Source organism: Bacillus cihuensis (assembly GCF_000504145.1).
Taxonomy (GTDB): domain Bacteria; phylum Bacillota; class Bacilli; order Bacillales; family DSM-1321; genus Peribacillus; species Peribacillus huizhouensis.
The window spans coordinates 320,585-435,927 of sequence record NZ_KI632497.1 but is presented as its reverse complement, the minus strand read 5'-3'; the positions used below and the strand labels follow the sequence as shown (position 1 = coordinate 435,927).

The following is a 115,343-nucleotide window of genomic DNA, read 5'->3' as shown; positions in this document are numbered from 1 at the left end:
GGGATACTTCCTTACACGTGATGGAGATTATGGATGAGGCACGTAAACAAATTGGAGTGAGATTTCCAAACGATTAACAGGTGATCTAATAAAGAGACTTCTAATACTTAATTATAAACCCTGCAAAATACCACGCACAAATTTTAAGCTGGTAATCCTGAAAACAGGATGCTAGCTTTTTTATTTGGCTCTTTTTGTAAGGGGTGTTGTTTTTAGCAAATAACAAATTCGAGTAGATGTTGATAGTAGTGTAAAAATATTTTATAAGCAATAAAGTATACGAAAACAGCCGTTTATTTAATTCTTCCACATTAGCGAGAAAAGAAATACCTCAACGAATCAAAGTCTCCTAAACTTTTATGTGAATTGTACTAGGTAAATAGTTTTGTTAATCAATCTTTAAGTCACTTACAATAGCATTATTTCCCAAAAAAACTACAATATTTTTGAAAAAACGCAAAAAATGAGGTTTTTTGTAACAATTGAAATATAAATGTAATGATTTTATTACCATACTGTCAAATTATGATGCTATACTCACTATAGGTAAAAAAGACGAGACACTATATTTAGCTTTTATAAAAATAACTTTTAGTGAAAAAATAATACATAGATTTCTAGTTTCATATATATTCTCCATAATCATAGAAAGAAAGATTAATTGGCGAATTTGGCTAGAGAAGAAAGCAGGGAAAAATGATTTTGAGAAAGAAATTACTTGTATTAAGTACTACTGCAATGCTTGGTTTGGGAAGCATCGTTGCTGTACCAGCTGTTAAAGCGGAATCAATTAGTGACTTGCAAAATCAACAACAAGTTATTCAAGGACAACGTAGTGGTGTTCAATCTGAAATAAATTCAGCACTTACAAAGATAAAAACACTTCAAATAGAACAGGCTAAAATTACAGAGCAAATTTTGCGTATTGAACAAGCGATTAAAGACAATAACGCGAAAATTGACGAAACAAAGGTTCAAATTAACGAAACAAATGCAGAAATCAACCAGCTTAAAGAAGATATTGTTGCTCTTCAAGTACGCATCGAACAGCGCAATGAGGTATTGAAAGAACGTGCAGTTTCTTATCAAGAGAGCGGCGGGAATGCAAGTTATATCGAAGTGTTACTTGGTGCTACTAGCTTCGGTAACTTCATTGATCGTGTAGGCGCAGTTGCTACAATGGTAGAAGCTGACCAAGATATTTTAAAGCAGCACGAAGCGGATAAGAAAGAGTTGGAAGAAAAGAGAACGGCAGTTGAAACTAAACTAGCTGACCTTACTTCTATGAAATTAGAGCTAGAAGGTATGCTTGCTCAAATTGAAGAGCAAAAGTCTCAGAGCTTACAACTTAGTGCAAGTTTGAAAGGAAAAGAACAAGAAACAGCATCCCTAGTTGCTGACTTAAAAGAACGTGATGCAAACTTAGCAGCACAAGTAGTAAAAATCCAAAGCGATATTACTGCAGAACTAAATCGTCAAGCGGAAATTGCAGCTGCGAACAAACGTGCCGAAGAAGCAGCAGAAAAAGCAGCAGAAAAAGCAGCTCGTGAAGCATCTAAATATGTACCGAATGAATCAACTAAGAAAAATTATAGCTCAGAATCAACTGCAACAAAAACAACTGCAACAAAAACTACTTCAAATAATTCAGCGACAAAGAATCCTAGTAAAGATACTGTCAAAGATGATGAACCAAAAGAAAGTGTGAGCATTCCACCAAGCCGAAACCTTAGTGCGGCAATTACTGCTGGTAATAAATATATAGGTAACTCTGTTTATGTATTTGGCGGTGGTAGATCGCAATCTGATATTAACAATGGCAGATTTGACTGTTCTGCATTTGTTTACTGGGCATATGCTCAAGCTGGAATCAACCTTGGTTCGGTTGGGAACACAGATACATTGTTAAATTATGGAACTCGCGTACCTGCAAGTGATATGCAACCTGGTGATATGGTATTCTTTGATACTTATAAGAAAAATGGACATGTCGGAATTTATGTTGGCGGCGGTAAATTTATCGGTTCTCAAAGTTCAACGGGTGTTGCAATTGCAAATATGTCAAGTGGGTATTGGGCAAACCATTTCAACGGACGAGTACATCGTTTTTAATAGAATATAAAAATAGGAGACAGGGATATCCTTGTCTCCTATTAATTTATCCGCATTATTAGATTTTTAAACATGAAACTATTAATATTCCAATTAAATTGTTTGAATTACTATTTTAATAAAGTGAAACCTTTTATTTTTTTAATCGTATATAGTATTGTATAGAAAATTGAGGAGTGAAACCTCTTCATACCAATTTTGAATGGAGGACCATATATGTTAAAGAAAGTAATAACTGCAATTTTGACACTCACTCTGATTTTTGCTCCAGTGGGAGGCCAGTTTCATCTGGGACAAGATGATACTGTAAGCGCTAAGTCATATAAATCTGGAAAAAGATCGTTCAATACGAATCAGGGTACAACCAACAAGAATTCCAACATCCAGAGCAACAAGAAATCTGACGCTACAAAATCAAATACAAATACGAAGGCTAATCCTGTGGCTAAAGGAGGATTAATGAAAGGGATTCTTTATGGTGGAATGGCCGGCCTCTTATTTGGAAGCTTATTTGCTAACATGGGAGGGCTTGGTGCGGTATTAGGTTTTATAGTGAACTTGATTGCTATTATCATTCTCATCTCAATTATCCGACGCATTTATACCTTCTTTAAAAATAAAAAGAAAGAAAACTCTAATCCATGGAGAGGCTAAAAATTTCTGAACAAGATATTATTAATGCTATTTGCATTTATATCGCGGATAAGAAACAAGTAAGACCGGTGGAAGTAGAAGTGGAATTAATGTATGACGATGATTATGGATTTTCTGCAGAAGTTTATGTGAATGGTAGGCAGCAAATCTTAATCATGCTAAATATTATTGAAGCGTTAAGACTTTGGCTTGATCATATGCTTAATCGTGATCCATATGCAGGTATTGAACTTGTACTAGATGATAACGAAGGCATCATCGCCTATGTAAAAGAATAAGGCTGGAGGTTGTTCCAAAAGGATCTGATTCTTTTGGGACAACCTCTTTTTTATAGGTTCTTTTCATAAAGTTTGTATTTTTTAGCAAGTAACAAATTTGAGAAACGAGGCTCCTGAAACCGCCTGCGGAAAGCGAATACTTGTAACAGAAATCAATCAAGGATAGTAGTCTAAATATAAAATAAAAACAACAAAGCATACGAAAACAGTCTTATAATAAGATTTTTTATAATTTATCTTAAATTAGAATTATTATTATTTATTTTTTTGAATGTCTATGATAATATATAAATAATCCTAATGATTTTCACAAAAAAATACGTAATTTTACTGTTTATGAAGAAAAAATAACAATTTTGATTAATTATAAGTCAAATGATGCTGATTATCTTTCTCAATTGAATAGTGTGTAAATGAGAATTGGTATCATTGAGAATTATGACATTTAAAGGAGGAAAAAAGATGCTTGCTGAAACGAAGCACTTACAAAAACCTGCACAATATCAAACATCATGGTATGAAAAAGTACTACCACATATCGAATTAATTGCTGCTTTATTTAGCGGGGTTCTTATATTATTAGGATGGATTTTTTCGTCTGTTGGCATGTCAACTGCTTCAGTCGTTACTTATTTAGCGGCATTTGTTATTGGAGGATATGCGAAGGCAAAGGAAGGCATTGAAGATACCATTGCCGATAAAGAATTGAATGTAGAAATGTTAATGATCCTTGCTGCAATTGGTTCTGCAATCATTGGCTATTGGACGGAAGGGGCTATCTTAATTTTTATCTTTGCATTAAGTGGTGCATTGGAAACTTATACGATGAATAAAAGCCATAAAGAAATTTCCGCACTCATGGATTTACAGCCAGAAGAAGCATTGAGAATTACGGACGGAATTGAAACGAAAGTAGCTGTATCACAGCTTCGTGTCGGTGATCTAATCTTAATTAAGCCAGGTGAAAGGGTACCATCTGATGGAAAAATTAATGATGGAAAGACGAATTTGGATGAAGCTGCAATCACGGGTGAGTCCTTTCCTGTCAGTAAAACAGTAAATGATGAGGTTTTTGCAGGGACGGTTAATCTTCGCGGGACGATAACTGTTGAGATTACAAAGCCAAGTAGTGAAACACTTTTTCAAAAAATCATTACACTTGTACAATCAGCACAAAGTGAAAAATCACCTTCTCAGTTATTTATTGAGCGATTTGAAGGCACGTATGTGAAAGTAGTTTTGTCTGTTGTTGCATTGATGATGTTTGCTCCTCATTTCCTGCTGGGATGGAGTTGGACGGAGACATTTTATCGAGCGATGATTTTATTAGTAGTTGCTTCCCCATGTGCACTAGTTGCATCGATCATGCCAGCTACATTATCGGCAATTTCAAACGGTGCTCGTCATGGAATCCTGTTTAAAGGCGGTGTTCATTTAGAGAACTTAGGTAACTTACAAGCGATTGCTCTTGATAAAACAGGTACTTTGACAAAAGGAAAGCCTGAAGTAACCGATCTCGTACTTCGTAAAGATGTAAATGAAGCCGATTTTTTACAATATGTAGCGTCGATTGAAAATTACTCTAATCACCCGTTAGCATCGGCCATTGTTCGCTATACAAAAAACAAGTACTCTACAGAATTATTGAAGCCAGAGAACATGGAAGATATCTCAGGATATGGTGTGCAAGCATATCTTGATGGTGTGCAATGGAAAGTAGGTAAAGCGGAATTTGTTGGTCGTGAAGAAGTGGAACAATTCCAAAATGGCATTGCATTAGATTTTGCCAAACAAGGTAAAACCATCGTTTTTGCAAAAGATAATAAAGGAATCGCAGGAATTATTACATTGAAAGATGTTGTTCGATCAGAAACAATTACTGCGATCGAAGCACTTAAACAAGAAGGAATTTATACGATTATGCTTACTGGAGACGGCGAGAAAACAGCAAATGCAATTGCATCGGAAAGTCATGTGGATGCCTATATTGCCGATTGTCTTCCTGAAACGAAAGTGGATGAAGTAAAACGGCTGAAAGAACAATATGGTACAGTTGCGATGGTCGGTGATGGAATTAATGATGCGCCAGCGCTTGCCACGGCATCAGTCGGAATCGCAATGGGTGAAGGAACAGATGTCGCATTAGAAACAGCGGATGTTGTTCTGATGAAAAATGATCTTCCGAGGATTGCTGAAGCGGTCAAATTATCGAAAAAAATGAACCGAATCATTAAGCAAAATGTAATTTTCTCTATTACAGTTATTATGATATTAATTGCATCTAACTTCTTGCAGTTTCTTGATCTCCCGTTTGGCGTTATTGGTCACGAAGGAAGTACAATTTTAGTAATATTAAATAGTTTACGATTACTGAAGAATTAATCATACCAAGGCGGTTGCCCCAAAGGAATAACCCACACAATTTCTATATCGTTGGTACGTGTAAATGACACAATAACCGATGTATGGAGTGTGAGGTTAGAAACTTTCGGGGCAACTGCTTTTTTTTTAGGCTGTTTTCACATACTTTGTTGCTTTTCAATCATTTTTACACTAATAACCCGGGTTGATTTCCGTTGTAGAGGCGGTCTCAGAAGCCTCCTTAGTGCTTTGCACTTGCGGGGTCTCCCTCAACACGCTTTTCCCGCAGGAGTCTCGCACCTGTAACGAAGATCAACATCTGTTCGAATTGGTTTCTTGCTAAAAACAACAATCTTTACGAAAAGAGCCTTTTTTTATAAAAGGATAAATAAAAATGATTCGTAAAACGCAGGCTATTTTGATATAGATCCAAAAGACCAAATTTATTTATCCCGCATTAACGGAAAGTCATCCCCATCTCAAGGCTTAGAGGAATCGAGGAAGTTTAAGTGGGGGTATCTGCATGATCTAGTTGCGACTCTTAGCCTTACTTAAGGTCATAAGTCGTAATACTCTGTGGCAAACTTCGCCACTCCTTATTCATTCTTATGATCTTCGGACTTTCACAGGATGTGGGTCACGCAGATGAAGAATCCCCACTGATTGAAGATTCACTTTATAGTTTACTCTGTATTAATTTAAGGGTATGAATTGGATGTTACAACAATATCTCTCGAAGCTAAGATGTTAAATTAGTCATTTTGAATGTGGAAGTGGGGATGAAGCATATGATATATAACATGTTTAAAAAAGTACTTGTCCTATTGGTTCTTCTATTTGCGTTAAGAAGTACACCAGCTATTTCATCAACCATTCATAAGGAAAACCTCGATGTTAGAAAACAGACTGAAGATAATCAGCCTCAGAAAAGTAAATATCCTACACTTTCTACAATAAAAATACCTGAAGATGTAGGATTTTCTACGAAAAAATTGTCTGAAGTTGATTCATATATCGAAAATGAAATTAGGAAGGGCTTCCCTGGAGCAGCACTTATAATCATTAAAAATGGAAAAATAGTGAGAAACACGTCATATGGATACGCAAAGAAATACAACGGTCTTACTTTTCTTAAACGACCGCAAAAAATGAAAGAGGATACGATGTTTGACTTGGCCTCTAATACGAAGATGTACGCGGTTAATTATGCTCTTCAAAAACTAGTCAGCGAGGGGAAAATCAATCTAAACGATCCTATTCAGTATTATATCCCTGAGTTTAAGGATTTGCCGAATGATGTGATTAAAGAAAAGAGCACACTTCGTATTGTCGATCTACTTCATCATATTGCAGGTTTCCCTTCAAGCGTTCATTACTATAATCCTGACCAGGCAGGGGAATTATACACACAAGACCGTAAAGAGATGTTAGATAAGATAAGTAAAACACCTTTACAATCTATCCCTGGTACATCTCAAATATATAGTGACATCGATTATATGCTCCTAGGATTTATTATAGAAAGAGTGACTGGTCAAAAACTAGACCGATATGTGGAAAACACGATATATAAGCCACTTGGATTAAAACATACAGTTTTTACGCCGTTAAAAAAAGGCTTCAAAGAAAATGATTTTGCAGCGACCGAGCTAATCGGCAATACTCGCGATGGCCTTCGAACGTTTCCTAATATGAGAACGCACACCCTGCAGGGAGAAGTACATGATGAAAATGCCTATTATTCAATGGATGGAGTTTCGGGACATGCAGGACTGTTTAGTAATACGCACGATCTTGCAATACTGCTTCAAGTTATGCTGAATAATGGGGGATATGGAGATACAAAGTTGTTCGATAAAGAAACGATTGACATATTTACAACTCCATCAGAACGGAATCCGACATTTGGTCTTGGGTGGAGGATTAATGGAGATGAAAGTATGAATTGGATGTTTGGTGAGTACGCAAGTGATAAGGTAATAGGTCATACTGGATGGACAGGTACAATAACCGTCATTGATCGGGAAAATAATCTGGCAATTGCTCTTTTAACTAACAAGAAGCATTCGCCTGTTATTGATCATCTTTTTGATTCAAATTGGTTTTATGGGGATATGTATAACATAAGTACGTATGGCAGTGTTATCAGCAAGATTTATGAAGCATTAAATTGATGGAGAAGCTTCTTTATTCGGACATGAACTTCTAGAAACAAAAACTAAATGTAACTAGATATAAAAGGACATCGATATTCTTGTATTGAATATGTAAGAAGTGGACCACAATAGGGGAAGGAACTAAAAAGCTGGAGGAAAGATAAAATGAAAAAACACTATAATGATGATGGTTTAGCGTTACATACTGATTTATATCAGATTAATATGATTCAAACGTATTGGCAGGATCAGATTCATAATCGAAGATCAGTGTTTGAATTATTTTTTCGGAAATTGCCATTTGGAAATGGCTATGCTGTATTTGCTGGGTTGGAAAAGGCTCTTTCTTATTTACAAAACTTTGCATTTACATCGAGTGATATCGAGTACTTACGTCATGAAATGAGCTATCCAGAAGAGTTCCTATCCTATTTAGAAAGCTTGAAATTTACTGGCACAGTAAAGTCGATGGAAGAGGGAGAATTAGTTTTTGGTAATGAACCGTTCATCCGCATAGAAGCTCCTTTAGCTGAAGCACAGCTCGTGGAAACCGCATTGCTAAACATCGTTAATTACCAAACGTTGATTGCGACAAAGGCATCAAGAATTAAGCAAGTGATCGGTGATGAACAGGCTTTGGAGTTCGGTTCCCGCAGAGCCCAAGAAATGGATGCCGCCCTCTGGGGAACACGTGCCGCCTTCATTGGTGGTTTTGATGCAACGAGTAATGTAAGAGCAGGTAAAAAATTTGGAATTCCAGTAGCTGGCACTCATGCACATGCGATGGTTCAAGCTTATAAAGATGAATATATCGCCTTTCATAAATATGCACAGAGTCATAAAGACTGTGTTTTTCTTGTTGATACGTACGATACACTTAAATCTGGTGTACCAAACGCGATACGAGTAGCTAAGGAACTTGGAGATGAAATAAACTTTAAGGGGATTCGTCTAGATAGTGGCGATCTCGCTTATTTATCGAAGGAAGCGAGAAGAATGTTGGATGATGCTGGGTTCACTGAGGCGAAAATAACAGCATCTAGCGATTTAGACGAATATACAATTATGAACTTAAAAGCACAGGGGGCGCGGATTGATACGTGGGGAATTGGAACTAAATTAATCACGGCATACGAACAACCAGCTTTAGGTGCAGTTTATAAACTTGTCGCAATCGAAAACGAATCAGGAGAGTTAACTAATACAATAAAAATATCTGCAAACCCTGAGAAAGTCACAACACCAGGCTTAAAAAGAGTATATCGAATCATCAATACAATGAATGGAAAAGCAGAAGGGGAATACATCGCAATGGATGATGAAAATCCAGGAGCAGAGGAACGCCTAAAGATGTTTGATCCGGTTCACACATACATTAGTAAATTTATAACGAGTTTCGAAGCAAGAGAACTGCAAATTCCGGTCATGGTGAATGGGAAAGTGGTATATGAAATTCCGGAACTACAAGCTATTCAAAAAAAGTTGGCGCGAAATTTAGATGAATTATGGTCTGAGTATAAGCGTTCTCTGCATCCAGAAAAATATCCAGTTGATTTAAGTCAAGAATGCTGGGATACAAAGATGCGTTGCATTGAAGAAGTCAAAACAAAAGTGACAGAAGGATTCAAAGATATATAAGAAGAACTTTGTATGATTTCAAGAGAAGTGACAAATACTTTAAAGGATATTCTCGTAATATCACGCATCTTCAGAACAACCTATACTAATGATGAGGTGATTCAGAATGAGTTATAAAGAGCATCTTGATGCCCATTCAAAACAGTTTCACCATAATTGGACAAGACCTAAGCGTACGAAATCTCAAGTTAATGGACATACCGAAATGACACAAAACACCTTTATCTTAAGAACTAATGCAAAGGCTCACAGATGGTAAAGGAATTCTGAAGAATGAGTAAGGGCAGTCCCATAACAAAAGGGTCAGCCCCCGCCACTACTATATCCTGTGTAGTGCGAGGTCAGACCCTTTTGGGGACACCCTCTTTTTTGTTTGGTCAATTTTTTGCGTAAGCAACCTTCTTAGTTAGTCATATGTTGTTAGTGGAGTCATCGTGCTTTCGTTTTTTTTACATGGACGTTGGATATTTATTGTTTTTGCAAAAATTTTTAAGATATTTGTTTCGTCTCGAAAATCTTTTACATGCTTGTGTGAGGCCATTTTTGTATAATTCAAGTAAAAATTGTTGGGCAATTCCTGCTAATCCTAAGGCGGTCAATATGGCTATTAGTTCACTTAAGTCAATAGGGATGAGCGGTATATCAACTGGTTTAGCTGAGATTTGTTCGTTTATATAGGCAACTTCTTCCGGTGTAAATGATTCGAATACTTCAGTTAATTGGTTGACTTGATCCTCAGTATAGCCAAGTAATGAGGCTTGTTCATGATTGAGTGTATAAGTCGCATTTTCATTCATAGTCAAAGCTTTTGCGACTAGAGCTTTTGCTTGTTCGATATCTGAGTGGCTGGCCAGTTCTAAGGCGGATTCGATCGGTTCGGAAGTTATGAAATCATTTGAGTAAACAGCGGATGAAGGAAAGTTCAATACGACTAACAAGACAATGGACGACGAGAGAATGACAAGGTTTTTATTATCCTTTTGCATTTGCCATCATACTCCTCTTCTATTCGTAGCCTGAAATGAACTACCTTTAAGTGAAAGGAAACTGCTCTTTTTTTATAATTCCCTTTAAAATACCTCCTTGCTTCTATTATAATGCAAAAATAAGTTAATTTACATAATATTCCTAATTATATGTAAAAATGAGGAAATTTTACTGTGCTACTTTATTGGCTTAGCGCTAAGGGCGGATAGTATGAAAGGGGATTACTAGTTAAATAGTAATTATTTTAGTTATATTTAAATAATATATAGAATGGATTTTTTTGATAATGAATGGATTTGCCAATCCAGAATTTTGAAAAAAATGGCTGTTTATTCGTATTTGACTGGGTATATATAAAAAAATAGTGTGGATTAAAAAAAAATGATAAATAATACGAACATTATATTGAAAATAGGATTAATAGTATGTATAATCATCATTAACGAAGAACTGCAGGGGTGATAAATATTTTCCCAAGCAACAATAACGAAACAAAGAAATTACTTTCCCATGCTTATAATGAAGTTTCAAAGGAATTATTCGGCATTGGTACGCTTTCCATGAAGGTATCAATTGAAGCGAATGTGCTTACATTGCAGGCTAAACATCGTAGAGCACCACGATCGATTGTGCTGGAAGGGGAAGTACCTAGCCTAAAGCAAGAAGTCGACTTTCATTTATCTCTTCTCTATAAGAAGAAATTAAGGCAGAAATTAGAAGAAAGAACGAAATGGGATATTGAAGCTGTCTTAAGAGATTATGATGCAGCCACCCAAAAGTCTTTTACAAATATTGTTTTACGAGAAACATGATAATATAGGATTTTCAACCGGATTTATCTGGGAGAAAGGCCAAAATAATAAACCAAATGATTATTTATTTCTTTGTTTACGAAGAAAAGGCAATCTTGGGTAGAATAACATTATTCTATTTAAGATTGCCTTTTTTCTTGCTTTAAAAAATATAAAAAATGATAGGAGTTTTTATTTTGAAGAAAATTATCAAAAATCTAACTTTAGTATCTGCATTAGCTTTAACATTAAGTGCTTGTTCCTCATCAGATTCATCTTCGAAAAAAGAAAAATTAGTTATTTCTACTTGGGGATTTTCGGAAGATTTCTTTCGAGAAGAAGTGTATAAACCATTTGAGAAAGAACATAATGTTGAAATTGTTTTGGACACTGGGAATAATGCGGATCGTTTAAACAAAATCCGCCAAGGAAATTCGGATGTCGATGTCATTTATCTATCTGACTATTATGCTGAGCAAGGCATTCAAGACGGATTGTTCGAGAAACTTGATCATAGCGTCATTCCAAATGTTGAAAATATCTATGAGATGGCAAAAGCTCCATTAGGTAAAGATTATGGACCAGCTTACACAATCGCTCAATTCGGCATTGCGTATAATCCTGACGAGGTAAAGAAACCAATTACTTCATGGGCTGATTTATGGAATAAAGATCTTGGTGGAGTAATAACGATTCCTGGAATTACATCGACGACAGGACCGATGTTTTTAGATGCTGCTTCTAAAGTAAGTGGAAATACAGAGTTTAATGAAGATGGTGCTTTTACAAAATTAAAAGAGCTTATGCCAAATGTTCTTAAGGAATATGGCCAAACTTCTGAATTCGTAAACATGTTTGCACAAGGTGAAATCGCAGGTGGACCAATCATGGAAATGTACTTTGCGCAATTACAAGAAGCTGTTCCAAATGCTAAATTTGTTTCACCTAAAGAAGGCGGATATGCGGTCATGAATACAGTGAATATTGTCAAAGATAGCGATCAAAAAGAACTATCAGAAGAATTTATTAATTATCTTTTAAGTAAAGAAGTTCAAGAAAAATCAGCAAAAGCAAAAATCGATTCACCAGTTAATACGAAAGTTCAATTATCAGAAGAAGATGCTAAAGGACTAACGTATGGTGAAGATGTTATTAATAGCTTGAATATCCTTGATATGAAATATGTGAATAAAAACTCAAAACAATGGATTGATCGTTGGAATAAAGAATTAGCTCAATAAGAATTTGAGGTGCTTACTATGTCTAAAAAAGTCATTCTTGATGTTGATACAGGAGTGGACGATGCCATTGGAATCTTGCTTGCGTTAAAGAGCAGGCAGATGGATGTGCTTGGTATTACGACTGTTAATGGAAATGTATCGTTAGAAGCAGCAACTGTTAATACATGTAAAATTGTAGAATTAGTAGGAGTGGATGTCCCTGTGATTATGGGGGCTTCTTCTCCACTAATAAGAACCCCTTATTTTGAACATCGCATCCATGGAGAAGATGGAATTGGTGGAGCATTGAAGGATATGAATCCTCAAAAAAAGCCTGATGAAGGGTTTGGTCCTGATTTTATTATTAACTCGATTTTGAGCTTTCCAGGGGAGGTAACTCTGGTAATGACAGCGCCTCTTACTAATTTAGCTCTTGCTGTGAAGAAGTGTCCAGAGATCACGAGATTTGTAAAAGAGGTCATCTTCATGGGCGGTGTTGTAAAGGACTTTGGCAATGTCACACCGACAGCTGAGTATAATATGTATACTGATCCAGAAGCGGCCAAAATTGTGTTTCATGCTGGTTTTCCTTCTTTGACTTTAGTTGGTTTAGATGTGACCAGAAAAGTGCTCCTAACTGAAGAGCATATGGATGCCATTCAAAATCCGGTTCTTGCTTCCTATATTAAAGAAAGCACGAAAGATTATCGGCAAAGATATTTTGAACGGAATCATATTCATGGTGCTGTTATGCATGATCCTCTTGCAGTCGCCGTTGCTATAGACACTAATATTGTGTCAAAAAAGAAATATTATGTAGATGTAGAAACAAGCAGTGAATTATGTGATGGACAAACGGTTTGTGATTTTCAAAATAGGTTAGGAAAACCAGCTAATCTTGATGTTTGTTTAGAAGTAGATGATAAAGCTTTTATTACGCTATTTCATGAAGTGATAAATTCTTAATGTTCGTTGCCGGGAGGATAAAATGAAAAACCGTAATATTTACCTGTTATTATTACCAGGAGTAATATTTTTAACAATTTTTATGGTGATACCAATCTTATTAACGATTGGATCAACATTTATTAATGAAGGCAGCTTCAGCTTTGATGGATATTTGCACTACTTCCAAGATAAGTATTTCATTGGTATTTTACTTACAACGCTTAAAGTTAGCCTTATAACAACGTTTATTTGTATCTTGTTAGGCTTTCCAGTTGCTTACTATATTTCTAAAGTTGGAACAAGGACGAAGGTACTCTTATTATTACTTTCTATTTTCCCGCTTCTTACTAGCTCGGTGGTCCGCTCATTCAGCTGGATGATTATAATTGGGAAGAATGGTGTACTTAACAAGCTTTTACTAAATATCGGTCTTATAAATGAACCATTAAATATTTTATACACCCCTACTGCGATCATTATTGGTCTTGTTCATTTATTTCTGCCATTAATTATCATCACGTTAGTCGGTGTGATGGAAAATATGGACGAAGATTTATTAAAGGCAGCAGAAAGCTTAGGTGCATCTAGACTAGGCGTTTTTGCGAAAGTTGTTCTGCCGCTGTCCATGCCCGGACTTGTAATCGGAAGTATTCTCGTTTTTGTCGGCAGCTTTACTGCGTATACTACTCCAGCTTTATTGGGAGGGAAACAACGAGTTATTTCCACATTTCTTTATCAAAATGCAACGACATTAAATGACTGGCATACAGCTGCAATCGTTGCGACAATTATGATCGTTGTCACTTTATTGGTCACCATAACGATGAACCAAATCGCATATAAAATAAATCCAAAGGGGTAAAGTTGTATGAAGGAAAAAAACCGAGGACTGGCTGTTTTTACGTTCCTTGTATTTGTTTTTTTACTAGGGCCTTTGCTCATCATTTCCGTTACATCTTTTGAAGGCGGAAGTGTTCTGAAATTTCCTATCGAGACTTTTTCGTTTAAATGGTATGAAAATATTTTTAAAGTAAGTATGTTCTTAACAACTTTTAAGACATCCATTATTGTCTCATTAGCAGGAAATCTTCTAGCGTTAGTACTTGGAGTTCCAGCTGCTTATGCATTATCCAGATTTGATTTTAAAGGTAAAGCCGTCTTGAATGCTGTCTTTATTTCACCGATTTTGATTCCAGGTATCGTTTTAGGATTTACGTTTTTGCGTTATATTGTTACAACCTACCAATTACCGATTTATGCAGGTTTATTTATCGGTCATACAATTATTATGCTTCCATTTGTTATCCGCGTAGTATCATCAAGTTTGTCGACCTTCGATTTCTCTATTGAAGAAGCAGCACATAGCTTGGGTGCAAGCAAGATTGGGACATTCATTCAGGTTGTTCTGCCTAATATTAAGTCAGGAATTATCGCGGCAGTTATGATTGCGTTTCTAGAATCATTCAATAATGTTGATATTTCCGTGTTCATGACTGGACCAGGGGTCAGTACATTTCCGATACAAATGCTAACTTATGTTGAAACGTACTTTGATCCAACAGTTGCAGCAATATCGGTACTGCTGATGATTATTACGGCGTTCTTTATGTTCATTGTTGAGCGGTTAATGGGCTTATCTTATTTCACTAAACGATAACGGGGGCATCAAGTCAATGGCTTTATTCACTTTAGAAAACATATCAGTTGCATACAATAAACAAAATATTTTGCAAGATTTTAATTTAGAAATTGAAGAAGGAAAGTTTATTTCTTTACTTGGGCCAAGTGGCTGCGGAAAAACGACAACCCTTCGATTAATTGCTGGTTTCCTTGAATCAAATAATGGCAAGTTCTTATATAAAGGTAAGGATTATACAAAAGTGCCGGTTAACAAACGAAATTTTGGCTTTGTCTTTCAAAACTATGCACTATTTCCTCATTTAACAATTTTCGATAACGTAGCTTTCGGACTTCGACTTAGAAAGGCTTCCAAAAGTGAAATAGAAAAAAAAGTAGCAAGCGTGTTAGAAATAGTCAATCTTAGCGGATTTGAAAAACGTTATCCGAAAGAACTTTCAGGCGGTCAGAGACAGCGTGTTGCTATCGCAAGAGCACTTGTCATTGAACCAGATTTATTGCTTTTCGATGAGCCACTTAGTAATCTTGATGCCAATCTCCGTGAAAATATGCGGATTGAAATTCGCCGTATTCAGCAAGAGCTTGGCATCACAACGGTTTACGTATCTCATGACCAAGAGGAATGTTTCGCGATCTCAGATCAAGTGGCAATCATGAATAAAGGAATTATTGAACAATTAAGTGACCCAGCTACGATCTATAATTATCCGAAGACGAAATTTGTCGCAGACTTTATCGGTTTTAAAAACTTTATTGAATTCGAAGACCAAAAAATACATGAAAATGAAATAGAACTAACAAAGTCAGGCTTTACATTTATCGTTCAAAAAAATAAAGCGATTAAAAGTACGGACGGGAAAACCGGTGCAATTCGTCCTGATAATATAGTGATTCGTCCTTTAAAAGAATCTGTAACTGCAGGAAAAAATGAACTGCCTGGAAAAGTGAAGATAAGAACGTATTTAGGAAGAAGCTATCAATTTATTGTTGAAACGCCAATTGGGGATTTTACAATCAATCAAGAAATGCTTGTACCTTATCAAGTTGGCGAGGAAGTTATTCTCGAATTTCCAGCGAACAACATGGTACTTGTTAAATAAGACAGGGGGTGAACTGGTTGAAAATAGATATGCTAATTACGAATGCCAACGTTTATAATAGTTATTTAAAAAAATTCATGCCAAGTAATGTAGCGATAGTCGAAGGGAAATTCTATTATATTGGTGAACGAGGCCAAGAATTTTTTTCTACTGACAAAGTCATGGATGCTAAAGAAAAATATATCATTCCAGGTTTAATCGATATTCATTTGCACATCGAAAGCACGATGGTTACACCAGCTACCTTCTCTTATGGAATCATCAAAAATGGGGTAACAACGATTGTACCAGAACCGCATGAAATGGCGAATGTCTTTGGTGTCTCTGGTGTGAAGGAAATGATGAAAGCTAGTCGTAACTGTGTAGCAGATATGTTCTATGCCATCCCAAGTTCAGTACCAGCGACAACGATGGAGACAACAGGTGGCAGTATCGAAATTGAAGATATAGATGAATTGTTGCAAACGGGTGAGATGAAGTGTTTAGGTGAAATTATGAATTTTTATGATGTGATTACTGACCCAACATGTAAAACGAATCAGATTTTGAATCATATCAAAACAAATTATCCTGACTTAATTATCGAAGGTCATGTCCCTAAACTACTTGATTTGGAATTGCAGCAAATGATCGTTGCAGGTGTTAATTCAGATCATACCCATCAAACGATTGAAGGGATGCAGCAACGAATTGCAGCTGGGATGTTTTTAGAAATTCAAGAAAAGTCTATGACCCAAGAAATCATTGATTTCTTAACGAATACAGCGGTAGCTGAGCATTTTTGCTTTGTAACCGATGATGTGATGCCGGATTATTTTCAGAAATACGGTCAATTGAATCATTTATTAAAGAAAGCAATTCAAATGGGCATGACTCCAGAGAAAGCCATCTATGCATGTACGTATACGCCAGCGAAAAGGATGCAGATGCATGATCGAGGAATCATTGCAGCAGGAAAAATTGCCGACTTTTTATTAGTTTCAGATCTTGAATCGTTTACTATAGAAGAAGTTTATAAAGATGGAGAACAAGTTTATCACTATAAACAACCTTATCTGCAAACGGTAAGTGAAAAGTGCTTCCCGGAAAGCTTTTATCGCAGTATCGTGCTTAATGAGTTAACTGCGAAAGATTTTGAAGTACCGTTGGAATTAGAAGATGGTAGTTATCCTTGTCGGATTATCGAAGTGAATGACGGTTCTACTTTTACAAAAGAAATTCATGATACTCTATCCATTTCCGATCGGAAGCTCGATTGGGAGAGAAGTGAGTATGGATTAATTGCAACGTTTGAGCGATATGGGAAAAATGGAAACCGAGCACATGGTTTGATAAGCGGAGACATCATTAAGCGAGGGGCGATCGCTACAACCTATTCTCACGATAATCATAATTTATTAGTTATCGGTCATAAAGTAGAAGATATGGTCCTTGCAGCAAATGAAGTAATCCGTAGCCAAGGTGGGATTTGTTGTGTTGAGAATGGTGAAGTTTTATCAAGAGTACCGCTTCCAGTTGGTGGAATACTTTCTGAGGAGCCATTAGAAATCCTTGCTGAGCAGGTGGATCATCTAACGCTTACTCTGAAATCATTAGGTTATAAGCATTATAATGTCATCATGTCTATAAGCACCTTATCACTACCTGTAAGTCCAGCTATAAAAATAACAGATCGTGGTTTGATTTCAGTCAATGAAGGGAAATTTGTTCCACTTGTGATTAATCAATAAGTAATAAAAATCCAACAGCCGCTAAATGGTGTTGGATTTTTTGATGATGTTGGAAATCGGCCGATCTAAGCAAGAGGGGCTAAGTTTTAACAGAATCATTAAGGAATATTCATTAAGGTAGGAAAATTAATAGATAATACGTGAAAAAAATGTAGTTAACCGTGGGAATATAACAATGAATTTAAGTTAAATTTCCTATCTAAGTTTATTACGAGCCGGAAATGAAATTTGCGTGCCAGATCGACTACTATTCGCGCCAGTTTCGTCGGTTTGCGCGCCGGAATCAGCACTTTTCGAGCGAGAATTGCAATTTGCGTGCCGGAGTCGAATTTACGCAATAACTCATCTCACCGTCTTTTCAAATATTAAAAAGATAACCGGATTTATGGAAAAATGCGAAAACAAGGTTTATGGCTCCAGCTTCAATTAATTGTGTTATGAAAAAAGAGGTTGACCCAAAGGGCAACCTCAAAATTAAATGGCTCGCTTTTTCATGACGAATGGATAAAGCAGTAAACCTATGACAAACAAGCCAATTCCCAACATAAATGTGATCATATCTGCTGTTCCTGTTTTAATCACCCATATGGAATAAACTAAGGCGAAGGCAGTGATTATTCCATCGCGAACTCTTGAACCTTTGATGATATCATAAGTTTCTCCAGTAATGACTAGTTTCAATTGATAAATGGCTGAAACTAGATAAGGAATTAAATAAGCAAGTGTTGCTACAACCATCGCGAAACTATATGCTTCGGTAATGGTACCTGATATAGTTGAAAATAAGAACAACTGAGTTAATAAATTTGTGACAGTTAATGACCGAACAGGGCTCCCTTTTTTATTAGTTTTAGCAAAGAAAGCTGGAAACAAATCAACTTTGGCAGCTTGGTAAGGCACTTCAGAACTTACCATAACCCATCCGATCGTAGATCCTAGTAGGGAAATGATGGCAAGTGCCGCCATTAAATAGACACCTTCATTCCCAATTGCTCCGGATAGTGCATCGACAAGTGGACGTGAAGATTCACGCAATGCATCTTGAGGAAGTGCGCCCATTGTTAAAAGCGTAATTCCGATATAAATCGCAACTGCAATAATGAGTCCTAGTATCGTTGCTTTCTTTACATCCCATTGTGATTTTGCTCGATTAGAAAGCATAACTGCAGCTTCAACACCAATGAAGGCCCAAAGAGTGGAGATGGCCGCTGCGTTAATTTGACTTCCTAATGATAGAACCGTACCTTTTGAATCTTGGAATTCACCACCGCTCGATAGGTTGCTCGAATCAAAGATAAAGAGAGTGATAAAGATAAAAAAGGCAAAGCCAATCACTTTTGTAAGCGTGGCAATGAAATTTATTTTCCCTGCTCCGTTATAGCTGCTAACTGTTATTGTATGGATGCCCCAAAGGACCAATGAGCATATGACAAACGTTAACGTTTTGCCGAGTTCAAGGTTAAAACTAGCTGTAGAGTAAATAATTTTGGTACTTTGTAAAACCGGAAAAAAGGTAGACAAGTAACCTGCAAATGCAATGATTACTGAAGCTGTTGCCGCCCAGTTAGCCGCCCAATACCCCCAAGCCATACTATAGCCAGCAACTCTTCCTTTACTAGGAGAAGAAAAAATAGCTTGCGCATAGCTTTGTGGCCCGGCCTTAAGATTAGGCTTCCTGATGGCTAAATTCCCAAACACAAGCGCAATCATCAATACTCCAATTCCAGTAATTCCCCAAGCCAGTGTTGCTCCGAGTGCACTTGATACTTGTGCTAGGTTGGCAGGAAGCATGAAGATTCCTCCACCTACCATATTTCCAATTACAAAAGCTGTTATGATAAAAAGTCCCCATTTTTTTTGATTCATACCAAACGACCTCTCTGCTGTTAATGATTCTTGAAGTTATAGTGAAAATCACATGTAGTGATCTTTGATTCATATTCTATTCTTATCAATATCGTTCTATATCAAAATTATACTTAAATAATTTAGTTTGGTAAAGTGATAAATTGATAAAGGGAAGAAAATAATTTATTCAGAAAATTAATAATTTTATATTGACAAGGGAATAATCATGCATTATATTAGGTATTAATATTAAAACCAAGTTTACAGATAAGAATTATATATTTTAGCAAAAGGCGCCGATTAGTCAACTAAAGGCACCCTCTATCCATTTTGATGAATAGAGGGTGCCTTTTCGTTTTTTAGAAGGAGGATCATAAATTGAACGTAAAATTAAGTATTTTAGATCAAAGTCCAATTGAAGACGGTGGGGCAGAGGTTGCGCTACGCGATACAGTGAAGCTAGCTCAAAAAGCAGAGCAGCTTGGGTATTATCGGTTCTGGGTATCAGAACATCATAATTCTGATTTGGTGGCAGGCTCAGCACCAGAGGTGTTAGTATCCTACTTATTAGCAAGGACTAATACCATTCGAATTGGTTCAGGAGGTGTGATGCTTCAGCATTACAGCCCTTATAAAGTAGCTGAAACATTTAATGTTTTAGCCGCTTTAGCACCTGGAAGAGTAGATTTAGGTGTGGGAAAAGGTCCAGGTGGGCTACCTAATTCAACGGAAGCATTACAGCAGGGGGACTCAACTCTCAGTTTTGAAGAAAAACTTCAAGGTTTAAATCGATTCATAAGTAATGAGTTGCGAGAGGAAAATGAGCGAACTGAATTAAGAGCAGTTCCCGCAGTTAAAAGGCCGGCAGATTTATTTTTATTGGGAGCAAGTGGTGCTAGTGCACAACTAGCTGCTGAATCTAAATTATCATATGTATTTGCTCATTTCTTTAATAGTGGTGATTCTTTATTAATAGATGCTATTACAGAGTATCGAACTCATTGGAATGGAGACTTTCCACCAACTTTTATTCTTGCCTTATCCGTTGTAGTAGCTGAAACCGATGAGGTTGCACAATCTCTTATCAAGTCGATGGAAGTAGTGAAGATTCATTTTGCAAATGGGAAATCGTTGACGTTTACTAGCCGTGAACATGCTGAGCAATTTGTTCAACAATCAAAAGAGGAGTGTACAATAAGTGTTCAAGAAGCCAATATCCTGTATGGATCGAAGGAAACAATTCGTAAGAAGCTTTTTGATATTCAGGAGACTTATAATCCGGACGAAATTATGATTGTGACACCAGTTGCCAATTTTGAAAAACGTTTAGAATCAATTGTATTACTTAAAGAAGCATTTTCCGATATTACAGTTCAAAACTAAAGGGGGTAAGCTCTTTGACTAAAAAAAGACAGCTTAAATTAGGTGTTATGCTCCATGGAGCAGGGGGGCATATGGCTTCGTGGAGACATCCAAATGCAACTATCGATGCAAGTGTGAATTTCAAATTTTATAAACAACTACTTGAAAAGGCAGAGGCAGCTAAGTTGGATTTGGCTTTTGTCGCAGATGGATTATACATTCATGAAAAGTCACTGCCACATTTTCTAAATCGATTCGAGCCGCTGACAATATTATCTGCACTAGCTGCGGTCAGTTCGAAAATTGGTTTAGTTGGAACACTTTCCACTTCCTATAGTGAGCCATTCACAGTGGCCCGTCAGTTTGCTTCTTTAGATATATTAAGCGATGGCCGAGCTGGCTGGAATGCAGTAACTTCACCATTAGAAGGTTCAGCACTTAATTATGGAAAAGGCGAGCACCCAGCACATGGGGAGCGTTATTTAATTGCTACTGAATTTCTTGAGGTAACAAAAGGACTTTGGGATTCTTGGGAAGATGATGCCTTTATTCGTAATAGAGAAACAGGGGTGTTCTTCGAGCCTGAAAAAATGCATCGATTACATCATAAAGGGAAATATTTTTCTGTTGATGGTCCATTAAACATTTCACGATCTAAGCAAGGGCAGCCTGTTATTTTTCAGGCAGGATCATCTGAACCCGGTAAAGATTTAGCTGCGAGAGAGGCTGATGCTGTATTCACTGCGCACGAATCAATTGAGCAAGCGGTAGAGTTTTATCGAGACGTTAAAGCAAGAGCCATGGCGAACGGACGCTCGCCTGATGAGATATTAATTTTCCCAGGAATCTCGCCAATCATTGGGAAAACGGATGAAGAAGCTTATCAAAAATATTTGGAAATTGCCAATCTTATTTCAATAGACGATGCGCTTAATTATTTAGAACGGTATTTCGACCATTTTGATTTTAGGCAATATTCGCTAGACGAACCATTCCCAGAGCTTGGGGATATCGGAAAGAATAGTTTTCAAAGCACAACAGATCGAATTAAAGAAATGGCGAAACAAGAACATTTAACATTAAGGGAAGTTGCTTTGCGTGTTACTTCTCCAAAAACAAGCTTTATCGGAACACCAGAAAAAATCGCAGATCTAATTCAAACATGGTTCGAAGCGGGTGCGGCGGATGGTTTTATGTTAAGTGGTCCTGTTTTACCTGACGGATTAACTGATTTTGTTGAACATGTACTGCCGATTCTACAGAAACGTGGCTTGTTCAGAACTGAGTATGAGAGTGATACGTTAAGAGGAAACTTAGGATTGAAAATCCCTCGGAATCGGTATGAAAGAGACGAGGTAATAAATAATGCGTAATTAGAAAGGATGAATCATATGACGGAAATTATTCGTTTGGCAACTTTAGATGATGCAGAAAGATTATTGCATGTAACTTTGAGAGCATACAAACCGATTCGAGAGCTGGATATAAAGTGGCCTGCAGCAACAGCGGATATTGAGTTAGTTAAAAAAAATATCACGGACTTTTCTTGCTATGTATTAGAAAAGGATGGAATCATCATAGCTACAGTTACGGTAAGAACATTTGCTGAAGTTCCTGATTTAACCTGTGTTTGGTGGTTTGCTGTTGATCCTAATTATAAAGGATTTGGCTACGGGAAGAAAATCTTGGATTGGGTAGAAGAAGTGGTTATTCGTGATCAGCTGAATCAGTCGGCGGTTGGCCTGGGGACATCACCGAGACATCCATGGCTTGTTTCGATGTATGAACGAAGAGGATATGAACAAATTTTCGAAACAACTCATGGAGACGGGCAAATTGGTGTATTCATGAGGAAAAGCTTGTTACCTGAGTACAAAGATAATAAAACGGAAAAACAAGAAGATGTTCGAGCAGCGAATTAATCTGGAGAGTCTGTTAATAAATGGATTCTTTTGTGAAGATTGTTGTTTTTAGCAAGTAGCAAATTTGAGCAGATATTAATTGTAGTGGAAGGTGCGAGTACCTAAACGGAAATCAACCCGGGATAGTAGTGTAAATATAATTTAAAAGCAAAAAAGTATACGAAAACAGCCTAATAAATTGTTAAAGACAAAGGAGTTTGAGAGATGAAAAAAAGATTATTTGTTTTATTAGGAGTGCTACTAGTTGTTCTAATGACAGGCTGTGATTCAAACAGTGTTCAATCTGAGAGCACAGCAAAAAGTTCTGATCCAAAGGTGAAAAAAATAATCGTTGGAACAGGTACACAATTTCCTAATATTTGCTTCATAGATGATGATGGTAAGCTGACAGGGTATGATGTAGAACTTGTAAAAGAAATCGATAAACGGCTTTCTGATTATGAATTTGAATTCAAAACGATGGAATTTTCATCTCTATTATTAAGTCTAGAAACGAACAAAATTGATTTTATCGCGCATCAAATGGAAGTAAATGAAGAAAGACAGCAGAAATTCTTATTTAATGATGAGCCATATAATGTTTTCCCCCTTCAAGTAGTCGTACACAAAGATAATCAATCGATTAAATCTATTGAAGATTTAAAGGGAAAGAAAGCGATTGTAAGTGCTACGAGCAACTCAGCAGTATTGCTTGATAAATATAACAAAGAACATGGCAATGAAATTGAAATTGTCTACAGTGGAAGTGGAAGTACTGATACAATCACACAAATTAAAAATGGTCGTGCTGATGCAACAATAAGTACTCCATTTGCGGTTGATTTTCAAAATGAACAAGCAGATGCCGAGCAAAAAGTGGTCGGTGATGTGCTTTCGAATTCAAAAGTTTATTTCATGTTACGAAAAGATGAATCAGATTTGAAAGAAGCAATCGATAGAGCGTTAAAAGACATCAAAGCTGATGGAATATTAAAGGAATTAAGCACAAAATGGCTTGGAGCAGATTACACAGATCAATAACACTCTCTTGAAAGGTACAGGATGTTTAGATGGACATAACCCTTATTTTTGACTTTTTTCCGAAATTAATTTCGTACCTTCATATTACTCTATTGATTTTAGTTGCTGCAGTAGCAATTGGATTGGTAATTGGTGTAGTGATAGCTTTAATACGTATTTATAAAGTTCCAGCTTTAAATCGATTAGCTCTCATTTATATTTCCTTTATGAGAGGAACGCCAATCTTAATTCAGCTTTTCTTAATCTACTTTGGACTACCGGCCCTTTTAACACTTGTTCATATTGATGCATCTCGTGCAAATCCTTTACTATTTGTAGCTATCACATATGGGCTAAGTTGTGGTGCTTCATTCGCAGAAATTATCCGCGGAGCCATAAACGGGGTAGAAAAAGGTCAGGCAGAAGCAGCCTATTCCATTGGCATGAATGAAAAGCAAATGATGGTGCGGGTTATCTTGCCTCAGGCATTGGTTATCGCATTTCCAAATTTCGCAAATTCAGTGATAGGCTCTTTAAAAGACACCTCGCTTGCTTTTACAATTGGTGTGATGGATATGGTAGGAAGAGGAAATACGCTCATTGCTTCTTCTTTACACGCATTAGAAATATATTTGACATTGTCGATGATCTATTACGGAGTTGTTATATGTTTGGAAAAAGGATTTTCGCTGTCTGAGAAAAAGCTGCAAAGGTTTGAAGGAAGCTTATCGGCAGAGAAATGATAGAGGAGATCTGAAATTTATGCAAATTGATATTCCATTTATTTTTATGGCATTGATTGAAATATTCAAAGCACTGCCATTAACGATAATCATTACACTGGTGCCATTAATTATTGGTTTTCTAATTGGGATTGGAATTACGATAATCAGGATTCGGAAAGTAAAAGGATTGTACCGTTTAGCCAATTTCTATGTTTCTTTTTTAAGAGGGACGCCGGCGTTGATGCATATTATGTTAATCTATTTGGGCTTCCCCCTTCTTATTGACAAACTGGCTGTAACCTTTCGGTGGACCTTTCAATCCACATCGATTCCAATTCTGTTATTTGTCTTAATGGCCCTATCTCTAACAGCTGGCGCTTATATGTCAGAAATTATTCGAGCAGGTATATTGGCGGTTGACCAGGGTCAGTTGGAAGCGGCTGAATCAATTGGAATGACAAATTTTCAAGCGATGAGACGAATTGTATTCCCTCAAGCCATTGCAATTTCGCTTCCTAATTTATGTAATATCTTTATCGGGTTTTTGCATACATCCTCCATTGCTTTTATCGTGTCGCAAAAAGAATTAACGGGTGCTGCAAATATTGTGGCTTCAAATAACTTGAAATTTCTAGAAGCATATATAGCCGCGGCTTTAATCTATTGGGGCTTAACGATCATATCAGAAAAGGTAACTGCGTTATTGGAAAAAAGAGTTACCGTTTATAATCGAGGAGGTGTAATATGATTCAGCTTCGGAATATCCAAAAGTCATTCGGTAATCAACCAGTGTTAAAAGGAATTGATCTTACAGTAAAAAAAGGAGAAGTCGTTTCGATACTTGGCCCAAGCGGTTCTGGAAAGACAACATTACTTCGTTGCATCAATTTTTTAGAAAGACCTACTGAGGGAGAGGTAATGATTGATGACATTACGGTGAGCAGTCAAAAGGGAAGTAAAAAAGAAATTCTTACGCTTCGGAAAAAAACAGCCATGGTATTTCAACAATATAACTTATTTAGACATAAAACTGTTATGGAAAATGTGATGGAAGGATTGATCGTGGTTCAGAAAAACTCAAAAGAAACAGCAAGGAAATTGGCAATGGAAGTGCTAGAGAAAGTTGGGTTAACTGAAAAAGCAAACGCTTATCCAGTTCAGCTCTCCGGAGGGCAGCAACAGCGGGTTGGTATTGCAAGAGCTCTTGCGTTAAATCCAGAAGTGATCTTACTTGATGAACCAACATCCGCTCTTGATCCAGAACTTGTCGGAGAGGTGCTAGAGGTAATTAAGCGGATTGCGGAGGAAGGAATTACGATGATTATTGTGACACATGAAGTGAGTTTTGCTAAAGACGTCTCAGATTATATTGTGTTTATGGATCAAGGTGAAATTGTCGAAGAAGGAACGCCAACGGTTATTTTTAATAATCCAAAAGAAGAAAGAACGAAGAGATTCTTTAAGAGAATAAACCGAGAAGCAGGAATTCTTGAATCAAATTTATCAAGCGTCATTTAACTATAAGAGGTTATTCAAAAAGCCCGGTAAAATAGCTTGCCAATTGCATCAAAGTTCATGAAAAACCTTCTGTTAAGATCGCGAAAGGTCTGTGCGCAAAACATAAGTCAGCACATCTTGTGCATGTCAGGTTCTCACATATTACTGTATACGCGATAGGCTTGAGACGATCGCACCTTGAACTTCTCGGCTCAAGTCGAAGTGGTGATTAAATAGATAATGAAAACGACGTCTATAATTCATACTTAACAACCCTGATAAGTCAGAAAAGTAATTGACAAATATTATTTGCGAATTTACACTAAAACTCATAATCAATTTTCTTATCAAGAGAGGTGGAGGGACTGGCCCTAAGATACCTCGGCAGCAGACTTTGTAGTACTGTGCCAATTCCAGCGAGCGAATGCTTGATAGATAAGAAGAGTAAGTACAGTTCTGTTGCTTAACCTCTTCTTATTTTAAGGAAGGTTTTTTTTATATCTAAAAATTTGGAGGGATTCGAATGGGAAGCATTGATGAGATAAAATTAAAGTATATTGTATCCAGTCTCAAGAATCTTGAGTTTGGTTCTTTGAACATTACCGTTCATGAAGGTGAAATTACCCAAATTGATGTGACGGATAAGAAAAGATTTCCAATCTTGAAAAATCAAAAAGTTAGAGAACAAGGAAGGATCTGAGTCTTCAACAAGCTAGGTTTGAGCATCTTGTCATGCTCTTTTTCTTACATGCTAAAACGTCACAAGCATTAGATTAGTAAATTAGCCATCATTCTTAAAAGGTTTAGTGAAAAAAGGCGAACTGTAAATTGATACGTAATCGTTTCGGTCGATGTAACTGTAAAAAATAAGCTAGGCACTTTTTGGAGACAAGAAAAGTAGATGTATGGGGAGGAAGTAATCAGGTAAGCTTAATTATTGATGATGAGAAGCTGGTCCAAAATGACAAGCGGATTCAAAAGGATATTATTTCCGCAGTAGAAATCTTTAATAAAGATTTTGTCGTTTATCATACTAATGGCTTCGAGGCAAAGCATTTAACCAATGTTAAGGACTCGGTTATAAAAGATCTTGTGATTAATAACATTGAATCAGAATTTGCTGAATTAGAAGAATATGTAGATGAAATTCAAATGCGGTATTTGGAAACGGTCGTGAACTAGACGATCTAGATATCAATCAAATCCATGATAAATGGACCGCAGATGTCGAAGCCTTTGTCGCTAATAATACGAAGTTGAAAATCCGTGGTCTCAATGGGTATGAAGATATGTCTTATAAAGAGATTCGCACATTTAGCTTGAAATTTGATGAGAAGAGAAAAAAATGGCTCATTGATGATGCAGGTCAGGTTCCTGCTGATGGATCTGAAAAAGACGATTGGGATAATAAAGCTGAATTGAGTGGTAAGGATGCACCTGTTATGAAATGGAAAAGGAACGATCGTATGGAGCAACTTTAAATTATAGAACCGTTTAGTTTATCTTAGCCTAATAGACATTATGTTTATTAGGTTTTTTGTTTGTTCTAAAAAAAACTTATCACTTACGAAATCTGTAATTTTCTCTCTGTTCTAACTTATATATCACTTTATCGCGATTTAACAGGCTGTAATACCCCTACTGATTGAAGTTTCACATAATAGTTTTCAGGTAATTTGATGACAGAACTAAAGTTAAAAAAGCTTCGATCCCTTTTTCTTCATACAAAGAGTAATTGTGTAATACGTATAGAAATAGAAGAATGTGAAGGAGGGTTAGCATGAACATGATAAAACCGGCACGCCTTCAAAAAGGGGATACAGTAGGAGTCATTGCACCAGCGAGTCCGCCTGATCAAGAAAAAGTTAAACAAGCTCTTTCTTTTTTTACAGAGCTAGGTTTACATTATAAGCTTGGAAAAAACATAGAATGCCAGTATGGTTATTTAGCAGGTAGTGATGAAGAAAGAGTGGAAGATGTGCATAGTATGTTTTTAGATCCAAGTGTAAAAGCCATCTTTTCAGCACGTGGAGGATATGGGACGCCGCGTATTGCTACTCAAATCGATTATGAAATCGTAAAAAATAACCCCAAAATTTTTTGGGGATACAGTGACCTTACTTTTTTGCATAACGCATTTATTCAAAAAGCAGGACTTGTCACATTTCATGGTCCGATGCTAAGTTCAGATTTAGGTGGTGATTCAATCGATCCTTTAACCAAATCACGATTCATGCAATTGTTTGATTCACAGTCATTTGTATATGATGAAACAATCTCGCCACTTGTAACAGAAATTCCAGGTGAAGCAAGTGGACTGTTAATCGGTGGAAACCTATCACTGTTAGTTAGTACGCTTGGGACGGAATTTGAAATAGATACAAAAGATAAACTGTTATTCATCGAAGATATTCACGAAGAGCCTCGTTCGGTAGACAGAATGTTGAACCAGTTGTACATGTGCGGTAAATTATCTGATGCAACTGGAATATTAGTAGGTAACTTTAAAGAATGTGAGCCATCACACTCCCTCTCGCTTACTTTAGCTGAAGTTTTACAGCACTACATGAAACTTGCTAATAAACCAGCGGTATCAGGTTTTCAGATTGGTCATTGTACCCCACATGTGGCCATTCCATTAGGAACGTTTTCAAAACTCGATGCCAGTAATCGTAAAGTAATTATTGAAAGTGGTGTTAAATGATAGGAGTGAAGCTAGAAGGTAAAAAGTTAGTGTTGAACAACTGAGACAAATTTTATGAAACAAGCTGTGATAATGGAAGTATAAGATGTAAAGATGGACGTCAAAAGAGGTTGTTTAAGGAGATGGCGTAGAGAGCATTGAATCTCCTGGGTGTTTAAATACAACTGACAAATTCCGAGTACATTTTCCAGGAAATAAAAAAGATTTTGTTATCAAAAGTACATGATAGCAGTTGATACACTAAGTATGATGGATGTGATGCGTTTTTACCCCGTATTAACGGGTAGTAATACCCCGCTGATTAAAATTTTACATTATAATTTAAGGTAAGTAATGAATGGAAGAGGGTGTCTCAAGGGGCATCCTTTGCTTTTGTATGACATTCCTTTGTTTTGAAGAAAACTGAAACTTATTCTTGCTTCCTTCGTAAAAGAATTATTCAGAATAAATCATCCGCCTATGACTGATTACCTACTACAAATTTTAGATTGAGTAAAAAATTTCAAAATGTAGCGATTAAAGCAATGAAAGGACTGTCATTTAATGAAAACTTCTTTTTCAACTAATATAAGGGGGCGGATAAACAAAATCAGAAACTTTATTCTGATCGCTATTATACTAGGTGCCATTTATATAGCGTTTTTACACAACAATATTCATCAAGCCATTCAAAAAGAAGCTTTCAATCATGCTGATTATTTAATCGTGTTAGGTGCTCAAGTAAGAGGCACTGTCCCATCGCTTGCTCTACAATATCGAATAAATACGGCGGCAGACTATTTAACTAAAAACAAGTCGACGATTGCCATTGTGTCAGGTGGTCAAGGGAATGGTGAAGATATTAGCGAAGCGGAAGCGATGAAGCAGGGATTGGTCAAATATGGAATTGATGAATCGCGAATCATTATGGAGGATCGTTCGACAAGTACCTATGAAAATATAAAATATTCAAAACTCCTTATACCCAAAGGGGCTGTGCGAGGGTTTATAGTCACAAATGATTTTCATGTTTACAGGGCTGAGAAAATTGCAGCTAGTCAAGGGTTAAAATTACAAGGAATTTCAGCAGAGACACCAAAAGTTGTTCTAGTAAAATCTTATATACGTGAATATATGGCGATTACGAAATTTTACGGTACAGAGTTGCTGCGAGTTACTCATTTTTGGGAGAATTAATTTGCTCAACATTGATTCAAAAAAGAGGGTTCTCAACCAAAGGGGATTAGTACCCTTTGGTTTTAGAAACCCTCCTATTCATTAAATCGCCCAATCCCCATTACGGAAGACAGGTTCGCTTGTTCCATCTGGTTTGATGCCGTCGATGTTCATTTTGTCAGAGCCAATCATGAAGTCAACGTGGGTAAGGCTGTGGTTCAAGCCTTTCTCAGCAAGTTCTTCTTGAGACATTTGCTTGCCACCTTCGATACAAAAAGCATAGGAGCTTCCGATCGCTAAATGGTTAGATGCATTTTCATCGAATAAAGTGTTGAAGAAAAGAACATTTGATTGTGAAATCGGTGAATTGAAAGGAACAAGAGCGACTTCTCCGAGATAATGCGAACCTTCGTCTGTTTCTATTAATTTTTTTAAGATTTCTTCTCCTTGTTCCGCTCTTACTTCTACGATTCGCCCTTCTTTGAAGGTAACGCTGAAGTTGTCGATGATATTGCCGCCATAGCTTAGTGGTTTCGTACTTGCGACCGTTCCATTGACTCCAGTTTTAAGCGGGACCGTAAATACTTCTTCGGTTGGCATATTTGCCATGAATTCGTGCCCTTTTTCGTTGATGCTGCCTGCACCTACCCAAAGGTGAGTTTTGGGAAGTTCAATCGTAAGATCAGTGCCAGGAGCTGTGTAATGTAGTTTTTCATAGCGTTTTTCGTTCAAATAATCAACTTTTTCATGAAGAGTTTCATCGTGATTTTTCCAAGCTTCGATTGGGTTTTCTACATCAGTACGAGTGGCCTTGAAAATCGCCTCCCATAGTTTATGTATCCGGTTATCCTTTGCTTCTTCAGGAAATACTTTATCTGCCCAAGCTTGTGAAGGTACAGCGACAATAGACCAGCTTACTTTATCAGATTGCATATATTGCCGCCATTTTTGTAAAGCGGTTGCTGAAGCTTTTTGAGCATTAGCAATTCGCTCAGGGTCAATTCCTTTTAACAGATCAGGACTAGAAGAAATGACTGAAAGGTATGCTGCTCCATTTTCAGCAAGTTCGATCGTTTCTTGCGCGCGCCAATGAGGATATTCCGTAAACACCTTATCTGGTGCTAGTTCATATTTTGTACGGTTAACAGAATCATCATGCCAGTTTACGATGACGTTGTATGCTCCTGCTTCATAGGCTTTTTTTACAATAAGGCGAACAAGCTCAGCGCCTTCTAATGTTGTATTCACAACAAGTGTTTGATTAGGCTGGACATTGACACCAACTTTAACAGCCAGCTCAGCGTAGTTTTCTAACTTTAATTGAAAGTCATTCATTATTAACATACACTCCTTAAGTACAGATATTATAAACAAAATCTTCCTTTATCCCGGATTAACAGCATGTATACCCCCGATTGGTTCAACTAACCATTAGTGGGGGATGGAAAAACCCGCCACTGATGGAAGTTTCACTTTATATTGTATCGATAGTTTATAAAAAAAGAAACTTTTTGCAATATAATCCTACTGAAAATTGGATGAAGTACGAAAAAACCTGCTCCATCTATGGAACAGGTTTTTTGTATAGGAAGGTTATTCCTACTTCGTTACTTATCGTACACCTTTCATTTGTCGTTGAATGACAGGTGAGATGAGGAATAAAATAATTCCTAGTACAATGGCAATACCACCGATAACTCCGAAATAAAGAATTTCCGTTTTCTCTGTATATAATTTAACGACTTGAGCGTTAATGGCCTGAGCTGAAGCATTTGTTAGGAACCAGAGGCTCATCGTTTGAGCAGAGAAAGCTTGCGGTGCTAATTTAGTAGTTGCTGACATTCCGACAGGTGATAAGCATAATTCTCCAAGTACGACTAGGAAAAAGCTTAGAACGAGCCATAGTGGATTTGCAAGACTTTCTGTACCATTTAAGTAAGCTGGGAAAATCATGACAATAAAGGATAAGCCGGAGAAAAACAACCCTAGTGAAAACTTCTTCGGTGTTGAAGGCTGACGGTCTCCTAAACGAATCCAAAACCAAGCGAATACAGGCGCCAAGAAAACAATGAATAATGGATTCAATGATTGAAACCAAGACGATTGTAGTTTGATTCCTGCAAATTCCAGTTGTGTTCGATCGTTTGCGTATGTGGCTAATATATTTGAACCTTGTTCTTGAATAGCCCAAAACATCATTGCAGCAATAAATAATGGGATATAGGCAAGTAATCGGGAACGTTCATCTGAGTTCGTTTTCGGGCTACGGTACATGAAAATGAAAAACGCAGCTGGAATAAGGATCCCTAATATACTAACTATGAAAATAAAGCGTTCAATAGTTAGGTACCCAGTGTTAATACCAATTGCTCCAAGTATGACGATAATTACTACGCCAAGCCCAATTGAACCGAATACTTTGAATCGATCTTCTTTTGCCAGTGGATTCGGTACATGTTGCCCTGCAAGACCAAGATTTTTCTTCCTTGTCAGGAGATATACGATAAGTCCAATAAACATCCCAACCGCAGCAATTGCGAAACCGAGGTGGAAATTATATGTTTGTCCAATTGTTCCGACAATTAATGGTGCAAGAAAACCACCGAGGTTAATCCCCATGTAATAAATGCTAAAACCTGAATCTCGGCGTATATCATTATCGCTGTATAAATCTCCAACAACACTAGAAACATTCGGTTTTAGAAGACCTGTCCCAATAATGATAAAAGCCATAGACACAAATAAAGCTGTAGCACTGCCAGGGAATGACAAGATAATATGGCCGATCATGATTAAAATACCACCATAAAAAACCGTTCGGGCAGTCCCTAATAGGCGATCGGCAATCCATCCTCCGATAATACCAGACATGTACACTAATGAACCATAGATGGCCATAATGGAGTTTGCTGTAGTACGATCAAGGCCAAGTCCACCTTGAGTTACTTCATAGTACATGTAGAAAATTAGGATGGCTCTCATGCCATAGTAAGAAAATCGTTCCCAAAACTCTGTGAAAAAGAGAGTGAATAACCCTCTAGGATGTCCGAAGAAACCGGTTTGAGGAACACTCCGGATTATCTCATCCTTGTCTTTACTATTCATTATAAACTCCCCCCAATTTGGGTTTACTGCATGCTTACATATTGAAAACAATTTAAAGTAGCATCTAATTGCTACTAAATGGAGCGTTTCTAACATACAGCTATATATTAATTTTGACTAAAAATAGTCTACGTATTAATATACACTTTTTTTAAAAAAATTAAACACTTTCGACAATATTTCTATATTAAAATAATATTATGAATATTTTGTTGTGAAAAAATGATAGCGTTATAGTGTGCGTAATAACAATGATTTTATGAGATAAAAGGGAAAATAAAAAATCAGATATTTGGGGGAAATAATAAAAAGTTTTTTTGTAGTGAGGGGATATAATTATTTTAATATTATTTTAAAAAAGAATGAGGTACATAGATTAAAACACTCGATAAAGAAGAGTTAGAAATCTTTATCGAGTGCCGAATGGGAATTCAAGCAGTAAGAGCCAGATAAGTTTTACTTATCGAGATTAATCCATACGCTCTTTACTTCTGTATAATTATTTAAAGCATAGGATCCCATTTCACGGCCCATGCCAGATTGTTTGTATCCGCCAAATGGAGAAGCAGCATCAAATGCGTTATAACAATTGACCCATACGGTTCCAGCGCGCAATTTACTTGCTACATAATGAGCGTTCGCGATATCGCGAGTCCAAAGCCCTGCTGCTAATCCGTACTCACTAGCATTAGCCCGGTTAATCACATCATCCAAATCTTCATAAGGCATGGCTGCAATTACTGGACCGAAGATTTCCTCTTTGGCAATGGACATGTCATCTTGAACGGAAGCGAAGATGGTAGGGGATACAAAATATCCACCATCTTGCGGTTTATTACCGCCAACAAGAACTTCTGCACCTTCATTTACTCCTTTTTCAATATATCCAAGAACACGATCTTGTTGAGCTTGTGAAACGAGAGGGCCGATTTGTGTAGTTGGATCCAGTCCTTTTCCTTGTTTAATGTTTTTAGCATGTGAAACCATGTCACTAACGACATTATCATAATGCTTCTTTTGAATAAATACTCTTGACCCAGCACAGCAAACTTGGCCTTGATTAAACATGACTCCATTAAGTGCGCCTGGGATTGCTTTTTGGAAATCGGCATCTGGAAGGATAATATTCGGTGATTTTCCTCCGAGTTCTAGTGTCACACGTTTTAATGAATAAGAAGCAGACCTCATGATAGATTTGCCAACTGCTGTTGATCCAGTAAATGCGATTTTATCAACGAGAGGATGGTCAACTAGTGCTTGTCCAGCAGTTTCACCGAATCCAGGTAATATATTAATTACACCATTGGGGAACCCAGCTTCATCGATTAATTCTGCTAAATAAATGGCTGATAGTGGTGTTTGTTCGGCAGGCTTTAATATGATTGTACATCCAGTAGCTAGGGCTGCACCTAATTTCCACATAGCCATAAGTAGAGGGAAATTCCAAGGGATAATTTGCCCAACGACACCGACTGCTTCGTGGCGGGTGTAGTTAAAATAATTTCCGTCAACTGGTATAGTTTGACCAACGATCTTCGTTGACCAACCAGCATAATAGCGCATATGTTCAATAGCGAGTGGGACGTCTGCGTTGGTTGTTTCATTTATAGGTTTCCCGTTATCTAATGTTTCTAATTGTGCTAATTCGAGTTTATTTTCTTCCATTAAATCGGCTAACTTGTACATAAGCCTACTTCTGTTAGCTGCGCTCATACGTGACCAAGGTCCATTATCAAATGCATTGCGAGCTGCATGAACAGCTAGGTTAATATCCTCTTTGTCTGCCTCGTATACATCGGCCAATTTCTCGCCAGTAGCAGGGTTTGGAGTCGAAAATGTTTTTTTGGATATACTTTCAACAAACTCCCCATTAATATAAAGTTTTTTAGGTCTTTGCAAGAATTTTTGCAATTTTTCACTGATTTCTAGCGTAAGATTTGACATGAATACCCTCCTTGAATGATTGTTTGGTATTTTGCAAATCATGATGTAAGAAAAACGTAAATTTTGAAAGAAACTTCAAAAACCCGTCAATCCTATTGTACTGTAAATTATTGGGATATAAAATAGAAAAATTGCGACAAAACTTTGTAAAAATACCAAATAAATATCTTATGAGCGGAAGAATAATGTGGAAATGTATGACTACTTGCAGGTTTTTGTTAGAATTTTGATAAAAATATCTGGGAAGTGAAAAAAAGACATAAAAAAACAGCTGTTGTATATACGAACAGCTGATGCTATACTAAAAAAGTCTATTATTTAAAAATGTTAACGAATATAAATATCCTCATTTAATCATACATGATATATAGCTGTTTGTCAATAGCTATTTTGAGGTTCAAAGTTTTTAGGTGTTGAAAAAGCAAGGTAACTATGAAAAACTGCCTTACGTTGTTAAGGTATACGATTTTTTTAGATTGGGGGATGTTTTATGACGAATTGGGAAAATGAAAGAGAATGTGAGCAAAAGCGGATAGAGGTTGTGATTGACAAAGTAACTAAAATGGAACATCAATTGAAACAATCTGCAGGTGAAGCAACTTCAGATATAGTATCAATTCGCAAACGTTTTTGGGAAGATGTATCAGTTAATGTGGAAAATGAGGATGAAACAATTGAAACTGTTGCGAGCATCAATCAGCAAACAGAATTGCTTTCTGAAAGAGAGCGGAGACAAAAGCATTCAATGAAGCAAATTGCTGTTTTAAATCGCCTTCAAACATCTCCGTATTTTGCTAGAATTGACTTTCATGAAAAAGACATGAAAGAAAGGGAGCAAATATATATTGGAATCGGCACTTTTTATGATGAAGAGCGTGAAGAGTTTCTGATTTTTGATTGGCGTGCTCCAATCTCTAGTGTATATTATGATTTTGCACCTGGCCCTGCCACATATACGGCACCTAGTGAAAAGGTAAGTGGAGAGTTACTCCTAAAACGTCAATTCATCATACGTAATGGTGTTTTAGAGGGAATGTTTGATACGGGTGAAGCAATCCGGGATGATTTGCTTCAGGAGGTACTCGGTAAGCAAGCGAACACTCAAATGAAAAGTATTGTCGCGACTATTCAAAGAGAACAAAATATTATTATTCGTAATGAAAAGAGTCGCCTCTTACTTGTCCAAGGAGCAGCTGGGAGTGGAAAAACTTCTGCAGCCATGCAAAGAATTGCTTATTTATTGTATAGATATCGTGAGGGAATGAGTGCTGAGAATATTTTATTGTTTTCACCAAACCCTCTTTTTAATAGTTACGTAGCGAATGTTTTGCCTGAGCTTGGTGAAGATAATATGCAGCAGACGACCTTTCAACAATATTTGCTTGCAATGCTCGGAGAAAAATTTGAAATTGAAGATGTATTCGACCAACTAGAATTCGTGCTGAATAATAAGGGAAGTCTGAAATATACAACTAGAATGAATAGCATCCAATATAAATCGTCACTCAATTATTTACAAGGCATGAATGAATATTTGGAAACGTTGAAGAGCGAAGGATTAGTATTTAAACATATTAAAGTTCGTGGAAAGCTCCTTGTGTCAGCGATGGAAATTTCCAAGTACTTTTATGAACTAGGTAGTGAAAAATCGATCCCTAATCGTTTACAGATAGTTTCTGGCTGGTTATTGAAAAAAATCAAAAAGTTTGAAAAGTTAGAGAGGAAAGAAGCATGGGTCGAAGAAGAAATCCAATATTTAGAAAAAGAAGACTATCTGAGAAGCTATCGGATTGCAAATAAACAACAAGATGAGCGAGATTCTTTTGATGAGGTGGAACAAGAGCAAAGAATTCTTAGTGAATATGTCGTAAAAAAGCGATTTAAACCATTGTACAGGAAAATAAAGTCACTCGATTTTCTTGATGTTCGCTCCATTTACAAAAAAATGTTAGAAACAGAATGGCCGGTTACCGACTGGAAGGAAATTCGAAGTTTAACCATACATGAACTTAGTAATGGTAGATTGTTATACGAAGACGCGACACCTTTTTTATATATGAAAAAACAATTAGAAGGCTTTGCGACCAATTCACAAATTCGATTTCTATTTATTGATGAGGCCCAAGATTATTCACCATTTCAGTTTGCCTTTTTAAAGAATTTATTTCCAAAAAGTAAACTGACTATTTTAGGTGACTTTAACCAAACGATCTATGCGCACGGAAACAATGAAGGTTTGGACATTTTAACTTATTTGTTCGAGAAAAATGAAACAGAAAAGGTAATTTTGAATAGAAGCTATCGTTCAACGAAGGAAATTGTTGAATTTACAAAAAGTCTACTTTTAGATGGGAGTCAAATAGAACCGTTTAACCGTCAAGGAAAAAAACCTGTACTCGTATATTGTGAAAATCAGGAGCATCATACATCAGAGGTTTTGAAAAAAACAAAGGAATTTATAGAATCTGGGCATAAAACGATTGCGATTATTTGTAAAACACAAGCAGAAACGATTCTTGCATATGAAGAATTGAAGGGGAAAATGGAACTTAAGAGAATAGGGGTTGGAAAAACTACATTTACTGATGGAGTGATGATCATCCCTTCATATTTGGCAAAAGGAATAGAATTTGACGCTGTCATTATCTACAATGCCTCAGAGGATCAGTATGGTCTGGAAAGTGAACGAAAACTGCTATACACCTCTTGTACACGCGCTATGCATGAATTATGTATTTGTTTTACCGGTGAGATGAGTCCATTTATCCCGCATTAACGGAAAGTCAAGACTTCCACTTCAAAAGGCTTAGAGGAATCTAAGAAGCATAGGTGGGGGTTAACTGCCTAATCTAGTTGCGGCTCCTAGCCCCTCGAGGTCATAATCTGTAATACTCTGTGGTAAACTACGCCACGCCGTATTCCATCTTATGCTTGTCGGGGCTGGGCAGTCGCCTCGCTTTTTGACGTAAAAGCCCGATTGGTGAGATACAGTGAAACTTACCGAGAAGTTGCGCAGAGGTTTAGTTTGCGCCCACAGGATGTGGGTCACTTAGACGAATACATGAGGATGCTGCGTACTTAGTCTGAGTTCGTTGAACCTTAGTTCGTATTGTCGATTGGTCAAAGCGAAAGCGAAGATCTTAGCGACAGTAGAACGGGACTAACAATCAAGCCCCCACTGATTGAAGTTTCAGCTTATTAATCGGCTTCAAGGGAGCTTTTGAGTAAGCAAATTAACGCTATGGTCGATCTCTTTATGGTAAAATAACGAAGTATTTATAGTGAAATTATCGTTTGTTCAGGAGGACTGTCATGGAAGGGAAAACAAAAACAATTTCTAATCGCAGGTTGCTTGGCGTAGCTGGACTCGGTTGGATGTTTGATGCGATGGACGTTGGTATGCTGTCATTTATTTTGGTGGCATTACAAGCAGAATGGCATTTGACGAGTCAACAAGTGGGCTGGATTGGAAGTATTAATTCGATAGGTATGGTGTTTGGTGCCTTACTTTTCGGAATAATGGCTGATCGTATTGGAAGAAAGCAAGTGTTTATCATTACCCTACTATTATTTTCTATTGGCAGTGGCGTATCAGCACTTGTTACATCTTTGGCTTTATTTTTAGTACTGCGCTTTTTTATTGGGATGGGGCTGGGCGGAGAGCTTCCAGTTGCTTCAACGCTAGTTTCAGAAAGCGTACCTGCTGAAAAAAGAGGGAAAGTGGTTGTTTTACTCGAAAGCTTTTGGGCGTTGGGCTGGCTTATTGCTGCTTTAATCTCCTATTTTGTTATTCCTGAATACGGATGGAGAATCGCGTTGATTTTAAGTGCTCTTCCCGCGTTTTATGCCCTATATTTACGCTTGCATCTACCGGATTCTCCAAAGTATGTTGCCCTTGAGAAGAAGAGGAAGCCAACGATTAAGGAAAATATCAAGAGTGTGTGGGCAAGAGAACATAGGCAACAAACTCTTGTAGTATGGATTCTATGGTTTTGTGTTGTGTTTTCTTATTACGGAATGTTTTTATGGCTTCCGAGTGTTATGGTAATGAAAGGATTTAGTTTGATCAAAAGTTTTGAGTATGTGCTAATTATGACCTTAGCTCAGCTACCTGGGTATTTTACCGCAGCATGGTTAATTGAACGACTGGGCAGAAAATTCGTTCTTGTCACGTATTTAACTGGAACAGCCGTAAGTGCCTATTTCTTCGGAGCTGCAGAGGGACTACCGATGCTCATCACGTCGGGGATGCTATTATCATTCTTTAATTTAGGAGCATGGGGTGCGCTTTATGCGTATACTCCTGAACAGTATCCGACAACGATTCGAGGAACTGGAGCGGGGATGGCTGCTGCTGTTGGGAGAGTTGGTGGAGTTTTAGGGCCGCTTCTAATCGGATATTTTGTTGCAGCGGGAACTTCACTTAATGTTGTTTTTACTATTTTTACAATTGCAATCTTGTTGGGAGCATTTGTTGTGTTAGTTTGGGGGAAAGAAACAAAAAACACTGTTTTACAGGATGAATAAGACGTCTATTGACTTAAATTGGAATACATCGTATAATGGCATTAACATAAATAATTTATAATTCTTATCCAGAGAGGTGGAGGGACTTGGCCCAGCGATACCTCGGCAACAGACTCACATGAGCACTGTGCCACATCCAACAAGCGAAGGCTTGGAAGATAAGAAGAGTCTAATGATCGTGCAATTAAGCCTCTTCTTGTTTAAGAAGAGGCTTTTCGTATTTCTAGTTGTAATCTAACTGTATTAAAAGGCTATATTTCTCACAAACTGGTCGTATGATCGTTTTAATTTACTAAAATAATGTTTGAAGTGCTTGTAGGGATGGTATATAAAGTTGTTGAAGAAATTTTATATTAAATAAGCTTGTTAAATAATCATTTATTAAAATAAAGGCAATGTTAAAGCTCATTGTTGATTTGGGGCACGAGCGATAGGCGTGTGACTCCTTAGAAAAGCTAGTCAAAGGGGAGAACCCACAGGCGCACAGCGCAGAGGAGGCTCCCGGACCGCCCGCAAATGCTGCCGCCTTATGTTCCAATCAACAGGCAAGTTTAACAGAGCCAAAATAAAAAATAGTGAAGTAAAGTAAGAGGTGTACGGAATGTCAGAAATTATGAAGATGATTGAAAATAAAAAAGCGTTATTAATCGAACTATTATTATCCCACGGAGTGTATAAAACGTCCGATCAAAAACATTTATATGATGTATCCTTAAATATTTTAGAAAAAGAATTTGCACAAATACAAAATAAAGAGCATTCTTCTATTAAAAATATTGTCACTTAGCAGAGGATGCCAAATTAAATATATCGATTAGCTAATTTTATTAAAGAGGATGTCCAAAAAGAGTCTGATCCAGCACACACTACATCGTTTAATGTGTTACAATACACGTCATTTAAACTGTAAGTAGTAGTTGTGGGAACTGATCTTATATATTGGACATCCTCTTTGTTTTGTCCGTTTAGATTGATTCCTTACTTTACAAATGTATAAAATGTATAAAATGTGACAATTTTGCGAATTCTATAATAATGAAGTGGAACTTTTATTGTAAAATATTGCTTTTATTTGAAGATAACTCTAAAATTATTTTAAAATAAGTCAAAAAGGTGATGGAGTGTGAGGTAGTGATGGAATCTTTCCTTCAATTATCCATTGAAATTGAAAAAAAGCGTGAAGAAATGATTAAGCTAGCAAAGGGTTTTGGACTTTCAAATAAGCAAACAATTAGAGCGAGTCAAGAGCTTGACACATTAATAAATATCTTCAACATTACGCCGTTCAAGGATGTACAATATGGTAAAGATTACTAGAAGATGTATCGAAATAGTCATATATAAGAGGATGTTTGGAAAGGTGAGATCTCGTACTAACACATAAAGTATAATGTGACCAGTGACGAGCTTCCGATTTGACATCCTTTTGTTATCCCGGATTAACGGATGAAAGCCCCCCACTGATTGAAGTTTTACTTAAACCTATTTTCGTGTATCACTCTTTTTCCTAAAATGATTAAATCTCGTTCGATGCCGTCGAGCAAGGCGATTTTTTGCAGATTACCCCACCTTTCGAAACCGAATTTCTCAAACAATTTAATGCTTGGTGCATTGTGACCGAATACGAAACCGAGTATTGTAGCAATGTTTAAAGATGGACATAAATCAATGGCTTTCTGGATAGCAAGTCCACCAAGACCTTTCCCGCGAAACGAATCATCCAAATAGATACTTATTTCAGCAGTTGTGTTATATGCAGGTCTTCCATAAAACGATTGGAAGCTTAGCCAACCGGCAGTCTGATCATCTAACGTTATTACAAATAATGGTCTTTTATCAGGAATGTGATCATGAAACCAAGCTAGTCTTGATTCAACGGATACCGGCAAAATGTCAGCTGTTACCATTCTCGAAGCTATGGTTGAATTGTAAATTTCCACTATTCTTGGCAAGTCCTCTAATGAAGCAAGTCGAAATTGTAATGAATGATCCATGTGCAATACCCCTTCTTGGTGAATGAAAATATTTTTTGAATGAAGGACATGGGGCAGGGCTTTGTGACTTATTACTAAAGCCGATCTTTGACTTTAGGATATACAGATTTTATTTTAGAAGATACCTTAAAATCCGACTCCGCACCGCCACCATTGTCATTAGCTGGTTGTAGCGTGCTACATGATTAATCCTTCATGGTAAATGGTGGCGTTTTAACGCCATACAAGTTTGTAAGCATATCATACATGAAATATAAAATGATTGGTAGCGTGATATTTCTTTTTTAAAAGAGATTATGCTATTTACTAGAAGGTCTAAGAAAAATTACGTCCCTATGTATTGTTCACCAGAAAATTAAAACTTCAGTTACTACGGGTATTTTCGATATATGTAAAGTAAAATAAGAGATGGGCAGTGAGCTTGTTTATCTTGTTTGATTTAGACCGATTATGGTCGTTTAGCTAAAAATTAAACCTTTTGGGAAATGGTTACTGCTCGTAAAAAGAGATTGAATTGGACAGGGGAGTTTGAATAATGGAAGAACAGAAATATTGCAGAGATTCACTTGTGGTAAAAACAAGTTTAGTATTACCACCGGATACGAACAATAATGGAACGATGTTTGGTGGAAAATTAATGGCCTACATAGATGATGTAGCGGCTATTTCTGCAATGCGTCATTCAAGAAGATCTGTTGTTACGGCATCAACGGATTCTGTCGACTTTCTCCATCCAATCCATGAAGGAAATGCTGTCTGTTTAGAGGCATTTGTCACTTATACAGGCAGAACTTCGATGGAAGTAGTTGTCAAGGTAATTGCAGAGGATTTGCTTTCTGGTAGTCGGAATTTATGCGTAATTTCATTTTTGACATTCGTTGCTCTAGATGAAAATGAAAAACCAACATATGTGCCTAGTATTATTCCGCAGTCTGAGATGGAGAAAAAACTATATGAATCAGCTGTGGTGAGAGCAGAAGCGAGAAAAAAACGAAGAGAAGATACAAAAGCAATTGCCGATATTTTTGGGACTCACCGACTTTAAAAAACAGAGCGACCTTAAAAAAGGTCGTTTTTGTTTTGGACAATAAAGTTTGGGTTTCATGAAACTATCTTTCGACTACATAGACCATCTTTAATAAAGGCTGTTTTCACATACTTTGTTCCTTTTCAATCATTTTTACACTAATAACCCGGGTTGATTTCCGTTGCAGGTACTCGCTTTCCGCGGGCGGTCTCAGAAGCCTCCTCAGTGCTTTGCACTTGCGGGGTCTCCCTCAACACGCTTTTCCCGCAGGAGTCTCGCACCTTCCACTACAATCAACATTTGTTCGAATTGGTTTCTTGCTAAAAACAACAATCTTTACGAAAAGAGCCTTAATATAAGAACTAGAAATGAGTTTCCTCTTGTGTTGATTATTAATATGTACATGAAAGAAGTAGGGAAGTGAAGTTTTAATTTACTAGAGAATTGTTGAGAGAATGTTCTATATTAAAGCCGTTTACATAAAGATAAGAATAGGAATTTATTTATCGCCTTTAATAAAATAATCGTACTTTAAGAATGTGAGATGCTTAACTCGGCGTCTAGGTATAAATTTTGTTCATCTCATTCAGTTCGTAATAAAAGTATAAATAAGCAGCTCGTGTATTTATCGGAAAAAGTTCTATTAATAAATAGTTCATATTCATTTTGCTAATAGACAATAAAGGAGAATCAAATTCGATGGAGAAACCAATCCTGCAAATCGAGAATCTAACCACTTCGTTTAAAATAAAAGAAAAGTATTATCCAGCAGTCGATCATGTTTCTTTTTCAGTATTTGAAAATGAAATCGTAGCAGTTGTTGGCGAATCAGGATGTGGAAAGAGTGCATTAGCTCTATCGATTATGAGATTGCATAATCACCAACGGACGAAGATCGAAGGAGAAATCAAGTATAAAGAAAGAAATCTGGTTGATTTTTCTGAAAGGCAAATGAATCAAGTACGGGGAAAAGAGATAGGGATCATCTTCCAGGAACCTTTAACTGCTTTGAATCCATTAATGACGGTTGGAGATCAAATTGAAGAAAACTTGACTTTTCATACAAAGCTATCGAAAGAAAAAAGAAGACTAAGAACGATAGAATTATTAACACAAGTAGGAATACCGTATCCTACACGTACTTATGATCAATTTCCGCATGAATTATCAGGTGGAATGAGGCAAAGGGTTATGATATCTATTGCTATTGCTTGTAATCCATCTCTAGTAATAGCAGATGAGCCTACTACTGCGTTAGATGTAACAATACAAGTTCAAATCTTGGAATTGCTCAAATCCATTCAGATAGATACGAAAATGGGTATTATCTTGATTACTCATGATTTGAGTGTGGTTGCAGAGGTAGCAGATAGAATTATTGTTATGTATGCTGGACAAGTTGTTGAGATTGGAACAGTCAAACAAATATTTGCTAATCCATTACATCCATACACTAGGTCGTTATTAAAATCCATTCCCTCACAAGTAACAAATAAAAAACGGTTACATGTGATAGATGGAATGGTTCCGTCCATTGTAAATATGAACCGAGAAAGATGCAGGTTTAGTCCCCGGATCCCATGGATATCTCGTAATGCTCATGAGGAATCTCCAGATTTACATGAAGTCGCTCCCGAGCATTTAGTACGTTGCACATGCTACAAACATTTTTATTTTAAAGGATCGTAAAGGGGGAAGATAGCATATGGTCTTACTTAAAATAGATGATTTAAAAGTCCACTTCCCAATCCGTGGTGGTGTTTTTAAAACAATCTCTGATTACGTAAGGGCGGTAGATGGTGTTAGTTTTGAACTGAAAGAGGGTGAAACATACGGTCTTGTTGGAGAATCTGGTAGTGGAAAATCAACGATTGGAAAAGCAATTTTGAAACTAATCAATATGACTTCAGGTCGGATAGTCTTTAATGGACAGGATCTTTCGAAATTTTCCTTTGGTCAAATGAAACCATTTCGACAAGATATTCAAATGATTTTTCAAGATCCATATTCATCACTTAACCCGAGAAAAAGGGTTGCTGATATCATTGCTGAACCTCTGCGGAATTATCAATGTTTGACTGTAGGTGAAGAAAAGAAATGTGTTCAGAATTATTTGGATAAAGTAGGTTTAAATCCAGATTCTATGTATAAATACCCGCATGAATTTTCTGGGGGCCAACGTCAAAGAATCGGCATCGCAAGAGCTCTTACTCTAAAACCTAAATTAATAATTGCTGACGAACCAGTTTCTGCTTTAGATGTTTCTGTACAAGCCCAAGTGTTAAACTTCCTCCAAGATTTGCAAAAAGAGTTTAAATTAACGTATTTATTTATAGGCCATGACTTAGGTGTCATTCGACATATGTGTGACAAAATAGGAGTTATGTATCGTGGTCGTTTGGTGGAAGAAGGAATTAGTGAGGAGATATACGAAAATCCACAGCATATTTATACAAAACGACTGATTGCTGCTATTCCAGAATTAAATCCTGAACGCCACGCGCAAAAAACAGGCTTAAGAAAAAAAATTGCGAAAGAGTATGAGCAGTTATATCCTGAATATTTCGATGATCATGGAAGAGCTTACGACTTAAAACCAATCTCTAACACTCATAGAGTCGCAATGCCGTAGGAGGTAAGAGGGATGTGGAAGTTTATACTAAGGCGTTTTCTTGTGATGATTCCTCAGTTATTTCTTCTAAGTGTAATTGTTTTTGCGTTGGCGAAACAAATGCCAGGGGATGCTTTAACAGGAGTTTCTATGGATCCAAGAATAAGTCCGGAGCGGCTTTACGAATTAAGGGAAAAAGCGGGGTTGAATGATCCTTGGTATGAGCAATATAGAAGGTGGATTTCTGGCATTGCACAAGGTGACTTTGGCAAATCATACACTCATAAAATACCAGTTTCAGAAGTCATTGCAGAAAGAATTTGGAACACTGTATTTTTAGCATTAATAACGCTTATCCTAACCTATTTGCTTGCTATCCCGATGGGGATTGCAAGCGGTCGCTTCAACGACACATGGATTGATAAAGTAGTGACTGGCTATAATTATTTAGGATTTGCGACACCCATTTTTATCTTTGCTCTTATTATGTTATTCGTTTTTGGGTTTTCACTTGGTTGGTTTCCAACTGGAGGTAGTGTGGACTCAAAAGTTGATGCTGGGACATTTGCCTATTATTTAAGTAAACTTCATCATGTCGTTCTTCCAGCTTTAAGTACAGCTCTTATCGCAACAGTAGGCACTGTTCAGTATTTGAGAAATGAAATTATCGATAACAAGTATAAGGATTATACACGTACTGCAAGATCTAAAGGAATTCCCGAAACACAAATTTATACGCGGCACATTTTCAGAAACTCCTTATTACCAATTGCAGCCTTTTTAGGATATGAAATTACTGGATTAGTCGGTGGCACGGTCATTATCGAAACGATTTTTAGTTATCCAGGAGTTGGCCAATTATTTGTAAGTTCTATTGGATTAAGGGATTTTAGTGTTGTAACAGCGATTGTCATGATGCTTGGATTTGCAACTTTGCTAGGTACTCTTCTCTCAGACATCATATTAAGTGTGGTTGATCCTCGTATACGAATTGAATAGAGAGGGGGAAGTTGTTAGAGATGAAGGCAGATGCAGTAAAAAATGTTCAACTAGCAGATAGGAGACCATCGGGAATTAAGATTATCTGGCAGGAAATAAAGAAAGATAGACTTGCATTAGGATCTTTCTACTTTCTTCTCATTTTTTTAGCAAGTGTCTATATAGCATCCTTTATGATAGATCAAAAAGCGATTGCCCGAGTGGATATATTCTCCATCTATCTCATGCCTTCTGATGCACATTTGTTAGGGACTGATTATGCTGGACGAGATATATTAGGACAGCTAATTTTTGGCACCAGCAACTCGTTCACAATAAGTTTGTGCATTACGATTTTAACAGCATTAATGGGTCTATGTGCAGGACTAATAGCTGGTTATTTTGGGGGAATTGTCGATAACGTAATTATGCGTGTGATCGACTTTATCATGTCGCTACCTTCAACGATGATGATTATTGTATTTGTTACTGTTGTACCGAAGTTTACTGTCACGAACTTTATCTTTATTATGTCGATTTTTTTATGGACAGGGAAAGCAAGGCTGATTCGATCGAAAACTTTAGCTGAGCGGGAATTGGAGTATGTACAAGCTTCTCAAACATTAGGTACACCGCATTGGAAAATCATTCTATATCATATATTACCTAATATAAGTTCTGTTATTATTGTAAACTTCACTTTGAATTTAGCAGGCAATATAGGGCTTGAAACTGCATTGACTTTCTTAGGCTTTGGTTTACCTGAAAGTACACCAAGTCTAGGGACTTTAATTAGTTATGCAAGAAACCCTGATGTCCTTGAGAATAAATGGTGGATTTGGTTACCAGCTGCAGCGATCATTTTAGTACTTATGTTAAGTATAAATTTTATTGGACATGCATTAAAACGTTCGGCTGATGCAAGACAAAGAAGAGGATGAAATGAGGAAAATGATTGAAATAAAATACCATCAAAGGATGACGTATTTAAAGAAAATTCTCTAACACGCCATCCATAGGTATCAGCTAAAAAGTATTGAGTAGTAATGATTTACTAATAACATTAGACTAATTTTGATTGTAAATAATGATAAAGTAATGTTGCTGTATGGTTCAATGAAGAAATATGGGTTCTTTCAAATGCGTGTGATGCATCTATGCCAGGCCCTACTAATCCATGAGCAATATCAAAGCCAGCACGAACTGCCGCTGATGCATCTGAACCGTAATAAGGGTATATATCGACCCGATAATCTACATGATTATTCTTTGCCAGATCAATTAGATGCTGGCGAAGCTTGTAGTGGTAAGGTCCTGAAGAATCCTTAGCACATATAGAAACGCTGTACTCATCTGTTGTTTGACCATCGCCAATTGCACCCATATCAACAGCAATATATTCAACCGTTTCAGGCGTGATATTGGAATTCCCACCATATCCAATCTCTTCATTATTTGAAATGAGGAAATGAGTAGTATAGGGGAGTGTAATATTTTCTTTTTGAATAATATCAATCAAATGCAACAGAATGCCAACACTTGCTTTATCATCTAAGTGTCTAGATTTCAAAAATCCGCTTTCTGTTTCTTCTACTCGTGGTTCAAATGATATGAAATCACCAACTGAGATTCCAAGTGCTTCTGTTTCTGCCTTTGTTTTGACCACTTCATCAATTCGGACCTCGATTGTCGTTTCATCTCGCTTTGCATCGCCGGCGTTTTTGTACACATGAACCGATGTTTGATTGATTAAGATTGTACCTGTGATAACTTTTCCATCTGCTGTGTGGATTTTACAGTATTCTCCTTCAACAGAGTTCCAGCGAAAACCACCAATCATACTTAAGCTCAGACGCCCACTGCCCTTGATTTCTTTTACCATTGCTCCAAGTGTATCTACATGTGCAGTTAATAGACGATGTTTACGGTCATCTGCTCCTTTGATTGTTGCTATTAAAGCCCCTTTGTTTGAAATGGTATAGGGAATGTTCCTTGTTTTCATGAACTTTTCAACATATAAAATTGCTGCTTCTGTATAACCAGATGGACTTGGAATTGATACAAGATCCGTTATGTATTGAACCATTTCTTGATTATTTATTAATTTGACCATTAGAAATAACTCCTTTCTTTGCGTTACTCTATTATAACGTTTTTCTACTCGTTCAATAGAAAAAGTGATACGATTATTCAACTTAATTTTGCTAAGTTCAGAAAGTTAACCTGGGATGGCGAGGACTGGTACTTTGCTATTGGATATCCTTATGTCATCCTTTTATCCCACTTTTAACCGCCAGCAAGACCAAACCTCCAATAACAATGTAATATGAAGATAGGTGGCAGTTAACTTTCAGTAAAAGCTAGGTTGGTGAGATAAAGTGAAACTTACCTTTGTGGTTTTCAAAGATTTAGTTGAACCAATCGGGTTCGTAGTGTCGCTTTACCGAAGCGGAGTGAAGGTATTAGCGACAGTAGAACGGGACTAACAATCAGAGGGGGAAGAAAAGCCCCCTACTAATTAAAGATTCTCAATATCTTACTGCATCCTCGGCAGTTACAGCGACTTTAGACCAATCAGTAAATTTGTAGTCAAAATCTTTAATTCGTAGATTTGCAACTGCAAGATTATAACGGAATAAAGTAGGAATCATTGGTACTTCATCATGAACGAGTTGTTGCCATTCATCATACACTTCTTTACGGTATTTTTTATCGAATGCTTTAGGAGAAAGTCCTTTTGCGAGTAAATCTTGACTCGTTTGATTCACCCAACGGGTATAGTTATAATCTGAGTTTTTATCCCAGATTCCAGATGGATCTGGATCAGAACCTGCTTGCCAAGCTGCTTGAAAAATGTCGATTTTAGGATCGTCTAATGCTACCATGTCGTAAAAAGAGTTGAACTCTTGAAGGCGACCATCAACGAGTTGAACGTCCAACCCAATATCACCCCATTGTTGAATGTAATACTGTGCAAGTAGTTCTGAATTCGCATCTCCATTCATAGAAGCAAAATAAATTGTAAATTTCTTTCCTTTTAAATCTTCACGTATACCATCGCCATCTGTATCGATATAACCTGCATCATCCAATAGTCGTTTAGACTTCTGCTGATTAAAAGAATATCCTTTAATCTTGGAGTTATGATAGTGAGAAATCGCTGGTATTACTGTGTTCGCTGGGAAACGAAGCCCCTTATAAATTTTTTCACCGACAGCTTTATTATCAATCGCATAGGCAAGCGCTTGACGAAGGTTTATGTTAGCCATTTTTGGATTGTCCATTTTCGTGGTCTTAGATATGGGGTCAAAATGCCCTAGTTTAAAGCCGATATATGAATAGGCAAATCCAACATATCCTAGTGTTTCGATGTTCTGCAAATTTTTAGCTTGGTCATATTGATCCGCTGAAATTTCAACGATGTCTAATTCGCCTGTTTCAATAGCTTTCACCGCTAAATCAGGGTTAATCACTTTAAGTGAAATACTGCCTAGTTGAGGTTTACCTTGCCAATACTCGTCATTTGAAACAAATTCAACTGCTTCACCAGGAATAATTTTTTTTACTTGAAACGGCCCAAAACCTATTGGAGTTTTTCGGATTTTATCAGAAGATTCTAAGTCACCAATGGCTACATCTTTCAAATATTCTTTATGGATCGGATAGGTCCAAACGCCACCTGTTAGAATGGATGGATTAGCTTCTTTAAATGTAATGGATATTTTTTTGCCATCAACTTTTATGCCAGAAATGTAATCTACTTTTCCCTTATGGTATTCTTCCATACCTTCTACCATTTGCATTTGTTTATCATATCTAACACCTGTATAGTCTGGATTACCAATTACAAGGAATGCATATTCTAAATCCGAACCCGTTACAGGTGCTCCGTCGTGCCACTTTACATGATCTTTAATCGTTAATGTTATGGTTTTATTATCATCAGACATTTCATATGTTGCAGCTCCTTCATTATTAAACGTATAGTTCTCATCGGATTGTAATAAACTTTCATCAAAGAATTGCAAAATTAATGAATCTGGATTACCCGTATATAATAGATGGCTTAGAATACCTGTAAAAGGAGTATCAGAAGACAATCCGTAATTTAAGTGTCCATTTTTGATAGCGGGTTTAGAATTAGTTGTAACTGTCGTGAATAAGTTTGTTGTATTTGCATTTGTATTATTTAGTATTCCATGCTTTTTGCCATCAACTATAGTATGATTTGTGTTAAAAGCTGTTAATGATAGAACAGAAACTATTAGCATACATAGACCTTTATAACTCATCCTTCCTTCTTTTTTTCTTTTTGAATTTTTTGTTACTTCTTTTCTTTCAGGCAAAGTAGTAACCTCCTATAGGTAATTTTCATTCATGACAAATACCCCATTTTTGTATCCTTTTTACACGTATTCTTCCTCATTAATAAAATTCCAATCCCATAGATTTATTTGAATTTTGTATCTACATGCATATTTTTTAAAATGGAAAATCATAATAAATAGGTATGATTTTTTCAAAAGAAGTACATGATGTGTATTTGGAAAACAAATTATTCTATAAAGGTGATCAAAATCCATGAGTGTTGGTGAGTTATTAATAATTGGTGGAGCTGAAAAAAAATGTCCACAAGGAGACGTGTTACATCTGTTTGTCGATTTGGCTAAAGGAAGATCAGGAGCAATCGGAATTATCCCAACTGCAAGTGAGATTCCAGAAGAGGTGTGTGAAGATTATATTCGTACCTTTCATCAATTAGGTGTAAAAGATATTGATATATTGTCGATTACAAATAGGGCAGAAGCTGATTCTCCCCAAATTCGGACGCGCATAGAGTCACTGGCGGCTGTATTTATTACAGGCGGCGATCAAAGTCGACTGGCATCCATCATTAGAGGTACAGTTCTTCATGATGCGTTAATGGAAACTTGGAGAGATGGGCTGATTCTAGGAGGGACGAGCGCTGGTGCATCCATTATGGCACATCAAATGATCGTTGCTGCGGATACAAAACTTGACGATGATAAATTGAAGGTTAAGCTCGGAGCGGGCTTTGGATTCCTCGACAAAATCATCATTGACCAGCATTTTTCTCAAAGAGGTAGATTTGATCGCTTGTTGAGTGCCATTGCTGAAAATAAAGATATTATAGGGATTGGGATAGATGAAAATACAGCTATTTTAGTGAAGAACGATCAATTTAAAGTGTACGGGGAGCATCAAGTATTAGTTATTGATGGCAGAAACAGTGATTTTATAGAAATTATTGCTTCAGAAAATGGAAGTGAGGAATTAACGATTTCCAACTTTATACTTCATACACTTACTAAAGGATATAACTTTGATTTAGTAAACAGACAACTTATAAAAAAGGGGAAGAAGAAATGAAGGTTAATCGAGTCAGATATTTAAAGGGGCCAAATTACTTTTCATATTCGCCTACCTTGCTTATAGAGTTGGATATCGAAGAATTGGAATATCAACCTTCAGATATCATTCCAGGCTTCAACGAAGCGTTAATGGAATCCATTCCTTCACTTCTTTCTCATACCTGTTCACCAGGTTACACTGGTGGTTTCTTTGATCGTCTCAAACGAGGCACTTGGATGGGGCATATTCTGGAACATATAGCTATTGAGCTTCAAAATTTAGCAGGAATTGATGTGAAACGCGGAAAAACCATTGCAGGAGAAAAACCAGGCATCTATTATGTGTCGTATAGTTATAAAGAAGAAAAATCAGGTCTTTGTGCATTTAATTCTGCAGTAAAAATCGTAGAAAGCATCCTCTCAAATTCAAAACCTGTAAAAATTGAATCGTATGTAACTGAAATTGCTGAACTATACTATTCAAACAAATTAGGACCAAGTACTGATGCAATTTATCAAGCGGCGCTATTGAAAAATATTCCTGTTCAGCATATAGGGGACGATAGTTTATTGAGACTTGGGACAGGTTCGAAGCAAAAATTCGTACAAGCAACGATTACGAGTCAAACATCAAATTTGGCTGTTGAACACTCTTGTGATAAGCAAATGACGAAGGATATTTTAACAAATTGCGGTTTGCCAGTGCCAGAAGGAATGGTTGCCACGACGATTGAGGAAATTTTCCAGAATGCTGAATTAATTGGTTATCCACTTGTGCTTAAACCACTAAAAGGAAGACAAGGACAAGGGGTGATGACGAATATAAAGAATCGGGAACAATTGTTTAATGTTGTCAACTGTCTTGAAGCACATGAAGAATCATATATTATTGAGCGTTATTACCAAGGAAGCGATTATCGGCTTCTTGTAGTGAATGGTCAACTTGTGGCGGCGAGCATGAGAATTCCCCCGTATATAATAGGGAATGGCAATAATACAATTCACGAGCTCATTGAATTGGAGAATCGGAACCCACTTAGAGGCGACGATCATGAAAAACCAATGACAAAAATCCCATTTGATCATTCTGTTACATGTTATTTAGAAAAAATGAATTTGTCGTTGCAATCGATTCCGGAAAAAGGTGACGTTATTCAAGTAGTTGGGAATGCAAATTTGTCAACTGGAGGAAAAGCAATTGATGTAACAGATCAAGTTCACGAAACGATTAAAGACATAGCGGTGTTAGCAGCTAAAGCAATTAATCTAGATATCGCAGGGTTAGATTTGATTTGTCCAGATATTTCGAAACCTTTAAATCGAGAAGAAGTAGCTATTATTGAAGTCAATGCAGCACCCGGAATTAGAATGCATCATTATCCGAGTGAAGGGAAAAAGCGAGATGTTGGGGCAGCAATTGTGAACTACCTTTTTAAAGAAAGAACGGAAGCGGCTATCCCGATTATTGCAATAACCGGTACGAATGGTAAAACTACAACTGCAAGACTTGTGTCTCATTTCTTGTCTGATGAAGAAAAAATAGTGGGGATGGCTAATTCTGATGGTGTTTACATTGGCGGACAATGTATCGATGAAGGTGATTGTAGCGGACCGATAAGTGCGAGAAAAGTGTTAGCCAACCCCAATGTTGATTATGCGGTTCTTGAAACCGCGCGGGGCGGTATTTTACGCGAGGGCCTTGCCTATAGGCATTGTGATGTTGGTATCATAACTAATGTGGCCGAAGATCATTTAGGTAGTGATGGAATCGTTACATTTGAACAGTTGATAAAGCTAAAACAACTAATTGCTGAAGTGGTACATGAGACTGGATATTGTATCCTAAATGCGGAAGATTCTAATGTAGCTAAGATGAGTGCATATAGTAAGGGAGAAATTATTTATACATCACTTACTGAGCACAATCGTTTTGTAAAAAAAGCGCTGCAAGAAGGAGCGGCAGTTTGGTATGTAAATGATTCTGGCTGGATTATATACGCGTATGGGGGAAAAAAAGAGCGCTTTCTATTAGGGAGTGATATACCAATTACAATTAATGGTACGGCAAAACATAATCTATCAAATTTACTACAAGCATTAGCTGCTGCTCATACCCAAGGCATCTTAATGGATCAGTTACGAGAAAGAGCGTTACATTTTTATCCTAATAGTGAACTTTCCAAGGGCAGATTTAATATACGAGAACTAAATGGTAGAAAAATAATTATTGATTACGCACATAATGTTAGCGGCCTTGCTGCAATGTTTGAGACCGTAAAAAGCTTTGCTAAACGGAGAGTTGTGTCTGTAATTGCTGGCCCTGGTGACCGAAAAGATGATGATCTAAAAAAAATGGCAGTTTTACTAAGTAAGCATTCAGATATTCTATTATTGAAAGAGGATGATGATCTTCGAGGAAGAGAACCGTTGGAAGTTCCTAAAATTATGAAAGAAACTGCGATCACTAAAAATATGAGTAAGCAAAATGTACTTATCGTTCCGAAAGAACCTGAGGCGTACCGTACAGCGTGGGAACTATCGAAGCCTGGTGATCTCTTGTTGTTTTTTTATACAGACTTTAATTATGTAACGGAGTTCTTTTCAAAAATTGCCAAACCGACTCTTAACTAAAATAATGATGAGGATGTCCCATAAGGAAAAGGTCAGACCGCATAAATGTAATATACAGTTCAAATTAAGTGTAAGTAGTACTATGAACTGTGTATAGAGTGCTGGCCTGACCCTTGGGACATCCTCTTTCTTTATCTCTCATTAACGAAAAGTTAAGACCTCAAAGGATTGAAGCTTCACTTTTTTACTTTAAAGTTTCAGGAGAAGTAAATACTGTTTGTTGTGGTTCACGTTTGTATAATCTTTGTAATGTGTATGTTTGGACAATCATGAATAATCCTCCAACTGACCAATAAAGAGGTAATGCAGCTGGTGCTGAAAACGAAACAAAGAGAATCATTACCGGTGAAAGTAAGCCCATGAATTTCATACTCGCTTGTTGTTCAGTAGGCATTTGTTTTAGAGAAACCTTGAATTGTAGGTAATAAATTACCCCAGCAATTACCGCCATGATCATATCTGCCTGTCCTAGGTTATACCATAGGAAGCTATGTGTAGCAATTTCGTGTGAAGCTTTAATAGCATAATAAAAGCCCATCAAAATCGGCATTTGAATGATCATTGGTAGGCAGCCCATATTTAAAGGATTGACTCCATGTTTTTGGTACAATGCCATCATTTCTTTTTGAAGTTCTTGTTTTTTTACTGGATCTTTTGTTTGTTTGATTTTTTCTTGAATGGCCGCCATTTCGGGTTTTAATTTGTCCATTTTCCCTTTCATCTTAATCTGTGTTTTGTACTGCTTCATTGTTAAAGGAAGGATGATAATACGAATCAGTAGCGTCACTAAGATGATGCTTAACCCATAATTACCATTAAATAGATGTGCGTTGAATTCAAGTAGCCAAATCAACGGATTAATTAGGAAAGTATGGAAAAATCCATCACCGGATCCAGAAGTGGCTTGGCAACCACTTAATACAAGTACAAGCATTGAAACAATTACAAGAATATTCTTCTTCAATATATTTCCTCCTCATTTTGTTTAATATATTTAAACAATGAGAAGGGAAGTTGGTTCATCTGAGTCATCAGGAGACTCTTTTCTACGAATTACTATAAAAAATTGCTGAAATCCTCTGCGTTCAAAAAATTCAGCAGATATATATGCATGCTTCAGTTGCAGGATTTGATAAGTGTCCTGTCCTTTGCCTTGTGTAAAGAAGTCATTTTTATGAATAATGTAAACAGCTACAACAGGTATAAAGAGGGCGAGAATATATCCTGCTATCATTGCGTTTAGTACGGTTTGATAATCAAAGTCAAGCAATAATTCCCACATAGGCACCCCTCATTTTCTAGTTAAAAACTATATCTACACTATAACAAATATTATTAAATAAACAAGTAATTTAATAAGGAAGAAGGTTCCTTAAGCGGAAAAAGGAGGATTTTGTTTTTGGCGAGATCGATAACAATCACCTCTTTATTTACAGGGAAACAAGGTACGATAGGTTAGATGCCTACATAGTGTAAAGGGAATGATAAAGTGAATTCGAGGTGAAAGTAAATGGATCCATTTAACCCAAATTCTGGATTTAATATTGAAGGAAATCAAAATGTTTATGATCAGAATAATGATCCTTACTTTAACGGATATGAAAATTATGGAGAGAATTACGATATAATGGCAAGACAGTCGATGTATAATCCCGGACAATCACAATGTCCCCAGTGGGAAGGTTTGCATCAGCCTTTATATGGTGGAGGATTTAGATATCCAAACCAACTACCCCAAGGAGGAGGCCCTGGTCAATATCCTAGACTGCCACCCCAAGGAGGAGGCCCTGGTCAATATCCTAGACTGCCACCCCAAGGAGGAGGCCCTGGTCAATATCCTAGACTGCCACCCCAAGGAGGAGGCCCTGGTCAATATCCTGGACCGCCACCACAAGGAGGACTCCCTGGTCAATATCCTGGACTGCCGCCCCAAGGAGGAGGCCCTGGTCAATATCCTGGACCGCCGCCACAGGGAGGAGGCCCTGTTCAATATCCTGGACCGCCACCCCAAGGAGGCCCTGGTCAATATCCTGGACCGCCACCCCAAGGAGGCCCTGGTCAATATCCTGGACCGCCGCCACAGGGAGGAGGCCCTGGTCAATATCCTGGACTGCCGCCCCAAGGAGGAGGCCCTGTTCAATATCCTGGACCGCCGCCCCAAGGAGGAGGCCCTGTTCAATATCCTGGACCGCCACCCCCAGGAGGGGGCCCTGGTCAACATCCAGGTCCACCACATGTTGGCCCCGGTCATGGCCAACACTATGATGATGGACCGCCGACAGCGCCACCTCCATTATTTGTTCCGCAATTAAGTGGTATGGGTTTGACAGCTGTGGACCCAGGAAGCTTAAGAGGCTGTTTGTATCGAAATACCTACATTTGGCTTGAAAGTGGCAGAGGATTTTGGTTTTATCCGACATATGTTGGCAGATATTCTGTTGCAGGATACCGGTGGAGAAGAAATCTGCAGCGATGGGTATATTTTGGAGTAGACGCGGATCAAATTCGTTCATTCCAATGCTATTAATATAAATAACTTTTACAGGAAAAGAAATAAGGCATCAGAAGTATTCGTTTAGATACTTTTGGTGCCTCTGCTAATTATTAAGGATAAGAAATGTTCATAATTAGGAATTAAGCATCAGGTCCGCTTTTCTTTTCATTTAAACTGAAGTAATCAGGAAAATCAGTCGTGATTCCATCAAGCTTCATTTTCTCAAACGAATGGACATGCTTTCGGTTATTAACAGTCCACGTGAATGCCATCATTCCATAAGTATGAATTTTTCGTATTAGCCTTTCGTTTACCATCGTTTTTTTGGGATTAATAAATGAAGCAAATTGTGAATATTTCAGTAAAGATCTATTCGATATTCCTGCTGGGGTATGTTTAAATAAGATTCCAACAGGGACTTCTGGTAAAAGCTTGTGGAACTTTTTAATTGAAGCGATATTGAAAGATTGAACCATTATTTTTGGAGATTCATGACTTGCACGCAATCTGTTTTTAAGCTCTTTGGCAAGTATTGATTCAATTTCAGGATAGTGCTCTGGATGTTTTATTTCAATTAAAACTCCAGAAAAAGGTAAGGTTTGATCCAAAACAGTGCTTAATAAGGGAATTCTCTCTCCTGAAAAACCCTCGCTATACCAACTACCAGCATCTAACTTAGATAATTCCTCATATGTAAAATCTTGAACTCTTCCTTTTCCATTCGTTGTTCGGTCCAAGGTCAAATCATGAATGACAACGATCTGTCCATCAAAGCTCAGGTGAATATCAATTTCAATGAAATCTACCTGATATTCTAAAGCTTTTTTAAATGAAGCCATGGTGTTTTCAGGAGAATGTCCACAAGCACCACGATGACCGATTTTAAGCGGAATATGAGTGGATGGAAGTTTCTGTTTTTTTCTGAAAAACCAACTTTGAAATAAAAGAAAGATCCATTTCATTTAGGTTCCTCACTTTCTTTTGAATTCTATTTTAATAATGTTTAATATTCCTTTTCAATATGAATTTTCAGCATACGTGAAAACAATGGGACAATTTCTAATTCGCTGCTACTTTTTTTGATTTTGGAGGTATAAAGAGAATGAATGGAGGTGAATGATATGAATGAACTTCTAACATTTGTCAGTGATGTTGGTTTTCCCATTGTAGTCACGTTATATTTGCTTCATCGATTTGAAGCAAAGCTTGATGTGCTTAATAAAACCATTGTCGAGCTGCCAGATCGTTTGATGGATTTCTTCATATTAAAAAATAGAAAAGATTGAATGGCTGATATGGTCAAGCGAAAAATGGATGAATCGGTCTGTTTCATCCATTTTATCCCGCATTAATAGGCAGTAAACTCTAACTAAGGACTTTAAAAAGCGTAGGTGAAGGTAACTGCTCGTAAAATCCCGATTGGTGAGGTAAAGTTTCATTTTATTTACATTAAAAAAGATGCAGCCAAGTGGCAGCATCTTCACCCATTTAGGTATTTTATAGTTTTACAACATTTTTAGCTTGTGGTCCGCGGTTGCCTTCTTCAATTTCGAATTCAACGTCTTGTCCTTCGTCAAGAGTTTTGAACCCTTCTCCTTGGATTGCAGAGAAATGTACAAATACATCATCGCCGCCTTCTACTTCAATAAATCCAAATCCTTTTTCACCATTAAACCATTTAACTTTACCTGTAACTGTCATTCGATAAATCCTCCTAAAAATTAAACAAATATTAATATATGTTAAAGCTTATCTTATACAATAAGCCATTCATATATTAGCAAAATTCCACTAGTTGTGGATGCTTGCTAATATGTGAATTCGTTTCATTTCTAAATAATATTTAATCAAATTATAAAACAATTCAAATAAAATCTCAATCACTATTCATCAAAATGACATTTTCTAGCGTATCCTAAAAAACGGTTTCTTATACGTATATACATGAATAACCATCTGTTAAAAAGTACACTACTAAGCAAGAATGTTTTAAATTTTTTATCATTGGTTAAACAAGAAGGATAGAGAGTGATCAATTGAAAAAATATGGTTGAGAAAATCTGGTCTACAAACGACTAAATTGAAAGAAAGCGGGGTTCTAGAATATGAAGAAAAAGATGCTAAAACGCGCTGCAGCATTAGTTGCACCATTATTGATAAAAGAAGCAAAAAAATATTGGCATAAAAAACAGCAAACAAAACGACAAAAGCAATAGGTGCAGAACTAACCAATTGTTAATCTAAACGAATCTCGGTTCAATCGTTTGAATTAGATCCATCTTCTCCTATCATTCCTACTTGCTGCTTCTTCAAATCCGTAAACGCTTCTAATAAAACGATAAGAAAGTAGATGTTTCATCAATAGGATTTGATTTTGCTAATAATTATTAGAGTAGCATCACTTGCGTTTTTTCTGTGGAAAAAGTGTTACGGATTATAACACTTGAACCTTTTTCATTGTTGGCTTGATAGCGGACCGTCAATGATGTTTCTTATGAGCAACCCTTCTTAAAGGTATAGCCAAAAAAGAAGCAGGTATGATATATTTCTAAAGTGTAGAATGAACATAGTTCGTTAACCATATTAATTTGTGATAAGTAAGAAGCTTGGAAGCTAGCTAACTTGATGGTGGAAATTTCCACTTATATAGGATAGAAGGGAATAAACGTATGACTACATTAAACGATGAGGTTCAAACTAGAAGAACCTTTGCCATTATTTCTCACCCGGATGCTGGGAAAACAACATTAACGGAGAAACTGCTTTTATTTGGAGGCGCTATCCGCGATGCAGGAACCGTTAAAGCAAGGAAAACAGGAAAGTATGCAACTAGTGATTGGATGGAGATCGAGAAACAACGTGGAATTTCAGTTACTTCATCTGTTATGCAATTCGATTATGATAATTTTCGTGTGAATATCTTAGATACACCAGGTCACCAAGATTTCAGTGAAGACACATATCGTACTCTCATGGCTGTCGATAGTGCAGTGATGATTGTGGATTCTGCCAAAGGGATTGAGGACCAAACAATCAAACTATTTAAGGTATGCCGGATGCGCGGGATTCCTATTTTTACATTTATTAATAAAATGGATCGTCAAGGGAAAATGCCGCTCGAATTACTTGCTGAGCTAGAAGAAGTACTAGGCATCGAGACATATCCGATGAACTGGCCAATTGGAATGGGGAAAGAATTTGTTGGTGTCTATGATCGGTTTAATAATCGAATAGAACAATTTAAAAGTGGAGATGAAGATCGATTTTTGCCTTTGAATGATGAAGGAGAATTAGCAATTGATCATGAATTAAAGGATTCACCTCTTTATGAGCAAACCCTTGAAGAAATCATGCTACTTACAGAAGCTGGTAACCAGTTCTCAAAAGAAAAAATTTTAGCAGGGACACTTAGTCCAGTCTTTTTCGGCAGTGCATTGACGACGTTTGGCGTACAGACATTTTTAGATGCGTACTTACAATTTGCTCCTGCACCACAGCCTCGGAATTCTACAGTAGGCGAAATTGAACCAAATAACGATGATTTTTCTGGATTTATCTTTAAAATCCAAGCGAATATGAATCCTAAGCATCGAGATCGTATTGCGTTTTTACGTATATGTTCAGGTAAGTTTGAACGGGGTATGAGCGTTTATCTTAGTAGAACAGGAAAACCGATTAATCTGTCATCCTCCACTCAATTTTTAGCTGATGATCGCAATACAGTAAATGAGGCAGTGGGTGGCGATATTATTGGTCTTTATGATACCGGGAATTATCAAATCGGCGATACAATTACAACAAGCAAGGAAATGTATCAATTTGATCGTTTACCTCAATTCACTCCAGAAATATTTATGAGAGTAACTGCTAAGAACGTGATGAAACAAAAACATTTCCATAAAGGAATTAATCAACTCGTACAAGAAGGGGCCATTCAGTTGTTCAAAACTGTACGGATGGAAGAGTATTTGTTAGGGGCGGTAGGTCAGCTGCAATTCGAAGTATTTGAACACAGAATGCGTAACGAATACAACGTCGATGTTATTATGGAAAGAATGGGTAGCAAGATTACTCGATGGACTGAAGATCAAAAAGTTGATGAAAATCTTCATAGTACTCGTAGTATTCTAGTGAAAGATCGTTATGATCAATATGCATTCCTTTTTGAAAATGATTTTGCTTTGCGGTGGTTCCAGGACAAAAACCCTGATGTGAAGTTATATAACCCAATGGATAGTGAATGAAAAAATGAGGTTGTCCCTTTTGGGGCTACCTCATTTTTATTGGCTGTATTTTTTACATATCATAAATAGGTCCTGCTAAACTTGCCTGTTGATTGAAAAGAATGGCGTTTGCTCCAATCAACATAGTGCCAAAATCACCAATTAACATAGCCAAAAATTAAGAAAAGGGAGACGGATCAAAGGCGGAAATAATTACTATACGTAAAAAAGGATTGACAATTCTATAATATTGGCTTAAATTTATCTGTATGCTTTATCGCTTAAAAGCGTTTAAGTAAAAAAGACAGATAATTTTCTACATTTGCAACTAGGCAGTCTTTTACAACATGAAAGAGGGGAAAATAGGTGGATGTTAAGAATGTGAAATTAAAGTTGTCATTGGGTGAAGCGTTGGTCATACTAGCCATCTCATTGACTATCATTGGGGTTGGAATTATTCATTTTGAAATGACGCCCCATATGCCGATACTTGGTGCCATACTCGTATTAATTATTTATGGAAGAATGAAAGGTCTATCTTTTTCGATAATAGAAAAAGCTATGATAAAAGGCGCAGCTCCTGGGTTGGGTGCCATTTATATTTTCTTTTTTATTGGGATGTTAATTTCGAGTTGGATGGCGAGTGGGACTATTCCGACGCTTATGTTTTATGGCTTTGAATATATTTCAGGCAGCTCCTTTTATGCTATAGTTTTTTTATCTACTTCATTAATTGGTTTATGTATTGGCAGCTCGTTAACAACTTCTGCCACTGTGGGTGTTGCTTTTATTGGAATGGCAACTGCGCTTGATTTTTCATTGGCAATTACAGCTGGTGCAATTATTTCTGGAGCATTCTTTGGTGATAAAATGTCTCCGCTATCCGATACAACCAATCTTGCATCTGAAACTGTGGGGGTTCCCTTATTTGAGCATATTCGAAATATGTTATGGACAACTATTCCTGCATTTTTGATTAGTTTGATAGTGTTTTTCATACTTTCTCCAAACACGAATGTAACAAGTGTAAAAGAAATGGATGAGATGGTATCTGCATTATCTACACACACGACAATAAGTTTATGGAGTTTGCTACCATTCGTTATTGTTGGCGGTCTAGCATTGAAAAAAGTTTCCGCTATTCCAACATTGTCTGCTGGAATTATTACGTCAATAATTATTACGTTTTTTACTTCACCTAATGTGACTGTAAAAGCGATGTCTGACATTTTATACTCTGGATTTACGTTAAATAGTGGAGTAGAGCAACTCGATTCAATTGTTTCAAGAGGGGGAATTACGAGTATGATGTTTTCCATTTCACTTGTAATTTTGGCCCTTGGAATGGGCGGCTTACTTTTCGAATTAGGTATTATCCCTGGTATTTTAGAAGCTGTTAAGAAAACAATGACGAACGTTAGACGTTTAGTTTCGGCTACTGTTTTGACAGGAGTTGGCGTGAATTTTCTTGCGGGTGAACAATATTTATCGATTCTTTTACCGGGAAAAACGTTTCAGCAGGAATACAATCAAATGGGATTGAAAGCAAAGTCATTGGCGAGAGTGTTAGAAGATTCAGGAACTGTAGTAAATCCACTTGTTCCTTGGGGAGTCTGTGGAGTATTTCTTACCCAAGTACTTGGCGTTACGACTGTTGAATATGCACCATTTGCTTTATTTTGTATTCTTTGCCCTCTGTTAAGTTTACTTAGCGGTTGGACAAAAATCGGGTTGCACTTTAAATGAGGGTTTTAGGTAATTGACTAAAATATAGATGAGAAAATGAAGTATGATAGGTAGAGAAAAGTCCTTCAAAAGAAGTATTAAATACAGTGTATATGTAAAAAATCACTAGATTCAAATGACAAAAACAAATAATTAAAACCGCTGTTAAAATATTAACAGCGGTTTTTAATTATTTAGTGGATGTGAAGTCCTTGAATGACGGGCTCCTCAGCTTCTTTTTGTGCCTTAAGATTCATGCGCATAATAACATTCTGATATATCCCAATAGAAGTCATTAATAGTAAGAGTGAGGATCCTCCATAACTTACAAAGGGTAAGGTTATTCCAGTAATCGGGATGAGTCCGGTAACTCCGCCAACATTGATAAATACTTGAATCCCAATCATCGAGGAAATTCCAATAAGTAGTAGACTACCAAATGGATCATCGCATTTAGCGGAAAGAATGAATCCCCTTAATACGATAAAGCCTAAAGTAAATAGTACGAAAGCTACTCCAAAAAAGCCAAGCTCTTCTGCGATAATGGCCATGATAAAGTCGGTATGACTTTCAGGTAAATAGCCATATTTCTGAGTGCTTTCTCCCAATCCAACTCCGGTCAAGCCTCCATTGCCGATGGCAAGTAATGAGTTTGCTAACTGAAGACCAGAATCCCCTGCATGAAAAGGATCTGAAAAACCTGTAACACGGGCCATTTTATTAGCAGAAAAAATCTTTGAAATATTACCTGTCACAAAAAATCCGGCAATAGCTACACAACCGACCATTAGAAAAACAGAGAATAATTTTACAAGCCCTTTAAAGGTCATTCCTGATGATATAACAATAGATGCAGAAATCAAGAATACAATGGCTGCAGTACCGTAATCAGGTTGTATTCCAATAAGTAAGCAAATTGTGACAAGAAAAATAATGGGTGGCATAACTGCTTTATCCAAATTATTGATCCGGTCCTGCCTTTTGCCATAAATGGCAGCTAAGTAAATAATTAAAGCTAATTTAGAAAATTCAGCGGGTTGGATGGAAAATCCGCCAATTTTAAGCCAGCTTTGAGCATTCCCAGCTGTATGTCCATATAAATAAGTGAAGATAAGTAATCCAGTTATTCCAAACATAATAATGATTAAGAATTTTTTATTCTGAAAAAATTTGTAAGGAAAGATCATCATAAAAAACATAGCGCAGAATGATAGTAGCATCGCTTTTTTTTGATTTTGATAAAAATGATCGATGTCATAATCCCATCTTGCTACTGCTGCAATCATGCTCGAGCTGTATACCATGACCAAACCGAATAAGCAGAGTAACACAATGGCGATGAAGGTGGGGTAATCATAAGCTTTTAATATTCTTTTCAATTGTGTGTTCACCTCTGATACATATAAGCTATCTGTTTTTTTCCGATTATTTGGTAACGGAAAATCAAGTAGGAAGAATGATATTATCATATCATGATACTACCACTCGTTGCTAATAATTAATGATGTGTATTCATTTCGAAATATTTTTATTTTCTTTTTAACATTCGATAGTAAACAAGAATAATCCTTTATGTATCTGTAATTATTTAAATATTCTGATATTTTTTCGAGAAGCGAAGAAACAACATAAAAAGAAAGAGGATGACTCCAATCGGCAACTCTCCGAATGTTGGAGAATTGCGCTTTGAAGTCATCCTATGTTTTTTGACTCATGCTATAGTGCATGTAATTGTTCTTAAATCCATTACATATTCAGTTTTAGTTTTATTATCTACCTTGAAGTTGAGATTGAGCTTGTTGCACAAGTCGTTTTGTTATTTCTCCACCGACAGATCCGTTTGAGCGTGATGTAGATTCAGCACCTAAATGCACTCCGAATTCTTGTGCGATTTCATATTTGATTTGGTCAAGTGCTTGTTCAATTCCAGGTACTAATAAGTTATTACTGTTGTTTGCCATTATAATCGCCCCTTACTTTTTTTCAGTGGTGGTTAACCACTGTATTAGTATTATGGGATAATCACTTGTTATTATTAATGAAATGTTCTGGTAAAGTACATCAATAATGGTTTGTAAGGTTGAAGTTGGAATGGATGTCAATTCATTTACGTCAGCTTTTTCGGATTCAGCATTGCTAAGCTGAATAAAATTGAAAGAAATTACCCCATCCTAACAAGCAAGCTAGTTTGGATAAGGATGGTGAATGAATAGTGAAACGAAAAGCAAATGTAGATGGTGCTCTGAAAACGAGCAAGACGCCAAAACGAAATCAGGCAGAAAATGAATATGCAAATGAATTTGCAATGGATGAAGATATGATGAAGGGTGCAAATCGTAATTCAAAGCAGGGGAGAAAAGGGAAAACACATGAATAATCAAAAGGCTAAAAAAAATGATAAGTCTAAAATCCATGTTCGCGAAGAATTCGGAACGGAATTTACAAGTGATTTGAATGCAGCAAAAATTTATGACGTTTTGTCTTCAACCAAGCATAAAAAGAAATAATCACCGGAAATTTGCCGGTGATTATGAACAAGAGAACACCATAAATACCAAAACGAAAGAAATTTTAGCATTACAAAACAGTTCAAATAAGTATCACACTGGAGAAATGGGTTCTACCCCATTTCTCCATTTTTTATTGATCTTGCCAGCGTTTTTTATAAAGTTTGAAGTACAAAGAAAATTTCTTGATTAAGTTTGCAAATTGTGTTGTTTTTATTTCGATAATTGGTTGGGCAAGTGACGTGATAAACTGGCTTGATAAAAGTACGGTTATTAAAAAGGAAATTCCTGCAAGCATGATATAGTTTTCAACATCAGTAAAATAACCTTTCATACTGCTTTCTCTAAAGGTACGTATGATAAAACCGTGCAGTAAATAAACATATAGTGTTTGCTCTCCCCATTTGGTAAAGAAGTGTCTTTCTCGTGGAATTAAAGAAAGAAAACTAAAAACCATGAGTAAACTTAAAGCATAGAAACCTAATCTTTTGAACATCGAAATGATACTTGCTGTTTCTAATTCAGAATATGGTTTAGATCCAAGAAGCCATTTATAGTTAATGTCTGGAAATAAATAAAAGCCAATAAATACAATAACCATAATGATTGTTGCACCTAAACGAATTTTTGGATTGAACAGCTTGACCAAATGCTCCTTCTTCAGATGGTATCCAATAAGGAACAGAGGGAAAAATACAAAAGTCCTTGATAAACTTAAGAAATTATTAACTATATCTACATAGCCTACGAGCAATGTAATTCCCAATGCAACTGCAATTCCAGTTAAGGGCTTCAATTTTGCAAAGCCAAGTAACATGATATTCCAGAAAAATAAGCTAATTAAAAACCAAAGTGACCAATGTGGATTGAGAAGATCTACATTTAAAGTCGATTTGTCATATAGAAAAAAATAGAAAATCGAATAGATGACTTGAAAAATTAGGTATGGAATAATCAGCTTCTTTGTAATTTTAGCGATATATCCTTTTTGATAAAATCCTTTTGCGAAAAAACCAGAAACTAGAATAAAAGCTGGCATATGGAACGAATAAATTGTTTTATAGAGAGCATTTATTTCTTCGCTGCCTTGAATATAACTGTTTAAGAGATGACCGAATACGACAAACGCTATCAAAATGAATTTCGCATTATCAAAATAAAAATTTCTTTTTGTCATAGAGTGGCCTCCATTCAATATATCTCCTTAAATGAGCAAAAAACGAACGTCTATGAGCGTTTGCTCTAAAAACCAACGGTGATCAAGGTTGAAGTTAAACTATATCAACTTATGAAAGTGATGGTGCGGAGCTAATTTGCGAGCCCTCGCCCTTTTCCAAGAAAAAGTTACTTTTCTTATATACCCACTTTTTATGAACGAAAATCATTATACCTTAAATTTTTTAATAAAAAAATATTAATATAATCGGAATTATCTGACTTTTAAAGAGAAAATTCTAAAAAAGTCAGGAGAATTAGCGAAATAATGTTAATATGTATAAGAATGTAATTGCCCAATTTTCCAGAAATTAATAGAAAATAGATACCTTTTCATGGATTTTTATCCCGCATTAACGGGCAGTAAGACCCCACCTCAAGATTATGAGGTGCATAGAAGGTAGGAGGGGGATGAAGGAACTCCTCACTGCTGGAAGCTTCACTTTATTGCATATACCTATATCAACTAAAGAAAAATATATTTACTTTGGATATTTTCATACTTGGTATTCTGAATAGTTTAGTAATTTGATATTACAAAAAAATGTGATTTCTAGACATTAATGAATTTTGTTTTACAAAATATCATTTATAGAAGTATAAGGACTTAAGCAGTAAGTCGATGTTCTTAAATTTTTGAAATGAAAGGAGAGAAGGGCGGTATTTTGACTTGAAAAAATAACGAAGTTGAGATATTAACCCGTTACAGAATGAAAAATGTAAATCCTTCACAACAGGATATATCAATCTATCAAAAGGAGATTGATCAATTAAACCGTCGAATAGATGATTTTAAAGAGTTATTCGATTCATTGTCTGACGCATATATAATGCTAAACTCTGAAAATGAAATAACTTATGCGAATCAGTCTGCTTGTAGCTTATTTGGGCTATCTTCAGAAGAATTTCTTTTTGGTAGGGTATTAAATGACTCACAAAAGATTTATCTACCTTATATCACGACAATTCAAATCCTCAAGCATAGAAATCTGTGGATTATTCAATTAAAAAAAGGAGAGATCAAACATATTGAATATCAAGAAACTAGCTCCAATAGGGTTGGTCTCCGCATTTTGAAGCTACAAGATGTTACAAGCCTGTCAATATTAAGTGATAAGCCTATTGTTCCCATGCAATTATTTTTGGATGTTTTTAAATATGCCGTGGATAGCATCATCATTTATGATAAAAACGGAATTATTATGGATGCGAATGATTCTTTTTGTAAAATGCTTGGTAAGCGAAAAAAGGATATTATTGGTGATAACATTCGAGGTATTATATCGCCTAAACACTTACTTAATTGGCAAGAAGGGATTGAGAAAGTGAACCTATATGGGTCCTTTAGTGGGGAGGTGGAAATGTTTTCAGATGACGAATTCACTCTATTCAAATATATAACGAGCACGAATAAACAAAATAATCTGTATATGTCAATTTTAAGAAATATGTCAGAAGGAATGGTGATGAAAAAAAGAGCTGAGAAAAGTGAAAAGGTCTTCGCAGAGCTGTTCGACCATTCAATGGACGCGATTCTATTTTGGAAAGAAGATGGAACCATATTCCAAGCGAATGAAGCAGCTTGTAAAATTTTCGAATCTACTCACGATGAACTAATTGGTAGCATAATTGGCAGCTATGTATACAAAAATCACCAAAACTTTAAGACTGTAATTAATAAATTCGAAGAAAGAGGAGAAATTCGAGAAGAGCTATTTTTTAAAATGCCAAATGGTCAGATAAAATTATTAGAATTTACCGGAAAAAAACATCATGCTGAAGGATATAACTTAACAATCTTTCGTAATGTTAGTGAGAGATGGCTGATTGAAACAGAGTTAAGGAAAAGTGAATGGAAGTTTAGAAAAATCTTTGAAGGATCGTTAGACGGTATGATCCTTTGGACAAATGACCGTATTATTGATATTAATCATGCAGGAACTAAAATACTCGGAGTTGTTAAGAACGGTTCTCTTAGCTCATTTGAAAGAATAAACATACCAAACACTCAAAAAGAATTAATTAATTTATTACATGAGCATATTGAACTTGCCATACAAAGTGAATCTGAAATATCAACCATTGCGATTCCTTTTGAAAATGGCGAGGTAAAGCATATCGAATTTGCTACACGAGAAAACTTATACGTTGGCACGAATTTTACAATTATTCGAGATGTCACAGAAAAACTGGCAATGGAAGAGCAAATTCGCAAATCAGATACCCTACATGTTGTAGGAGAACTAGCAGCTGGCATTGCACATGAAATTCGCAACCCTATGACAGCTATAAAAGGCTTCATTCAATTACTGCAAAATAGTGTGAAAGAGGACTATACGACCTATTTTAATGTGATTACTTCAGAGCTACAGCGTATAGAAACGATTATAACGGAGTTTTTATTCTTAGCCAAGCCACAGGCGCTAAAATACTCTAACCAAGATGTAAATGTGATTGTAAAAGAAACAGCAGATTTTCTTGAGGCACAAGCCATGCTTAATAATATTCAACTTAAACGGAATCTCACGAAGGATAATTGTGACGTTTTTTGTGAAGGAAATCAGTTAAAGCAAGTGCTCATCAATATTATCAAAAATGCGATTGAAGTATCGAATGATGGTAGTTTCGTAATCATTAATACGGAACGAATTAATGATTCATTTGTAAAAATCTCCATTATAGATCATGGTCCTGGAATTACAGAAGAAAAGCTAAGAAGGCTCGGGGAACCATTTTATACAACGAAAGAACGAGGAACTGGACTTGGATTGATGGTTAGTTATAAAATTATTGAAGAGCATAAAGGTTATATCGAAGTAGAAAGTGAAGCAGAAAAAGGAGCGACATTCCATATCTTTCTACCGATTCCAAGAGAGGGTTAAAGCTAGAATTATGACATACTATTATACCAACTATCATCATCCATTCGCTGGTGACTTATATTTACTTGCGAATGAGGAGCAACTTGTCAGTATCTCATTTGGAGAAGATGATTTTAAAAAGAGAAGTAAGAAATTGGACGTAATCTTTGATAAGGAACATTTCGTATTCACTAGGATTCTTCCTATGTTAACTGCATATTTGAGTGGAGAAGTAGTTGACTTTCCTGAAGTATGTATATTGAGTGGTACAGAGTTCCAACGAAAAGTATGGGAGGAAATCAGTAGAATTCCTAGGGGGGAAACGAGGACTTATAGTGAAATCGCTGTAGCGATTAACAGGCCGAATGCAGTTAGAGCAGTTGGTCAAGCAAGCCGCGCGAATCCTCTTCCATTTATTATTCCTTGTCATCGAGTAGTCGGGAAAAATGGAACCTTAACAGGATACGCGGGCAGCCGAATACATATTAAAGAATTATTGCTTAAAGGAGAACGTATCACTCAATAGGCTTTTCGTTATTGATTATCCCGCATAAACGGGCAGCAAGACCCTAACCCCAAGGCTTATAGGAATCCGAAGGAGCGTAAGGTAGGGATAACTGCCTGATAATGTTCGAATAGTAAGATACAGTGAAATTTGCCTTTGTGGTTTTCAAAGGTAAGTTTGTGCCCACATGATGTAGGTCACACAGACGAAGACAGTAGAACGCGACTAACAACCATTGGGGGATGAAGAAGACCTCTAATGATTGAAGTTTCACTTTATCCAATCATTCTACATTTTGTTTCCATACTTTAAAGACTTCTAAATCATGTTCAATTTGTTTAAAAGCGAAGGTAAGTACTGCTACATCATCGAGCAAACCGAACCCAAATAGAAAGTCAGGTATGAGATCAATCGGCGAAACGAAATAGGTAATCGCAGCAAATATGATGAGTAAAGTACGGGTTGGGATTTGCTGATAATCACCGGAGATCCAAGCTTTTATCATTTGAAACAGCGTTTGAAGGTTGGTCCAAACTTCTTTCAGCGTTGATTCATTTTTTTTTGCTTTCAAACCTGCTTTTCCTAATAATTTTCCAGCATCTTGCTTATTAGTTGAATAATGTTGCGCCTCTTTTTTAAATAATGATAAGCCTTTTTGAAATTTCTTGTTTAGAAACATAATCCTACCTCCATTCACTTTTCTATACCTACTCTACCCATTATGAATCAAATTAAAGCGCAACTACGGTGTATGTCATATACCCCAAAATGTAAACGGGAAATTCCTCTTAAAAAACTCTTCTACATTATAATCTACCCAGGGATTGACTCTGTACACCCTTAATAAATAGATATCTATTAACCAATAACGATTCTTTCACCACTATTTGAATTCCGATGTAAAAATATAAAAGGTTTTGTCTTTTTTTGCGAATCTATTTACAGACTATGAAAAATTTGTAATAATCCATTAGTATTCAACTATTAACTTGGCAGGAGGAAGCTGAAGTAATCATGAAACCCAGTGCAGTAAAAATGTTTAATGAAATTCAAGAGAAGAGAATCGAAATGCTTCAATTAGCAGAAATGTACGGAATGACAGATGAACTTACGATTCGTTCCAGTCAAGAGCTTGATGTGTTAATAAATGAATATAGTTATGTGCAGAAAAACCATGTTTTTGAAGAAAAGTTTAACGTGAACAATATGATTATGATTGTTCAACAACCATTTTCTTACCTAAGCTAATCTCAGCATCCAGTTGTGAGTACTACATAACCTAAAAACTTCGCAAGTATAAACATCGCATAATTGCCAGATTAATCGAACTATTATCCAATCATCTAAGATGTCTCTCACCTTGAATTCTATCTCAAAAATAGTAGAAAAATCATAGTTTACAACGAAGATAAAAAAAGCTGTTTTCAGAATGTATTCATCCAGTGAAAACAGCTTTTTAATAGGATGCATCACAATGCTAGAGTAAGTATTTTTAACAAGGTACATCCTAATTACTGTCAAATAATGAGTCGGATTTTTCTAAGCGTAATAGAATCGAATTCATCTACATATTTAGAAGAAGGATCATAAATAAAAGTCCAACAATAAAGGAATACGTTGATGTGCGCTCGTTGCCGTCTCCATGGCTTTCGGGTATTAATTCTTTATAAACGATGAATAACATGGCGCCGGCAGCAAAGGCCAATCCATACGATACAAGAAATCCAATGTAAGAGGTAAGGTAGAAGCCGAGCAGTGCGGTAATAATCTCAATCGCACCAGTCAAGGTCGCTACAATAAATGCTTTAAATTTACTAATACGTTGATTGACTAAGAATAATGCAACTAGAAGGCCTTCCGGAGCATTTTGCAAACCAATGGCAAAGGCAATAAGATTGCCTGTTCCTTCAGTATCAGAGGCATAGCTCACACCGACAGAAAGACCTTCTGGGATATTATGTAATGTGATGGCAGTAATGATTAATAATGCTTTTTCATCAAACTCAATTCCTTTTATTGCATGGTCAATATCAATATGGGGAATGTTTTTTTCCAATAATGTTAAAATCAACACTCCGAAGAAAATTCCAACGACAAGCTGGATATATCCGCCTGATGCCAATGATTCTGGAATTAGACTCAAAAGGGATGCGGCCATCATGATCCCTGCTGTAAACGCTAATAAGTTATCGCGAAGTCGGTGTGTTAATGTACCACGCATGAATAGGATAAGCAATGCACCTGCTCCAGTCGACATGGCAGATAGAATGCTGCCAAGTAGTACTTCACTCATAGTGAACCCCTTTTCTTTAGTTAAAAACTGCTGTAAAAATATTCGCTCTATTAATTCGTACATTCAAACATAATTAAAGAATACACTATTTTTGTTGCATATCATTCGGTAGCCATATTCCAAGTAAACCAAGAAGTGGCAAGAATCCGGCCAATTTAATGGTCGTTCCAATACTAATCAAATCTGCTAAGTACCCAAATGCAACAGAGCCAATTGCCCCCATACCAAAGGCGAATCCTACCGTTAAGCCTGCCATTGTTCCAACCTTGCCAGGGAATAGTTCTTGAGCATAGATAACGGTTACTGAGAAACTAGTCATGATGATAAATCCAGCAATTAAAAGTAGAATAATGGCTACATATGCTGGGACAAATGGTAGGAGAATAGTCAGCGGTGCGCTTCCAGCTACCGAAAACAAGATGATATTTTTTCTTCCGTACCGGTCTGCCAAAGGTCCCCCGAAAAATGTTCCAAATGCACCGGCTGCCAAAAATGCAAAAATGAAAATTTGTGACGATCGGATTGAAAATAAATAATCGTTTATTAGAAAAAATGCATAGAAATTCGTCATACATGATATATACCACGAACGTGCGAAAATGATAAACAATACAATCCCTAGTGCGACTACTGCTTTCCCATGAACCTTACCTGCATTTTCATGCGCCTTTTTCCTTGGAAGAGGATAATCATCTAATCTTGACTTATACCATCTGGCAATATATATGAGAATAAGAACTGCACAGAATGCAACAGGTACAAACCAAAGAGCGCCTCTTTGCCCGAATGGGAGAAAGATCAGTGCAGAAATAAGTGGTGCAAGTGCTTGGCCGGTATTTCCTCCTACCTGATAAATCGATTGAGCAAGCCCTCTTTTCGGGCCTCCAGCCATAAAAGCTACTCTTGATCCTTCTGGATGAAAGATTGCAGAACCAATGCCGATTAAGATAACAGAAAAAATGATCATCTCATAAGTAGGTGAAAGAGCGAGCAAACCAATCCCGATAAGTGTGCTCGTTAAACCAATAGGTAATGCGAAGGGAAGTGGTTTCTTATCAGCATACCAACCAATTGCAGGCTGCATTAAGGAAGCGACGATATTTAGAGCGAAGGCAACCATTCCAAGCTGTGTGTAGCTCAAATGCATGGATTTTTCTAGTGTTGGGAACATGGCTGGTACAACAGCCTGAAGGGAATCATTTAATAAATGGCAAAATCCCATGAGAATCAATACCCAATAAGCAGTATTGGAATTTGGTAATTGCTTGTCAACCTTGAGTGAAATTGAGGTCATAATACCACTTCCTTATCAAAATTAATATGTATATATATAGTCTTTCATCAGGTCATACTGTATACAGAACAAGGAGCTTGATATTTTCTTCCTGAGTACTCTTTGCATTATTACAACGTATAAATTTTAGTATAGTAAACTTGATTTGGAAACAGTTAAATTAAACTTAACGTGGAAAATTGACAAAAGGGTGTTTATTTTTTATAATAGCCTTAATTCGAGATATTTAAATTTTGTATATTAAGGTTGTGAATAAAATGGAAAATAATAGCGTGCAGCAATCACTTAAGCTGTTCATTGTATTATCTAGAGCACATCGTTCCATCAATGATGTTGTTAATAAATTTATTGCTGAACAAGGATTAAATCCAACTGAATTTGCCGTGTTGGAACTGTTATATCATAAAGGAGAACAACCTTTGCAGCAAATTGGCGGGAAAATACTTCTTGCTAGTGGTAGCATTACTTATGTAGTAGATAAGCTGGAGAAGAAGAATTACCTACAGCGAGTTGCTTGTAAAGAGGATCGAAGAGTTACTTATGCAAGGATTACTGAAGAAGGGAAACAATTTATTGAAAAGGTGTTTCCAGAACATGAAGAACAAATTGATGAAATTATGAATATTCTTACGCCAGAAGAGAAGCAAATGGCCATCGAGTTCATAAAAAAAATAGGCTTAAATGTAAAGTGAAGATTTGTGAAACCATGGTTTCATACGAGTAAGCCCAAATCGGTACTTTTAGATACTTAGTGATAAAATAGTATATGACCGCTTGCTGTTCATCCATCAAAGGGTTGAACGGCTTTTTTTCATAAAGGCTCTGTTAAAGGTAAATGTTGATATTTTAAACTTCCCCGAAAACTTAGTAATATGTAGTCGTTATAAGGAAGGATGGGTGGCTATGATAAATTCCGATAAATTAGTTTATCCAGCATTCATACAACAGGACGATGAAGGAATATTTTGTGTTTATTTCCCCACTCTGTTTCCTGAATCTGGATGGGACTTTCCGTTAACACGAGGGGAAACAAAACTTAAAGCGATAAAAAGTGCAAAAAAGGATTTGGCATACTCTTTGGCAGGAATCTTATATGATAATGAAGAACTTCCTGATCCTATTCCTATTCAAAGGAACCAATGTTCCCAAGGGATGGAATTAATCGAGGTAGAGACATCGTTCGAACCGTATGCCGAAGAAATAGAGGAGCATTTAAAAGATCGCCATTGGCATATTTGCTATTACGTCGAAGAAAATGATGATTTTATAGAAGCTATTGGGTATAAAAATGAACTAGGGACGTGGGACATTTTTTTTTAGAATTGTTCTGAGGATGAAATTGAAATTTTTGATTCCTACTGCAAAAAAAATCCTGATTATCCTTTACTTTTTACAGTCAAATTAAGCACTGAAGCTGAGGAAAAATTTAATCAATTTGTTGAAGATGTAATTCTAAAGCGAAAGAAGGATTAAACTAATAAATCTTCAACGGGACGTTAATTTTTATGCAATAATTAACATTAAAGATTAAAAGAGCCTCCATTAAAGAAGCCTCTTTTCGTAAAGATTGTTGTTATTAGCAAGAAACCAATTCGAGCAGATGTTGATTGGAGCTGAAATGAGAGACTCCTGCTTAGAGGAGCGTGTTGAGGGAGCCCCCCGCGGAAAGCGAGTTCTTGCCACCGGAAATCAATCGAGGTTGTAGTGTACATATAATTGAAAAGCAACAAAGTATGCAAAAACAGCCTTTTCATAAAAGGATAACGACAACTCCCTTTTAGTTAAAGTAAAAACTTCAATCAGTGTAATGAATCATAGACTAAGTACGCCGCGTCCTCATGTCTTCGTCTGTGTGACCCACATCCTGTGGGCACAAACTTACCTTTAATGACTACAAAGGTAAGTTTTACTGTATTTCACCAATCGGGCTTTTACGGGCAGTTAACCCCCTACGCTTCCTCGATTCCTCCCAGCCTTGAGGTGGGGGTCATATTGCCTGTTAAAGCGGGATAAAATAAATCAGATTAAGAAGGAGTTTAGATGACGTATCGAGAAAAGAAAGTTAAGGTGGATGTAGCAAGTTCAATAGTTCAATCAAACCTTATTTTAATAAAAAGGAAGTGTTTTCATTGAAGTTCGAACAATATGAGTATATACGGCCTAATTTAGAAGAAGTGAAACGAGAATTCACAAGTCTTTTGGAGAAGTTTGAGACAGCTGAAAATGCGGCGAGACAAATAGAAGCGATTGACGAAATTACTCGCTTAAGAAATAACGTAGGAACTATGTTAACGATTTGTTCCATTCGTCATTCGATTGATACAAACGATGAATTTTATAAATTAGAGAATGAATATCTTGATGAACTATCACCAGAAATTGAAGATTTAGTATCTCAATACTATGCCAAACTTGTGAAGGCTAAATATCGTAAAGAACTTGAAGCTGAGTACGGTGCACAGTTGTTTGCATTAGCGGAAGCTCAATTGAAAACCTTCTCGCAAGAAATCATTCCTTTATTGCAGAAGGAAAACAAGCTGTCAAGCGAATATACGCAATTACTAGCTGCTGCAAAAATTGAATTTGAAGGAGAAGAACGGACACTTGCTCAACTTCAGCCATTTACGGAATCGAAAGAGCGAGTAACGAGGAAAAATGCGAGTGAAGCATTTTTTAGTTTTTTTGAAGCAAATGAAAAGAAATTAGACGAGATTTATGACCAACTCGTTAAAGTACGTCACGAAATCGCAGTAAAGCTTGGATATAAGAATTTTGTTGAGCTTGGTTATTATCGTATGGCTAGAACAGACTATAATGCCGAAATGGTTGCTAATTTCCGCAAACAAGTAGAAGAATATATCGTGCCGCTTGTAAGTAAGTTGAAACAACGTCAAAAGCAAAGAATCAATGTGTCTGAGTTAAAATTTTATGATGAGGGATTTGAATTTCAAACCGGAAACGCGGTACCTAAAGGAGATCCGGCTTGGATTGTAGCGAATGGGAAGAAGATGTATAGTGAGCTATCTCCTGAGACAGCAGAATTCTTTAATTATATGCTAGATACTGGATTAATGGATCTCGTTGCTAAAAAAGGAAAAGCTGGTGGCGGATATTGCACAATGATTGAGGATTTTCGGGCACCTTTTATTTTTTCAAATTTTAACGGCACATCAGGTGATATTGACGTTCTAACTCATGAAGCGGGACATGCTTTCCAAGTGTATAGTAGCAGAAATTCGAAGCTCCCTGAGTATTACTGGCCTACATATGAAGCATGTGAAATTCATTCAATGAGTATGGAGTTCCTTACGTGGCCATGGATGGAGCTGTTTTTTGAAGAAGATACAGATAAGTATAAATTCTCTCATTTGGCAGGCGCACTCACTTTCTTACCGTATGGTGTGGCAGTAGATGAATTCCAGCATTATGTCTATGAAAATCCTGAAGCAACACCAGTTGAACGAAAGAAAGCGTGGCGTGAGATAGAGAAAAAATATTTACCGCATCGTGACTATGATGGTGTGGCATTTTTAGAAAAAGGTGGATATTGGCAACGTCAAGGTCATATTTTTAATTCTCCGTTTTATTATATTGATTATACGTTAGCACAAATATGCGCTTTCCAATTTTGGAAACGATCCAGAGAAGATCAAAAGAAAGCATGGGATGATTATTTAAGCCTTTGTAAGCTTGGAGGTAGCCAATCATTTCTCGGTCTCGTTGCATCTGCACATCTAGATTCACCGTTTAATGATGGTACCGTCAAAAATGTTGTCTCTGTCATCGATGAGTGGTTGACATCAATTGATGATGGTAAACTATAAGGTTAAACTTGAATTAGTGGGAGTCTTCTTCATCCCCCACTGGTTGTTAGTCTAGTTCTACTGTCGCCAAGTAATTCGATCAATCGATAGTGCGAACAAAGGTTTAAAGAACTCAGACTAAGTACGCCGCGTCCTGCGGCCATGTCTAAGTGACCCACATCCTGTATGCGCAAACTTTACCTCTGTGTAACTCTGGGTAAGTTTCATTAAATCTCACCAATCGGGTTTTTACTTCAAAAGCGAGATGACTGCTTTAAGGAACGAATACTAAGATCGCTCACGCCCTGTGAGCAACTTAGACACCATCATATCCTGTGAAAGTCCGACAAGCATAAGATGGAATACGTTGTTTACAGCTTTAGTCCTCAGACGGACAGGGAGTGCAACTAGATTAGGCAGTTAATCTCCACTTACGCTTCTTCGAATCCTCTAAGCCTGGAGGTGGAAGGGGAACGGCCCGTTAATGCGGGATAAAAATTGATTTTGACAAATGAGGATGTCCCAAATAGGTCTAACCTTTGTGAATTGGGGCATCCTTTCTTGTTTCAGAAGATAACTAATAAGAGCAGTTGTTTATAAGAATGACAATTACTTGAGCTATTGCTTGTCTTAAATCTCATTGCCTTACATATATATTGTAATGGGGAGGCGAGCGGATGGTTTCAAGATGGACAGGTTCATTTCAGATAGCAGCGGTTTATGTGGGAACAGTTGTCGGAGCAGGGTTTGCCACAGGTAGGGAAATCGCTGAGTTCTTCACTCAATATGGGATGTATGGTTTTTTCGGCATATTGATAGCTGGATATATTTTTATTTTTACTGGTGCAAAAATCATGTTATTATCTTCACGAGCGGCTGTTTCGACATATGAAGAATTCAATCAGTTTTTATTTGGGAAAAAAATTGCTGCATTCGTCAATATGTTATTTATGCTCATGTTAATTGGGGTTACAGCAGTCATGATTTCTGGTGCAGGAGCAGTATTTGAAGAACAGCTAGGTATTTCTAAGAATGTCGGCGTTACTGTAACGATATTATTCGCTACTATGGTATTAATGGGAGGAATGAAAGGGCTGTTCGCAGTCAATTCCTTTGTTGTCCCATTGATGATTTTTTTTAGTGTAATATTATGTATCCTTACAATTAACGAGGGTGGGTTTGTTTCTGCTTTTACAGTAATTCCTGAAGGAAGAAAAACCTTAGATATCGCCATGTCACCATTTGCTTACTCAGCTTTTAATCTGTCTCTCTCTCTCGCCGTATTAGTTCCAGTAGCTTATGAAATTCGTGAGGAAAAGGTATTGAAGCGAGGAGCGATGCTTGGTGGTTTCTTTTTAACTGTAATATTGCTTACGGGGCATTTCTCACTTGTGATGTTGCCTGATTTATTGGATTATTCAATCCCATCAGCAGAATTAATGAAAAATGCAGCGGCCAATCTACATTGGCTATTTGTATTAGTCATTTATGGTGAGATATTTACTTCTGTCATTGGTAATATTTTTGGACTGCAAAAACAAATTCAGAAATATATTAAAGTGCCTGGATTTTTAGTAATGATCGTGATTTGTCTTCTCTCTGCTCTGATAGGCAAGTTTGAATATGGACAATTATTAGGATATTTGTACCCGCTGTTTGGTTACATCACTTTAATTTTTTTAGTACTAGTATGGTTTCGAAATCCTATAAGAAAAAAGCCATGAAACAGGTATACACCTATATCATGGCTTTTGCTTTATTTTTTCATTATTGTTTTACCCATTTGAATGAAGGCATCTCTGTAATCGTGGTCTTTATTTGTAAAAATTGTTATTTTAGATTGATTCTTTTCATCTTTGAAAAGAACAGAACTGACAATGTCATTTCCATTTACTGCTTCATAAACTACTGCATTATCAAGAGAATGTTGGGAAGCGTCAACTGGGGTGATAGTTTCTGAAACGGCAGTCAATTGTGTTTTGGCATCTGCTTCGATTTCATCCCAATTCACGTCAGCAGGATAGTGTTCAATCCGCATGAAAACTTCATCTTGACCAGTCAAAAATAGTACATCCTTATTAGGTTCTTCTGCAGTTAGCTCAAACTCAGGCAGTACATACAAACTGAATGGTTGATTATCGCTGTTTTTTAGGAAAGCCGTTTCTTCTTTTTCCACACCATTTACTTTAAATTTCAAAGGTTGTTCAAGAATACGAGCTGTTTCTCCTTTTTCCTCCGTTGTGGAAGTCTCAGTAGCTTCTTCCTCTTCCTTAGTAGGCTTGTCTTTAGATGAAGTACCATTATCAGTTGAGTCAGTGTTTTCGGTGCTTTCTTTGTTTACCTCACTGCTGTTCTCGTTGGTGTTAGGTGTATTTCCAGTAGTTTCTGTATTTTCCTCTTGATTTTCTACTTTAGGTTCCTTAGCGTTTTCATCATTATTGCCTGTACCACAACCTGTTAGTACAAAAGCTGAAACTGTAAGTCCGGCTAGTACTAATTTCCATTTGTTCATTGCAATAATCTCCTTTCTTGTTTGAGTTTTCCACTTTTTTTAGAATAAAAAGTAATTTCACTATACCATGAATTGTATAGAAATGCTTTTACAATGTTAGTCGATTAGATTAAATAAAGATTACTAAATCCATGGAATCTGTTGCAAAAGAAGAGGGGATGTCCCATGTTCAAAGGGTCTAACCTCGCACACATAGTGATTTAGTGTGCGAGATCAGATTCTTATGTGACACCTTCGATTTTTTAGAACGCTAATGTATTAAGTGGTGTTTTAGAGGGTATAAATTATAGTCAAACTGAATTATGTATTGAGAAAAAAAACTATTTAATGATTTTATAATTTTTATGATTGACAACCGTTTTCTGCTCTAAATCAAAATCTCTGTAATTAGCCATATATGTAACATCAACAATTACTGAATTTTCATTAACCTTTTCTACAATTCCTTGCAAACCGTCACGGAATTCAATGATATTACCTATTTCTGCCTTTTTCATAACTATCAACCATCCTTTTCGTTTCATAATTGTCTTTTTTCTGTGGAAAAGGGGCGGGACTATGCAAGAACAGCTCCGCACCGCCTTCTTCATAAGGTGATACAATTTGAGAACTCGAACCTTTTTCATCGTCGGGTTTAGAGCAGACGCTCATGGATGTTTTTTATGAAGAAAAAGGGTTCAAAGTTAACTTAAATCAGGTACCCAATTAATTGCAAGTTAAACTAGACTTCGTGTAAAAATCTATAAAATCACTGCTCCTCTCCACCAACTTATCCCGCATTAACGGGCAACGGGCAGTAAAACCCCGATTAGTGAGATACAGTGAAACTTACCGCGAGTTACGCAGAGGTAAAGTTTGCGCCCACAGGATTTTGTCACTCAGACGAAGACATGAGGATGCGGCGTACTTAGTCTGAGTTCGTTGAACCTTTGTTGTAGAGTCAATTTATCGAATCGGAGCGAGATATTAGCGAGTCTAGAATGGGACTAACAAACAGTGGGGGATGAAGAAAACCCGCACTGATGAAGTTTCACTTTATTAGAGAGTTAGTAACCTGCTCTATAAAGCTATTCTTCAAACTAAATTGTCGCGAATTAACAACGTGTTGCTTCCTATTAAAACAGCAGTAGAGCGAGTATTCAGTCATTTGGAGATATTCCTGTTGTTAGGTAATCATGCATAGAGCGCTTTCAAAATAATTTTCGAAATACTCTATAAAACTTTACATGGACTTCTTCTATGACTATATTTTCATAAAAACCATTGAATAGTTTACTATACAGTTTGCACTATTTTTTCCCAAACGTAAAGAAGTTGTTTGCAATTATTAATTTCTTTGTATTTTAGATTGAAATATACTCTAAAAATATACGATGATATCTTGACGAATACCGAGTGTTACTTTGAAGCATTATTGAAAAATTGCATGATGCGAAACGATAGCGTATTATAGTACTGGATTTTGGAATTAACCATAAAACGTCTGGGGGATTTGGTTTGGATAGAGAAGAAGTAGAGACGCTCTTGAATCAGCTAGCTAACGGTGAGATTGATGAATTTACCATTACGAAGGACCAGTTTTTAGATTTCCAACTCTTTCTTGTCAAAAGAGAGGATTTCAAACACTTTAGCGGAACAGCAAAACATGGTGGAGAAGTCACTTATCAATACATGGTTGAGCCAAGAAGTTAATCGTATACATTAGCCTGTCTAGATATGCATTTTACTTGCATAAACTAAGACAGGCGTTTCTTTTTTTGAATTTAGGTATGTAAATAGTGTCTAAATGGTTTGAATTCTTGTACTTTATTTTTCTTGCTCCAACCTTATCATCACTTGACTAAATATTGAAACAAGATATGTGCATCTCACTAGCTTTTTGCTTTTCGAAAACCTGCCTTTATTGCCTCTTCCTCATTACAAAACAATTTTTCAGGTTTCGTCTGCTCATAATGCAGACCTCCTTTTACATGATATATTTTTTCTCCTTTCGAGTTAATATTTCCTTTAATTTCAGGATTGGTACAAGCTATAGGGCTTTCGGTTGCTTTCGGTTTTTGTTTCTGATCATTAAAACCAGTACTAGTTGTATAATTTTCGATGGACCAAATACCAATTTCTTTTCGTTGTGCTGTTTCTTGGATTTCGCGGAATTCCTCGATGTATTTCGTATTCGGAGCGAATACATAAGCAACTCTAGCATATCCTTTTTCAAGTAAAAGCTGATTCACCATTTTTTCATCAGCGTAAAGGTAAGCAAGAAGTCTGCCATATTTGTCCCGTTCATTCGTACCAAGCTCTATTTCAACGTCTTTTCCTACTGGTAATAGGTTTTTTACAAAGTTGCTCGCTTCAATCGCAAAAGGTTGGATAGGTTTTGTAGGATGTACGCTTTCAGGTGTATCAACTAGTAAAAGTCTTACGGTTTCTTCTTTACTGTTGTCTAATTTGATTTTTATTGTGTCTCCGTCTACGACACGAACAATTGAAGCTGAAATAGTAGAAGGATTTTCCTCAGGTAAATTGGTTTTGTGGTGGTGCGTGCTTTCGTTTGTATTCTGGCTATTTGAACATCCTATAAGGGTCATACAGCATATAAAAGCAAAGATAGTTAAAAGTTGATTAGTGTAAAATTTCATGGTTACCTCCGTAATATTTGTATAAAAGAAAAAAGTTAGCAGACGAATCTATTGGATTGTAAGTCATATAAAAAAGTTTCTCAAATAAGAATAGTCCCGGCTACTATGAAAAATTAACTATGCAAATATGTATATTACAGTGAGAAAAGTAAAAAACACAATTAAATAGAATTGTGCAATAGAGTATCATAATTACCTATGAATGATTTTGATTGTTTTTGATCGATTCTGCTTAAAATGGTATAATTTTTAATAAATAGATTTTCAGTGATGTAAGCGGTACCTTTCGCGGTGGTGAAAGGTTTCTATCCTATTAAAATAATCAGGTATTTATATAAAGAATAAATTAATGCTGAATAATAGTTGCTTTTATAGAGGATTTCTTGTAGGATTTTCCTTGAAAAAGCAAGGTGAAATCGTTGTTTGATATCTTAAGGAATGCTATTCTTAATATTGATGGAATATGAGATATTTTACATGATAAACATGGAAATGCTTTCATTTTCATTTGTATACTTCTTTGCTTTTTAACATGAAATGACCTACATTGGGTAAAATGACAATATCGCGTCATTTAATGTGGTCATTTGTTTTAGAGTATTAATTTTATTGGAAAAGGGAGATTGATTTTAATGCAACAAAAAACATTCAAAGTAATAGCGGATACTGGAATTCATGCACGACCTGCAACATTGTTAGTTCAAGCATCAGGTAAATTCGATTCTGAAATTAATCTTGAATATAACGGTAAGAAAGTAAATCTTAAATCAATCATGGGCGTTATGTCTCTTGGCGTAGGCAAAGATGCTGAAATTACAATCTCAGCCGAAGGAAGCGACGAGAAAGATGCTCTTAACACGTTAGAAGAAACATTGAAAAAAGAGGGATTAGCTGAATAATGTCAACTTTATTATCCGGCATTGCCGCTTCAAACGGAATAGCGATTGCGAAGGCATATCGGTTAATTGAACCTGAGTTAAAGGTTGAAAAGAATTCGATTGAAAATGTTGCCGACGAGACAGCTCGTTTTAGAGCAGCGGTAGATATGTCGAAAACAGATTTACAGCACATACGAGAAAAAGCAGCAGAAGATTTAGGTGAAGATAAGGCGGCCATTTTTGATGCTCATATGTTGGTTATTTCTGACCCAGAGCTTTTAGGCCCAATCGAAGACAAAATAACATCAGAAAATGTTAATGCTGAGTTTGCTTTGAAGGAAACAGCAGATATGTTTATCACGATGTTTGAACAAATGGATAATGAATATATGAAAGAGCGTGCAGCAGACATCCGTGATGTTACGAAAAGACTTCTTGCACATCTTTTGGGTGTTCAAATTCCGAATCCGAGTATGATTGCAGAAGAAGTGATTGTGATTTCTGAAGATTTGACGCCTTCAGATACAGCTCAATTAAATCGCCAATATGTCAAAGGCTTTACTACAGATATCGGCGGTCGAACGTCACATTCTGCGATCATGGCCCGTTCTATGGAAATTCCTGCTGTTGTTGGTACAAAGGAAGCTACGAAAACGATTCAGAATGGTGATATCGTGATTGTAGACGGATTAAATGGCCAAGTACATATTAATCCTACTCCTGAAATTATTGAACAGTATAAGAAAGAAGCACAAGCATATGAAGCGCAAAAAGCGGAGTGGGCAAAGCTTGTAAATGAACAAACAGTTTCCAAAGACGGACACCACGTTGAATTAGTTGCCAATATTGGTACACCTAAAGACCTTGAAGGTGTAATTAACAACGGTGGTGAAGGGGTCGGTCTTTATCGTACTGAATTCCTTTATATGGGTCGAGAACAGTTGCCAACAGAAGAAGAACAGTTTGAGGCGTATAAAGCAGTATTAGAAGGCTTAAAAGGCAAGCCTGTAGTGGTTCGTACTCTTGATATTGGTGGAGATAAAGAGCTTCCGTATCTAAATTTACCAAAAGAAATGAACCCATTCCTTGGATACCGAGCAATTCGTTTATGCCTGGATCAACAGGAAATCTTCCGTACACAGCTTCGTGCATTATTGCGTGCAAGCCAATATGGTGATTTGAAAATTATGTTCCCGATGATTGCTACACTTGGTGAATTCCGTCAAGCAAAAGCGATTTTAGAAGAAGAAAAACAGCAACTTCTTGCAAAAGGTGTTACTGTGGCTGAAGGCATTGAAGTCGGAATTATGGTAGAAATTCCTTCAACTGCTGTCATGGCTGATACATTTGCGAAAGAAGTTGATTTCTTTAGTATTGGAACGAATGATCTTATCCAATATACAATGGCTGCAGATCGTATGAACGAACGCGTTTCATACTTGTATCAACCGTATAACCCGGCTATTTTACGCCTTGTAAAAATGGTCATTGATGCCGCACATAAAGAAGGTAAATGGGCTGGAATGTGTGGAGAAATGGCTGGGGATGAAACAGCAATCCCTGTATTGCTCGGTTTAGGTCTCGATGAATTTTCAATGAGTGCCACTTCAATATTGAGAGCACGTTCTATAATCAGTAAACTCTCAAAAGAAGAAATGGAAGCATTGGCATTATCAGTCTTAAATCTTGAAACAAATGATGATGTAAAAGCAGCTGTTGAAGCAGCCGTTTCTAAAGCATAAATAAAAATGAGGATGTCCTAAAAAGGGTCTAATCTCACAAACTATATTCCGTTTATTGTGTCGGTTATCCGTCATAAAAACGAAATTTAGTTGAAGTGAATCTGACTCTTTTGCTGGGATATCCTCTTTTTTGAGAGTAGGCTTCATCCGGAGGACGCGGCTTACTTCGTCTGTGATTCATTTAACTTAAGTTCGGTCTATGTTAAAAGCGACATTAGAACGAAACCAACAATCGGTGGTGATAAAGCCCCCAACTTATCGAATTTTCATATTATCCCGCATCTACGGGCAGTAAAACCCCCACTGATTGAAGTTTTACTTTACTGCAAAAAGTTTTCCACTTTAGGGACGCTAAGCTATAATGGTAGTGAAGAGACTAGATGGAGGGGAAGTACATATGGATTTAGGTTTACGTAATAAGAATGCACTCATTATTGCTTCAAGTCAGGGGTTAGGGAAAGCGGTTGCAACACTGCTCGTGAAAGAGGGCGCAAACGTTATGCTTTCTGGAAGGGATGAAAGCAAGTTGAAAACTGTGCAAAGAGAGCTTGAAGAATTAGCAGGAGGTAAAGTGGCTTATTGTGTTACGGATATTACGAAAAATAGTGAGATTGTGAATCTTGTCAATCGAACAAATGCGGAATTCGGTGGCATAGAGCTACTTGTAAACAATGCAGGAGGTCCGAAAGCCGGAGCGTTTAGTGAAATGAGTGATGATGATTGGCAACATTCATTTGAATTGAATCTACTAAGCTATATCCGAATCATTCGTGAAACACTTCCATTCTTGCAAAAGCAGGGCGGGAAGATTGTGAATATAGCTTCTTCATCAATTAAAGAGCCTATTCCAGGGTTGATTTTATCTAATACATTCCGCACTGCCATTGTTGGTCTTTCTAAAACCTTGGCGACAGAATTGGCTAGCGATAACATTTTGATTAATACTGTAGGTCCTGGCCGTATTGCAACGGATAGAGTAGCCCATCTCGATCAAATTAATGCTGATAAGCAAGGTGTCAGTGTAAAAGAAATGGAAGCGAAAATGAAAGCAGCTATTCCTTTGGGACGTTACGGCGAGCCTGAGGAATTTGCAAATTTAGTTACATTTTTGCTTTCTGAGGCAAATTCTTACCTTACCGGACAAACGTATTTAGTAGATGGTGGCTCAATTAAATCAATTTAAAATAAGAGTATCAGTATGTACTAAAATGATAAAGGGGGAAAAGATATGGCACATTTGTCGGAGACAGCAAAAGTAGGGTTTATTGGAACAGGTGTAATGGGTAAAAGTATGGTAAGTAATTTATTGAGAGCAGGTTTTAATGTCACTGTTTATAATCGCACTAAAGAGAAAGCAGCAGATCTTCTGAAAGACGGTGCAAGCTGGGCAGATTCTCCAAAAGAATTAGCAAAACAAACAAATGTCATTATCTCCATTGTTGGGTATCCTAGTGATGTAGAGGAAATTTACCTTGGTGAAGAAGGTATTATCCATTTTGCTGAAGTAAATACGATACTCATTGATATGACAACTTCTACACCCACTCTTGCCCAAAAGATTGCTGCATGTGCAAAGGAAAAAGGTATGTATTCATTAGATGCCCCAGTATCAGGTGGTGATATAGGAGCACGAGATGGCAAGTTAGCAATTATGGTTGGCGGTGAACAAGAGATATTCAATAAGGTATCCGATATTTTTGAAGTTTTAGGTACGAATATTGTATACCAAGGGGAATCAGGTTCAGGTCAACATACAAAGATGTGTAACCAAATTGCGATTGCATCTAATATGATTGGAGTTACTGAGGCAATTATTTATGCAAAAAAAGCTGGCCTTAATCCGGATACTGTATTAAAGAGCATAGCCAATGGCGCAGCGGGCAGTTGGTCACTTTCTAATTTAGCTCCTAGAATGATTCAAGGCGATTTTGAACCAGGTTTCTATATTAAGCATTTTTTGAAAGATATGAAGATTGCGTTGGAAGAAGCTGATCGAATGAATCTACAATTGCCTGGATTAACGCTTGCTAAATCGCTTTATGATCAACTGGTCGAAGCAGGGGAAGAGGATAGAGGTACTCAGGCACTTTATATATATTATCAATAATAAAGTGAAACAACAATCAGTGGGGGGCTTCTCCACTGATTCTTAGTCCCATTCTACTGTCGCTAAGATCTTAGCGCAACGTAAGATAAAGCGGCGCCCCGAACTATTGAAGTAAATATTACGCAATGACCAAACAAAATGAATGATTTCTTCGCAAACTCAATTAAGAGTCTATTAAACAGATTTTTAAATAAGCAAACTTAATGGGACTAAGGGTGTCTAAAAACAAAACGGTGCAAAACCTATTCGACTATATATCGTTTATATGATGAACGTGTCACGATAAACGCTGTATGGAGTGTAAGGTCAGCTCGTTTTGGGACACCTTTAGGTCCCTTTTTTATTAAGGCTCTTTTTCGAAAAGACTGTTGTTTTTAGCAAGTAACAAATTCGATAAGATGTTGATTGTAGTGGAAGGTGCGAGGCTCCTGAAACTGCCCGCGGAAAACGAGTACCTGTAATGTAAATCAACTCAGGATATCATTGTACATATTATTTAAAAGCAATAAAGGATACGAAAACAGCCTTTTAATATAGAAAATTATTTATAGCTGAGAACTATTAGGTTGTTCATTAAGGAACCATTCAATTCTATTTAAAGCTTCTTTCAATAACTCTAGAGAACAGGCGTATGAAAGTCGGAAATATCCCTCACCAAGCTGGGAAAAGGCATCGCCTGGTACTACAGCTACTTTTGTTTTTTCAACAAGCTCTAGGCAAAATGAAAGTGAGGTAGGGTATCTATTTGGAAGTTTAACAAAAAAGTAAAAAGCTCCGTCGGGTTTTACCACTTCAAATCCCATTTGAATTAATCGTTGATAAACATAATCCCTTCGAGACTGATATTCTTTTTTCATTGGTAATGCATCATCAATTCCATCAGTTAAAGCAGCTAAAGCAGCTCGCTGTGAAACGGAAGAGGCACAGGTTACATTATATTGGTGGACTTTCAAGATTTGACTAGAGATCGCTTCGGGTGAGAAAATAAAGCCAATTCTCCAACCGGTCATCGAATGTGACTTAGATACGCCATTTAAAACAATCGTTTGTTCTTTTAAAAATGAGGCAATTGAAATATGCTTTTGATCAAAAACTAGTTCACTATAGATTTCATCAGCGACAATAAATATATCTTGATCACGAACAAGTTCTGCAATATCCTCGAGTTCCTTTGCTGTAAGCGTGACTCCAGTTGGGTTTGAGGGATAAGGTAAGACGATACATCTAGTTTTGCTGTTTATGTATTTTTTTAGTATCTCTGCAGTTAAGCGAAATCCATTTGCTGTCGTATCTGCATAAATGGGAGTAGCCCCACACAGCTTAATTATGGGTTCATACCCAGGGTAGACGGGACCAGGAAGGATAACTTCGACACCTTCTGATAATATGGTTCGAAAGGTTACGTCAATCGCTTCACTTGCACCGGTTGTGACAATGACTTCGTTTGCAGGATGATATTGAAGATTGTATTTTTTCCTAACAAAGTCGCTTGCAGCCGTTCTTAATTCAATAAATCCGGCATTGTGCGAATAGACGGTATAGTTATGATCAATCGCAAGTTTTGCTGAATCTTTAATATGGTCAGGTGTTGGGAAATCTGGCTGGCCGATTGTTAATGAAATGGTATTGTCCATACTAGCTACTAAGTTATAAAATTTTCGAATGCCAGAAATCTCAATCTTTTTTACTCGTGGATTAAGTAAATGTTCCATAAATCAGTTCCCCCTTTTTGTAAGGCTTTTTTATTTTATCATTATCGGATTGAGAGATTCTAGAGAAAGATAAAGAGAAACTTCAATCAGTGGGTTTTTCTTCTTCCCCGCTGATTGTTAGTACCGTTCTACTGTCGCTAAGATCATCGCTTTCGCTTCGATCAATTGACAGTACGTACTAAGGTTCAATGAATCACAGACTAAGTAAGCCACGTACTTTAGTCTTTCGTCTGTGTTACTCACATCCTTTGGGCCTAACTAAACCGCTGAAGATCACAGCGATAAGTTTCACTGTATATCACCAATTTGTTTCCTTTGTGAGCTTGTTCAAAAAGTCTAATGATTTTGATTAAAGCTTCAAAAATCATCTTTTGTGACATTGTACAAAATATATTGAATAATAACAAAATTGATCAAATACGTAAAAAAGATAAGTAAGGATGGATAATGTGATTAGAACATGTGTCATAACGAAAGATAATGGGACGCTTTATAATGTTGAGTTGAATGAGTTGAATGAAATAGAAGCGGCTTGGTATTGGGTTGACTTTGCTAATCCGACTGAAGAAGAATCGTTATTATTGTCGAACTTTTTTCAATTTCATCCGTTAGCAATTGAAGATAGCCGAGATGATTTTAAGCAGCGACCTAAGATAGATTTCTACGAAGATTATGAATTTTTAGTTCTTCATGCATTAAATAAAGAAAATTTAAAAGCGATAGAACTGAATATGTTTATAAGCAAAAAATTTATTGTTACCTATCATAAAGAGGAGGTATTAGAGCTTGAGATAGTTTGGGATTTAATGAATAAAAAAAGCTCAATAAGGAAAGGTCCTTTTTTCCTTATGCATGGTTTGATTGACAAATTAGTTGATGAGTATTTCCCGCTGGTTTATCGAATTGAAGAAGAATTGAACTGGATAGAAGATAATACAAAAAATGAAACGATAGCTGAGTTAATTGAGCGATTATTTGACTTAAGAGCTGAAATGTCAGCACTGAGAAAAACGATTTTGCCGATGAGGGATATGCTATATCGTATGAATTATTCGGATCGATTGAGTTATTTGATGGAGCAGCATTTGTACTTTAATGATATACATGATCATTTGCTTAAATTGGTGGAGATGCTTGAATCTTATCGAGATTTTTCTTCAGATATCCGTGACAGTTACTTGTCCGTAAATTCTAATAGTTTGAACACGACCATGATGACATTGACTGTTATTACAACTATTTTTATGCCATTAACGTTCATTGCAGGGATATACGGAATGAACTTTGATTATATGCCAGAGTTGCACTGGCATTATGGCTATTTTGCAGTAATAGGAATCATGGCTTTAATTTCTGTTTTGATGTGCGGCTTTTTTATTAAAAAAGGTTGGCTTCCGATGCTGAAAATTAGAAGATCATATAAGCGTGGTCGAAATGGATGAATGTGTTTTTAAATAGCTCTTTTCGTAAAGCTTGTTGTTTGTAAGAAGTAACCAATTCGAGCAGATGTTGATTGTTATGGAAGGTGCGAGGCACCTGAGACCGCCGAGGGAATGCGAGTACCTGTAACGGAAATCAACCCCAGGTTGTTAGTATTCATATAATTGAAAAGCAACAAATTATACGAAAACAGTCTTAAATAATGAATATTTTTCTTTTTTATAGATTTATCTTAAGAAATCACTATTACTGCCGAATTAGTAAGTATAAGAATTTTATTAATTGATAGGTTGAATTTACTAAAATATCTTATTGGACGAATCCTAATCATGAAATATTTTAGGGAGAAAGTATAGGAAGGAAGAATAGAATGGACCAAACAAAAGGGATTTTGCTTGAGAGTGGGACAAATGAATTAGAAATAGTTGAATTCGGAATTGGTAATAATAAATTTGGTATTAATGTGATTAAAGTAAAAGAAATTATTAATCCAGTGCCAATTACATATGTACCCCATGCACATAAGAATGTGGAAGGAATCATCGAGCTCAGAAGTGAAGTTCTCCCCGTTGTTGATGTAGCAAAGGCGCTTGGCTTTCCACCATCGGAAAAACCGAAGGACGATAAATTTATTGTTGCAGAATTTAATCAGCAGAAGATTGTTTTTCATGTACATACCGTGACACAAATACACCGTATTTCCTGGAAGCAAATTGAAAAGCCTTCTGACATGTATCAAGGTCTTGAAGGTCAAATTATTGGGGTCATTAAACTAAATGGAGAAATGCTATTACTTCTGGATTTCGAGAAAATTGTTGTAGATATCAACCCTGAATCTGGAATTAATATTCAACAAGTGAAAAAGCTTGGACAGAGGGAGAGGTCCAATAAGAAAATTGTAGTTGCTGAAGATTCACCACTTCTTAGAAAGCTTCTTTATGATACTTTATCAGAAGCAGGTTATGATTTACTCGAATTCTTCGAAAACGGCGAAGATGCCCTACGCTATTTAGAAGGAATCCATCAATCGGGGAAAGACCTTAAGGAAGAAGTGCAGCTTGTGATTACGGACGTAGAAATGCCGCAAATGGACGGTCTTCATTTAACGAAGCGTATTAAAGAAGATAATGAATTTAGTAAGCTTCCTGTTATTATTTTCTCTTCATTAATTACGGATGATTTACGTCATAAAGGAAATATGGTCGGAGCGGATGCACAAGTAAGTAAGCCAGAAATTGCAGAACTCATTCAATTAATTGATAAACATATTCTTTAAAAAAGAAAGATAATGAAACTTCAATCAGTGGTGGGGCTTCATTCCCCACTGATTGTTAGTCCGGTTCTACTGGCGCTAAATCTTCGATAAAGCGTCACTAGAACCGTTTCAGTGAATAACAGACTAAAGTACACTGCGTCCTTTAGTCTTTCGTCTGTGTCTGTGTGTTAATGCGAGATAAATCTTTCAATAGTGGAAATAGGCTGACTAGACAGGTATATGCTTACCTGCAAGTCAGCCTATTAGTTTGTGGATATTTCATTGTGATGGGCAGGAATTGCTTCATGATTGACCGTTCAATTATAGTTTGAAACCTTTCCCTAAAAATGATGAAGGAAATGTATTTTGGAAGCCTGAGTGTGTATTCATTCGCGACTGCTGGCGAGGTCTGCCAACTTGATTACGTGATTTTGGCTCGCTTGCTTTTCCGATATACGATTGCAAAATCTTCTTTGCTCGTGATAAGGATAAAGTGGCTTTTGGATTACGAACCGATGATGATCGGCTTCCTAAGTGAGGGAGTTTTTTTAAATCCTCTCTTGAAGGCGGGAGGTGGAAAATATATTCACCACATTCGACAATTACATCAGATTGTTGCGCTGAATATCTCGGATTATCGGAAAAATGGAGTCCTAATTTTTTCGCTTTCCCTTCAGTAAGCAACTTGTTTAGAGAATGTCGTTTTAATTCGTATAAAGTTTTAGGTTCTGGGGCTGTTTTTGCGTGCTTGTTCACAACAAAGATTGCTTGAGCAAGACTATTAACTGTGTTCATAGAGGCAGGGTCCCCTTTTATATCATCCATATATAAACTCCTTTCCTATAGTGGTCCTACTTATAGTTCATATTATACCATTTTCCAAGTTGAAAGAAAGTAAAAGAGGAATAAGGTAAGAATTTTTATGGGAATTTTAAATAAAGGACAAAACTAACACAACTGCTCTCCGCTAAAGAAAAGAAGAGGTGAAACTTCCCTCTTCTCATTCGGAACTTATTTTGAGTATTGTGGTGATGTATAGATATTAATATTTTCCGATACGCCTGCTTGGGCTCCAAAACTTTGGGGATTTCCTTGATATCCAGGAAACCCTTGATATCCAGGATATCCTTGATATGGATTGTATGCTGGATAAGGATATGGATAAGGAGCTGGGTATGGATAATAATATGGTCGATTAAAAAGTAACGCTCCAGTAGCAAGACCTGCAAGACCTCCAACCACGAATGGAAACAGAAATGGAAAAAAACGCTCGTCTTCACTGTTTCGCGATAGAGCGATTGGATAGTGTTGAAATGATGGATAGTGTTGAAATGATGGGTAGTAATAAGGCTGCATAGGGTTCTCTCCTTTCTCTTATTATTGTATGGTTGTTTTTCTATTTGGAGCCTGTATTAGCATTATCAGTTAAAATGGAGTTTTTAGAGAGGTTGAAGAATGGAGGTACAGCAACAATAGAGAAGGGGATGCAAGCTTCAAACAAAGTTTATGTACTGATTCGAGTTTACTAATGGTATAATATTTGAAAAAATACTTTGTTTTTATAAAGAAGAGGATCGGGCATGCTATATGAATAGAATGCCCGGTAAATTAGTTGCTTATTAATCAGTAAAGGTTTATAGGTCATTGGTTTTCATTAGACTGTAATTCAAATAAAGTAATTTCTGGTCGGGCAAGGAAGCGGTATGGGAGTCTTGTTGTACCGAGTCCTCGATTCACATATAAAGTTAAGTTTTCAAGCTCGTACAATCCTTCAATATATTTCTTCCCGAAAGGGGGCGTCACAAGGGCGCCAGCAAAAGGGACTTGTATTTGTCCAGCGTGACTGTGACCACTTATTTGATATTGCACTGGGTAATCTTTTGCGAATTCAGCAAGGTCGGGTGCATGAGATAATAGGATGGTATAAGCTTTTTCTGGTATACCTAAAAGAGCCTTTTGGATATTTGGAGAACCAAGCATAGCATCATCAATTCCAGCAATATATAATTTATCCCCGTTTATTAATGAAATCGCAGCGTGACTGTTTTGTAATAAAGTGAAACCTGAACGTTCCATGATCTGATTATACATTTTTGATCCGTATCCTCCGTGATCATGATTGCCGTAAATGCTGAATTTTCCTAAGGGAGCTTGAATGTTTTGTAGCAGTGGAATAATCTTGGAATGATGTGGATATTTATTTGGCTCATCCATTAAATCACCAGTGAATAGGACAACATCAGGAGAGAATGTCTGTATTTTTGTTAATACACTCTGCAACTCTTTTAACTGAAATTGAAATCCTAAATGAGTATCACTAAATTGAACAATTTTCATTCCGTTAAAACCTTTCGGAATGAGTGGATGCTGAATCACTATTTCATTAAATTCAATCCAGTTAGGTTCAATATCGTGGGCATAATATTTACCACCTATTCCTGCTCCTGTTAGAGTTAATAAGGTACTTACTGTTTTTTTTAGAAAAGATCTTCTCGTCATGTTATTATTCATTTGTATCAACCTATCTACTTAAATGTCACTTCCTTATACTACCAAACAATATGTATAAACAGAAGGATATATTATTTTTTAAAGTAAAAGTTTTTAGTGAGCTACTCTATCAAATGGAAGCTAGTATACTGATGTTAAAAAACATTCAAGTAGGCAGGGGAGAAGAGATTACTTTCGTGTTTAAATGCGAAATAAAGGACTGCAGTTGAGCAGTTACTCTTTGGCATACGCTTTAAAATTGATGAATGACAAGCGTAAAGTTGAATTTGTAAATCTTTTTACATAGAGAAAAAGTCTAGAGGCTTTGGAACATTTTTGGGGGTAACAAGCATGACACAACCTATGTTGATAACATTTATCATACTTGTATGTACATTTGCACTAATCATACAAGGAAAATTACGTGCAGATCTAGTAGCGCTTATCTCACTTGTGATACTTGGGCTTACCGGTATTTTAAATTTAGAAGAAGCTCTTTCTGGATTTTCAAGTCCGATTGTCATTATGATCGGTTCATTATACGTCGTTGGTGCAGGAATTTCTTTATCCGGTCTAGCTGATAACATTGTAAGTCAATTGACCCAACGCAAAAAAGGCAGCGAAGCTAGAATGATTATTTATGTCATGGCTACTGCTGGATTACTAGGGTCGTTGTTAAGTGGTACGGCAATAATTGCCTTGATGCTTCCAATCGTTACTAGCATGGCTTTAAAGAATAAGAAAAGCCCATCTAGACTTCTGCTTCCCTTAGCTTATGCCACAGGTCTTGGTGGCATGTTAACAATGATTGGGACTACACCTAATTTAGTAGTAAGTGAAATTTTACGATCAAATGAATACGCAAATTTAACTTTATTTGATTTTACGCCTATCGGAATTGTTGCCCTAGTTTCAGGTTTAATTTTTATGCTCACTATAGGAAAAAGGCTCCTTCCAAATCGATTTATTACTTTAAATAACAGTGGTAAGGGTTTATCTGCAAGTGAATTAGCTGGAATGTATAAAGTTTATGATCGATTACATTATCTCTATATTCCATCGGACTCTGATATTGTTGGTGAACGTTTATCTGAGCTAAGACTACCAGTTGATTATGAAATAACGGTCATTGAAATTAAAAGAAAAACAAGAGATAAGCAACTCTCAATCTTAACGAAGTCCCAGAACTTTTCAGCGAAAGCAGATGAAGTGCTATATCCAGAAGATATCATTTTGCTATTTGGAGAAGACGATGCAGTCATGAAGTTTGCAGATGACTTTGAATTGGAGATGAGACCTTTTCAACAAGAAGAGATAAAAAAACATTTCCTTAGTAGTAAGTTTGGGCTAACAGAAGTACTTATCATGCCGCATTCGGATTACGAAAATCAATCCTTGCAAAATGTTCATTTTCGTGAGAAATATCAATGCAGTGTGTTAGCAATTAATCGTAAAGGTGAATATATCCAATCGGAATTAGCTACGGAACAATTAAAACCCGGAGATGCGCTTCTTATTCATGGGGAATGGGAAAACATTGAAAGGGTATCATCTGATTTACAGGACGTCCTAGTTGTAGGAAGTGTATCACTTGAGTCAGAGACATTGGTTTCTAAAAATAAAGCGATGATTGCTGCTGGTATTACCTTACTCATGATGATTATGCTTTCTATTGATTTGATTTCGCCTACTTTATCGATGTCTTTGGCAGCTTTATTAATGATAATAACTGGCTGCCTTCGATCAATCGAGGAGGCTTATCAGAGAATCAATTGGGAATCCGTTATTTTTATCGGCGCGATTATACCTCTCGTACTTGCCTTTGAAAAGTCGGGTGGGGTACTCTTGGTTAGTTCGATAATAGAAAATGTAATTCAATGGGCAGGACCATATGGCTTACTAGGGATCATATATTTACTGACAATGCTATTGAGTTTTTTTATTCCAAATGGTGCCGTAGCAATTATCATTGCTCCGATAGCTTATACACTTGCAGAAAACTTGCAATATAGTCCAACTCCTATATTAATGTGTGTAGCTGTTGCAGCCAGTATGGCATTTTCATCTCCTTCAGTTTCACCATCGAACGCACTTGTGATGACTGCTGGAGAGTATACGCAAAAGGATTTTGCGGTGATCGGTATCTTATTACAACTCTTCATCGGAATAATAATGATTTTTGCCATTCCTTTCTTTTTTCCATTTTAATTTTTGGGGAAGGCATCATAATATAAAGTTGGGTAAGTTAAGAACTGATTGCCCAAAAGGAAAGGGTCAAACCTCGTAATCTAAATACAGTATAAGATACGTGTATGAAACACGTGAAATACTGATTTAGGGTGCGAGGGTTGACCCTTATAAGACAGCCTTGATTAGTCGGTGATGGAAAGAGCTCTTTTCATTTTTTCAATTTCAAATCCAATGATCGTTTCTCCGTTAATGATGACTGTTGGAGTAGAATAGGAACCATATTTTTTAGTTAATTCTTTCATTGCTGCAGAATCTGCTTTGATATCTTTTTCTTGATATGAAATATGATATTCGTTGAAAAACATTTTCACGATTTTACATGGTGGGCAGTCTGGCTGTGTATAAAGTGTAACTTGATTCATCTTTATCCTCCGAATAATTGGTAAGTGGTAAGTGATCTGTCCTAAATATATAAGTAACACTATTATAAATAAAAAGTTTGTACTTGAATAGCAAAACGTTTTTTTTGAAAAAAACTACTAAGATTTCGATATTTTTTTAAAGTTTTTATATACAAAATTAATTTGTTACTCTATCCTTTTAGTAGAACTAGAAAAGGATGAAGAACGTAGTGTTTAATGAAAAATTCTGAAATTATTTCGTTCTGGTTTTTGGATAGTTTTTTATGTTATAGTGAAACCTATCGTAAAGGTTTTATACTAGAAAGGAGTGGGAGTATGTCTCAATTACAAGGCATTCTTACTAGATTAAAAAATCTTCAGGAGCAAGCACAGGAAACTGAATCTGCTCAGCGTTTTTTTGAAATAGATGGAATATTAAAATGTCAGGTTACATATTTCAGTAAAACGGAAATGTTTGAGTTAGAAGTGTTTAATGAAAAAAGCAAATCCTCTAAATATCAATTTGATAATATTGATATGATTACCATTGAAATTTTTGATCTTTTGCAATCTTAAATTGATTACAAAACATAATAAAAGTCGACGGCAAATGCTGTCGGCTTTTTTTGTGTGAAAAAAATTATACATAATTGAATAAATGTTATTTTGTTTGTGTGAAATCGGGTCAAACTAAAGTATTCTAACTAAATGGAGGGAATGAGATTTGGAAAAGCCAACTGTAATATGTCCGCAATGTAAATGTAAAAATGAGATGAGTAAGGTATTAACAGCTCAGTCTAATCAAAACGTCATTTTCGAGTGTCCAGAGTGTGGATATATGCAAAAGAATATTGAAACGAACAAGGGATGACAGAAGATCAGCATTAATCCCGTATTAACGGGCAATAAGACCTTCTACCGATAGAAGTTTCATTTTATATGTCAATTCAAGAAGCAAGTTTTCTTTACCTATGATACACTATAAGTGTAGATGAAATAATGACTTATTAGGTAAGGGGTTTTGACATGATCCGTATTCATGATGGGAACTTACTGGAGTTAAACGTGAAAGACTTAATGATCCCTTCTGAACGTGTCGCACACGTCCAGATTGGCAATAATTTAGAGCATACGCTACTTGTTTTGACAAAGAGCGGATATACAGCCATCCCTGTATTAGATCCTACGTATAAGCTACATGGTCTTATTAGTACACCAGTCATACTCGATTCGATCTTAGGAATGCAGCGGATTGAATTTGAAAAGCTGGAAAATAAAAAGGTTTCTGAAATTATGAATAAAGATATTCCTCGGCTCCATGTTGATGATAAAATGGATAAAGGTCTCAAACTCTTGATTGACCAACCTTTTGTATGTGTTCAAAATGATGAGGAGACTTTTGAAGGAATTCTTACAAGAAGAGCTATATTAAAAGAATTAAATAAAGATCCGCAATCTCCATCTAAATAATAAATTAAGCTCCCTTTTGGGGGCTATTTTTATCTAGCATTAACGGGGGAAGAACCCCCTCACCTCAAGGCTTAGAGGAATCGAAGAAGCATAGGTGGGGGATAACTGCCCGTAAAGCCCGATTGGTGAACCAATCGGGATCGTACTGTCGATTGATTGATGCGGTAGCGAAGATCTGAACGTCTGTAGATCGGAACTAAAAATCAGCAGGGATGAAGTATACCCCTACTGATTGAAGTTTCACTTTATTCTATTTGGCCGTTTTCGAAAAATTTGTTGCTTTGATTTATATTTACACTACTCTTGGGTTGATTTCTGTTACAGTAGTCGCATTCTGCGGGCGGCCTCAGGAGCCTCCACAGTACTTTGCGCTTGAGAGGCCTCCCTCAACACGCTTCTCCCACAGGAGTCTCGCACCTACTACTACAATCAATATCTGCTCGAATTGCTTACTTGTTAAAAACAACAATCTTTAGGAAGAGCCTGCTATCTTAACAGGAGGTTTCCCTTTTTAATTTTAAGGTGAAAATGGGACAAAATAGGCAAGCGACTATTCTGACTCAACTCCTAATAAGGGAGTCTATATCGCTTTTTGGAGGCATAGTCAGTAAGCCAAAGATAGGTCTACATCCCAAAAGAGAAAAAGCTTTAGGAACGTAGGAGTTTAACTTTATAAGGAGAATAATTAGTGATACTATGGTTTCATAATTATTCTGTTATATGAAAAACGAATCAAGGTGTTGAAAATATGTCATTTTCGGAGTTTCAATTATTATCTGTTTTAGCACAAGAAATGAATATGCGTAAAGCTGCAGAACGCTTATTCGTCTCGCAGCCTGCCTTGTCCCAGCGATTACAATCGATTGAAAAGGATTGGAATGCTAAATTATTTCTTCGATCACAAAAGGGGCTTACATTAACACCTGCTGGGGAAGCTGTTATTCGATTAGCTAATGATGTTCTAGAAAAAGAAGAAAAAGTCAGAGAAAGTATACAGGCTATGGATCATGAAGTATATGGAACATTAAAGATTGCCTGTGCCTCAATTGTTGGCCAAAATTGGCTGCCGCAAGTTCTGAAGAAATTTGTCCGGAAATACCCTTATGCCAAAATCTCACTTGTTACTGGTTGGAGCAGTGAAATATTAAAATCATTATATGATGGACAAGTACATATTGGGATTATTCGTGGAGCGCCTGATTGGAAAGGCTATAAACAGCATTTATTCACAGATATGTTGTACCTGGTTGATACCGAAATGAATAACCTGGAGCAAGTGCTTAAAACAGATCGACCGTTCATTCAGTTTAAGAGTGATTCAAACTATTATCAGGAAATTCAAGATTGGTGGCATCGTCATTTTCAAACGACACCTAAGAACACAATTATTGTTGATCAAATTGAAACATGTAAGCAAATGGTTTTCAATGGCATCGGTTATGCTATTCTTCCAGCAATAACCCTTCATGATAAAGATCAAAATATATTTAAAATTCCCCTTCTAGACGGGCAAAATCATTCGATTCAGCGAGATACATGGCTTTGCGGATATGAATCTGCATTTCAATTGAAGCAAGTAAAAGCATTTGAAGAGATTGTTAATGAACATATACTCACGCAAGGTCTAGGGTGAAATATGTATTTTCTTGTTTTTTAACGGTACTTTTGATAAATTAAAGACCAATGATTTATACATAGTAGGGGGATTTCACATGAAAATGACGGATGCAAATGAGATTATTTCTTTTATCCAAAATAGCACGAAATCTACACCAGTAAAAGTTTATGTTAAAGGGGATTTGGAAGGAATCGATTTTGGTCCTTCAGCTAAAACATTTATTAGTGGCCATGCAGGAACAGTTTTTGGAGAATGGTCTGAAATAAATGAAGCAATCCAAAAAAATCAAGGTAAAATTACTGACTATATAATTGAAAACAGCCGTAGGAACTCCGCGATTCCATTATTGGATATGAAAAATATTAAAGCCCGAATTGAGCCAGGTGCCATTATTCGTGAACAGGTTGAAATAGGAGACCATGCCGTAATTATGATGGGGGCTACGATTAATATTGGTGCAGTTATTGGAGAAGGTACGATGATTGATATGAATGCAGTGCTTGGTGGTCGTGCAACGGTCGGGAAGAATTGTCACGTAGGTGCTGGAGCCGTACTAGCAGGTGTTATCGAACCGCCATCTGCAAAACCGGTTATTTTGGAAGATGATGTACTAATTGGAGCGAATGCAGTCGTTCTTGAAGGAGTGACAATCGGACAAGGTTCTGTTGTTGCAGCTGGCGCAGTGGTGACGCAAGATATTCCTTCGTACTCTGTTGCCGCAGGAGTTCCAGCAAAAGTAATAAAAGTAATCGATGAAAAAACAAAATCGAAAACAGAGATCATACAAGAACTACGTCAATTATAAGTTTAATTTCATTATATTTTGAAGTATCAGCAGTCATTTCATGTTTAAGAATGCCATTATAAGCAAGTATCTCTTAAAAGGAAATAAAGGTGCAGTAAAGCGTGGATAGTTCAATGATCCACGCTTTACTTGTATAAGGAGGAAAATGAATGGCTGAAGTAGAGTCGCTACTGAATCCTTTTGTAAAAATTCGCAGAGACCTTCATAAAATACCTGAAATTGGGTTTAAGGAATTTAAGACTCAAAAATATTTATTGGATTATTTATCTACATTGCCGCAGGACAGATTTGAACTGGAAACATGGGAAACCGGAATATTTGTAAAAATAATCGGTAAAAATCCCAAAAAAGTAATTGGCTATCGAGCAGATATGGATGGGTTGCCGATCAAAGAGCAGACTGGTTTACCATTTTGTTCAGAGCATGATAACTATATGCATGCTTGCGGTCATGATTTTCATATGAGTATTGCTCTTGGAGTTTTACATTATTTAGTGTTTACCCCTATAGATGATCATGTTTTGTTTATTTTTCAGCCTGCTGAGGAAGGTCCTGGTGGTGCAGAACCAATGTTGAAATCAGAACCAATGAAAAAGTGGATGCCGGATATAATAATAGCTTTACATATCGCTCCAGAATATCCTATAGGGACAATTGCACTAAAAGAAGGACTTTTATTTGCTAATACTTCAGAACTTTTCATTGAATTGAAAGGAAAAGGTGGACATGCTGCCTATCCGCATGAAACAAATGATATGGTTGTTGCTGCATGTTCCCTTGTCGGTCAGTTGCAATCGATTGTTTCTCGAAATGTCAATCCACTTGATTCAGCAGTGGTTACGATTGGTAAAATTAGCGGAGGCAGTGTTCAAAATATTATTGCTGAAACAGCGAGGCTGGAGGGGACAATCCGTACTTTGAATGAAGATTCAATGGTAAAAGTGAAAACGCGGATTGAACAGCTTCTCGAAGGGATTATGGTCGGTTATGCATGTGAAGGATCAATTGATTATGGATCCATGTACCATCAAGTTTTTAATGAAGAAGAGCTCACAAGGGAATTTATTGAGTTTGCAAAAAAAGAACCTGGAATACAGGTATATTCCTGTAAAGAAGCGATGACAGGAGAAGATTTTGGCTATATGTTGAAGGAAATTCCAGGATTTATGTTTTGGCTAGGGGTCAATTCAACATATGGGCTACATCATGCTAAGTTAAACCCAGATGAAAAGGCGATTGAAAAAGCAATTAAACTACTAACTAATTATATAAGATACAAAGGGTCGAATGAATAATAAAAAGACATAAGTGTTATCCTCCCAATAAAGGGATATTCATTCCTGTTAAGTTCTCGTATTGAAAATGCTTTTATTCATTTATCCCACATTTTACGGGCAGTACCCCCACCTCAATGTTTAGCAGAGTCGAAGAAAGCGCAAGTGGGGGATGACTGATTGAAGTTTCCCTTTATTATGATAAAATAGCAGTGCATCAAGTTAGTTTGTTGGAGGTAGGATTCGTGAAAAAAGAATTTGCGGTAATTGGACTTGGTCGATTTGGAGGCAGTATTGTAAGAGCTCTCATTGAGGAGGGGATGGAAGTACTTGCGATTGATATGAATGAGGATCGGGTTAATGAATATGCGATGATTGCTTCACATGCAGTTATTGGAGATACAACAGAAGAAAATGTTCTAAAAAGCCTTGGAATCCGAAATTTCGATCATGTGATTGTCGCAATTGGTGACAATATTCAATCAAGTATTTTAACGACTTTAATGTTAAAGGAATTAGGTGTCGAAAACATAACAGTGAAGGCACAAAATGATTATCACGAGAAGGTATTGATAAAAATTGGTGCAGATCATGTTGTTCATCCAGAGAGAGATATGGGAAAACGTATTGCGCATAGTATTGTATCGAATAATGTTCTCGATTATTTAGAGTTGTCTGATGAACATTCAATCGTCGAAATTGTGGCAAGTCCTAAAATAGAAGGTAAAACCATTATTGATCTTGATATAAGGGCACGCTTTGGCATTAATATAGTTGCTGTAAAAAGAGGTGGAGAAATCGTTGTATCCCCTCAAGGGAATGATCCGATTCACAAAGGGGACATATTAATTGTCATTGGAGCCGACTCAGATATTAACCGTTTTGAAAAAAAGACTGTAGATTAAGAATAAAAGAGAAAAATATTTAGGACTTCGGCTAAGATCCACCACGCTCATTATGTGAACGTCGAAGTAAGTGCAACTCGAGCGAATGTTCTCCAATATAGAAAGACGAAACACTTGTTTTTCAAATCATAGTAAAAAAGTACCTCATTCAATTGAATGAGGTACTTTTTTACTAATTTTATTTATCCCTCATTAACGGAAAGTCAAGCCCTTAGAGGAATCGAAGAAGCGTCGATGGGGGATAACTGGCCGTAAACGAGACTGACTATTATTGGGGGAAGTTTGAATTTATACTTCCATAATAATTGGTAATATCATTGGACGGCGTTTGGTTTTTTCATACAGGAATGGAGAAAGAGTGTCTGTAATCTCATTTTTAATTTCAGACCATTGTGTTGTCTTCCGCTCCATTACTTTATTAAGGTGCTTTGAGATGAGTGCCTGGGCATCGTTAATTAAGTCACCTGATTCTCGCATATATACAAAGCCTCTTGAGATAATATCTGGACCAGCGGCAATCCTGAAGTCTTTCATATTGATGCTTACAACCACGACAACAAGTCCTTCTTCTGAAAGAATGCGACGGTCACGTAAGACGATATTACCGATATCACCAATCCCGCTACCATCAATGTAAACGGAACCTGATGGGATCTTTCCAGCCACTTGTGCTGTATTTTCACTTAAGGCTAGCACTTCACCATTATCCATGATGAAACAGTTTTCCTCTGGAACACCACAGTCAATGGCATGCTGGCTGTGCAATTTTTGCATCCGATATTCACCGTGAATCGGCATGAAGAACTTTGGCTTAATTAAACGAAGCATAAGCTTTTGTTCCTGTTGTCCGCCATGACCTGACGTATGAATGTTACTAAGTGGTCCACTGATCACGTCGGCACCAGCACGGTATAATTGATTAATAGTCCTTGATACACTAAGTGTGTTTCCAGGAATCGGTGAAGATGAGAATACAACAGTATCTCCTGGGATAATTTGGATTTGACGATGTGTACCGTTAGCAATTCTTGATAGGGCTGCCATAGGCTCACCTTGGCTACCTGTACATAGAATCGTTACACGGTTTGCAGGCAATCGATTGATTTGCTGAGCGTCAATAAAAGTATCTTTAGGTGCCACGATATACCCTAAATCTTGTCCAATTGTAATCGCTGCTTCCATACTTCTACCGAAAACTGCAACTTTTCGTCCGTTTTTAACAGCTGCTTCAACTACTTGTTGCAGTCTGTGAATATTAGAAGCAAAAGTAGCGAAAATAATTCGACCTTCCACTTTACGGAAAATATCATCGATACTCTCACCTACGCGACGTTCCGACATTGTAAATGTCTGAACTTCACTATTTGTACTATCAGATAATAGGCATAGAACGCCTTCTTTTCCTATTTCAGCCATCTTTGTTAAATTAGCAGGCTCTCCTACAGGAGTGAAATCGAATTTAAAGTCTCCTGTATGAACAATTTGTCCTGGTGGAGTTTTAACAACGATCCCATAAGAATCAGGGATACTGTGAGATGTTCTGAAAAAAGAAACGGATGTCTTTCGGAATTTAATCACATCATCTTCTTGAATTTCATGTAATTTTGTTTGACGCAGAAGACCATGCTCTTCTAGTTTATTACGTAACAAACCTAATGCCAATTTTCCACCATATACAGGGATGTTAATGGCTTTTAATAAATAGGGAATTCCACCTATATGGTCTTCATGTCCATGGGTAATAAAAAGTCCCTTAATTTTATCAACATTTTTTACTAAATACGTATAGTCTGGAATCACGTAGTCGATTCCCAGAAGCTCGTCTTCTGGAAATTTAATGCCTGCATCAATAATTACAATTTCATCCTGAAATTGTACTGCATACGTATTTTTCCCAATTTCACCTAGGCCGCCGAGTGCATAAACGGCAGTTTGGTCATTTTTAACAAATTTCATAAATTATCCTAACTCCAATACTTTAAAATCTTCTTTATTATTCTTTTCATATTCATAATATGCCCCAGTAACCGTCTCAACATATTCGATATTATAAGGAAAGTCCTTTATTTTTTCGCGAACATCTCTCTCCGAATCTCCTTCAACATAAATAGATTGAGTATGCTCTCTTACGGGTACATTTTTTGAATTTTCTTGGTAGTAAACTTTAAAAACCATTACATTCTCTCCTCTTCTTTTTAAATTGCTTGTTTCATTATATATAAAAAAAACAATTTTTTCATGTTTTAGAACATCATGTGAACCTTGAAACGATTAAGTGTAAGTGCGAAGTCCTCTTCTATCCATTCATTTCCGTTCATTAGGTCTATATTGCACTTTACACAAGCAAGAAGCCCTTCGCAAGTATTTGAAGGGCTATATCAAATAATTTTATGCGATTGATTTCCTTTTTAATAGATCATTCCATTGTTTACGTAGCTTTTTGCGCAGCTTTTTCAACATGGTGATCACTCCCTTGTCTTTTATTGTATAGAATAATTAAATAAAGTAAATACATTTTTCCTAGTTAATGGGAATTATCAAAAAAAAACAACTGATGCCCAGCTTTGACCGATGATGGAAGTAGTTATAGTATATACATAGTATAAAAAATCTCTTGTGCTAAATAATGGATGAAATATACATAGCTTAATGGAAGATTCTTGACAGATATGAAAACGCAGTTTTAAATAAGAATGATATTATTATAATGGATTGGATGTGTAGAAGAAGTTATGCAGAAAATTGTTTTTTTTGATATAGATGGAACATTGCTTGATCACGAGAAGACATTGCCTGCATCGACTAAGGCTGCTATTAAGCAACTGCAAGAGAATGGAGTTTATGTTGCGATTGCTACTGGAAGAGCACCATTTATGTTCGAATCCTTAAGAGAAGAATTGGACATTGAGTCGTTTGTTAGCTTCAACGGTCAATATGTTGTGTTTGAAAATGAAGTGATATACAAAAACCCACTTTCATTCAATGAACTGGAGCGTTTGCATGAAATGGCTAGAGAGAACGAAGAGACCTCGCTTGTGTTTATGAATGAAAAAACGATGAAGGCAAGTGTTATTCACAGCGATAGAATCGAAGAAGCGTTAGGAACATTGAAATTCCCACATCCAGAACGTCAAGATGACTTTTATCATGATAAAGAAATATATCAAGCCCTTTATTTTTGTACAGCGGAAGAAGAAGAAGCGCTGATTACTGGAAAGTTTGATAAATTCAAATTTATTCGCTGGCATGACTTATCTATTGATGTATTACCGTTTGGTGGTTCAAAAGCAGAAGGAATTAAACAGTTTGTTAAGAAAGCTGGATTTGACATGGAAAATGTCTATGCATTCGGTGATGGTTTGAATGATATTGAAATGCTTGAAACAGTTGGACATGGAGTAGCTATGGGAAATGCAGTGGACGAAGTTAAAAAACACGCGGATTTTGTTACAAAAGATGTTAGTGAAGAAGGTATCCTGTATGGCTTACGTCAAGTTGGACTAATATAAAAAATCGGGTTCTCTAATCAGGGTCTGACCAAGCACTCTACATTCAGTAAATAAACTGAATGTAGAGTGCTTGGTCAGACCCTACTAATGGGACAAACTTTTTTATTTGAGTTTAATCCCGCATTAACTGGCAATAAAACCTCTCTGATTGATGTTTCATTTGATCATCGCTCAAGTGGTGTTGCCTCAGCAGAAATATCGAACGGGTCGATTTCATTAATATGATCATAAAACATGATGCCATTTAGATGGTCAATTTCATGCTGGAAAACGATAGCAGGCAACCCTTTTAGTTTAACTGTTATTTCTTCGCCGTTTAAGTCCACACCTTTAACGGTTATTTTGGCGTATCTTGGAACGAAGCCTGGAAAGGGGCGATCAACAGATAAGCAACCTTCTCCATTAGTCAGATAAGTTAGCGCTTTTGAGTGCCTAAGGATTTTTGGATTAAATAATGCATAACTATAGAGTTTACCTTCTGAATCTTTTACATGAACAGCTATCATCCGTTTTGGTACATTAATTTGGGGAGCTGCAAGCCCGATGCCTGGCCGAAGTCCAAATTCTTTTGCCTTGTCGGGGTCTTGACTGTTAATCACATAGTCAAGCATACTTGATAAAATTTCGCGTTCTTCCTCAGAAGCTGGTAAGTTTACTTCCCCCGCTTTACTACGAAGTGTTGGATGACCCTCCCTAATGATATCTTCCATTGTAATCATATAATTCGCCCTTCTTTCTTAAATATATCCAGAGTTAGAAATATTAGCTGTAATCCCACTTGGATTGGGGATATGCTGTATATGTATTAATAAAGATAGTTTATCAAAGATTAGTCAAATAGTTAATGAAATGAAAGTGTTAATGGCATGTTTTTTATGCTTCACTTTTGGGTAATACAAAAAAAGATTCAATGAGGGGGAAGCTATTACATATACACTTCCCCTGAAAGGATACTTGAATAAGTTAAACTTAGTTATCCCTTAATAAAATAAAGAGGTTAAAGATTTATTGTGGGTTAACAAAAACAAGCACCAACGATAATCAATAGAATGAAGAGTACGACAATTAATGCAAATCCGCTTCCAAATCCGCAGCCGCCTCCATATCCGCAGCCGCCTCCGCCATACCCATAACTGGGATAAGTCTCAACTGGATAACAGCAGGTATCTCCATAGCCACCATAATACATAAAGGATCCCTCCGTTTTGTTAATTCCATCATTCCATATAGAGTGATGTACTAACAACCTATGCAAAGAAGATAAAATGGTCTGGGCTAATGCCTAATCATAAAGAGTTATGACAAGTCATATATTCAAGTGATACTGGACAAATTGAATTTGCAATTAGTTGTAAGGGAAACGGGATATATGGGTAGAAGTTAGTTGTCAAAAACTGACGATTTCCAGTATAGTAGTTTATATAGAGATTAGGGGGAGTTTAACAATGAGTAAGTTTATTAAATGGACTGTGTTATGTTTGGTGTTAGGTGGAGTCCTCTTGGGATGTACAGCTAAAAACTCTCCAGAAGAACAAATATATCAAATACTCGAAGCGGCTGTGAAGTTAGAAAAAAACTATGAAGAGCAAAAACAGCCTATTACTGAACTGGAGAATAAAGAAAAAGAATACTACAACACGATTCTTAAACTTGGCATGAGGGAGTTTGACCAAATCGTTAAACTATCGAATGAGGCCATCAATAATATTGAAAAACGAAAAGAGCTTCTTAAAAAAGAAAGAGAAAGTCTTCTTGCATCTCAAGAAAAATTTAAGCAAATAGATGCTAAAATAAACGACATTAAGGACCCAAATCTAAAAAAAGAAGCAGAAAAATTAAAGGTGACTATGGATGAAAGGTATGCAGCACATGAAAAACTTTATGCTTCATATAAGGAAAGTTTAGAGTTGGATCAAGAGTTATATACTCTTTTCCAAAAAGAGGACTTGAGAATGGATGAATTAGAAGCACAAATTGAGAAGATTAATCAATCTTACCAAGCGGTGATTGAAGCAAACGATGATTTTAATAAAAAAACGAATCAATATAATGAGGATAAACTGAAATTCTATAAAGATGCAGAGATTGAGGTTTCAGATACGAAAGAAGCTAAATAAAATAAAACATATGCATTTACTAAGTAAACCGACTCAGATTTTGAGCGGTTTTTTGTTTTTATCCCACATTAACGGTCAATCCCCCCACTGATGGAAATTGTGCATTATGGATATAATAATTTTGTGAAGTTGTGTAATGATAGTATAGGGGAGTCGGAAAAAATGTAAAGAAATGGGGAGAAAAACATTTTTAAAAAAGGTAGCGCATACATCTGTCGTAAAACAGTTTCTCTTTTATAGTACAGATATTATAATTATAGTATAACAGTTTTATCAATGATAAATTTTCTAAAAAGAATTATCGATTGAAAACTTATTTATATAGGTTGTTGTAATTGACTATGCTTATTTGGTGAGGTACACTTAACTATGGATAAAGCATTGTATCATTTTAATATTAGTTTTTACTGATACAGAATATCGAGAAGAAAAAAACCCAGTGAATGTTTGCATTTACTATTGTTGGGAAAAATACATTGGTATTTCATTTAGACTTTTAGAAATGAAGAATGCTTTACAAAATATAACCTTTTTATTGAAAGGATGAGGTGGCACAGATGGCTTCTAAAGCAAATCAAGCTAATTTTGATGTCAAGAAACAGTTTGAAACAGTTGAAGAACAGTTTCAAACATTACAAATTTTAAATGAAGAAGGCGAAATCGTAAACGAAGCAGCAATGCCTGAGTTAACAGATGAGCAATTACAAGAACTTATGAGAAGAATGGTTTATACACGTATTCTTGATCAACGTTCTATATCTTTAAACCGTCAAGGAAGATTAGGTTTCTATGCGCCAACAGCTGGACAAGAAGCTTCTCAACTTGCATCACAATTTGCACTCGAAAAAGAAGACTTTATCCTACCAGGATATCGTGATGTTCCACAATTAATCTGGCATGGTTTGCCGCTTTCACAAGCGTTTTTATTCTCTCGTGGCCACTTTAAAGGAAACCAAATTCCTGAAGGTGTAAATGTTATTTCTCCACAAATCATTATCGGAGCTCAATACATTCAAGCAGCGGGTGTTGCTCTTGGAATGAAGAAACGTGGTACAAAAGCAGTAGCAATTACTTATACAGGTGATGGCGGTACTTCACAAGGTGACTTCTATGAAGGAATCAACTTTGCTGGTGCATTTAAAGCTCCTGCGATCTTTATTATTCAAAACAACCGTTTTGCGATTTCTACCCCTGTAGAAAAACAATCAGCGTCTAAAACATTGGCACAAAAAGCAGTTGCTGCTGGTATTCCTGGTGTTGTAGTAGATGGAATGGACCCACTTGCTGTTTACAAAGCTGTAAAAGATGCACGTGAGCGCGCAATTAACGGAGAAGGACCTACACTTATCGAAACATTAACATACCGTTATGGTCCACATACAATGGCTGGTGATGATCCGACTCGCTACCGTACATCAGACCTAGATAACGAATGGGAATTGAAAGATCCTCTTGTTCGCTTCCGTAAATTCCTTGAAGCTAAAGGTTTATGGACTGAAGAGATGGAAAATGAAACAATTGAGAAGGCAAAAGAAGAAATTAAAGAAGCAATTAAAGTTGCGGATGCAGAGCCTAAACAAACGGTAACTGATTTAATTTCAAATATGTTCGAAGAGATGCCTTACAATTTGAAAGAACAATACGAAATCTACAAAGAAAAGGAGTCGAAGTAAGCCATGGCTCAAATGACGATGATTCAAGCTATTACAGATGCGTTACGCACTGAATTAAAAAACGATGAAAATGTTCTTGTTTTCGGTGAAGACGTTGGTAAAAACGGCGGGGTATTCCGTGCTACGGAAAACTTGCAAAAAGAATTCGGCGAAGATCGTGTATTTGATACTCCGCTTGCAGAGTCTGGGATTGGTGGTATTGCTATCGGTCTAGGATTACAAGGATACCGCCCAGTTCCTGAAATTCAATTCTTTGGTTTCTTATTTGAAGTAATGGATTCTGTTGCAGGACAAATGTCTCGTATGCGTTACCGTTCTGGCGGCCGTTACAATTCACCAATCACAATTCGTTCTCCTTTTGGTGGTGGTGTTCATACACCAGAAATGCACGCGGACAGCCTTGAAGGGTTGATGGCACAAACACCAGGATTGAAAGTAGTCATTCCTTCATCTCCATATGATGCAAAAGGTTTACTTATTTCTTCAATCCGTGATAATGATCCTGTCATCTTCCTTGAGCATATGAAATTATACCGCTCTTTCCGTGAAGATGTGCCAGAAGAAGAATACACAATTCCTCTAGGCGTTGCTTCTGTGAAACGTGAAGGGAAAGATCTATCGATTATTACTTACGGAGCTATGGTTCAAGAATCAATCAAAGCTGCAGAAGAGTTAGAAAAAGAAGGATATTCAGTAGAAGTCATCGACCTACGTACGATTGCTCCACTTGATATTGACACAATCATTGCATCTGTTGAAAAAACAGGCCGTGCAATTGTTGTTCAAGAAGCACAAAAACAAGCTGGTATCGCGGCGAACGTTGTAGCGGAAATTAATGACCGCGCAATTCTTAGCCTAGACGCACCGGTATTACGTGTAACAGCAGCGGATACTGTATTCGCATTCTCACAAGCTGAACCAGTTTGGCTTCCTAACTACAAGGATGTTATCGAAACTGCGAAAAAAGTGTTAAACTTCTAATTGTTTTTTTAAAATTACTGAAATCCGGTCCTACTTCATTTAATAGATACCGGATTTTAGGCTTTATGCAAAAATACTCGAATTATGTAACATAAATTCCTTTTTTTCAGACAATATGTATGATTAAATTATAGGAGGTTGAGACTAAATGGCATTTCAATTTAGACTCCCTGATATCGGTGAAGGTATACACGAGGGTGAAATAGTAAAATGGTTTGTAAAGCCAGGGGATAAAGTTCAAGAAGATGACGTGCTTTGTGAAGTACAAAACGATAAAGCCGTTGTTGAAATCCCATCACCAGTAACAGGTACAGTTGAAGAAGTACATGTAGAAGAAGGAACTGTAGCGATTGTAGGAGATATCTTAATCTCTTTTGACGCTCCAGGATATGAAGATCTTCAATTCAAAGGTGACCATGGTGAAGAGTCTAGCACTAAAGAAGTCGAAGCGGCTCAAGAAGTGAAAAGTGAAGAGGCGCCTAAACAAGAAGTGCAAGCGGAAGTAGATTCTAACCGTCGTATTATTGCGATGCCTTCTGTTCGTAAATACGCTCGTGAAAAAGGTGTAGACATTCGTCAAGTTGCAGGTAGCGGTGATAATGGACGCGTTTTAAAAGGCGACATTGATTCATTCTTATCTGGTGGAACTACAGCACCAGCTGCTGCACAAGCTGAAACTGTTACAACAGAAGAAAAAGTAACAGCTAAACCGCAAGCTCCATCAATTCCTGCCGGTCAATATCCAGAAACACGTGAGAAAATGAGCGGAATTAGAAAAGCGATTGCTAAAGCAATGGTGAATTCTAAGCATACAGCTCCTCATGTTACATTAATGGATGAAATTGATGTGACAAAACTTGTTGCTCATCGTAAGAAGTTTAAAGAGGTTGCAGCACAAAAAGGAATCAAACTTACATTCCTTCCTTATGTTGTAAAAGCATTAACAAGTGCCTTACGTGAATTCCCAGCACTTAATACATCACTTGATGACGCTACAAGTGAAATCGTTCATAAGCATTATTATAATATCGGTATTGCGGCTGACACTGAGAAAGGTCTTCTTGTTCCTGTTGTTAAAGATGCGGATCGCAAATCTACATTTGCTATCTCAAATGAAATTAACGAACTTGGAGCAAAAGCTCGTGACGGTAAATTAGCTCCTGACGAAATGAAAGGTGCTTCTTGTACGATTAGTAATATCGGTTCTGCGGGTGGACAATGGTTCACACCAGTTATCAACCATCCTGAAGTAGCTATTTTAGGAATTGGTCGTATTGCAGAAAAACCTGTAGTACGTGATGGTGAAATTGTTGCAGCTCCAGTATTGTCATTATCATTAAGCTTTGACCACCGCATGATTGATGGTGCAACAGCTCAAAATGCATTAAATCACATTAAAAAATTGCTTAACGACCCAGAACTATTGTTAATGGAGGCGTAATAACATGGTAGTAGGAGATTTTCCAATTGAAACAGATACTTTAGTCATCGGTGCCGGTCCTGGTGGCTATGTTGCCGCTATTCGTGCTGCACAACTTGGACAAAAAGTAACAATTGTTGAAAAAGGAACGGTCGGTGGAGTTTGCTTAAATGTAGGCTGTATCCCGTCAAAAGCACTTATTGCAGCAGGTCATCGTTTTCATGAAGCTAAGCATTCAGAAGACATGGGGATTACTGCTGAAAATGTAAGCCTGGACTTCTCAAAAGTACAAGCTTTTAAATCATCAGTTGTAAATAAATTAACAGGTGGAGTAAGTGGACTTTTAAAAGGAAACAAAATTGAAGTTGTTAGCGGAGAAGCGTATTTTGTTGATGCAAATAATGTTCGTGTTATGACTGAAACATCTGCACAAACATATACATTCAAAAACGCAATCATTGCTACTGGTTCAACTCCAATTGAACTACCTACTTTTAAATATTCAAAACGCGTAATCAACTCAACTGGAGCTCTTTCACTTGAGGAAGTTCCATCTTCATTAGTTGTAATTGGTGGAGGAGTTATTGGGATTGAACTTGGTGGCGCTTATGCAAATATGGGTACTAAATTAACGATTCTTGAAGGAACAGAAGATATTCTTTCAGGTGGTTATGAAAAACAAATGACTGCATTGGTTAAGAAAAACTTGAAGAAGCACGGTGCAGAAATTGTTACAAAAGCACTTGCAAAAGGCGTTGAAGAAACAGATAATGGTGTGATTGTAACATATGAAGTAAATGGCCAAGAATCGAAAATCGAAGCTGATTATGTATTAGTAACGGTTGGTCGTCGTCCAAATACAGATGAAATTGGTCTTGAACAAGTAGGGATTAAACTTACTGACAGAGGCTTAATTGAAATCGATAAACAATGCCGCACAAATGTTAACAACATTTATGCAATTGGTGATGTCGTATCAGGTCCTCAATTAGCGCATAAAGCTTCGTACGAAGGTAAAATTGCTGCTGAGGCGATTGCTGGACAAGCTTCAGAGATCGATTATTTGGGTATCCCTGCAGTTGTATTCTCTGAGCCGGAACTTGCTACAGTTGGTCACACTGAGCAATCAGCAAAAGAAGAGGGTCTTGATGCTAAAGCTTCTAAATTCCCATTCGCTGCAAATGGCCGTGCGCTTTCACTGAACAATACAGATGGATTTATGAAACTAATCACTCGTAAAGAAGATGGTTTAGTGATCGGTGCTCAAATTGCTGGTCCTAGTGCATCTGATATGATTGCTGAGCTTGGTCTTGCTATCGAAGCTGGAATGACAGCTGAAGATATCGCTATGACGATCCATGCTCACCCATCATTAGGTGAAATTACAATGGAAGCTGCAGAAGTGGCTTTAGGAATGCCTATCCACATTGTAAAATAACAAAACAAAAAAAACACATCCGATCTATTTCGGATGTGTTTTTTATTTTCGGTAATATGCATGTAAAGAGAAAGCACTTCTCATTTTTAATGGTATTTATCCCGCATTAATAGAGACCCCAAATCACAAGCGTATGAGGAACTTAATGAAGGTAAGGGATAAACTACCCGTATATGGCCGATTGGTGAGATACATGAAACTTTGCACACACAAGTTGTAGGGGGCACATAGAAGAAGACGTAAGGACACAGTGTACTAAGTCTGTATGTTCGTAGTATCTACTTTATCTAGGTGCGCGAAGGTATTAAAGACACTAGAACGAGATTAACCAATAGTCGGGATGAAGGAAAAGCCCCATTGGATTCTTATAAATAATATGAATCATAATTATTGATATGTTACATATAATGGGTCACACAATTAGAAGTACAGCCTCTATTAAGAATAAAAGCGTTTAAAATGTTTGGATGGGGATAAATTAAATACAATACTTTTCTAAAAAGCTGGTCTTGACTCTATATTACGATTAACTGTTTCTGGTATATATAATGCTGTCCATTTCATTTGACTGGAGTTGAGTTGATTGAAGAATTACGTAGTGTTTCTTTTTCAATTAATTGTATGGAGCGGGTATACTGTTGTTGAATGGCTTTCAATGCATGATAAGTTTTTGTTTAAAGTGTTGATGTTCTTTATCTTTTCATACTTAGCGATATATATAGGTAAGGTTATCTTAAAATCGAATAAACAAACATGGATCGTTACTGGTGTAAGTTTAGCCTGTTATGCAATTATTCAAGTTTTGCTACAAACAATTTTACCAATAACATAGAGGAAAACTACGGACAAAAGAATTTCATTTTTAAAAATATAAATGGACTTTAGGAAAACGGTTACGAAATAATCACTCCAAAGAATATGAACCTCCTTGACCGTGTAAGGAATAAATTAATTTAAATGTATATTTTTATCCTGCATAAACGATCAATAAAATCCCCGCAGTATGAAGTTTCACTTTATGTACTCCCAAAAATTTGTAATAAAAATAATAGTCGTAAATAAATTGTTTGATGCATAAATAATACCTAATCTTTTATTTACTTTCCACATTTATGGCGCGTATTAAAAAAATAAATGTGACATACAATTAATGCTTGAATTATTAATTGTGTTATATTATTATGAAGTTAATAAGTTGTTAAAGCGTTTTCAATTTAGTTTGAGGGGAGTTTTAGAAATGGGTACAATAGTTTGTCAAACATGTAATGGAACAATTGAACATTTCGAAGATGAAAAAGTGAGTGTACTTTATGCGCTTTGCAACCACTGCGATAGTAAAAAAGAAGAAGATGAATTAGTAGAATTTTAATGATGATCTTTATAAAAATAAGAGGCTAACCAGATGGTTAGCCTTATTTTTATATTATTAATTCGAAAAGAAAGCCAAGAAGGCAAGTGGTTTGAAGTTTCGCTGTATCTTGCCAATCGGTATCGTATTATCGATTGATAGAAGCAAAAGCAAAGATCTTAGTGATAGTAGTATACCGACTAACAATCAGTGGGGAATTAAGCAACTCCCCACCGATTGAAGATTCACTTTATCGCGGTTTAACAGGCTGTAAAATTTGCTTATTGTAAAGGTACAAAGGGTAAACAGCCTGTAAATCCCCGATTGGTTCAACTAACCATCAGTGGAACCCCCCCACTGATGGAAGATTCACTTTATCCCGGTTTAATAGGCTGTAAAATTTCCTTATTGTAAAGGTAGAAGAAGGGTAAACAGCCTGTAAATCCCCGATTGGTTCAACTAACCATCAGTCGGGGATAAAGCCC

Annotated in this window: 102 protein-coding genes, 1 pseudogene and 2 riboswitches (1 of these 105 cut by a window edge); of the genes and pseudogenes, 73 read left to right on the top strand and 30 right to left on the bottom strand. The window is 36.6% G+C overall.

All coding sequences use genetic code 11. The annotated features are described in order from the left end of the window. The 8 genes from V179_RS0120295 to V179_RS30230 form a co-directional block, all read left to right on the top strand. Positions 1–77: the end of a Gfo/Idh/MocA family protein gene (locus V179_RS0120295; protein WP_028393092.1), read on the top strand. Its footprint begins 904 nt before the window's first position; 77 of the gene's 981 nt are visible here — the last part of the coding sequence; its start codon lies off the left edge, out of view; its stop codon occupies positions 75–77. Positions 78–696: 619 nt separating this feature from the next. Then, on the top strand, positions 697–2,112 hold the full coding sequence (locus V179_RS0120290; protein WP_051405059.1) for a C40 family peptidase: 1,416 nt from the start codon (positions 697–699) through the stop codon (positions 2,110–2,112). Between the two features lie 216 nt (positions 2,113–2,328). Next, positions 2,329–2,766 carry a hypothetical protein gene (locus V179_RS0120285; RefSeq protein WP_034302084.1) on the top strand — a complete coding sequence of 146 codons (438 nt, stop codon included), beginning with the start codon at positions 2,329–2,331 and terminating at the stop codon, positions 2,764–2,766. Beyond that, on the top strand, positions 2,754–3,044 hold the full coding sequence (locus V179_RS0120280) for a YxcD family protein (protein WP_028393089.1): 291 nt from the start codon (positions 2,754–2,756) through the stop codon (positions 3,042–3,044). The genes V179_RS0120285 and V179_RS0120280 overlap by 13 nt, the downstream gene beginning before the upstream one ends. A gap of 462 nt (positions 3,045–3,506) precedes the next feature. Beyond that, positions 3,507–5,426, top strand: coding sequence for a heavy metal translocating P-type ATPase (locus V179_RS0120275; RefSeq protein ID WP_028393088.1), 1,920 nt, complete (start codon positions 3,507–3,509; stop codon positions 5,424–5,426). Between the two features lie 767 nt (positions 5,427–6,193). Further along, a complete protein-coding gene (gene pbp4b / locus V179_RS0120270) occupies positions 6,194–7,579 on the top strand; it encodes a penicillin binding protein PBP4B (RefSeq protein WP_084552447.1) in 1,386 nt (461 codons plus the stop codon). Positions 7,580–7,726: 147 nt separating this feature from the next. Further along, positions 7,727–9,199: a nicotinate phosphoribosyltransferase gene (locus V179_RS0120265; protein ID WP_028393086.1), complete on the top strand. Its 1,473-nt coding sequence runs from the start codon at positions 7,727–7,729 to the stop codon at positions 9,197–9,199. A 106-nt stretch (positions 9,200–9,305) separates the two neighbouring features. Further along, on the top strand, positions 9,306–9,458 hold the full coding sequence (locus V179_RS30230; RefSeq protein WP_084552446.1) for a YpzG family protein: 153 nt from the start codon (positions 9,306–9,308) through the stop codon (positions 9,456–9,458). Positions 9,459–9,648: 190 nt separating this feature from the next. Here the strand turns inward: V179_RS30230 and V179_RS0120255 are convergent, their stop codons facing one another. Then, the gene (locus tag V179_RS0120255) at positions 9,649–10,185 is read right to left on the bottom strand and encodes a hypothetical protein (protein ID WP_028393085.1); all 537 of its coding nucleotides are present in this window, start codon (positions 10,183–10,185) and stop codon (positions 9,649–9,651) included. Between the two features lie 468 nt (positions 10,186–10,653). Between V179_RS0120255 and V179_RS0120250 the strand changes: the two genes are divergently transcribed. The 7 genes from V179_RS0120250 (at position 10,654) to V179_RS0120220 (ending at position 17,613) form a co-directional block, all read left to right on the top strand. Next, a complete protein-coding gene (locus V179_RS0120250) occupies positions 10,654–10,998 on the top strand; it encodes a hypothetical protein (RefSeq protein WP_034302217.1) in 345 nt (114 codons plus the stop codon). 176 nt (positions 10,999–11,174) lie between these two features. Next, a complete protein-coding gene (locus tag V179_RS0120245; protein WP_028393083.1) occupies positions 11,175–12,218 on the top strand; it encodes an ABC transporter substrate-binding protein in 1,044 nt (347 codons plus the stop codon). Positions 12,219–12,236: 18 nt separating this feature from the next. Continuing rightward, the gene (locus V179_RS0120240) at positions 12,237–13,163 is read left to right on the top strand and encodes a nucleoside hydrolase (RefSeq protein WP_028393082.1); all 927 of its coding nucleotides are present in this window, start codon (positions 12,237–12,239) and stop codon (positions 13,161–13,163) included. 22 nt (positions 13,164–13,185) lie between these two features. Then, on the top strand, positions 13,186–14,007 hold the full coding sequence (locus V179_RS0120235; RefSeq protein ID WP_028393081.1) for an ABC transporter permease: 822 nt from the start codon (positions 13,186–13,188) through the stop codon (positions 14,005–14,007). A 6-nt stretch (positions 14,008–14,013) separates the two neighbouring features. After that, entirely contained in the window at positions 14,014–14,802 is a 789-nt protein-coding gene (locus V179_RS0120230) for an ABC transporter permease (RefSeq protein WP_028393080.1), read from the top strand. A gap of 16 nt (positions 14,803–14,818) precedes the next feature. Next, the gene (locus V179_RS0120225) at positions 14,819–15,883 is read left to right on the top strand and encodes an ABC transporter ATP-binding protein (RefSeq protein ID WP_028393079.1); all 1,065 of its coding nucleotides are present in this window, start codon (positions 14,819–14,821) and stop codon (positions 15,881–15,883) included. Between the two features lie 17 nt (positions 15,884–15,900). Beyond that, positions 15,901–17,613: an adenine deaminase C-terminal domain-containing protein gene (locus tag V179_RS0120220; RefSeq protein ID WP_028393078.1), complete on the top strand. Its 1,713-nt coding sequence runs from the start codon at positions 15,901–15,903 to the stop codon at positions 17,611–17,613. 474 nt (positions 17,614–18,087) lie between these two features. On the opposite strand, the gene V179_RS0120215 is transcribed toward V179_RS0120220, so the two are convergent. Beyond that, entirely contained in the window at positions 18,088–19,479 is a 1,392-nt protein-coding gene (locus V179_RS0120215) for an amino acid permease (RefSeq protein WP_028393077.1), read from the bottom strand. 360 nt (positions 19,480–19,839) lie between these two features. Here V179_RS0120215 and V179_RS0120210 point away from each other — a divergent pair, with 360 nt between their 5' ends. From V179_RS0120210 to V179_RS28420, 11 genes and pseudogenes are all read left to right on the top strand, one after another. Beyond that, positions 19,840–20,844 (top strand): LLM class flavin-dependent oxidoreductase, encoded by a 1,005-nt coding sequence (locus tag V179_RS0120210; RefSeq protein ID WP_028393076.1) that lies wholly within the window; start codon positions 19,840–19,842, stop codon positions 20,842–20,844. Positions 20,845–20,858: 14 nt separating this feature from the next. Then, positions 20,859–22,196 (top strand): LLM class flavin-dependent oxidoreductase, encoded by a 1,338-nt coding sequence (locus V179_RS0120205; protein WP_028393075.1) that lies wholly within the window; start codon positions 20,859–20,861, stop codon positions 22,194–22,196. An 18-nt stretch (positions 22,197–22,214) separates the two neighbouring features. Then, positions 22,215–22,745 (top strand): GNAT family N-acetyltransferase, encoded by a 531-nt coding sequence (locus V179_RS0120200; protein WP_028393074.1) that lies wholly within the window; start codon positions 22,215–22,217, stop codon positions 22,743–22,745. A gap of 252 nt (positions 22,746–22,997) precedes the next feature. After that, complete coding sequence (locus V179_RS0120195) at positions 22,998–23,765, top strand: transporter substrate-binding domain-containing protein (RefSeq protein ID WP_235179198.1); 768 nt, start codon at positions 22,998–23,000, stop codon at positions 23,763–23,765. A gap of 29 nt (positions 23,766–23,794) precedes the next feature. Then, positions 23,795–24,487 (top strand): amino acid ABC transporter permease, encoded by a 693-nt coding sequence (locus tag V179_RS0120190; RefSeq protein ID WP_028393072.1) that lies wholly within the window; start codon positions 23,795–23,797, stop codon positions 24,485–24,487. Positions 24,488–24,506: 19 nt separating this feature from the next. After that, entirely contained in the window at positions 24,507–25,217 is a 711-nt protein-coding gene (locus V179_RS0120185; protein ID WP_028393071.1) for an amino acid ABC transporter permease, read from the top strand. Beyond that, positions 25,214–25,987, top strand: coding sequence for an amino acid ABC transporter ATP-binding protein (locus V179_RS28430; protein ID WP_051405058.1), 774 nt, complete (start codon positions 25,214–25,216; stop codon positions 25,985–25,987). The genes V179_RS0120185 and V179_RS28430 overlap by 4 nt, the downstream gene beginning before the upstream one ends. 320 nt (positions 25,988–26,307) lie before the next feature. Next, positions 26,308–26,408: riboswitch (SAM riboswitch) on the top strand. An 81-nt stretch (positions 26,409–26,489) separates the two neighbouring features. Further along, complete coding sequence (locus V179_RS30225; protein ID WP_200868689.1) at positions 26,490–26,666, top strand: YezD family protein; 177 nt, start codon at positions 26,490–26,492, stop codon at positions 26,664–26,666. 182 nt (positions 26,667–26,848) lie between these two features. Beyond that, positions 26,849–27,447: pseudogene (locus V179_RS32645) on the top strand (hypothetical protein). A 299-nt stretch (positions 27,448–27,746) separates the two neighbouring features. Next, positions 27,747–28,670 (top strand): S66 peptidase family protein, encoded by a 924-nt coding sequence (locus V179_RS0120160; RefSeq protein ID WP_028393068.1) that lies wholly within the window; start codon positions 27,747–27,749, stop codon positions 28,668–28,670. 543 nt (positions 28,671–29,213) lie between these two features. Then, positions 29,214–29,846, top strand: a complete 633-nt coding sequence (locus V179_RS28420; RefSeq protein WP_051405057.1) for a YdcF family protein — start codon at positions 29,214–29,216, stop codon at positions 29,844–29,846. Between the two features lie 81 nt (positions 29,847–29,927). Here V179_RS28420 and V179_RS0120150 read toward each other — a convergent pair whose 3' ends face one another. The 3 genes from V179_RS0120150 to V179_RS0120140 all read right to left on the bottom strand — a co-directional run bounded on the left by V179_RS0120150 (position 29,928) and on the right by V179_RS0120140 (position 34,874). After that, positions 29,928–31,160 (bottom strand): aminopeptidase, encoded by a 1,233-nt coding sequence (locus V179_RS0120150; RefSeq protein WP_028393067.1) that lies wholly within the window; start codon positions 31,158–31,160, stop codon positions 29,928–29,930. 276 nt (positions 31,161–31,436) lie between these two features. Continuing rightward, positions 31,437–32,930, bottom strand: coding sequence for a peptide MFS transporter (locus V179_RS0120145; protein WP_028393066.1), 1,494 nt, complete (start codon positions 32,928–32,930; stop codon positions 31,437–31,439). Between the two features lie 456 nt (positions 32,931–33,386). Then, complete coding sequence (locus V179_RS0120140; RefSeq protein WP_028393065.1) at positions 33,387–34,874, bottom strand: aldehyde dehydrogenase family protein; 1,488 nt, start codon at positions 34,872–34,874, stop codon at positions 33,387–33,389. Positions 34,875–35,364: 490 nt separating this feature from the next. On the opposite strand from V179_RS0120140, the gene helD reads away from it, so the two are divergent. The 4 genes from helD to V179_RS28415 all read left to right on the top strand — a co-directional run bounded on the left by helD (position 35,365) and on the right by V179_RS28415 (position 40,718). Continuing rightward, positions 35,365–37,650: an RNA polymerase recycling motor HelD gene (helD, locus tag V179_RS0120135; RefSeq protein WP_028393064.1), complete on the top strand. Its 2,286-nt coding sequence runs from the start codon at positions 35,365–35,367 to the stop codon at positions 37,648–37,650. A 536-nt stretch (positions 37,651–38,186) separates the two neighbouring features. After that, positions 38,187–39,401: an MFS transporter gene (locus V179_RS0120130; RefSeq protein WP_034302078.1), complete on the top strand. Its 1,215-nt coding sequence runs from the start codon at positions 38,187–38,189 to the stop codon at positions 39,399–39,401. Between the two features lie 61 nt (positions 39,402–39,462). Further along, positions 39,463–39,566, top strand: a riboswitch (SAM riboswitch). Positions 39,567–40,002: 436 nt separating this feature from the next. Further along, on the top strand, positions 40,003–40,188 hold the full coding sequence (gene fbpA, locus V179_RS0120125) for a Fur-regulated basic protein FbpA (RefSeq protein ID WP_028393062.1): 186 nt from the start codon (positions 40,003–40,005) through the stop codon (positions 40,186–40,188). 347 nt (positions 40,189–40,535) lie between these two features. Further along, positions 40,536–40,718 carry an aspartyl-phosphate phosphatase Spo0E family protein gene (locus tag V179_RS28415; RefSeq protein ID WP_034302075.1) on the top strand — a complete coding sequence of 61 codons (183 nt, stop codon included), beginning with the start codon at positions 40,536–40,538 and terminating at the stop codon, positions 40,716–40,718. A 155-nt stretch (positions 40,719–40,873) separates the two neighbouring features. Here V179_RS28415 and V179_RS0120115 read toward each other — a convergent pair whose 3' ends face one another. Next, positions 40,874–41,395: a GNAT family N-acetyltransferase gene (locus tag V179_RS0120115; RefSeq protein WP_028393061.1), complete on the bottom strand. Its 522-nt coding sequence runs from the start codon at positions 41,393–41,395 to the stop codon at positions 40,874–40,876. Between the two features lie 535 nt (positions 41,396–41,930). Here V179_RS0120115 and V179_RS0120110 point away from each other — a divergent pair. The 5 genes from V179_RS0120110 to V179_RS0120090 all read left to right on the top strand — a co-directional run bounded on the left by V179_RS0120110 (position 41,931) and on the right by V179_RS0120090 (position 46,952). Next, positions 41,931–42,440: an acyl-CoA thioesterase gene (locus V179_RS0120110; RefSeq protein WP_028393060.1), complete on the top strand. Its 510-nt coding sequence runs from the start codon at positions 41,931–41,933 to the stop codon at positions 42,438–42,440. 681 nt (positions 42,441–43,121) lie between these two features. Beyond that, the gene (locus V179_RS0120105; RefSeq protein ID WP_028393059.1) at positions 43,122–44,111 is read left to right on the top strand and encodes an ABC transporter ATP-binding protein; all 990 of its coding nucleotides are present in this window, start codon (positions 43,122–43,124) and stop codon (positions 44,109–44,111) included. Positions 44,112–44,127: 16 nt separating this feature from the next. Further along, positions 44,128–45,054: an ABC transporter ATP-binding protein gene (locus V179_RS0120100; protein WP_028393058.1), complete on the top strand. Its 927-nt coding sequence runs from the start codon at positions 44,128–44,130 to the stop codon at positions 45,052–45,054. Positions 45,055–45,066: 12 nt separating this feature from the next. Next, positions 45,067–46,032 carry an oligopeptide ABC transporter permease gene (gene opp4B / locus V179_RS0120095; RefSeq protein WP_028393057.1) on the top strand — a complete coding sequence of 322 codons (966 nt, stop codon included), beginning with the start codon at positions 45,067–45,069 and terminating at the stop codon, positions 46,030–46,032. A 20-nt stretch (positions 46,033–46,052) separates the two neighbouring features. Next, complete coding sequence (locus V179_RS0120090; RefSeq protein WP_028393056.1) at positions 46,053–46,952, top strand: ABC transporter permease; 900 nt, start codon at positions 46,053–46,055, stop codon at positions 46,950–46,952. A gap of 122 nt (positions 46,953–47,074) precedes the next feature. On the opposite strand, the gene V179_RS0120085 is transcribed toward V179_RS0120090, so the two are convergent. Together V179_RS0120085 and opp4A are read right to left on the bottom strand one after the other, a co-directional pair. Beyond that, positions 47,075–48,124, bottom strand: a complete 1,050-nt coding sequence (locus tag V179_RS0120085) for a M42 family metallopeptidase (protein ID WP_028393055.1) — start codon at positions 48,122–48,124, stop codon at positions 47,075–47,077. A 415-nt stretch (positions 48,125–48,539) separates the two neighbouring features. Then, positions 48,540–50,303: an oligopeptide ABC transporter substrate-binding protein gene (gene opp4A, locus V179_RS0120080; RefSeq protein ID WP_028393054.1), complete on the bottom strand. Its 1,764-nt coding sequence runs from the start codon at positions 50,301–50,303 to the stop codon at positions 48,540–48,542. A 289-nt stretch (positions 50,304–50,592) separates the two neighbouring features. Here opp4A and V179_RS0120075 point away from each other — a divergent pair, with 289 nt between their 5' ends. Continuing rightward, positions 50,593–51,402: a cyanophycinase gene (locus V179_RS0120075; RefSeq protein ID WP_028393053.1), complete on the top strand. Its 810-nt coding sequence runs from the start codon at positions 50,593–50,595 to the stop codon at positions 51,400–51,402. Next, a complete protein-coding gene (gene cphA, locus V179_RS0120070) occupies positions 51,399–54,014 on the top strand; it encodes a cyanophycin synthetase (RefSeq protein ID WP_028393052.1) in 2,616 nt (871 codons plus the stop codon). Before V179_RS0120075 ends, cphA begins: the two co-directional genes overlap by 4 nt. A gap of 184 nt (positions 54,015–54,198) precedes the next feature. On the opposite strand, the gene yidC is transcribed toward cphA, so the two are convergent. Then, the gene (gene yidC / locus V179_RS28410; protein ID WP_034302071.1) at positions 54,199–54,978 is read right to left on the bottom strand and encodes a membrane protein insertase YidC; all 780 of its coding nucleotides are present in this window, start codon (positions 54,976–54,978) and stop codon (positions 54,199–54,201) included. 30 nt (positions 54,979–55,008) lie between these two features. Further along, positions 55,009–55,296, bottom strand: a complete 288-nt coding sequence (locus V179_RS0120060; RefSeq protein WP_028393051.1) for a hypothetical protein — start codon at positions 55,294–55,296, stop codon at positions 55,009–55,011. Positions 55,297–55,714: 418 nt separating this feature from the next. On the opposite strand from V179_RS0120060, the gene V179_RS31820 reads away from it, so the two are divergent. Continuing rightward, complete coding sequence (locus V179_RS31820) at positions 55,715–56,326, top strand: hypothetical protein (RefSeq protein WP_235179175.1); 612 nt, start codon at positions 55,715–55,717, stop codon at positions 56,324–56,326. Between the two features lie 11 nt (positions 56,327–56,337). Further along, on the top strand, positions 56,338–56,541 hold the full coding sequence (locus tag V179_RS31815; protein ID WP_235179173.1) for a hypothetical protein: 204 nt from the start codon (positions 56,338–56,340) through the stop codon (positions 56,539–56,541). Between the two features lie 107 nt (positions 56,542–56,648). On the opposite strand, the gene V179_RS28405 is transcribed toward V179_RS31815, so the two are convergent. Then, on the bottom strand, positions 56,649–57,470 hold the full coding sequence (locus V179_RS28405; RefSeq protein WP_051405056.1) for a glycerophosphodiester phosphodiesterase: 822 nt from the start codon (positions 57,468–57,470) through the stop codon (positions 56,649–56,651). 159 nt (positions 57,471–57,629) lie between these two features. Between V179_RS28405 and V179_RS0120045 the strand changes: the two genes are divergently transcribed. Continuing rightward, positions 57,630–57,794, top strand: a complete 165-nt coding sequence (locus V179_RS0120045; RefSeq protein ID WP_028393049.1) for a YvrJ family protein — start codon at positions 57,630–57,632, stop codon at positions 57,792–57,794. A gap of 211 nt (positions 57,795–58,005) precedes the next feature. Here the strand turns inward: V179_RS0120045 and cspD are convergent, their stop codons facing one another. After that, the gene (gene cspD / locus V179_RS0120040; RefSeq protein ID WP_028393048.1) at positions 58,006–58,209 is read right to left on the bottom strand and encodes a cold-shock protein CspD; all 204 of its coding nucleotides are present in this window, start codon (positions 58,207–58,209) and stop codon (positions 58,006–58,008) included. A gap of 968 nt (positions 58,210–59,177) precedes the next feature. Here cspD and V179_RS0120030 point away from each other — a divergent pair. Together V179_RS0120030 and nhaC are read left to right on the top strand one after the other, a co-directional pair. Further along, on the top strand, positions 59,178–60,752 hold the full coding sequence (locus V179_RS0120030; protein WP_028393047.1) for a peptide chain release factor 3: 1,575 nt from the start codon (positions 59,178–59,180) through the stop codon (positions 60,750–60,752). A 345-nt stretch (positions 60,753–61,097) separates the two neighbouring features. After that, complete coding sequence (gene nhaC / locus V179_RS0120025; protein WP_034302067.1) at positions 61,098–62,477, top strand: Na+/H+ antiporter NhaC; 1,380 nt, start codon at positions 61,098–61,100, stop codon at positions 62,475–62,477. Between the two features lie 173 nt (positions 62,478–62,650). Here nhaC and V179_RS0120020 read toward each other — a convergent pair whose 3' ends face one another. Both V179_RS0120020 and V179_RS0120015 read right to left on the bottom strand, forming a co-directional pair. Continuing rightward, positions 62,651–63,835, bottom strand: a complete 1,185-nt coding sequence (locus tag V179_RS0120020; RefSeq protein ID WP_034302205.1) for an FtsW/RodA/SpoVE family cell cycle protein — start codon at positions 63,833–63,835, stop codon at positions 62,651–62,653. A 390-nt stretch (positions 63,836–64,225) separates the two neighbouring features. Then, positions 64,226–64,417, bottom strand: a complete 192-nt coding sequence (locus tag V179_RS0120015; protein ID WP_028393044.1) for an alpha/beta-type small acid-soluble spore protein — start codon at positions 64,415–64,417, stop codon at positions 64,226–64,228. Positions 64,418–64,668: 251 nt separating this feature from the next. On the opposite strand from V179_RS0120015, the gene V179_RS31385 reads away from it, so the two are divergent. Both V179_RS31385 and V179_RS31120 read left to right on the top strand, forming a co-directional pair. Next, positions 64,669–64,833 (top strand): hypothetical protein, encoded by a 165-nt coding sequence (locus tag V179_RS31385; RefSeq protein ID WP_182501347.1) that lies wholly within the window; start codon positions 64,669–64,671, stop codon positions 64,831–64,833. After that, positions 64,826–64,963 carry a hypothetical protein gene (locus tag V179_RS31120; RefSeq protein WP_154664020.1) on the top strand — a complete coding sequence of 46 codons (138 nt, stop codon included), beginning with the start codon at positions 64,826–64,828 and terminating at the stop codon, positions 64,961–64,963. The genes V179_RS31385 and V179_RS31120 overlap by 8 nt, the downstream gene beginning before the upstream one ends. Positions 64,964–65,096: 133 nt before the next feature. Here the strand turns inward: V179_RS31120 and V179_RS0120000 are convergent, their stop codons facing one another. Beyond that, positions 65,097–66,140 carry an acyltransferase family protein gene (locus V179_RS0120000; RefSeq protein WP_028393042.1) on the bottom strand — a complete coding sequence of 348 codons (1,044 nt, stop codon included), beginning with the start codon at positions 66,138–66,140 and terminating at the stop codon, positions 65,097–65,099. A gap of 748 nt (positions 66,141–66,888) precedes the next feature. Here V179_RS0120000 and V179_RS0119995 point away from each other — a divergent pair. Then, entirely contained in the window at positions 66,889–69,060 is a 2,172-nt protein-coding gene (locus V179_RS0119995) for a PAS domain S-box protein (RefSeq protein WP_028393041.1), read from the top strand. A 10-nt stretch (positions 69,061–69,070) separates the two neighbouring features. Beyond that, entirely contained in the window at positions 69,071–69,565 is a 495-nt protein-coding gene (locus V179_RS32250; protein ID WP_028393040.1) for a methylated-DNA--[protein]-cysteine S-methyltransferase, read from the top strand. 262 nt (positions 69,566–69,827) lie between these two features. Here the strand turns inward: V179_RS32250 and V179_RS0119985 are convergent, their stop codons facing one another. Then, positions 69,828–70,223, bottom strand: coding sequence for a YkvA family protein (locus V179_RS0119985; protein ID WP_028393039.1), 396 nt, complete (start codon positions 70,221–70,223; stop codon positions 69,828–69,830). A gap of 335 nt (positions 70,224–70,558) precedes the next feature. On the opposite strand from V179_RS0119985, the gene V179_RS29255 reads away from it, so the two are divergent. After that, positions 70,559–70,792, top strand: coding sequence for an aspartyl-phosphate phosphatase Spo0E family protein (locus V179_RS29255; protein WP_051405055.1), 234 nt, complete (start codon positions 70,559–70,561; stop codon positions 70,790–70,792). 316 nt (positions 70,793–71,108) lie between these two features. Here the strand turns inward: V179_RS29255 and V179_RS0119975 are convergent, their stop codons facing one another. Together V179_RS0119975 and V179_RS0119970 are read right to left on the bottom strand one after the other, a co-directional pair. Next, positions 71,109–71,837, bottom strand: coding sequence for a ZIP family metal transporter (locus V179_RS0119975; protein ID WP_028393038.1), 729 nt, complete (start codon positions 71,835–71,837; stop codon positions 71,109–71,111). An 85-nt stretch (positions 71,838–71,922) separates the two neighbouring features. Further along, complete coding sequence (locus V179_RS0119970; RefSeq protein ID WP_028393037.1) at positions 71,923–73,131, bottom strand: MFS transporter; 1,209 nt, start codon at positions 73,129–73,131, stop codon at positions 71,923–71,925. A gap of 257 nt (positions 73,132–73,388) precedes the next feature. Between V179_RS0119970 and V179_RS0119965 the strand changes: the two genes are divergently transcribed. The 4 genes from V179_RS0119965 (at position 73,389) to V179_RS0119950 (ending at position 78,658) form a co-directional block, all read left to right on the top strand. Further along, a complete protein-coding gene (locus tag V179_RS0119965; protein ID WP_028393036.1) occupies positions 73,389–73,823 on the top strand; it encodes a MarR family winged helix-turn-helix transcriptional regulator in 435 nt (144 codons plus the stop codon). Positions 73,824–74,034: 211 nt separating this feature from the next. Beyond that, entirely contained in the window at positions 74,035–74,451 is a 417-nt protein-coding gene (locus tag V179_RS28395; RefSeq protein ID WP_235179171.1) for a type II toxin-antitoxin system HicB family antitoxin, read from the top strand. A gap of 809 nt (positions 74,452–75,260) precedes the next feature. Continuing rightward, complete coding sequence (locus V179_RS0119955; protein ID WP_028393035.1) at positions 75,261–76,955, top strand: M3 family oligoendopeptidase; 1,695 nt, start codon at positions 75,261–75,263, stop codon at positions 76,953–76,955. A 656-nt stretch (positions 76,956–77,611) separates the two neighbouring features. Continuing rightward, positions 77,612–78,658: a YkvI family membrane protein gene (locus V179_RS0119950; protein WP_028393034.1), complete on the top strand. Its 1,047-nt coding sequence runs from the start codon at positions 77,612–77,614 to the stop codon at positions 78,656–78,658. 32 nt (positions 78,659–78,690) lie between these two features. On the opposite strand, the gene V179_RS0119945 is transcribed toward V179_RS0119950, so the two are convergent. Then, positions 78,691–79,446: a hypothetical protein gene (locus V179_RS0119945; RefSeq protein WP_034302064.1), complete on the bottom strand. Its 756-nt coding sequence runs from the start codon at positions 79,444–79,446 to the stop codon at positions 78,691–78,693. Between the two features lie 320 nt (positions 79,447–79,766). After that, on the bottom strand, positions 79,767–79,943 hold the full coding sequence (locus tag V179_RS30220; RefSeq protein ID WP_082190976.1) for a YkvS family protein: 177 nt from the start codon (positions 79,941–79,943) through the stop codon (positions 79,767–79,769). A gap of 1,000 nt (positions 79,944–80,943) precedes the next feature. Here V179_RS30220 and V179_RS0119935 point away from each other — a divergent pair. Continuing rightward, the gene (locus V179_RS0119935; RefSeq protein ID WP_028393032.1) at positions 80,944–81,138 is read left to right on the top strand and encodes a hypothetical protein; all 195 of its coding nucleotides are present in this window, start codon (positions 80,944–80,946) and stop codon (positions 81,136–81,138) included. 179 nt (positions 81,139–81,317) lie between these two features. Here the strand turns inward: V179_RS0119935 and V179_RS0119930 are convergent, their stop codons facing one another. Then, positions 81,318–82,085 carry a thermonuclease family protein gene (locus V179_RS0119930; RefSeq protein ID WP_028393031.1) on the bottom strand — a complete coding sequence of 256 codons (768 nt, stop codon included), beginning with the start codon at positions 82,083–82,085 and terminating at the stop codon, positions 81,318–81,320. A gap of 632 nt (positions 82,086–82,717) precedes the next feature. On the opposite strand from V179_RS0119930, the gene V179_RS0119925 reads away from it, so the two are divergent. The 4 genes from V179_RS0119925 (at position 82,718) to V179_RS0119910 (ending at position 86,812) form a co-directional block, all read left to right on the top strand. Beyond that, entirely contained in the window at positions 82,718–82,984 is a 267-nt protein-coding gene (locus V179_RS0119925; RefSeq protein WP_028393030.1) for a phosphocarrier protein HPr, read from the top strand. Then, positions 82,984–84,705: a phosphoenolpyruvate--protein phosphotransferase gene (ptsP, locus tag V179_RS0119920; protein ID WP_028393029.1), complete on the top strand. Its 1,722-nt coding sequence runs from the start codon at positions 82,984–82,986 to the stop codon at positions 84,703–84,705. The genes V179_RS0119925 and ptsP overlap by 1 nt, the downstream gene beginning before the upstream one ends. A gap of 397 nt (positions 84,706–85,102) precedes the next feature. Further along, on the top strand, positions 85,103–85,888 hold the full coding sequence (locus V179_RS0119915; protein ID WP_028393028.1) for an SDR family oxidoreductase: 786 nt from the start codon (positions 85,103–85,105) through the stop codon (positions 85,886–85,888). Between the two features lie 45 nt (positions 85,889–85,933). After that, positions 85,934–86,812 carry an NAD(P)-dependent oxidoreductase gene (locus V179_RS0119910; protein WP_028393027.1) on the top strand — a complete coding sequence of 293 codons (879 nt, stop codon included), beginning with the start codon at positions 85,934–85,936 and terminating at the stop codon, positions 86,810–86,812. A 545-nt stretch (positions 86,813–87,357) separates the two neighbouring features. Here the strand turns inward: V179_RS0119910 and V179_RS0119905 are convergent. Beyond that, positions 87,358–88,524 (bottom strand): aminotransferase A, encoded by a 1,167-nt coding sequence (locus V179_RS0119905; RefSeq protein ID WP_028393026.1) that lies wholly within the window; start codon positions 88,522–88,524, stop codon positions 87,358–87,360. A gap of 440 nt (positions 88,525–88,964) precedes the next feature. Here V179_RS0119905 and corA point away from each other — a divergent pair, with 440 nt between their 5' ends. Further along, on the top strand, positions 88,965–89,966 hold the full coding sequence (corA, locus tag V179_RS0119900; protein WP_051405054.1) for a magnesium/cobalt transporter CorA: 1,002 nt from the start codon (positions 88,965–88,967) through the stop codon (positions 89,964–89,966). 368 nt (positions 89,967–90,334) lie between these two features. Beyond that, positions 90,335–91,240 (top strand): chemotaxis protein, encoded by a 906-nt coding sequence (locus tag V179_RS0119895; RefSeq protein WP_028393024.1) that lies wholly within the window; start codon positions 90,335–90,337, stop codon positions 91,238–91,240. 300 nt (positions 91,241–91,540) lie between these two features. Here the strand turns inward: V179_RS0119895 and V179_RS28390 are convergent, their stop codons facing one another. The 3 genes from V179_RS28390 to V179_RS0119880 form a co-directional block, all read right to left on the bottom strand. Continuing rightward, a complete protein-coding gene (locus V179_RS28390) occupies positions 91,541–92,044 on the bottom strand; it encodes a YkyB family protein (protein ID WP_051405053.1) in 504 nt (167 codons plus the stop codon). A 186-nt stretch (positions 92,045–92,230) separates the two neighbouring features. After that, a complete protein-coding gene (locus V179_RS31380) occupies positions 92,231–92,575 on the bottom strand; it encodes a hypothetical protein (protein ID WP_034302061.1) in 345 nt (114 codons plus the stop codon). Positions 92,576–92,860: 285 nt separating this feature from the next. After that, positions 92,861–93,730 (bottom strand): metallophosphoesterase, encoded by an 870-nt coding sequence (locus V179_RS0119880; protein WP_028393023.1) that lies wholly within the window; start codon positions 93,728–93,730, stop codon positions 92,861–92,863. 330 nt (positions 93,731–94,060) lie between these two features. Between V179_RS0119880 and V179_RS0119875 the strand changes: the two genes are divergently transcribed. Beyond that, positions 94,061–95,917: an SLC13 family permease gene (locus V179_RS0119875; protein WP_028393022.1), complete on the top strand. Its 1,857-nt coding sequence runs from the start codon at positions 94,061–94,063 to the stop codon at positions 95,915–95,917. Positions 95,918–96,081: 164 nt separating this feature from the next. Here V179_RS0119875 and V179_RS0119870 read toward each other — a convergent pair whose 3' ends face one another. Next, positions 96,082–96,321 carry a glutaredoxin domain-containing protein gene (locus tag V179_RS0119870; protein ID WP_028393021.1) on the bottom strand — a complete coding sequence of 80 codons (240 nt, stop codon included), beginning with the start codon at positions 96,319–96,321 and terminating at the stop codon, positions 96,082–96,084. A gap of 315 nt (positions 96,322–96,636) precedes the next feature. On the opposite strand from V179_RS0119870, the gene V179_RS0119865 reads away from it, so the two are divergent. From V179_RS0119865 to V179_RS0119830, 6 genes are all read left to right on the top strand, one after another. Then, positions 96,637–96,876, top strand: coding sequence for a DUF1797 family protein (locus tag V179_RS0119865; RefSeq protein ID WP_028393020.1), 240 nt, complete (start codon positions 96,637–96,639; stop codon positions 96,874–96,876). Between the two features lie 450 nt (positions 96,877–97,326). Beyond that, positions 97,327–97,770 carry a cyclic-di-AMP-binding protein CbpB gene (gene cbpB, locus V179_RS0119855; protein WP_028393019.1) on the top strand — a complete coding sequence of 148 codons (444 nt, stop codon included), beginning with the start codon at positions 97,327–97,329 and terminating at the stop codon, positions 97,768–97,770. Between the two features lie 748 nt (positions 97,771–98,518). After that, positions 98,519–99,403, top strand: coding sequence for a LysR family transcriptional regulator (locus V179_RS0119845; protein ID WP_028393018.1), 885 nt, complete (start codon positions 98,519–98,521; stop codon positions 99,401–99,403). A 79-nt stretch (positions 99,404–99,482) separates the two neighbouring features. Further along, positions 99,483–100,193, top strand: coding sequence for a 2,3,4,5-tetrahydropyridine-2,6-dicarboxylate N-acetyltransferase (gene dapD / locus V179_RS0119840; protein WP_028393017.1), 711 nt, complete (start codon positions 99,483–99,485; stop codon positions 100,191–100,193). A 149-nt stretch (positions 100,194–100,342) separates the two neighbouring features. Further along, on the top strand, positions 100,343–101,488 hold the full coding sequence (locus V179_RS0119835; RefSeq protein WP_028393016.1) for an N-acetyldiaminopimelate deacetylase: 1,146 nt from the start codon (positions 100,343–100,345) through the stop codon (positions 101,486–101,488). 224 nt (positions 101,489–101,712) lie between these two features. Next, positions 101,713–102,372 (top strand): potassium channel family protein, encoded by a 660-nt coding sequence (locus V179_RS0119830; RefSeq protein WP_028393015.1) that lies wholly within the window; start codon positions 101,713–101,715, stop codon positions 102,370–102,372. A gap of 288 nt (positions 102,373–102,660) precedes the next feature. Here V179_RS0119830 and rnjA read toward each other — a convergent pair whose 3' ends face one another. Next, positions 102,661–104,328 carry a ribonuclease J1 gene (rnjA, locus tag V179_RS0119825; RefSeq protein ID WP_028393014.1) on the bottom strand — a complete coding sequence of 556 codons (1,668 nt, stop codon included), beginning with the start codon at positions 104,326–104,328 and terminating at the stop codon, positions 102,661–102,663. Between the two features lie 3 nt (positions 104,329–104,331). Continuing rightward, on the bottom strand, positions 104,332–104,547 hold the full coding sequence (locus V179_RS0119820) for a DNA-dependent RNA polymerase subunit epsilon (protein ID WP_028393013.1): 216 nt from the start codon (positions 104,545–104,547) through the stop codon (positions 104,332–104,334). A 557-nt stretch (positions 104,548–105,104) separates the two neighbouring features. Here V179_RS0119820 and V179_RS0119815 point away from each other — a divergent pair. After that, positions 105,105–105,881, top strand: coding sequence for a Cof-type HAD-IIB family hydrolase (locus V179_RS0119815; RefSeq protein ID WP_028393012.1), 777 nt, complete (start codon positions 105,105–105,107; stop codon positions 105,879–105,881). A 164-nt stretch (positions 105,882–106,045) separates the two neighbouring features. Here the strand turns inward: V179_RS0119815 and def are convergent, their stop codons facing one another. Beyond that, on the bottom strand, positions 106,046–106,600 hold the full coding sequence (def, locus tag V179_RS0119810) for a peptide deformylase (protein ID WP_028393011.1): 555 nt from the start codon (positions 106,598–106,600) through the stop codon (positions 106,046–106,048). Between the two features lie 296 nt (positions 106,601–106,896). Then, positions 106,897–107,070, bottom strand: a complete 174-nt coding sequence (locus tag V179_RS32245; protein WP_084552442.1) for a YjcZ family sporulation protein — start codon at positions 107,068–107,070, stop codon at positions 106,897–106,899. 256 nt (positions 107,071–107,326) lie between these two features. Between V179_RS32245 and V179_RS0119800 the strand changes: the two genes are divergently transcribed. From V179_RS0119800 to V179_RS0119770, 7 genes are all read left to right on the top strand, one after another. Then, positions 107,327–107,998, top strand: a complete 672-nt coding sequence (locus V179_RS0119800; protein ID WP_034302057.1) for a YkyA family protein — start codon at positions 107,327–107,329, stop codon at positions 107,996–107,998. A 557-nt stretch (positions 107,999–108,555) separates the two neighbouring features. Further along, the gene (pdhA, locus tag V179_RS0119795) at positions 108,556–109,671 is read left to right on the top strand and encodes a pyruvate dehydrogenase (acetyl-transferring) E1 component subunit alpha (protein WP_028393009.1); all 1,116 of its coding nucleotides are present in this window, start codon (positions 108,556–108,558) and stop codon (positions 109,669–109,671) included. 3 nt (positions 109,672–109,674) lie between these two features. After that, on the top strand, positions 109,675–110,652 hold the full coding sequence (locus V179_RS0119790; protein ID WP_028393008.1) for an alpha-ketoacid dehydrogenase subunit beta: 978 nt from the start codon (positions 109,675–109,677) through the stop codon (positions 110,650–110,652). A 148-nt stretch (positions 110,653–110,800) separates the two neighbouring features. After that, positions 110,801–112,093, top strand: coding sequence for a dihydrolipoamide acetyltransferase family protein (locus V179_RS0119785; RefSeq protein WP_028393007.1), 1,293 nt, complete (start codon positions 110,801–110,803; stop codon positions 112,091–112,093). A 4-nt stretch (positions 112,094–112,097) separates the two neighbouring features. Beyond that, positions 112,098–113,510: a dihydrolipoyl dehydrogenase gene (lpdA, locus tag V179_RS0119780; protein WP_028393006.1), complete on the top strand. Its 1,413-nt coding sequence runs from the start codon at positions 112,098–112,100 to the stop codon at positions 113,508–113,510. A gap of 583 nt (positions 113,511–114,093) precedes the next feature. Continuing rightward, positions 114,094–114,342 (top strand): hypothetical protein, encoded by a 249-nt coding sequence (locus V179_RS0119775; RefSeq protein WP_028393005.1) that lies wholly within the window; start codon positions 114,094–114,096, stop codon positions 114,340–114,342. Between the two features lie 405 nt (positions 114,343–114,747). Beyond that, positions 114,748–114,879: a GapA-binding peptide SR1P gene (locus V179_RS0119770; RefSeq protein ID WP_028393004.1), complete on the top strand. Its 132-nt coding sequence runs from the start codon at positions 114,748–114,750 to the stop codon at positions 114,877–114,879. Positions 114,880–115,343: the final 464 nt, after the last annotated feature.

Coding starts and splice junctions, on each gene's coding strand:
- corA (WP_051405054.1), top strand. CDS start 88,965: ATGGATAATGTGATTAGAACATGTGTCATAACGAAAGATAATGGGACG.
- V179_RS0119875 (WP_028393022.1), top strand. CDS start 94,061: ATGACACAACCTATGTTGATAACATTTATCATACTTGTATGTACATTT.
- V179_RS28420 (WP_051405057.1), top strand. CDS start 29,214: ATGAAAACTTCTTTTTCAACTAATATAAGGGGGCGGATAAACAAAATC.
- V179_RS31120 (WP_154664020.1), top strand. CDS start 64,826: ATGAATAATCAAAAGGCTAAAAAAAATGATAAGTCTAAAATCCATGTT.
- V179_RS0119770 (WP_028393004.1), top strand. CDS start 114,748: ATGGGTACAATAGTTTGTCAAACATGTAATGGAACAATTGAACATTTC.
- V179_RS0120150 (WP_028393067.1), bottom strand. CDS start 31,160: ATGAATGACTTTCAATTAAAGTTAGAAAACTACGCTGAGCTGGCTGTT.
- V179_RS0120075 (WP_028393053.1), top strand. CDS start 50,593: ATGAGTGTTGGTGAGTTATTAATAATTGGTGGAGCTGAAAAAAAATGT.
- V179_RS0119970 (WP_028393037.1), bottom strand. CDS start 73,131: ATGACCTCAATTTCACTCAAGGTTGACAAGCAATTACCAAATTCCAAT.
- V179_RS29255 (WP_051405055.1), top strand. CDS start 70,559: ATGAAACCCAGTGCAGTAAAAATGTTTAATGAAATTCAAGAGAAGAGA.
- fbpA (WP_028393062.1), top strand. CDS start 40,003: ATGTCAGAAATTATGAAGATGATTGAAAATAAAAAAGCGTTATTAATC.
- V179_RS0120190 (WP_028393072.1), top strand. CDS start 23,795: ATGGACATAACCCTTATTTTTGACTTTTTTCCGAAATTAATTTCGTAC.
- V179_RS0120235 (WP_028393081.1), top strand. CDS start 13,186: ATGAAAAACCGTAATATTTACCTGTTATTATTACCAGGAGTAATATTT.
- V179_RS0120200 (WP_028393074.1), top strand. CDS start 22,215: ATGACGGAAATTATTCGTTTGGCAACTTTAGATGATGCAGAAAGATTA.
- V179_RS0120185 (WP_028393071.1), top strand. CDS start 24,507: ATGCAAATTGATATTCCATTTATTTTTATGGCATTGATTGAAATATTC.
- V179_RS0120030 (WP_028393047.1), top strand. CDS start 59,178: ATGACTACATTAAACGATGAGGTTCAAACTAGAAGAACCTTTGCCATT.
- V179_RS0120085 (WP_028393055.1), bottom strand. CDS start 48,124: ATGGTCAAATTAATAAATAATCAAGAAATGGTTCAATACATAACGGAT.
- V179_RS0119815 (WP_028393012.1), top strand. CDS start 105,105: ATGCAGAAAATTGTTTTTTTTGATATAGATGGAACATTGCTTGATCAC.
- V179_RS0119950 (WP_028393034.1), top strand. CDS start 77,612: ATGGTTTCAAGATGGACAGGTTCATTTCAGATAGCAGCGGTTTATGTG.
- opp4A (WP_028393054.1), bottom strand. CDS start 50,303: ATGAGTTATAAAGGTCTATGTATGCTAATAGTTTCTGTTCTATCATTA.
- V179_RS28430 (WP_051405058.1), top strand. CDS start 25,214: ATGATTCAGCTTCGGAATATCCAAAAGTCATTCGGTAATCAACCAGTG.
- V179_RS0120285 (WP_034302084.1), top strand. CDS start 2,329: ATGTTAAAGAAAGTAATAACTGCAATTTTGACACTCACTCTGATTTTT.
- V179_RS0120110 (WP_028393060.1), top strand. CDS start 41,931: ATGGAAGAACAGAAATATTGCAGAGATTCACTTGTGGTAAAAACAAGT.
- V179_RS0120280 (WP_028393089.1), top strand. CDS start 2,754: ATGGAGAGGCTAAAAATTTCTGAACAAGATATTATTAATGCTATTTGC.
- V179_RS0120255 (WP_028393085.1), bottom strand. CDS start 10,185: ATGCAAAAGGATAATAAAAACCTTGTCATTCTCTCGTCGTCCATTGTC.
- V179_RS0120090 (WP_028393056.1), top strand. CDS start 46,053: ATGAAGGCAGATGCAGTAAAAAATGTTCAACTAGCAGATAGGAGACCA.
- V179_RS32245 (WP_084552442.1), bottom strand. CDS start 107,070: ATGTATTATGGTGGCTATGGAGATACCTGCTGTTATCCAGTTGAGACT.
- V179_RS0120215 (WP_028393077.1), bottom strand. CDS start 19,479: ATGAATCAAAAAAAATGGGGACTTTTTATCATAACAGCTTTTGTAATT.
- opp4B (WP_028393057.1), top strand. CDS start 45,067: ATGTGGAAGTTTATACTAAGGCGTTTTCTTGTGATGATTCCTCAGTTA.
- V179_RS0120225 (WP_028393079.1), top strand. CDS start 14,819: ATGGCTTTATTCACTTTAGAAAACATATCAGTTGCATACAATAAACAA.
- V179_RS0119800 (WP_034302057.1), top strand. CDS start 107,327: ATGAGTAAGTTTATTAAATGGACTGTGTTATGTTTGGTGTTAGGTGGA.
- V179_RS0119820 (WP_028393013.1), bottom strand. CDS start 104,547: ATGGTTTTTAAAGTTTACTACCAAGAAAATTCAAAAAATGTACCCGTA.
- V179_RS0119865 (WP_028393020.1), top strand. CDS start 96,637: ATGTCTCAATTACAAGGCATTCTTACTAGATTAAAAAATCTTCAGGAG.
- rnjA (WP_028393014.1), bottom strand. CDS start 104,328: ATGAAATTTGTTAAAAATGACCAAACTGCCGTTTATGCACTCGGCGGC.
- V179_RS0119910 (WP_028393027.1), top strand. CDS start 85,934: ATGGCACATTTGTCGGAGACAGCAAAAGTAGGGTTTATTGGAACAGGT.
- V179_RS30220 (WP_082190976.1), bottom strand. CDS start 79,943: ATGAAAAAGGCAGAAATAGGTAATATCATTGAATTCCGTGACGGTTTG.
- V179_RS0119995 (WP_028393041.1), top strand. CDS start 66,889: ATGAAAAATGTAAATCCTTCACAACAGGATATATCAATCTATCAAAAG.
- dapD (WP_028393017.1), top strand. CDS start 99,483: ATGAAAATGACGGATGCAAATGAGATTATTTCTTTTATCCAAAATAGC.
- cbpB (WP_028393019.1), top strand. CDS start 97,327: ATGATCCGTATTCATGATGGGAACTTACTGGAGTTAAACGTGAAAGAC.
- V179_RS0119845 (WP_028393018.1), top strand. CDS start 98,519: ATGTCATTTTCGGAGTTTCAATTATTATCTGTTTTAGCACAAGAAATG.
- ptsP (WP_028393029.1), top strand. CDS start 82,984: ATGTCAACTTTATTATCCGGCATTGCCGCTTCAAACGGAATAGCGATT.
- V179_RS28415 (WP_034302075.1), top strand. CDS start 40,536: ATGGAATCTTTCCTTCAATTATCCATTGAAATTGAAAAAAAGCGTGAA.
- def (WP_028393011.1), bottom strand. CDS start 106,600: ATGATTACAATGGAAGATATCATTAGGGAGGGTCATCCAACACTTCGT.
- V179_RS0119945 (WP_034302064.1), bottom strand. CDS start 79,446: ATGAACAAATGGAAATTAGTACTAGCCGGACTTACAGTTTCAGCTTTT.
- V179_RS0120100 (WP_028393058.1), top strand. CDS start 44,128: ATGGTCTTACTTAAAATAGATGATTTAAAAGTCCACTTCCCAATCCGT.
- V179_RS0120195 (WP_235179198.1), top strand. CDS start 22,998: ATGACAGGCTGTGATTCAAACAGTGTTCAATCTGAGAGCACAGCAAAA.
- cspD (WP_028393048.1), bottom strand. CDS start 58,209: ATGACAGTTACAGGTAAAGTTAAATGGTTTAATGGTGAAAAAGGATTT.
- V179_RS0119915 (WP_028393028.1), top strand. CDS start 85,103: ATGGATTTAGGTTTACGTAATAAGAATGCACTCATTATTGCTTCAAGT.
- V179_RS0120115 (WP_028393061.1), bottom strand. CDS start 41,395: ATGGATCATTCATTACAATTTCGACTTGCTTCATTAGAGGACTTGCCA.
- V179_RS0120015 (WP_028393044.1), bottom strand. CDS start 64,417: ATGGCAAACAACAGTAATAACTTATTAGTACCTGGAATTGAACAAGCA.
- V179_RS0119925 (WP_028393030.1), top strand. CDS start 82,718: ATGCAACAAAAAACATTCAAAGTAATAGCGGATACTGGAATTCATGCA.
- cphA (WP_028393052.1), top strand. CDS start 51,399: ATGAAGGTTAATCGAGTCAGATATTTAAAGGGGCCAAATTACTTTTCA.
- V179_RS0119965 (WP_028393036.1), top strand. CDS start 73,389: ATGGAAAATAATAGCGTGCAGCAATCACTTAAGCTGTTCATTGTATTA.
- V179_RS0119835 (WP_028393016.1), top strand. CDS start 100,343: ATGGCTGAAGTAGAGTCGCTACTGAATCCTTTTGTAAAAATTCGCAGA.
- V179_RS28390 (WP_051405053.1), bottom strand. CDS start 92,044: ATGGATGATATAAAAGGGGACCCTGCCTCTATGAACACAGTTAATAGT.
- V179_RS0120045 (WP_028393049.1), top strand. CDS start 57,630: ATGAATGAACTTCTAACATTTGTCAGTGATGTTGGTTTTCCCATTGTA.
- V179_RS0120060 (WP_028393051.1), bottom strand. CDS start 55,296: ATGTGGGAATTATTGCTTGACTTTGATTATCAAACCGTACTAAACGCA.
- V179_RS30225 (WP_200868689.1), top strand. CDS start 26,490: ATGGGAAGCATTGATGAGATAAAATTAAAGTATATTGTATCCAGTCTC.
- V179_RS0119790 (WP_028393008.1), top strand. CDS start 109,675: ATGGCTCAAATGACGATGATTCAAGCTATTACAGATGCGTTACGCACT.
- V179_RS0119895 (WP_028393024.1), top strand. CDS start 90,335: ATGGACCAAACAAAAGGGATTTTGCTTGAGAGTGGGACAAATGAATTA.
- V179_RS30230 (WP_084552446.1), top strand. CDS start 9,306: ATGAGTTATAAAGAGCATCTTGATGCCCATTCAAAACAGTTTCACCAT.
- V179_RS0120140 (WP_028393065.1), bottom strand. CDS start 34,874: ATGTCAAATCTTACGCTAGAAATCAGTGAAAAATTGCAAAAATTCTTG.
- V179_RS0120105 (WP_028393059.1), top strand. CDS start 43,122: ATGGAGAAACCAATCCTGCAAATCGAGAATCTAACCACTTCGTTTAAA.
- helD (WP_028393064.1), top strand. CDS start 35,365: ATGACGAATTGGGAAAATGAAAGAGAATGTGAGCAAAAGCGGATAGAG.
- V179_RS28405 (WP_051405056.1), bottom strand. CDS start 57,470: ATGAAATGGATCTTTCTTTTATTTCAAAGTTGGTTTTTCAGAAAAAAA.
- V179_RS0120275 (WP_028393088.1), top strand. CDS start 3,507: ATGCTTGCTGAAACGAAGCACTTACAAAAACCTGCACAATATCAAACA.
- V179_RS0120290 (WP_051405059.1), top strand. CDS start 697: ATGATTTTGAGAAAGAAATTACTTGTATTAAGTACTACTGCAATGCTT.
- V179_RS28395 (WP_235179171.1), top strand. CDS start 74,035: ATGATAAATTCCGATAAATTAGTTTATCCAGCATTCATACAACAGGAC.
- pbp4b (WP_084552447.1), top strand. CDS start 6,194: ATGATATATAACATGTTTAAAAAAGTACTTGTCCTATTGGTTCTTCTA.
- lpdA (WP_028393006.1), top strand. CDS start 112,098: ATGGTAGTAGGAGATTTTCCAATTGAAACAGATACTTTAGTCATCGGT.
- V179_RS0120000 (WP_028393042.1), bottom strand. CDS start 66,140: ATGACAAAAAGAAATTTTTATTTTGATAATGCGAAATTCATTTTGATA.
- V179_RS0120130 (WP_034302078.1), top strand. CDS start 38,187: ATGGAAGGGAAAACAAAAACAATTTCTAATCGCAGGTTGCTTGGCGTA.
- V179_RS31380 (WP_034302061.1), bottom strand. CDS start 92,575: ATGCAGCCTTATTACTACCCATCATTTCAACACTATCCATCATTTCAA.
- V179_RS0119870 (WP_028393021.1), bottom strand. CDS start 96,321: ATGAATCAAGTTACACTTTATACACAGCCAGACTGCCCACCATGTAAA.
- V179_RS31820 (WP_235179175.1), top strand. CDS start 55,715: ATGGTGGAGGATTTAGATATCCAAACCAACTACCCCAAGGAGGAGGCC.
- V179_RS0119985 (WP_028393039.1), bottom strand. CDS start 70,223: ATGTTTCTAAACAAGAAATTTCAAAAAGGCTTATCATTATTTAAAAAA.
- V179_RS0119975 (WP_028393038.1), bottom strand. CDS start 71,837: ATGAGTGAAGTACTACTTGGCAGCATTCTATCTGCCATGTCGACTGGA.
- V179_RS0120230 (WP_028393080.1), top strand. CDS start 14,014: ATGAAGGAAAAAAACCGAGGACTGGCTGTTTTTACGTTCCTTGTATTT.
- V179_RS0120240 (WP_028393082.1), top strand. CDS start 12,237: ATGTCTAAAAAAGTCATTCTTGATGTTGATACAGGAGTGGACGATGCC.
- V179_RS32250 (WP_028393040.1), top strand. CDS start 69,071: ATGACATACTATTATACCAACTATCATCATCCATTCGCTGGTGACTTA.
- V179_RS0119905 (WP_028393026.1), bottom strand. CDS start 88,524: ATGGAACATTTACTTAATCCACGAGTAAAAAAGATTGAGATTTCTGGC.
- V179_RS0120160 (WP_028393068.1), top strand. CDS start 27,747: ATGAACATGATAAAACCGGCACGCCTTCAAAAAGGGGATACAGTAGGA.
- V179_RS0119930 (WP_028393031.1), bottom strand. CDS start 82,085: ATGAAATTTTACACTAATCAACTTTTAACTATCTTTGCTTTTATATGC.
- V179_RS0120145 (WP_028393066.1), bottom strand. CDS start 32,930: ATGAATAGTAAAGACAAGGATGAGATAATCCGGAGTGTTCCTCAAACC.
- pdhA (WP_028393009.1), top strand. CDS start 108,556: ATGGCTTCTAAAGCAAATCAAGCTAATTTTGATGTCAAGAAACAGTTT.
- V179_RS0120265 (WP_028393086.1), top strand. CDS start 7,727: ATGAAAAAACACTATAATGATGATGGTTTAGCGTTACATACTGATTTA.
- V179_RS0119880 (WP_028393023.1), bottom strand. CDS start 93,730: ATGAATAATAACATGACGAGAAGATCTTTTCTAAAAAAAACAGTAAGT.
- V179_RS0119785 (WP_028393007.1), top strand. CDS start 110,801: ATGGCATTTCAATTTAGACTCCCTGATATCGGTGAAGGTATACACGAG.